The sequence below is a fragment of the Streptomyces sp. NPDC047706 genome, assembly GCF_043204795.1.
In the GTDB taxonomy this organism is placed as follows: Bacteria; Actinomycetota; Actinomycetes; order Streptomycetales; family Streptomycetaceae; genus Streptomyces.
This window is the reverse complement of record NZ_JBIDCW010000004.1, coordinates 113967-225395: the sequence shown is the minus strand read 5'-3', so window position 1 is coordinate 225395 and position 111429 is coordinate 113967. Positions and strand designations below refer to the sequence as shown.

Here is a 111429-nt window from a genome sequence, read left to right as displayed (position 1 = left end):
GGGACCCCGAACTCGCCCGCGCCGCCCGTGAACTGGGCGCACCCGTGCTGCTCAAGCCCTCCGCGGGCGGCGGCGGCAAGGGCATGCGCCTGGTGCGGGACCTGAGCCTGCTCGACGACGAGATCGCCGCCGCCCGGCGCGAGGCCGCGGCCTCCTTCGGCGACGACACCCTGCTGGTGGAGCGCTGGATCGACCGGCCCCGCCACATCGAGATCCAGGTCCTGGCCGACGGCCACGGAGGCGTCGTCCACCTGGGCGAGCGCGAGTGCTCCCTGCAGCGGCGCCACCAGAAGGTCGTCGAGGAGGCGCCCAGCGTGCTCCTGGACGAGGCCACCCGCGCGGCGATGGGTGAGGCGGCGGTACAGGCGGCCCGCTCCTGCGGGTACGTCGGGGCGGGCACGGTCGAGTTCATCGTCCCCGGCGGCGACCCGGACGCGTACTGCTTCATGGAGATGAACACCCGCCTGCAGGTGGAGCACCCCGTCACCGAGCTGGTCACCGGGCTCGACCTCGTGGAGTGGCAGCTGCGGGTCGCGGCGGGCGAGCGCCTGGGCTTCACGCAGGACGACATCGCCCTCACCGGGCACGCGATCGAGGCCCGCGTCTGCGCCGAGGACCCGACCCGGGGCTTCCTGCCCTCCGGCGGCACGGTGCTCCGCCTGCGCGAGCCCGAGGGCGACGGCGTGCGCACCGACTCGGGGCTCAGCGAGGGCACCGAGGTCGGCAGCCTGTACGACCCGATGCTGTCGAAGGTCGTCGCGCACGGCCCGGACCGCGCCACGGCCCTGCGCAAGCTGCGCGCCGCCCTCGCCGGGACGGTCGTCCTCGGCGTGCCGACGAACGCCGGTTTCCTGCGGCGGCTGCTGGCCCATCCGGCGGTCGTCGAGGGCGACCTGGACACCGGGCTGGTCGAGCGGGAGGTGACGGGCCTCGTGGCCGGCGAGGTCCCGGTCGAGGTCTACGCGGCGGCGGCGCTGCTGCGCCAGGCCGCCCTGGCCCCCGCGCCGGGCACCGGCTGGGTCGATCCGTTCTCCGTCCCGCAGGGCTGGCGCCTGGGCGGTCAGCGGGCCTGGACCGCGCACCACCTGCGGGTGCCGGGGCACGACCCGGTGACCGTGAGGCTGCGCGGCTCGGCGGACGGCGGGTTCGAGCTGCTGCCCGACGGCGCCGGGGCCCCGGTCCCGGTGTCCGCGGGCCCCGCCCCGGCCGGGGACGGCTCCCGGTTCACGTTCCGGCTCGACGGCGTCGCCCACACCTTCGCGGCCCTGCCGGACGGCACCTGGCTGGGCCGCGACGGCGACGCCTGGCAGGTGCGCGACCACGACCCGGTTCAGGCGTCCCTCTCCCGCACCGCCCACGCCGGTGCCGACTCGCTGACCGCGCCCATGCCGGGCACAGTGACCGTGGTGAAGGTCGCGGTGGGCGACGAGGTGAGCGCCGGTCAGAGCCTGCTGGTGGTGGAGGCGATGAAGATGGAGCACGTCATCGCCGCCCCGCACGCCGGAACGGTCGCCGAGCTGGACGTGGCCCCCGGCGCGACCGTCGCCATGGACCAGGTCCTCGCCGTCATCACGCCGACCGAGCCGACCGAGGAGGCACCGGCATGAGCACCCCCGCGCCCGGCCTCCCCATGGTCGTACCCGCCCCGGGCCTGCCCGCCCGGGTCCGGATCCACGAGGTCGGCCCCCGTGACGGCCTGCAGAACGAGAAGGCGCAGGTCCCGACGGAGGTCAAGGCGGAGTTCATCCACCGGCTGGCCGACGCGGGCCTGACGACGATCGAGGCCACCAGCTTCGTCCACCCCAGGTGGGTGCCCCAGCTGGCCGACGCGGAAGCGCTGTTCCCGCTCGTCAGCGAGGTGCCGGTGGCGCTGCCCGTGCTGGTCCCCAACGACCGGGGGCTGGACCGGGCGCAGGCCCTGGGCGCCACCCGCGTCGCCGTCTTCGCGAGCGCCACGGAGTCCTTCGCGAAGGCGAACCTCAACCGCACGGTCGACGAGGCGCTGGCCATGTTCGACCCGGTGGTCTCCCGGGCGAAGGCCGAGGGGCTCCATGTCCGCGGCTATCTGTCGATGTGCTTCGGCGACCCCTGGGAAGGCCCCGTCCCGGTGCACCAGGTCGTCGGGGTCTGCAAGAGCCTGCTGGACATGGGCTGCGACGAGCTGAGCCTCGGCGACACGATCGGCGTGGCGACCCCGGGCCACGTCGCCGGGCTCCTCTCCGCGCTGAACGCCGACGGGATCCCGGCCCCCGCCCTCGGCGTGCACTTCCACGACACCTACGGCCAGGCACTGGCCAACACCCTCGCCGCGCTCCAGCACGGCGTCACGACGGTCGACGCCTCCGCGGGCGGCCTCGGCGGCTGCCCGTACGCAAGGAGCGCCACCGGCAACCTCGCCACCGAGGACCTCGTGTGGATGCTGCACGGCCTCGGCATCGACACCGGCGTCGACCTCGGCCGTCTCACCGCCACCAGCGTGTGGATGGCCGGCCGACTGGGCCGACCCAGCCCGTCCCGCACCGTAAGAGCCCTCTCCCACCAGGAGCAGTGACGCATCATGGACCACCGCCTCAGCCCCGAGCTGGAAGAACTCCGCCGCACGGTGGAGGAGTTCGCGCACGAGGTCGTCGCCCCCAAGATCGGCGACTACTACGAGCGGCACGAGTTCCCGTACGAGATCGTCCGCGAGATGGGCAGGATGGGCCTGTTCGGGCTGCCGTTCCCGCAGGAGTACGGCGGTATGGGCGGCGACTACCTCGCCCTGGGCATCGCCCTGGAGGAACTGGCCCGCGTCGACTCCTCGGTGGCCATCACCCTGGAGGCGGGCGTCTCGCTGGGCGCCATGCCGATCCATCTGTTCGGCACCGAGGAGCAGAAGCGTCAGTGGCTCCCCCGGCTCTGCTCCGGCGAGATCCTCGGCGCCTTCGGCCTGACCGAGCCCGACGGCGGCTCGGACGCGGGCGCGACGCGCACCACGGCCCGGCTGGACGCGGAGACCGGCGAGTGGGTGATCAACGGCACCAAGTGCTTCATCACCAACTCGGGCACGGACATCACCGGTCTGGTCACGGTCACGGCGGTGACGGGCCGCAAGCCGGACGGCAGGCCGCAGATCTCCGCGATCGTCGTCCCGTCCGGAACGCCGGGCTTCACGGTGGCACCCCCGTACTCCAAGGTCGGCTGGAACGCCTCCGACACCCGGGAGCTGTCCTTCGACGACGTCCGGGTCCCGGCGGCGAACCTGCTGGGCGAGGAGGGCCGCGGGTACGCCCAGTTCCTGCGCATCCTCGACGAGGGCCGTGTCGCCATCGCGGCGCTCGCCACCGGCCTGGCGCAGGGCTGCGTGGACGAGTCGGTGAAGTACGCGAAGGAACGGCACGCCTTCGGCCGTCCGATCGGCGCCAACCAGGCCATACAGTTCAAGATCGCCGACATGGAGATGAAGGCCCACACGGCCCGCCTCGCGTGGCGCGACGCGGCCTCCCGCCTGGTCACCGGCGAACCCTTCAAGAAGGAGGCGGCGCTGGCGAAGCTGTACTCCTCCACCATCGCGGTGGACAACGCCCGTGACGCCACCCAGATCCACGGCGGGTACGGCTTCATGAACGAGTACCCGGTGGCCCGGATGTGGCGCGACTCGAAGATCCTGGAGATCGGCGAGGGCACGAGCGAGGTGCAACGACTGCTGATCGCGAGGGAGTTGGGGCTGGCGGGCTGAACGACCGCCAGCCCGGCCCACGGACACGAACGCGACGGGGGACCCGCCCCTGGACAAGATCTGAGGTTAGGCTAACCTACCTTCGAATTGTCCGGCGGGACCCCCGCCCTGTTCGAAAGCGGCCACACTCATGTCCAACGCCCGTGCCACCCACCTCACCCGCCGCGGCATCCTCGCCGCCGGCGGTGCCCTCGGCCTCGGTGCCGTGCTCGCAGCCTGCGGCGACGAAGACACGAACGGCGGCGGCTCGGACGCGAAGGCCTCCGCCAAGGCCTCCGGTCCCTGGTCGTTCAAGGACGACCGCGGCGAGACCGTGAAGCTGGACCGGATCCCGGCCAACATCGTCGCCTTCGTCGGCGTCGCCGCCGCTCTCCACGACTACGGCATCGAGGTCAAGGGCGTCTTCGGCCCGACCAGGACGAAGGACGGCAAGGCCGACGTCCAGGCGGGCGACATGGACGTCAGCAAGCTGACCCTCTTCGGCAACGTCTGGGACCAGTTCAACGTCGAGCAGTACGCCGCCTTCCAGCCGGACGTGCTGATCTCCACCACCTTCGACAGCGCGGGCACCCTCTGGTACGTCCCCGAGGCGTCCAAGGACAAGATCGCCAAGCTCGCCCCGAGCGCCGCCGTCTCCGTCTACGACCGCCAGCTGACGGCGCCGCTGCAGCGCATGTGGGAGCTGGCCGAGTCGCTCGGCGCGGACATGAAGGCCGACAAGGCCGTCAAGGCGAAGCAGGAGTTCGAGGCGGCCGCCGAGCGGCTGCGCGAGGCCGCCAAGTCCCGTCCGGAGATCAAGGTGCTGGCCGGCTCCGCGAGCCAGGAGATCTTCTACGTCTCCGGCACCAACCTCTCCATCGACCTGGAGTACTTCAAGGCGCTCGGCGTGAACTTCGTCGAGCCGCCGGAGAAGGCGAAGGCCGAGGGTGGCGGCTGGTTCGAGTCGCTGAGCTGGGAGAACGTCGACAAGTACCCGGCCGACATCATCATGATGGACGACCGTTCCTCGACGATCCAGCCCGCGGACATCACCGAGGGCACGTGGAAGAAGCTGCCCGCGGTGAAGGCGGGGCAGGTCATCGCGCGGTCGCCGGAGCCGATCCTGTCGTACGCGAAGTGCACGCCCCTGCTGACGACGCTGGCCGAGGCCATCGAGAAGGCGAAGAAGGTCGGCTGAGCCAGGTGGTTGCGGTGACGGGGAGCCGCGGGCCCGTTGTGGCCGGTCGCGCAGCTCCCCGCGCCCTTGAGGGCGTTGCCCAGCCGCTTACCTGAAACCTACCCAGGAGCCCCCATGACGACGGCCGTGGCCGCCCCGTTCCGGTTCTTCGCCCTTCAGGTCGTGCGGACGAGGCGGCTCGGGCCGTCCCTGGTCCGGGTCACCTTCGGCGGGCCCGACCTCGCGGCCTTCCACTCCCTCGGGCGCGACCAGTCCCTGTCGCTGTTCCTGCCGCACCCGGGACAGCCGGAGCCGGTCGTGCCGATCGAGCTCGGTGACCGGTGGTGGCAGGGATGGCGCGAACTCCCGGACGACGTACGGGCCGTGATGCGCTCGTACACGCTGCGGGCGCTGCGCCGGGAACCCGACGAGATCGACATCGACTTCGTCCTGCACACCCCGGCCGGGCCCGCCTCGCAGTGGGCCTCCCGGGCCGTCGCCGGTGACCGGGTCCTGCTGCTCGGCCCGGCGGTCGCGGACAACCGGGCGATCCGGTTCCGCCCGCCGCCGGACACCGACCTGGTGGTCGTCTGGGGTGACGAGACCGCCCTGCCGGCCGTGTCGGCCGTCCTGGAGTCGCTCCCGCACGGTATGCGCGCCCGCGTCTGGCTGGAGGTGCGCGACGCCGGGAACGTCCAGGACCTGGTGACCGAGGCCGACGCCGAGGTCACCTGGCTGGTCCAGGACGAGGGCGGCGCCGAGATCCCCCACGGCCCGAAGGGCGCGGGAGATGCCCCCGCCCCCCTGGCACTCGGCGCCCTGCGCGCCGCCCGGTTGCCGCCCGCCGCGCACCCGTACGTCTGGATCGCGGGCGAGTCGTCCTGCGTGAAGGAGCTGCGCCGGCACTTCGTGGGCGAGCGCGGCGTCGACCGCCGCCGGGTCACCTTCGTCGGTTACTGGCGGCGAGGCCTGAGCGAGGAGCAGTTGCGGGAGCTGGGCGAGTAACTGCCCGTCGGCGGACGGCCGTTCACCGTGACGGCCGTCACGGCCCGGGCCACACTTGACCTAATGAACTTAGGTTAGGCTAACCTAAGTTGAAACGGCCTCACCCGTTCCGCCACGGACCGTCCCCACCGGAGGACCCGCACATGCGCTCGCACCTGCTCAATGACACGACCGCGGAGCAGTACCGCCGCTCCGTGACCGATGGAGTAGAGCGGGTGGCGGCGAAACTCGCCACCACCGACCGTCCGTTCACGGGCGTCACCGTCGACGCCCTGGCCCCCCGCATCGCACAGATCGACCTCGACCGGCCGCTGCACGACACCACCGCGGTCCTGGACGAGCTGGAGGACGTCTACCTCCGTGACGCGATCTACTTCCACCACCCCCGCTACCTCGCCCATCTCAACTGCCCGGTCGTCATACCGGCCGTGCTCGGCGAGGCGATCCTCTCCGCCGTCAACTCCTCCCTCGACACCTGGGACCAGTCGGCCGGCGGCACCCTGATCGAGCGCAAACTCATCGACTGGACCACCGAACGCATCGGCCTCGGCCCCGCCGCCGACGGGGTGTTCACCTCCGGCGGCACCCAGTCCAACCTCCAGGCGCTGCTGCTGGCCCGCGAGGAGGCCAAGACCGACTCCCTGGCGAAGCTGCGCGTCTTCGCCTCCGAGGTCGGCCACTTCAGCGTGCAGAAGGCGGCGAAACTGCTCGGCCTCGGCCCCGACGCCGTCGTGACGATCCCCGTCGACCACGACAAGCGGATGCAGACCGTCGCGCTCGCCCACGAGCTGGAGCGGTGCGCGAAGGACGGCCTGGTCCCCATGGCCGTCGTCGCCACCGCCGGCACCACCGACTTCGGCTCGATCGACCCGCTCCCCGAGATCGCCGAGCTGTGCGCCCAGTACGGCACCTGGATGCACGTCGACGCGGCCTACGGCTGCGGACTGCTCACCTCGCTGAAGCGCCGGGCCCTGCTGGAGGGCATCGAGCGGGCCGACTCGGTCACCGTGGACTACCACAAGTCCTTCTTCCAGCCGGTGAGTTCCTCGGCCGTGCTGGTGCGGGACGCCGCCACCCTGCGCCACGCGACCTACCACGCGGAGTACCTCAACCCGCGCCGTATGGTGCAGGAACGTATCCCCAACCAGGTGGACAAGTCCCTCCAGACGACCCGCCGCTTCGACGCCCTCAAGCTCTGGGTGACCCTGCGTGTGATGGGCGCGGACGGCATCGGGCAGCTCTTCGACGAGGTGTGCGACCTGGCCCAGGAGGGCTGGAAGCTGCTCGCCGCCGACCCGCGCTACGACGTCGTGGTCGAGCCCTCGCTGTCCACCCTGGTCTTCCGCTTCATCCCGGCCACCGTCACCGACCCGGCCGAGATCGACCGCGGCAACCTCTACGCCCGCAAAGCCCTGTTCGCCTCCGGCGACGCCGTCGTCGCGGGCACCAAGGTGGGCGACCGCCAGTACCTGAAGTTCACCCTGCTCAACCCCGAGACCAAGGCGTCCGACATCGCCGCCGTCCTCGACCTGATCGCCGGCCACGCCGAGCAGTACCTGGGAGACTCCCTTGACCGCGCTTGCTGACACCACGAAAAAGACCTACGACTTCGTGGGGATCGGGCTCGGCCCCTTCAACCTCGGCCTGGCCTGCCTGACCGAGCCCATCGCCGAACTCGACGGCCTCTTCCTGGAGTCCAAGCCGGACTTCGAGTGGCACGCCGGCATGTTCCTGGAGGGCGCCCACCTCCAGACGCCGTTCATGTCGGACCTGGTCACGCTGGCCGACCCGACCTCGCCGTACTCCTTCCTGAACTACCTGAAGGAGAAGGGCCGGCTGTACTCGTTCTACATCCGCGAGAACTTCTACCCGCTGCGGGTCGAGTACGACGACTACTGCCGCTGGGCCGCGAACAAGCTGAGCAGCGTCCGCTTCGGCACCACGGTCACCGAGGTCACGTACGAGGACGAGCTGTACGTCGTGCGCACCGAGGCCGGCGAGGTCTTCCGCGCCCGCCAGCTGGTCCTCGGCACCGGCACCCCGCCCCACGTCCCGGACGCCTGCGAGGGCCTCGGCGGTGACTTCCTGCACAACTCCCGCTATCTCCACCACAAGGCGGAGCTCCAGCGCAAGGAGTCGATCACGCTGGTCGGCAGCGGTCAGTCCGCCGCCGAGATCTACTACGACCTGCTCGGCGAGATCGACGTGCACGGCTACCAGCTGAACTGGGTGACGCGCTCGCCGCGGTTCTTCCCGCTGGAGTACACCAAGCTCACGCTGGAGATGACCTCCCCGGAGTACATCGACTACTACCGCGAGCTGCCCGAGGCGACCCGCTACCGCCTCACCTCGGAGCAGAAGGGCCTGTTCAAGGGCATCGACGGCGATCTCATCAACGAGATCTTCGACCTGCTCTACCAGAAGAACCTGGGCGGGCCGGTCCGCACCCGGCTGCTCACCAACTCCGCGCTCACCTCGGCGCGGTACGAGAACGGCACGTACACCCTGGGCTTCCACCAGGAGGAGCAGGCCAGGGACTTCGAACTCGACACGCAGGGCCTGGTGCTCGCCACCGGCTACAAGTACGTCGAACCGGAGTTCCTGAAGCCGGTCCGCGACCGCCTGCGCTACGACTCCCAGGGCAACTTCGACGTCGCCCGCAACTACGCCGTCGACGTCACCGGCCGGGGGGTCTTCCTCCAGAACGCCGGTGTCCACACCCACAGCATCACCTCGCCCGACCTGGGCATGGGCGCGTACCGGAACTCGTACATCATCCGTGAGCTGCTCGGCAGCGAGTACTACCCGGTGGAGAAGTCCATCGCGTTCCAGGAGTTCTCCGCATGAGCATCGGCACGTTCACCCTCCGCCCCCTCGACCCCCTGAAGGACGCCGAGCTGCTGCACGGCTGGGTCACCCACCCCAAGGCCGCCTTCTGGATGATGCAGGACGCGAAGCTCCAGGACGTCGAGCGCGAGTACATGCGGATCGCGGCCCACGAGCACCACCACGCCTACCTGGGCCTGCACGAGGGCCGCCCGGCCTTCCTGATGGAGAAGTACGACCCCCGGTACGTCGAGCTGGTCGGCCTGTACGACCCCGAGCCCGGCGATGTCGGCATGCATTTCCTGGTCGCCCCCACCGACCGGCCGGTGCACGGCTTCACCCGGGCCGTCATCACCGCCGTGATGGCGGAGCTGTTCGCGGACCCGCCAACCCGCCGGGTCGTGGTCGAGCCCGACGTCAGCAACAAGGCGGTGCACGCGCTGAACGAGGCCGTCGGCTTCGTGCCCGCACGTGAGATCGACAAGCCGGAGAAGCGCGCGCTGCTGAGCTTCTGCACGCGCGAGCAGTTCGAGGCCGCCCGAGGAGTAGCCGTATGACCCTGTCCGACGCCGTAGCGCACCTCTCCCCCCACCGCTGGGCGCGGGCCAACCGCCTCCTGATCCGCAAGGCGCTCGCCGAGTTCGCGCACGAGCGGCTCATCACGCCGGAGTCCACCGGCGACGGCGCCTACGTCGTCCGCAGCGACGACGGCGGGACGATGTACACCTTCACCGCGGTTCTCCGTGCCCTGGACCACTGGCAGGTCGACGCCGACTCGATCACCCGGCACCGCGACGGGACCGAACTCCCCCTCGCCGCACTGGACTTCTTCGTCGAGCTGCGCCAGGCACTCGGCCTGAGCGACGAGATCCTCCCGGTCTACCTGGAGGAGATCTCCTCCACGCTCTCCGGCACCTGCTACAAGCTCACCAAGCCGCAGATCCCGGTGGCCGAGCTGGCCGGCAGCGGCTTCCAGGCCATCGAGACCGGTATGACCGAGGGCCACCCCTGCTTCGTCGCCAACAACGGCCGGCTCGGCTTCGGGATCCACGAGTACCTCTCGTACGCCCCCGAGACCGCGAGCCCCCTCCGGCTCGTGTGGCTGGCCGCGCACCGCTCGCGCGCCGCGTTCACGGCCGGTGTCGGCATCGAGTACGAGGCGTTCCTCAGGGACGAGCTCGGTGCCGAGACGGTCGAGCGCTTCGACGGTCAGCTCACGGACCAGGGCCTCGACCCCGCCGACTACCTGCTCATCCCCGTCCACCCCTGGCAGTGGTGGAACAAGCTCACCGTCACCTTCGCCGCCGAGGTCGCCCAGCGGCACCTCGTCTGCCTCGGCGAGGGCGACGACGAGTACCTGGCCCAGCAGTCCATCCGCACGTTCTTCAACACCACCCGCCCCGAGAAGCACTATGTGAAGACGGCCCTGTCGGTCATCAACATGGGCTTCATGCGGGGGCTGTCGGCCGCCTACATGGAGGCCACCCCGGCGATCAACGACTGGCTCGCCCAGCTGATCGAGGGCGACCCGGTACTGAAGTCGACGGGCCTGTCGATCATCCGTGAGCGGGCGGCGGTCGGCTACCGGCACCTGGAGTACGAGAAGGCGACCGACCGCTACTCGCCGTACCGCAAGATGCTCGCCGCGCTCTGGCGGGAGAGCCCGGTGGCCTCGCTCCAGCCGGGCGAGTCGCTCGCCACCATGGCCTCCCTGCTGCACGTCGACCACGAGGGCCGGGGCTTCGCGGCCGCGCTGATCGAGCGGTCCGGCCTGGCGCCGAAGGAGTGGCTGCGCCGCTACCTGCGGGCCTACTACACCCCGCTGCTGCACAGCTTCTACGCCTACGACCTGGTGTACATGCCGCACGGCGAGAACGTGATCCTGGTCCTGAAGGACGGCGCCGTCGAGCGCGCGATCTACAAGGACATCGCCGAGGAGATCGCCGTCATGGATCCGGACGCGGTACTGCCGCCGACGGTGGAGCGGCTGCGCGTCGACGTCCCCGAGGACAAGAAGCTCCTGTCCCTCTTCACGGACGTCTTCGACTGCTTCTTCCGCTTCCTCGCCGCCAACCTCGCCTCCGAGGGAGTGCTGGAGGAGGACGACTTCTGGCGGGCGGTCGCGGACGTCACCCGTGAGTACCAGGAGTCGATGCCCCAACTCGCCGACAAGTTCCGGCAGTACGACATGTTCGCCCCGGAGTTCGCGCTGTCCTGCCTGAACCGGCTCCAGCTGCGCGACAACAAGCAGATGGTGGACCTGGCGGACCCGGCGGGCGCGCTCCAGCTGGTCGGCACCCTGAAGAACCCCCTCGCGGAGTTCTGACCCCGTGACGGACGGGCACCCCGGAGTACGGTCCTGCGGGGTGCCCGTCGCCGCGTCAGCTCACGGCACTACTCCGCAGGCCACGGCACCTGCGGCGCCCGGTGGTACCCGATCCCGAGCGCCTCCCACCGCGGTCCCTGCGCGGCGAGCCGCTGCTTGTAACCGTCCCAGCCGTGCGTGGCCCGGGGCGACCAGCCGAGCTCGGCGACGCCCGGCAGCCTCGGGAAGGCCATGTACTCGATGTGGCGGGAGTTCTCCAGGGTCTCCGACCACAGCGGCGCCTCGACGCCCCGCACCGCCGACGCCGGAGCGCCCGGCAGATACGCGCCCGGGTCCCAGTCGTAGGACCGCCGTACGTCGACGTATCCGGCCCAGGACAGCCCGAGGGGGGTCTGGGCGTCGTACTTCATGTCGAGGTAGATCCGGTCGGCCGGGGAGAGGACCAGCCCGGTCCCGTTCCGCGCCGCTGCCGCGACCTGCTCCTTCTCCGCCTGGCCCGTGCCGTCCAGGCCCCAGTACTGCGCGAGCGCGCCCTTGGCCGGGGTCGCGCCGGTCAGCTGATGCCAGCCGACGACCTTCTTGCCGTACTTGGCGACGACCGGCTGCACGCGGTCCATGAACGTCACGTAGTCCTCGTGGCTGGTGGAGTGCGCCTCGTCACCGCCGATGTGCAGGTAGCGCCCGGGGGTGAGCGCGGCGAGCTCCCGGACGACGTCGTCCACGAAGTCGTACGTGATCTCCTTCGGCACGCACAGCGAGCTGAAGCCGACCGCGGTGCCGGTGTAGAGCGGCGGCGCGACGCCGTCGCAGTTCAGCTCGGCGTAGGAGGCGAGGGCGGCGTTCGTGTGGCCCGGCATGTCGATCTCCGGCACGACCTCCAGGTGCCGGGCGGCCGCGTGACGGACGATCTCCCTGTAGTCGGCCTTGGTGTAGTAGCCACCGGGGCCGCCGCCGACCTCGGTCGAGCCGCCGTGGGTCGTCAGGCGCGGCCAGGAGTCGACGGCGATGCGCCAGCCCTGGTCGTCGCTGAGGTGCAGATGCAGCTTGTTGAACTTGTAGAGCGCCAACTGGTCGATGTAGCGCTTGACTTCACCGACGCCGAAGAAGTGCCGGGACACGTCGAGCATGGCGCCGCGCCAGCCGTAGCGCGGGGTGTCCTCGATGGTGCCGCCCGCGACCAGCCAGGGGCCGCTCTGGACGGAGTCCCGCTCGACGGCGGCCGGGAGGAGCTGGCGCAGGGTCTGGACGCCGTGGAACAGGCCGGCGGGGCGGGCGGCGGTGATGGTGACGCCGCCGCGGCCGCTGTCGAGCCGGTATCCCTCGTCGCCGTACGGGCCCTTGGCGAGCCGCAGCCGGATGCCGCCGTCGCCGTGGGCGGTGACGGGCAGGCGGTAGCCGGTCGACGGACGCAGCACGTCCGCGAGGTAGTGCCCGACGCGCCGGGCGTCGTGGGAGCCGTCGACGCGGATGCGGGTGTGCTCGGTGATCCGGTACGGCGGACCGCCGGGGTCGGCGGAGGCGGGGGCCGGTATCACGTCGCCGAGCGGGGTGGGGGCCCCGGGCGCGGGCACCGGCCCCGCCCCGGTGAGGGAGGCGCCCGCCGCCGAGACGAGCAGCAGGGAAGCCAGCAGGCGAAGCGTTCTGTGGTGCAGGAAGCGGTGCTGTCTCACAAACGGTCCCTTCCGGGAGCTCCGACAGGTATGGACCACTCTCTCGCGAGACCGGTGAAACAATCCCCCGCATGGCGGAAATCATCCAGAAGGACGGCACGTGGATCTTCGACGGCGACGCCCTGCGTCTGACCCCCGGACGGGACAAGAACGTCAGTCTGCTGCGCAAGACCCTGGGTGAACTGCGCGTCCCACTGGGCGCGTTGGCGGGCATATCGTTCGAGCAGGGCCGGAAGTCGGGGCGACTGAGGCTGCGGCTGCGGGACGGCGCCGACCCGCTGCTGCAGGCGACGGCCGGCCGGCTCGGCGAACCCCACGACCCCTATCAGCTGGCCGTCGAGTCCGACCGCTACGGCGTCGCCGAGTACCTCGTGGACGAGGTGCGCAACGCGCTGCTGCTGGACCAGGTCCCCGGCGATCCGGTCTCCGGGTATCTGCTGCCCGGCCCGTCCGTCCCGCTGTCGGCCGCCGCCGGGGACGGCACCGCGAGCTTCGACGGCGAGCAAGTCCGCCTGGAGTGGAACTGGAAGACGGAGGACGCCAAGGCGGCCGCCGGCACCCGCACCCTCGCCGTCGGCGACATCGCCGCCGTGGAGTGGCATCCGGCGGCGGGGCTGGAGAACGGATACCTGCGCTTCACCGTGCGCAACGCCCCGACCAAGGCACCGCCCAAGTACGACCCGAACTCGGTCGAACTCTGGGGATTCAAGAAGGACCCCCTGATGGCCCTGATCGCGGCCGCCGTCCAGGCCCGCCTCCCGCACCCGGCCGCCGCGGCCCCGGCCGCCGCCCTGACCGCCGCCGCGCAGGAGCCGGAGCCCAGCGCGGCCGCCCGCGAGGACGACCACGACGCGCTGCTGCGGCGCCTGCGTGAACTCGGCGAACTGCACCGCACGGGGGTGCTGACCGACGAGGAGTTCGCCCTGGCCAAGCAGGCGATCCTGAAGCGGATGTGACCCCGCCCGGTCGATCGCCCGAGGCCCCGCGCAAGCCGCCCTGCCCGAAATCGGGCAAGATTGTTGCGAAAGTGTCGCCGGTACCCCAGGATCTACCGGGTGCACGACGAACTCGTAGATCATCTGACGCGCTCCACGCCCCTGAACCGGGGTGAGGCGCTGCGGGTGATCCAGGACGTGCTCGCCTACTTCGACGAGACGACCGAGGAGTTCGTCCGTCGCCGCCACCGCGAGCTCCAGGCCCAGGGCCTGGTCAACGCGACGATCTTCGAACAGATCGCGGCTGACCTGAAATACCGGGCGGTGGCACCGCCGGAGCTCACACTCCGGCAGCTGCGCCGCATCGTCTACGGCTGAGGAATACATCTATATGTGCGGAATCGTCGGATACATCGGGAAGCGCGACGTCGCCCCCCTGCTCCTCGAAGGCCTCCAGCGCCTGGAGTACCGCGGCTACGACTCGGCCGGCATCGTCGTCACCTCCCCCAAGGCCGCCGGTCTGAAGATGGTCAAGGCCAAGGGCCGGGTCCGTGACCTGGAGGCCAAGGTCCCGGCGCGCTTCAAGGGCACCACCGGCATCGCCCACACCCGCTGGGCCACCCACGGCGCCCCCTCCGACGTCAACGCCCACCCGCACCTGGACGCCGAGGGCAAGGTCGCCGTCGTCCACAACGGCATCATCGACAACGCGAGCGACCTGCGCCGCAAGCTGGAGGCGGACGGCGTCGAGTTCCTCTCCGAGACCGACACCGAGGTCCTCGTCCACCTGATCGCCCGCTCGCAGGCCGAGAAGCTGGAGGACAAGGTCCGCGAGATCCTCCGGCACATCGAGGGCACCTACGGCATCGCCGTCCTGCACGCCGACTTCCCGGACCGCATCGTCGTCGCCCGCAACGGCTCCCCCGTGGTCCTCGGCATCGGCGAGAAGGAGATGTTCGTCGCCTCGGACATCGCCGCGCTGGTCACCCACACCCGGCAGATAGTGACCCTCGACGACGGCGAGATGGCCACCCTCAAGGCCGACGACTTCCGCACCTACACCACCGAGGGCACCCGGACCACGGCCGAGCCCACCACCGTGGAGTGGGAGGCCGCCTCCTACGACATGGGCGGCCACGACACCTACATGCACAAGGAGATCCACGAGCAGGCCGAGGCCGTGGACCGCGTCCTGCGCGGCCGGATCGACGACCGCTTCTCCACCGTGCACCTCGGCGGCCTGAACCTCGACGCCCGCGAGGCCCGCCGGATCCGCCGTGTGAAGATCCTCGGCTGCGGCACCTCGTACCACGCCGGCATGATCGGCGCCCAGATGATCGAGGAGCTCGCCCGCATCCCCGCGGACGCCGAGCCGGCCTCCGAGTTCCGCTACCGCAACGCGGTCGTCGACCCCGACACGCTCTACATCGCCGTCTCCCAGTCCGGTGAGACCTACGACGTCCTGGCGGCCGTCCAGGAACTCAAGCGCAAGGGCGCCCGGGTGCTGGGCATCGTGAACGTCGTCGGCTCGGCGATCGCCCGCGAGGCTGACGGCGGCATCTACGTGCACGCCGGCCCCGAGGTCTGCGTGGTCTCCACGAAGTGCTTCACCAACACCTGCGTGGCCTTCGCCCTGCTCGCCCTGCACCTCGGCCGCACCCGCGACCTCTCCGTGCGCGACGGCAAGCGGATCATCGAGGGCCTGCGCAAGCTGCCCGCGCAGATCGCCGGGATGATGGAGCAGGAAGGTGAGATCGAGGAGCTGGCCAAGGAGTACGCCGACGCCCGCTCGATGCTCTTCATCGGACGTGTCCGCGGCTACCCGGTCGCCCGCGAGGCCTCCCTCAAGCTCAAGGAGGTCTCGTACATCCACGCCGAGGCCTACCCCGCCTCCGAGCTGAAGCACGGCCCGCTCGCCCTGATCGAGCCCGCCCTCCCGACGGTCGCGATCGTCCCCGACGACGACCTGCTGGAGAAGAACCGCGCCGCGATGGAGGAGATCAAGGCCCGCAGCGGCAAGATCCTCGCGGTGGCCCACCAGGAGCAGGAGAAGGCCGACCGGACGATCGTCGTCCCGAAGAACGAGGACGAGCTGGACCCGATCCTCATGGGCATCCCGCTGCAACTCCTCGCCTACCACACGGCACTTGCCCTCGGCCGGGACATCGACAAGCCGAGGAACCTCGCGAAGTCGGTGACGGTGGAGTAACACCCCGGCAGGGCAGGACAACAGGACGGACCCCCGCGTGTGCCACCGCACGCGGGGGTCCGTCTCGTGTGCCGGGAAGCCGCCCAACTCCCCAGCCGGCGCAGCTAGCCCGCGGCCGTCACACCGCGGCCCGCGGCACCGCGTCGCGGAAGTGCCGTCGGCCAGTGCGCCAGCGCCGCGGTCGCCGCGTACCAGGCAACGGCCCCCGAGGCGACGGCGAACCAGCCACCGGCCTTGCCCAGCGCCCCGCTGTCCGCGAACTGCGCGATGGCGAGCAGCAGCAGCGCGACGAAGAACAGCCCGTACACGGCCTGCCCGAGCGTGTCGCCGCCGGCGAGCGTGAGGGTGAGGACGACGAGGGCGAACAGCAGCAGGAACAGGCCCGCCGCGTTGGCGGAGACCTCGGGCGAGACCGCCCAGGTGAACCAGAGCGCGCCGAGGGCGGCGAACGCGGTGCCCGTCCCGGCGTCGCTCTCCCGGAACGCGAGCAGTCCGGCGACGAACAGCGCCACGCCGCCTACGTAGTGAGCCAGTGTCACGGCGTCCGCCGCCGTCACTCCGTCGATCAGTCCGGTGTACCCGAGGCCGACGGCCAACAGGGTCACACCGAGTGCGAGTCGGCCGACGATCGTGGTGGTGCTTCCCGCAGAGACGACGTTGTCCACGGCGGGCTCCCTTCATGCCTGTGCAGTTGTACGGTGACCGGTATATGCCCTTCACAAGAGCACAAACACCTCTACGCACGAGTAGATTCGGGTGGCGCACAAAGGGGACCCGCCCTGCCCACGGGGCATCTCACCTGGGCCAACGGGGAGTTACGGAATGACAACGACAGGGCGCTTGGCGCGCTTGGCCAACCGCCCCGCGACGGAGCCGAAAATGCGCCCCACGAGGCCGTGCGTGGAGCCGACGACGATGGCGTCCGCCTCGTACTCCCGCCCTACCTCCTCGAGTTCGTGGCAGATGTCCCCGCCACGCTCGACCAGGATCCAGGGGACCTCCGCCAGATAGTCCGCGCAGGCGAGCTCCAGACCGAGCACCTCGGTGCGGTGGTCGGGCACGTCCACGAAGACGGGCGGCTCGCAGCCGGCCCACACGGTGGTGGGCAGCCGGTTGGCCACATGGACGATGATCAGGCCCGAACGGGAGCGCAGCGCCATGCCGATCGCGTACGCGAGGGCGCGCTCGGAGGACGTGGAGCCGTCGAAGCCGACCACCACGCCGTGCTTGAAGGCGGGATCACACGCATGGCGTGACTCTTCCGCCGCCAGGGGATCGGCCGCCGTGGGGTCGGCGACCGGCCGCTTGCGGTCCGCGGGTTCGAAGAATTCGTGACCGGCCATGGCTGTCTCGGCGTTGTGATCCTTTATGGGTGGGACGACAGTGTGCGACGGAGCTGTGTCCGGGAATAATCTTCCCAACCCCCTACCCCCAAGGGTACGGCGGCACGCCTCCTTCGCCCAGATCCCGCTCACGTCCGCGACGGGTTCCAGGGAGCATGCACGAGGGGGCGCCCGTAACGCAATGGTTGCTGCCCGGTACAGGCGGTTCGCACAGGATTCACTTGCGCCGGCGCTACGACCGTGCATGGCAGTGACCGACCGGCGCGACGGGCGTTGATCCACGAGAGCCGCCACCACAGGGAGCAGTGATGTCCGCACCCCGCCCGACCCCCGAGACGCGCCCTGGGAGCGCGTCCGGTCCGGACGCGGTGACCGACCTGGTGCGATGGGCCGCCTTCAGTTGCCTGCTCGTCCCGGTGGTCCTCCTGTGGTGCGGCAGTTCCCTCGCCGGCGCCACGGGCTCCGCCGTCGGCCTCGCCGCCGTCACGGCGGTGTGCCGGGCGCTGCTGCGCGGGTCCGAGCGGGGCGCGGCCCGGATGCGCGCCGCGGAGGGCGGGCCGCACCGGGGCCGGCATCAGCGCAGCGGTTCGGGCGCGCACAGGGGTGGGCGGCGCCCTGGCGGGCATACACCGGTCGTCTGACCGGTTTCCGCGCACGCGCCCGTATCTTTTCAGCCAACTTCTGAGGAGTGTGCATCAGCACCTCTCGGCACCCCTCAACCCCCGTTCGACCTGCACGGAAAGGGTCTCAGGGGGCGCGCGCACCCTACGTGGATTGGCCACTGCGACAAGGCGCACTTCCCTGCGCGGCCCGCTAGTGCAACGCTTCGTGATCGAATGCTTCACGCCAAGTTGCCAAGTCGACAATGTGCCGGGTGATGAACTGGCCACGCCGGCACAACCGACACAGTAGATTCGATCTTGAATGTCTACGGCGGGGGACTCGTGCAGGACCGAGGGGAAACGTGCAGGAGCGACACAACCGAGGAGCCGCGACCACCGAGGGGGGCTTAGCAGTATGAGCCACGACTCCACTGCCGCGCCGGAAACCGCGGCCCGGAAACTGTCCGGGCGCCGCCGCAAGGAGATCGTCGCGGTGCTGCTGTTCAGCGGCGGCCCCATCTTCGAGAGTTCCATACCGCTGTCGGTGTTCGGGATCGACCGCCAGGACGCCGGCGTACCCCGCTACCGACTACTGGTGTGCGGGGGTGAGGACGGCCCGCTGCGGACCACAGGGGGCCTGGAGCTGACCGCGCCGCACGGCCTGGAAGCGATCTCCCGCGCGGGGACGGTGGTCGTGCCCGCCTGGCGATCGATCACGTCGCCACCGCCGGAGGAGGCCCTCGACGCACTGCGCCGGGCGCACGAGGAGGGCGCCCGGATCGTGGGCCTGTGCACGGGGGCGTTCGTCCTCGCGGCGGCGGGCCTGCTGGACGGCCGCCCGGCCACCACGCACTGGATGTACGCGCCGACCCTGGCGAAGCGCTACCCGTCGGTCCACGTGGACCCGCGGGAGCTGTTCGTCGACGACGGCGACGTACTGACATCCGCGGGGACGGCGGCCGGAATCGATCTCTGTCTGCACATCGTGCGGACGGACCACGGCAACGAGGCGGCCGGTGCGCTGGCCCGCCGGCTGGTGGTCCCGCCGCGCCGGACCGGCGGGCAGGAGCGCTACCTCGATCGGTCTTTACCGGAGGAGATCGGCGCCGACCCGCTGGCCGAGGTCGTCGCCTGGGCGCTGGAGCACCTCCACGAGCAGTTCGACGTGGAGACGCTGGCGGCACGGGCGTACATGAGCCGTCGTACGTTCGACCGCCGCTTCCGGTCGCTGACCGGCAGCGCGCCGCTGCAGTGGCTGATCACCCAGCGGGTGCTCCAGGCGCAGCGGCTGCTGGAGACGTCGGACTACTCGGTGGACGAGGTGGCGGGCCGCTGCGGCTTCCGCTCGCCGGTCGCGCTGCGCGGCCACTTCCGCCGCCAGCTGGGCTCGTCCCCGGCCGCGTACCGGGCGGCATACCGAGCACGCCGCCCGCAGTCCGAACGCCCCTCGGACACCGACGGCCCGGCGGGCGCGCCTGCGCCGATGACCGGCCCGCCGCAATCCGGCCCGCCGGCTCCGCTGCACCCGGAGGGGCCGGTGCCGATGCAGGCACGGCGTACGGCGGCGGCGAACGCGGTCGGCGCCTCGTCCCTGCCGGGGGACCACGCCCGGGAGGCGTACGCCCGTGCGAGCCTGCCGGGGCAGCGCAGCGGATCGTGACCGCCGCAACGGTGTGACGGAGTCCACAGGGCGCGAACCGCCCCTGTGGACTCCGCCGCCGTCCCGGCGGCTGCACGGCACACCTCACATGCGCATCCCGGCCGTAGGGTGGACGCATGAACGATCGCATGGTGTGGATCGACTGCGAGATGACCGGCCTCTCGCTGTCCGACGACGCTCTCATCGAGGTGGCCGCCCTCGTCACCGACTCCGAGCTGAACGTACTCGGCGAAGGGGTGGACATCGTCATCCGCCCGCCGGACCGGGCCCTGGAGACGATGCCGGAGGTGGTCCGTCAGATGCACACCGCGTCCGGCCTGCTCGCCGAGCTCCCGGCCGGCACGACCCTCGCGGACGCCGAGGACCAGGTCCTCACGTACGTACGTGAGCACGTCAAGGAGCCGGGCAAGGCCCCGCTGTGCGGCAACTCGGTCGGCACCGACCGCGGCTTCCTGCTGCGCGACATGCCCACGCTGGAGGACTACCTCCACTACCGCATCGTCGACGTCTCCAGCATCAAGGAGCTGGCCCGCCGCTGGTACCCGCGGACGTACTTCAACAGCCCCGAGAAGAACGGCAACCACCGCGCCCTGGCCGACATCCGCGAGTCCATCGCGGAACTGCGCTACTACCGCGAGGCCGTCTTCGTACCGCAGCCCGGCCCGGACTCGGACACCGCGAAGGCGATCGCCGCCAAGCACGTCCTGCCTGCTCAGCCCGCCTGAGCGAGCCCGCGCGAGGGGCGCCGCGAAAGCCGTGCGCGAGCACCCCTTCGGACCCTGTACACTTTTTCTCGGCCGGTCGGGGAAACGACAGTAGAACCACCGGTCATGGTGGGTGTAGCTCAGCTGGTAGAGCACCTGGTTGTGGTCCAGGATGCCGCGGGTTCGAGTCCCGTCACTCACCCTGTCGAACCGAGGGCTGATCCCTGAAAAGGGGTCAGCCCTCGGTCGTGTTCCGGTGTGCCTCCGGGTCCGGCAGGACCTTGCGCAGCTCCGCCTCGACCTCCGAGCGTGTCGACCCCTGTTCCCTCGCGTACTCGGTGACCGTCTGCCCCAGGTCGCGGTCGAGGTCACGCCAGGCCCGCCAGGCCGTCTCGTACGTCTCGCGCTGGGGCGCGTTCCAGCCGCCCTCGTGGGTCGGCGCGCCGTAGGAGTCCCGCAGTTCCAGGACCCTCGTGTGCGCCTCGTCCGCGGCCCGCTGTTTCGCCAGAAGTTCCTCGAAGGTGTGTGCCACGCGCGGATCCTATGCACGCCCCGAGGAGCCCGGCGCCCCGACTCGTCCGTCCGGGCGACGCCGCTGACTCACCCGGCGCAACCCTGCGACTAGGACGACGCCCGCTCCACCAGCTCCGTCGCCAGGACCATCTGCCGCCGCGCCGGCCGACGGGACACCGCCGGGCGCCGGTCGGCGATCTCGGCGAGCAACAGGTCGATCATCCGGCGGCCCATCTCCTCTATGGGCTGGCGGACGCTGGTGAGCGGCGGCTCCATGTGGCGGGCGATCGCGGAGTCGTCGTAGCCGACCAGCGCCACGTCCTCGGGGATACGGCGACCGGCCTCGCGCAGCACCTGGCGGGCGCCCGCCGCGGTCACGTCGGAGGCCGCGAAGACCGCGTCCAGGTCGGGGCAGCGGGCCAGCAGCCGAGTCATCGCCCGTCGCCCGCCTTCCTCGGTGAAGTCACCCGCCTCGATCAGCTGTTCGTCCGCCGGGTGCCCGGCGTCGTGCAGCGCGTCGCGGTAGCCGTCGATGCGCCGCTGGGCGCCGTACACGTCGAGGCGGCCGGTGATGTGGGCTATGCGCCGGCACCCCCGGGCGATCAGGTGTTCCACGGCGGAGCGGGCGCCGCCGTAGTTGTCCGAGTCCACCGACGTCAGGGTCTCCTCCGCCGATCGCGGGCCGCTGATCACCGCCGGGATCTCCAGCTGGCCGAGCAGGTCCGGGAGCGGGTCGTCCGCGTGGACCGAGACCAGCAGGACGCCGTCCACCCGGTGCGCCGCGAGGTACTGGGCGAGGCGCCGGCGCTCCCGGTCGCTGCCCGCGAAGATCAGCAGCAGCTGCATCTCGGTGTCGGAGAGCTCGGCGCCGACACCGCGCAGCATGTCCGAGAAGTACGGCTCCGCGAAGAACCGGGTCTCCGGCTCGGGGACGACGAGGGCGATCGCGTCGGTGCGGTTGGCGGCGAGGGCGCGGGCGGCGGTGTTCGGGACGTAGCCGAGCTCGGCGACCGCCGCCTGGACCGCCGCGCGGGTCGCGTCGCTGACCCGGGGCGAGCCGTTGATCACCCGGGAGACGGTGCCGCGGCCCACGCCGGCGCGCGCGGCAACCTCCTCCAGGGTGGGCCGGCCACCGCTCCGGCCCCGCGCTCCGTGGCTTGCCATGGGCTCCGCCTTCCGCCGCCGTTCCTCACGCTGGCCTGGAAATCTAACAGTCCCGTGTGCGGGGGTGACCCGCACCGGCCGCGCCCCGGAGAGGGGCCGGAACCCGTCGCCCGCACGGGCCGCAGCGGACTCTCACGTTCCAGTTAACAGCCCGATAACTGAACACATCTGCCGCTGTCCGCTCCCTTGACACCCCTGCGGGAACCGACGACTCTTCAACACATCACTGGTGGGAGCGCTCCCACAGTACCTGACACCTACACAACCCGCACGTTCCCCGCCCGAGCCGCAGCGCAACACATCACGGGCCCGACAACGCAGTTGGCCGGGGGGTCGGCACGTCAGGGCAACAGGAGGACGCAATGCGAGCACGTAAGTCGGTGGTCCTCGCGGCCATCGCGACGCTGGGCGCCGGGCTGCTGGCCGGCTGTGCCGACGACGGCGGCGACGAGGGCGGCTCCGGCTCGTCCGGCGGCGGCGAGGGCAAGACCACGATCACGCTGGGCCTGTTCGGGACGATGGGCTTCAAGGAAGCCGGCCTCTACGACGAGTACATGAAGCTCCACCCGGACATCACCATCAAGGAGAACGTCACCGAGCGCAACGAGAACTACTATCCGGCGCTCGTCAACCACCTCACCACCGACAGCGGCCTGATGGACATCCAGGCCGTCGAGGTCGGCAACATAGCCGAGGTGGCGCAGACCCAGGGCGCCAAGCTGCTCGACCTGTCGAAGTACGGCAAGGAGAGCGACTACCTGGAGTGGAAGTGGAAGCAGGCCGCCACCCCCGAGGGCCAGACGATCGGCCTCGGCACCGACGTCGGGCCGATGGCCATCTGCTACCGCAAGGACCTGTTCGAGAAGGCCGGTCTGCCCACCGACCGTGAGGAAGTGGGGGAGCTGTGGGCGGGCGACTGGGAGAAGTTCGTCGACACCGGCCGCGACTACCAGAAGAACGCGCCCTCCGGCACCACCTTCATGGACTCCCCCGGCGGCCTGATCCAGGCCATCCTCAGCAGTGAGACCGAGCGGTTCTACGACTCCTCCGGCGAGGTCGTCTACAAGACCAACCCGGCGGTGAAGTCCGCGTTCGACCTGACCGCGGCGGCGGCCGAGGACGGACTGGTCGGCAACCAGACGCAGTTCCAGCCCGCCTGGGACACCACCATCGCCAACAGCAAGTTCGCCGCGATGTCCTGCCCGCCGTGGATGCTCGGCTACATCAAGGGCAAGTCCAAGCCCGACGCGGCAGGCAAGTGGGACGTGGCCGCGGCTCCCAAGTCGGGCAACTGGGGCGGCTCCTTCCTGGCCGTGCCCAAGTCCGGCAAGAACGCCGAGGAGGCCGCGAAGCTCGCCGCCTGGCTGACCGCGCCCGAGCAGCAGGCCAAGCTGTTCAAGGTGCAGGGCAACTTCCCGAGCACGCCGCCCGCGTACGAGATGGACGAGGTCAAGAGCGCCAAGAACGACATGACCGGTGACGCCCCGATCGGCGAGATCTTCGCCGAGGCCGCCAAGAGCGCCCCGGTCCAGGTGATCGGCCCGAAGGACCAGATCATCCAGCAGGGTCTGACCGACAACGGCGTGATCCTGGTCGCCCAGGGCAAGTCCGCCGAGGAGGCCTGGGACACCGCCGTGAAGACCATCGACAACAACCTGGACCAGTGACCCGTATGACCACTGGGCACGACACCGCCGCCGCGTCCCCCGTCAAGGAGGGGGGCGCGGCCCCGGCCCGCCCGGCCGGTGCGCCGGTCTCCGAGCAGGAGCGGCGGCGCCGGGCCCGGCTGTCCCGTCGCTGGCAACGGGACATGCGCTACAGCCCGTACGCCTTCGTCTCGCCGTTCTTCCTGCTGTTCCTCGCGTTCGGCCTGTTTCCGCTGGTCTACACGGGGTGGGCCTCGCTGCACCAGGTGGAGCTGACCGCCCCCACCGACATGAACTGGGTGGGCCTGCGCAACTACACCCGGATCTTCGACGACGACTTCTTCTGGAACGCGGCCCGCAACACCCTGACCATCGGCGTCATCTCCACGGTGCCGCAGCTGCTGATGGCGATGGGCCTGGCCCACATCCTCAACTACAAGCTGCGCGCCTCGACCTTCTACCGGGTCGTGATGCTGGCCCCCTACGCCACCTCGATCGCCGCCGCGTCGCTGGTGTTCGTGCTGCTCTTCGGCCGCGACTACGGCATGATCAACTGGGCGCTCGGGGCCGCCGGCTTCGACCACGTCGACTGGCAGAACGACAAGTGGCCCTCGCAGATCGCCGTCTCGACCATCGTCATCTGGCGCTGGACCGGCTACAACGCGCTGATCTACCTGGCGGCGATGCAGGCGATACCGCAGGACCTGTACGAGTCGGCGGCGCTGGACGGGGCGAGCCGCTGGCAGCAGTTCCTCCATGTGACGCTGCCGTCCTTGCGGCCGACGATCCTGTTCACCGTCGTCGTGTCGACGATCGGCGCCTCCCAGGTGTTCGGCGAGCCACTGCTGTTCGACGCCAACAAGGGCGCCTCGGGCGGGTCCCAGCACCAGTTCCAGACACTCGGCCTGTACCTGTACGAGCAGGGCTGGGTCAACCAGCACCTGGGCCGCGCCTCCGCCATCGCCTGGACGATGTTCCTGATCCTCATCGTGATCGGGATCGTCAACTACGTCATCTCGCGCCGGCTGCGCGCCAGTAGTCAAGGAGACCGGCCGTGACGACGACACTCACCAAGCCCCCCGCCGGGCGGGCCGAGCGCCCCCGGCGGCCCAAGGCCGCGCGCGCCGGCGGGACCCTGCACGCCGGGCCCGTCGCCTACGCGATCCTCGCCCTGTTCACCGTCGGGTCGCTGTTCCCGCTGGTGTGGACGGCGATCGCGGCGTCCCGGGACAACCAGCGGCTGGCCGAGACGCCGCCGCCGTTCTGGTTCGGCTCGAACCTGATGGACAACCTGGAGATCGCCTGGAAGGACGCCAACCTCGGCGAGGCCTTCCTCAACACCACGATCGTGGCCGGGATCTCGGCGGTCACCATCGTGGTGCTGTCGACGATCGCCGGGTTCGCCTTCGCCAAGCTGCGGTTCCGGGGCCGGAACGCGATGATGCTGATCGTCATCGGCACGATGATGGTGCCGCCGCAGCTCAGCGTGATCCCGCTGTACATGATGGTCGCCGAGCTGGACTGGACCGATCAGCTCCAGGCGGTGATCCTGCCGTCGATCGTGAGCGCGTTCGGTGTGTTCTTCATGCGCCAGTACCTGCTCCAGGCGCTGCCCGACGAGCTGATCGAGGCGGCGCGGGTGGACGGCGCGAGCAGCTGGCGCGTGGTGTGGCACATCGTGTTCCCGGCGGCCCGGCCCGCGATGGCGGTGCTCGGCATGCTGATGTTCGTCCAGACGTGGAACGACTTCCTGTGGCCGTTCCTGGTGCTGACGCAGACCGGCAACCCGACCGTGCAGGTGGCGGTCGCCGGTCTGGGCCGCGGCTACACCCCCGACCAGTCCCTGATCATGGCCGGCGCGCTGCTCGGCACGCTGCCGCTGCTGCTGGTCTTCGCGATCTTCGGCAAGCAGATCGTGGGCGGCATCATGCAGGGCGCGGTCAAGGGCTGACGTCCTCTCGCCCCAGGGGCCGGGTCACCGCCGCCTCGGCCCCTCTTTCTCTCGACCTCCTTGGGAGCGCTTCCATGCCTGAACCCGAATCGCCGGTCTCCTTCCCGCCCGACTTCCTCTGGGGTGCGGCCACCTCCGCGTACCAGATCGAGGGCGCGGTGCGGGAGGGCGGCCGCACCCCGTCCATCTGGGACACCTTCAGCCACACACCGGGCAGGACGGCCGACGGCGACACCGGTGACATCGCTGTCGACCACTACCACCGCTTCCGCGAGGACGTCGCGCTGATGGCCGGGCTGGGCCTGACCGCGTACCGCTTCTCCGTCTCCTGGTCGCGGGTGCAGCCGACGGGCCGCGGCCCCGCCGTCCAGGTCGGGCTCGACTTCTACCGGCGGCTGGTGGACGAGCTGCTGGCGGCCGGCATCAAGCCGGCCGTCACGCTCTACCACTGGGACCTGCCGCAGGAACTGGAGGACGCGGGCGGCTGGCCGGAGCGCGACACCGCCTTCCGGTTCGCGGAGTACGCACAGATCGTCGGCGAGGCACTCGGTGACCGGGTGGAGCAGTGGATCACGCTCAACGAGCCGTGGTGCAGCGCCTTCCTCGGCTACGGCTCGGGCGTGCACGCCCCCGGGCGGACGGAGCCGGCGGCCGCGCTGCGGGCGGCCCACCATCTGAACCTCGCCCACGGGCTGGGCACCTGCGCGCTGAGGTCGGTGATGCCGGCCCGCAACGCGATCGCGGTGTCCCTCAACTCGTCGGTGGTACGGCCTGTTTCGCAGGACCCCGCGGACCTGGCGGCGGCCCGGAAGATCGACGGCCTGGCCAACGGAATCTTCCACGGCCCGATGCTGCACGGCGCCTACCCGCGGACGCTGACGGCCGCGACGGCGCCGGTGACGGACTGGTCGTTCGTCCAGGACGGCGACCTGGCCGCCGCCCACCAGCCGCTTGACGCCCTGGGCCTCAACTACTACACGCCGGCGCTGGTCTCGGCCGCGGACTCCGAGGCGAAGGGCCCGCGGGCCGACGGTCACGGGGCCAGCGCCCACTCCCCCTGGCCGGGCGCGGACGACGTGGCGTTCCACCAGCCTCCGGGCGAGCGCACGGAGATGGGCTGGACCATCGACCCGTCCGGCCTGCATGAGCTGATCATGCGGTACACGCGCGAAGCACCGGGCCTGCCGCTGTACATCACCGAGAACGGCGCCGCCTACGACGACAAGCCCGACCCCGAGGGCCGCGTCCACGACCCGGAGCGCATCGCCTACCTCCACGGCCACCTCGCCGCGGTCCACCGGGCCGTCGCGGACGGCGCCGACGTCCGGGGCTACTACCTGTGGTCCCTGATGGACAACTTCGAGTGGGCGTACGGCTACGGCAAGCGGTTCGGCGCGGTCTACGTCGACTACGCGACGCTGGAGCGGACGCCGAAGTCGAGCGCCCTGTGGTACGCACAGGCGGCGCGCTCGGGAACGCTGCCGCCGGTCGCGGGGGTGTAGCCGGGGGCGAGGGGAGCAGGCCGGGGCGCGGCACCGGTGGGAGGAGTGCCGCGCCCCGGGGTCGGGGGTCACTCGTAGGCCGCGAACGCCTTGGAGAAGGCGAACTCTTCCTGGTCGACCGAGCCGCAGGTGGCGTCGGCCGCGGGCTTCGGGCCGCCGGGGCACGCCTTGTCCCGGGTGCCCGACCACACGGACAGCCGGCCGAGGCCCTTCGGCGAAATGCCTGATCGAGACGGGGTCCGGGGAGTTTATGGTGCGCTTAAGGAAGCGATCCGGAGCGGTTGACCGTCGCGCTCGGTCTGCCCGGTCTGCGGCGTCTCATGGCCCCTCGGTGACTGCGCCGCCCGGGCATCCGCTCACGCCCGTCCAGCTGGATCCAGATCCGCACCTCGGTCCCGCCCAGCACCGACGAACCGATCCGCACGTCACCGCCCGTCGCCTCCGCGAGCCGCCGCACGATGTCCAGCCCGAGTCCGGTCGACCCGTCGCTGCCGGAGCCCCGGCCGCGCGCCATCGCAGCCTCGGGGTCGGCTATGCCGGGCCCCGCGTCGGAGACGAGCACGATCACCGCGTCCTCGCCGTTGTGCACGTCGACCGCGAAGGCGGTGCCCACGGGGGTGTGCCGGAAGACGTTGCCCAGCAGGGCGTCGAGGGCGGCGGCGAGGTCGGCGCGGGCCACGGGTATGCGCACCGGGCGGTCCACGCCGGCCGTGCGCACCTTGCGGCCCTCGTCCTCAGCCAGCGCCGACCAGAACGCCATCCGCTCCCGCACCACCTCCGCCGCGTCGCACCCGGCGCCCGGACCGGCCGCGGTGGTCTGCGGCTTGGCCTCCCGGGCGGTCCGGATGATCGTGTCGATCTCACGCTCCAGCTGGGCCACCGCGGCCCGGGTCTGCTCGGCGGCCGGCCCGTCCCCGAGGGAGGCCGCGTTCAGCCGCAGCACGGTCAGCGGTGTCCGAAGGCGATGGGACAGGTCCGCCGCCAGTTCCCGCTCGTTGGCCAGGAGCTGGACGACCTGGTCGGCCATCGAGTTGAACGCCACGGCCGCCAGCCGCAGTTCCCGCGGTCCTTCCTCGGGCACCCGGGCGCCCAGCCGGCCGTCCCCCAGCTCGCGCGCGCCCTTGACCAGCCGCTGGGCCGGCCGCACCATCCGCGCGCCCAGCCGGTCGGCGACCGCGACCGAACCGACCACCAGGGCCAGCCCGACCCCGGCCAGCACCGCCCAGGCCGTACCCACGCCTTTGGCGACCGCCGCGTCGGCAATGAACACCTCGACCACGGCGAACCTGCCGGAACTCAGCGCGACCGGCTGGAGCAGTGCCGAACCGCCGGGCGCCGCCGCCGTCGAGGCGCGGCCGGTCTCCCGGGTGGCCTCGATGTCCGCGTCGGCGGCGCGCTGCCGCCCGAAGCCGACGGCCTGCGTGCCGTCGCCGCCCGGTATGTGCAGGGCCACGACGTCGCCGGAGCCCGCGGCGGCGACGGCGCGTTCGAGCTGCGCACGGTCGGTGGTGATGGACAGTGCCGGGGCGATCTCCGCCGCGTCCCGCTCCGCGCCGGAGAACGCGCGGTCGCGGGCCATCTCCTTGATGACCAGGCCGAGCGGCACCGCGAAGGCGAACACGACCATCGCGGTGACCGCCAGCGAGACCTTGACCAGTGCCCATCTCATGGCCGCGCCTCCGCTCCCGGCGGCTCCAGCTTCACGCCGACGCCGCGCAGGGTGTGCAGATAGCGCGGCCGCGCGGCGGTCTCCCCCAGTTTCCTTCGCAGCCAGGACAGATGGACGTCGATGGTCTGGTCGTCCCCGTAGGACTGCTGCCACACCTCGGCGAGCAGCTCCCGGCGCGACACGACGACGCCGGGCCGCCCGGCGAGGAAGGCGAGCAGGTCGAACTCGCGCCGGGTGAGGTCCAGTCGTACGCCGTCCAGCTCGGCCTGGCGCCGCCGCGGGTCCACCGTCAGTCCCCCGACCCGCAGCACCGGGGAGGGCGGGGCCTCGCCGGCTGCCGCGCGGGAGCGGCGCAGCACGGCGGCGATCCGGGCCGAGAGGTGCTCGACGGAGAAGGGCTTGGTCAGATAGTCGTCCGCGCCGTCGTTCAGCAGCCGGACCACCTCCGCCTCGTCGTCCCGGGCGGTGGCGATGATCACCGGGACGTCCGTGATGCCGCGCAGCATCTTCAGGGCCTCGGAGCCGTCCAGGTCGGGCAGGCCGAGGTCCAGGATGACCACGTCGAAACGGAAGTGGGCCACCTCGCGCAGGGCCTCCAGCGCCGTACCCACGCTGCGCACGGTGTGCGCGGCGTCGGTCAGATGCCGGATGAGCGCCGAGCGTACGAACTGGTCGTCCTCGACGACGAGAACACTTGCCATGCGCCGCACCGTACGCCATGCGGGGGAGCCGGGTCCGGCGCCTGTGGACAACCCGCGGCCTGTGGACAACTCACGTGCCGCGGTGACCGGTGGGACAGCGGTGGCGTGGGTGAGGCAGTATGGCCCGCGATGCTCAGAGGAGTCGTACACGTACTGGCTTGGTCGCTCGCCACGGGCGCGGCGACCACGCTGTCGTGGTGGGGTGTCCACTCGGTCATGGCGGGCACGGTCTACGACCCACCGCGCGCGCTGCCCGTCACCGCAGCCGGCACGACCACGCCGGAGCCGGAGCCGGAGCCGACCGCCGCGAGCACGCCCCGGCCCGAGCCGTCGGGGACCCCGGGCGCCCCGCCGGCCACGCGGGGGCCGGTCACTGCGGCCACCGCGAGCAGCGGCCCGAGCCCGGAGGCGCCCGCCTCCGCCTCCGCGTCGGGCGAGGTCAAGAGCTACGCCACCGAGGGGGGCCGGGTCGTCTTCGACATCGGCGAGAGCTCCGCGGCGCTGGTGTCGGCGACCCCGGGCGCGGGCTGGTCGATGCAGGTGTGGAAGACGCAGACGTGGATCCGCGTGGAGTTCGCGGCGGGCGCCGAGCGGGTGTCGGTGTTCTGCACATGGCACGACGGCCCGCCGCGGGTGGAGATCGGCACGTACTAGCCCGCGTGCGGCGCCCTTGCCCCAGGCCCCGTGCCCGGCGCCCGGCATCGGGCGCCCGGTCTTCCGTGCCCCGTGTTCCGTGCCCGGCGTTCGGCGTTCAGCGGAAGACCGACGGTGGAGGCGCCGGTGAGGCGACCGCCGCGGCGTCCGTCACCGGGGTGGCGCCTCCCGTGAAGTCGGTGAGCCTGCTGCCGTGTTCGACGCGGCCGGGGTGGGGGTCGGAGGCGGCGCGGCGGGTCAGTTCGGTGATCGGGAGGGGATGGTCCGAGGCGACGAGGACCGCGTTCCCGAACCGCTTGCCCCTCAGCACGGCCGGGTCGGCGACCAGGGCGAGCTCGCTGAATCGTGCGGCGGCCGTGGCGATCTGGGCGCGCAGATGGGCGAGCGGCGGGCCGTCGGCGAGGTTGGCGGTGTACAGCCCGCCGGGCCGCAGCGCCCTGCGGACCTCGTCGAGGAACTCGGTCGAGGTGAGGTGGGCGGGCGTACGGGCGCCGCTGAACACATCGGCGACGACCAGGTCCGCCCAGCCGTCCGGCACCTTGCCGAGCCCCTCGCGGGCGTCCGCCGAGCGCACCCGGATGCGCGCGTTCGGCGCCAACGGCAACTCGCGGCGCACCAGTTGGACAAGGGACGCGTCGCGTTCGACGACCTGCTGGGTGGAGCGGGGGCGGGTGGCGGCGACGTAGCGGGCGAGGGTGAGGGCGCCACCGCCGAGGTGCACGGCCTGCAGCGGTCTGCCGGGGGGCGCGGCGAGGTCGACGACATGGCCGAGACGCCGCTGGTACTCGAAGAAGAGATACGCAGGGTCGTCCAGATCGACGTGCGACTGCGGGGCGCCGTCGATGAGCAGGGTCCACGCACGCGCCCGGTCCCGGTCCGGGATCAACTGGGCGAGCCCGCCGTCGACGGTCTCTTCGACGGCTTCGACGGCGGCCTGCACCCGCCGCGGCTTCCTGGACCTTCCCACGCAGCCATTATCGGGGGGTACGGCGGCATCGGCTCAGCCGGCGGCGGCGCGGGGGCCGGCGCGGGCGTCAGCGGCAGTTGTCCGCCGCCTCGATCGTCCGTGCCGCCTCGCCCAGTGCCCGGCGCAGTACCGCCGGGTCGGTCGCCGGCTCGGACTCGCCGGGCGGCAGCAGCCAGGCCGAGCCCGGGAGCGACCCGGGGCCACCGGCCGGCGGCTCGGCCGCCAGGTTCAGTCCCCGTCCGTTGGTCTCGGTGCAGGTGCTGCCCGGCATGTCCCACCCCGCCGCCGTCCCGGGCGGGACCACGAAGCAGAGGGTGTCGCAGCCGTCGTCGTGCAGGACCGGGCCCACGGCCTCGATCTCACCGCGCCGGAGAATGTCCACTGCCTCCAGCCCCTGCCGGGCGGGAACCGTCACGAGGTCGCACGCCGGCAACGGCGTACAGGAAGCAGTGCTCCGGCTGGTCTCCATCCCGGCCTCCACCACGGAAGTCCTCCTTGGGCGAGCAGGCCGGGAGTCGGGCGGCTCCCGGTCCACCGGGTTCAACGTCCGACGGCGTCAACGGCTACGGAGGAAGTGCGCCGCAAAGGATGGCAGTTCATGGCAGATCCTGGATGAGATATCCGGTTTGTAGCCAAACGCAGCGTGCCGTGCCCGTCACAGCAGGTACGTTCTTGCCCGCCGGAATCAGGGCATCACTTGGATAAATAGTTCAACTCACCCTTAACCGGCATGGTTCGACGGTTCGCATGAGAGGACCCGGCCATGACGTCGTCAAGCGCGACCTCGTCCCAGCCCAACCGGCCACCGCGGCCGAACCTCGCCTTCCGGCGCCTGCGCGGCAGGCGTTCACCTGCCGAGTTCGCCGCGGCGGTGCGGCGCGCCGCGCGCGAGATCGGCGAGCGGGTCAGCTGTGACGCGCGCTACATCGGCCGGGTGGAGGCGGGCGAGATCCGCTGTCCCAACTACGCCTACGAGCGGGTGTTCCTGCACATGTTCCCCGGACGCACGCTCACCGACCTGGGGTTCGCGCCCCGCTCGTCCGTTCGCGGGCGCGGTCGCGGGGCGCGGCCGGACGAGGACACGCCCCCCGCGCGCTCCCAGAGCACGGCGCAGAGCACGAGTGAGACGCACGGGGCGGGCGAGCCGTATGACACCACGCAGGACCCGTACGACACGCACATCAACTACGAGGAGAGCGACGTGCTGCGTCGCGCATTCATGACCGGCGGAGGCGCCACCGTGGCCGCCGCCTCGCTGAGCCCCTTCGGGCTCGCACTCGACGCCTCGGCGGCGGAACCTCCCGTGCGGCGCGCCGGGTCGAGCGACGCGGGCGCACTCGAAGAGGCCGTCCGCAGAATCAGGTTGCTCGACGACCGGCACGGGGCGGACGGGTTGTACCGGCGCGCGGCGGCTCCGCTTCGCGCCGCGTACGCGCTGCTGGACGCCGGCGCGACACGGCAGGCGACCGCCGACCGCTTGCATTCCGGCGCCGGTGAACTGGCCATCTCCGTGGGGTGGCTGGCGCACGACTCGGGCCGGTTCGACGACGCGCGCTCGCACTACGCGGAGGCGCTGGCGACCGCGCGGATGACCGGCGATCCGGCGCTGGAGGCGCACGCCTTCTGCAACACGGCGTTCCTCGCGCGGGATGCCGGCCGGCCCCGGGAGGCGGTTCGGGCGGCGCAGGCCGCACAGCGGATCGCGCGGCCCCTGGGGTCGGCGCGGCTGATGTCGCTGCTGGCGCTGCGTGAGGCAGGGGGATGGGCGGGGCTCGCCGACCGCACCGGATGCGCCCAGGCGCTCACCCGCGCGCACGCCCTGTACGACCGGGGTCCCTCGGACGCCGACCCCGAGTGGATGACCTTCTACGGAGAAGCCGAACTGGAGGCGCTGGAGGCCCAGTGCTGGTCGACGCTGGGCGACTGGACCCGGGCGTCACGGCACGCGCGGCGGGCCGCGCATCTGCAGGATCCGCACTTCACCCGGAACATCGCCCTCTACACGGCCGAACTCGCCGACGACCTCGCGCGCGGGGGGCGGCCCGACGAGGCCGCCGCAGCGGGGATGCGGGTGCTGGACCTGCTGGACGAGGTCCAGTCGTCGCGCATCCAGGCGATGCTGGCGGGGACGGCGCGGGTGCTGCTGCCGCACCGGCGGGCGTCCGGGGTGTCGGAGTTCCTCGAACGGCACGCCTCCTCGCCACGAGGGGTGTGACGCGGGCACGGGGTGCGGGACCCGGCGTGGCACCCCCGTACGACTACCCCGCCAGGTGACCCATGTCGTTCCAGCTCTCGATCGCCGGCTCGCCGTACGCCCAGCCCAGCACGGACAGGGATGTCGGGTTGAGGCGGATGCGGGCCGCGAAGTCGAGGGGGAGGTCAAGCCAGCGGGCGCCGATCGACCGCAGGATGTGGCCGTGCGCGAAGACCAGGACGTCGCGGTCCCGCGAGCGGGCCCAGGCGACGACCTCGTCCGCGCGGGCCGTCATGTCGGCCGGGCTCTCGCCCCCGGGGACACCGTCGCGCCAGATGAGCCAGCCGGGGCGGCGGGCCTGGATCTCGGCCGGGGTCAGGCCCTCGTACGCGCCGTAGTCCCACTCCAGGAGCGCGTCCCAGGTGCCGGCCCGTGAGCCGAAACCGGCCAGCTCGCAGGTCTCCCGCGCGCGGGAGAGCGGGCTGGTGCGGACCTCCACGCCGCGCAGCCCGGCGTAGGGCGCCTGGTGCATGCGTTCGCCGAGGAGTTTCGCGCCGCGCCGCCCCTCGTCGAGGAGGGGTATGTCGGTCCTGCCGGTGTGCTTTCCGGCCAGCGACCACTCCGTCTGCCCGTGCCGGGCCAGCAGGATGCGCGGTGCCATGAGGGGACGGGGCCTTTCCTTAAGAAGAACTGAGGCGGAACCTCTCCATCATCGCGCACCTCCTCCAGGGGCAACCCGGGGGGCGATCCCGGCGTCTATCAGGGCCGGAAGGGCACCCGCAGGGCGCAGACACATACACCGTAAAGTGGTACGACCGGCCGCCGGGCCGAGGGGCGCCGCGACAAGAAGGGGGAGGGCGATCGGATGCCGCACGCCGAGAAACCGGGCATCGAGGCGGCCCCCCACCCCCGGTTGCGCTGGTGGTCCGAGCTGCCGCTGATCCTGCTGGTGTACGCCTGCTACTCGGCGGGCCGGCTGCTCGCCCGCGGCGACGCCACCACCGCCGTCGACCACGGCCTGGCGATACTGCGACTCGAGCAGGCCCTGCATCTCAATGCCGAGCATCCGCTCAACCGCCTGTTCACGCGCGAGGCGTGGATAGGCGTACCGGCCGACTTCTGGTACGCGTCCCTGCACTACCTGGTCACGCCCGCGCTGCTCATCTGGCTCTTCCGGTCCCGGGCGGTGCGCTACCGCGCGGCCCGCACCTGGCTGATGACCTCGACCTTCATCGGTCTGGTCGGCTTCACGCTGATGCCCACCTGCCCGCCCCGGCTGCTGTCCGCCGGGTACGGCTTCGTGGACACGATGGCCCAGTACAGCACGTACGGCTGGTGGGCCGGAGAGGCGAGCGCGCCACGCGGACTGGGCGGCATGACCAACCAGTACGCCGCGATGCCCAGCCTGCACGTCGGCTGGGCGCTGTGGTGCGGGGTGATCCTGTGGCGGTACGGCGGGACACGCCTGGCCAAGGCCGCCGGGGTCGTCTATCCGCTGGTGACCACGATCGTGGTGATGGGCACCGCCAACCACTACTTCCTCGACGCGGTCGCGGGCGCCGCGGTGATGGGCGCCGGGCTGCTGCTGACGCCGTACGTGATGCGCGCCTCGAACCGCGTGCGGACATCGCTGACGGCCCGCCTCGCACCGGCGACGACGGACTCCTGGGCCACTCGGGCCTCGGTTGTCGGTGGCGGATGTCAGACTTCGGCGGGTGAGCGAATTCCACGGCAGCGCGAGTCGCGGTCCGGATCAGGAGCCGAGCCGAGTGCCTCCCCCACGGACGCGGGGGACGGCGCTCCGGCACCGGCTCGCTGAGCTGCGCGGTCCCGACGTCCCGGCCAAGGCGCTGGACGCCCGCGCCCTTGCGGCCCTCGCCGCCAACCCGGGCTGCAGACGGCGCGCGATCCTCGACGGCGCCGGGGTGAACAAGGCGGCGCTGGCCGGTGCGCTGGGCTCGCCGCCGGCGTTCGGGCAGTCTCAGTTCGCCTTCATGCGCGGCAACGCGTTCGAGGCGCGCGTCAAGGCGGACGGCGGCGCCGACCTGCTGCGGCTGGCGCACGAGAAGCTGGACCCGGGTGCCCAGGCCCCCGCGCAAGCGCGCTTGCCCGAGTTGTCGGCCGTCGGTCCCGAGGGCCGTGCCGCGCGTACGGCGCCGGCACTGCGCGAGGCCGTCGAAGCCGGCGGCTGGACGCTGCTCGACCATCCGATGCTCGCGCTGGACGTCGCGGGCTCCCCCGCGTTCCTGGAGCCGGACGCCGTGGTCGTGCACCCGGACGGCACCTGGACGGTCGTCGAGATCAAGTCGTTCCCGATGCTGGACGGTTCCGCGGATCCCGCGAAGGTGGGCGCCGCCGCGCGGCAGGCGGCGGTGTACGTGCTGGCGCTGGAGGAGGTCGCCGCCCGCATGGATCCCGTCCCGCCGGTGCGCCACCAGGTCCTGCTGGTCTGCCCGAAGGACTTCTCCAACCTGCCCACCGCCTCCGCCGTCGACGTGCGCAAGCAGCGCGCGGTCACCCGGCGCCAGCTGACCCGCCTCACGCGTATCGAGGACATCGCCGACGCGCTCCCCGAGGGCACGTGCTTCTCCCCCGAACTGCCCGCCGACCGGCTCACGGCCGCGGTGGAGTCGGTTCCGGCGATGTACGCGCCCGAGTGCCTGTCCGCGTGCGAGCTGGCCTTCCACTGCCGGGAACGCTCGCGCGCGGGGGGCGCCGTGACCTCCCTCGGCCGCTCCCTGCGCGCCGAACTGGGCGGTCTGACCACCGTCGAGGAGATCCTCGCGGCGTCCCGCGGCGAGCTCGGCGACCCCGGCGACCCGGCGGTGGCCGCCCTGCGCCGGGCGGCCCGGCTGCGCGCCGAGGCGCTGGGCCGGCAGCACCCCGGGTCACCTCCTGCACAGCACCCGGGGACGCCCGCACCGGGGCCCGCCGGGACGCCCGCCGCACAGCCCTCGGGGACGCACGGGCCGCAGCACCCCGACGCACCCCGCCGGCGTGCCGAGGGCCCGGAGGCCGCCCGGTGTCGCTGATCTCCACCCTCGCCCGGCTCGAAGCCGTCGGCGCCGGGCGCGCCCAGCCGGCCGCCACCGTCCGGCACCGGCACCTGTCCGAGCGCCCCCTCGTCCTCGTACCGCTGACCACCGCCGGTGAGGCGGGTGCCCCGCTCGGCGCGCTGGTCGGCACCGACCGGGACGCGCCGCGCCTGCTGGCCGTACCGCAGCCACGCGACCGCGACCTCCGGTTCACCTTCCTGGCCGAAGTGGCCGAGGTGGTCCTGCCGTACCTCGACGCGCACGCCGAGAGCGTGGAGGCGGCCGAGCGCACCGAGACCGACCCGGAGACCGGCAAGCGGGTCAAGGTCGAGGTGGAACTGTGCGCGGACGCCCCCCAGTTGATCGTTCCGAGCCGCCCGGGCATCGACCTCGTACGGCTCCTGGGACGCTCGATGCGCTTTCGCCGCACGGCGGAGCAGGACCCCGGGACGCCCCATCCCGCGCCGCCGCGGGTGCCGCTGCTCGGCCGGTGGCTGACGCACTACGGGGAACGCGCGCGGGTCCCCGGCTCCGCACTGCTGCTCGCCCTGACGGACGTGCTCTCACGGCACTGGGCGACCGGCCAGTCCAGCCTGGAGGACCAGCACCTGGGCGCGCTGCTCGCCTGGATCGACCCGCCGGAGGGCAGGACGGGCGCCGAGGCCGCCCTGCGAGCCGAGCTGGACAGGGACGGGAAGGGCCAGCTCCTGTGTCCGCCGGCGGGACCGGCCACCGACCCGGCGTTCGACAACAAGCTGCTCGCCCCGGCCATCGATCGCTACGACCGGGCGCGCACCGCCCTCGCCGCCGCCGAGGACGGCCTGGAGGCGGACGACCGGCTCGGGGACGTCACCGCCGCCGAGCGGGAGATCCGCGCCCTGGTCGAGCGGGTCACGCGCCCCACCTGGGACGCGGTCTGGCGGGGCCTCGACCTGTTGCGGGAGCTGCCCGAGGGGGCGCGGGTCGAGGAGCGCTGGACGCGTGACCGCTGGTCGTTCACCGGTCATCGTGACCGGGTGCTCGCGGGCGAGCCCCCGCAGCCGCGCCGCGACGACGCGGTGACGGCGGCGAACAAGCTGGCCGCGCGCGAGCGTGAACAGGCGCGCCTGGAGGCCCAGGAGGCGCTCGACGATCCGCTGGTGATGGCGGGGCGGCGGCTGTCCGGGGAGGCGTTCGCCGGCGAGGTCACGGATGTGGTCATGGCGTACAGCGAGGGCAAGCGGCCCAGCCCGCGCCCGCTGGTCACCGTCCGCACGGACGACCGGCCGCACCTGGGCGAGCGTGCGAAGGTGTACCGCTCGCTGGGCGGCAAGCCACAGGCGGCCGAGTTCGTCGCGTACGAGGACGAGGGGGCGCCGGAGGACGCCGCCGGGCCCGGCGGTAACGGCGGGCCCGGGGGTCACGGCGGGCCCGGGGGTCACGGCGGGCCCGGGGGTCACGGCGGGCCCGGCGGTAACGGCGGGCCCGGCGGTAACGGCGGGCCCGGGGGTCACGGCGGGCCCGGGGGTCACGGCGGGCCCGGGGGTCACGGCGGCGGGCTGCTCGTCCTGCGGATCCTCGACAAGATGGGGCGCGGCAAGGAACCCGAGGCCGGGTCCGTGCCGGAGAAGGGCGACCGCGTGTGTTTCACGCTGTTCGAGCACGAGCAGCGGGGCGGCGCGAAGCTGCCCGACCCGGAGGAGACGCCGTGGACGCACGGCGGGCCGCCCGGTGAGCGGACCGGTCCGGAACCCGCCGATCCCGTCACCGAGGAGGACGTCCTGTGACCACGGAGACCGCCTTCGACCCCGGTGCCGCGGCGGCGCGCGCGACCGGCGCGATCCTCCACGACACCCTGCACGGCCCGCACCGCGGTGTCGTCGTCGACTCCCCGCCCGGCGCCGGCAAGTCGACGCTGGTGGTGCGCGCGGCGCTCGAACTGGCCGGCGCCGGCCGCCCGCTGATGGTCGTCGCGCAGACCAACGCCCAGGTCGACGACCTGGTGCTGCGGCTTGCCGGGAAGGACCCCGAGCTGCCGGTGGGCCGCCTGCACAGCAGTGACGCGGACCCGTACGACAAGGCGCTGGACGAGCTGGCGAACGTACGGAAGTCGGCGAAGGCGGCGGACCTGACGGGGCTGCCGGTGGTTGTCTCCACGGCCGCCAAATGGGGTCACGTGAAGGTCGACGAGCCGTGGCGGCACGCCATCGTCGACGAGGCGTACCAGATGCGGTCGGACTCCCTGCTCGCCGTGGCCGGGCTGTTCGAGCGGGCGCTGTTCGTCGGTGACCCCGGGCAGCTGGATCCGTTCGCGATCGTGGGCAGCGAGCAGTGGGCGGGGCTGTCGTACGACCCCTCGGGGTCCGCCGTGACGACCCTGCTCGCGCACAACCCGGAGCTGCCGCAGCACCGGCTGCCGGTCTCCTGGCGGCTGCCCGCCTCGGCCGCGCCCTTGGTCTCGGACGCGTTCTACCCGTTCACGCCGTTCCGCAGCGGCACCGGTCACGGTGACCGGCGGCTCACCTTCGGTGTCCCGTCGGACGGCTCCGGGCCCGACCGGGTGATCGACGAGGCGGCGGAGTCGGGCTGGGGCCTGCTGGAGCTGCCCGCCCGGCACACGCCGCGCACCGACCCGGAGGCGGTGCGGGCGGTGGCGGCGGTGGTACGGCGGCTGCTGGACCGCGGCGGGGCGGCTTCGTCGGACCGCTCGCCGGAGCCGACGCCCCTGACCGCCGGCCGGATCGCCGTCGGCACGGCCCACCGCGACCAGGCGGCGGCCGTCCGGGCGGCCCTGGCGGAGCTCGGTGTCCACGAGGTCACCGTCGACACGGCGAACCGGCTCCAGGGCCGGGAGTACGACGTCACGGTCGTGCTGCACCCGCTCTCCGGCCGCCCCGACGCCACCGCCTTCCACCTGGAGACCGGCCGCCTGTGCGTGCTGGCCTCCCGCCACCGGCACGCGTGCGTCGTGGTCTGCCGGGCCGGTGTGAGCGACCTGCTGGACGACTACCCGTCGACGGAGCCGGTCCAGCTGGGGACGGCCGTCAAGTTTCCGGACGGGTGGGAGGCGAACCACGCCGTGCTGGCCCACCTGGCCGGGCACCGGGTGGGGTGGCGACCGTGAGCGGCGTCACGGCCTGCGGCCGCGCACCCGATTCCTGGCCTCAGGGCGCCCTTGCGCGGGCGCGAGAGAATTGAGGGTGGCCCACCCTGGACGGTGGTGCCGTCGGACACGTACGAGGAGGAGATGAGGACATGGCGGAGCCCACGCCGCGTCGGAACCAACCGCGGCTACGCCCCGCGCCCCTGCTCTTCGAGCCCGCGGAGGCGGCCTCGGATCCGGAGCACTTCTTCGATCTGGAGTCGATCGACGACCCCCGCAGGCTGCTGGCCCGGGCCACGGAGCTGACGCAGGCGTTCCGGGCCGCGGCCGACCGGGCGGTGGAGTTCCAGGCCATGGCGGCGGCCCAGCTCGCCGATCCGCGCCGGTTCGACCGGCTGACTCCGGCGGACATCGCCGAGCAGGCCGAGTGGACCGAGGACTACGCCAAGAAGATGGTGGAGTTCGGCCGCGATCTGCTGCGGGGCGTCGACGCGCGGGGCCCGGATCCCGTCTGAGGGTCCACCCTCTCGGCATATGCCAGCCGGGCAAGGTACCCCTTCCGGCCCCCTCCTGTCCCGGTTTCCGGCAACCCAGGGGAACGGGGCGTTCACTCCCGGTACTTGTAGCTGCCATGAGCAGCAGCACACTGACCTCGGACGGCGCGGCCTGGCTCGCCTCGGCAGGAACGTATCCGCGCAGCACCCTCGCGTTCTGGGAGGAGCGGCCGGACGCACCTGTGGTGCTGCCCTGCGGTTCCGCCTTCGACGTCGTGAGCGCGCCCGCGATCTTCGGGCGCCGGATGCTGGACCGGCTGTGGGACGACGGCCCCGGTTCCGGGCCGGTCGCGGTGTTCCGGGGCCGGATGCTGCTGTTCGCGGCGCCGGGCACGGCGCAGCGGCTGCCGTCGCTGCTGGAGTGGGAGGAGTGGGGGTCCGCGGGCGCGGGGCCCCCGGGCCGGACGGCCGCCGTCCCGCCGCTCCTCTGCCATGGAACGGGCGACGCGGTCACGGTCCCCGCCCCGGCCCCCACCGACCCCGAGGCGGCGTCCGGCTCCCGCTGGCTCGTCGCCCCCGACACCCTTGACCCGTGGCTCCCCGGCCCGGAAATCCTGCTCTGGGCTGCCGTCCGGGCGGCCCGCCCAGCGGTGCGGATATCGATTTTTCCTCCCCGCGACCAGGGTGCTAAGGTCTACGACGTCAGCAGGCGCCGCTAGCTCAGTTGGTTAGAGCAGCTGACTCTTAATCAGCGGGTCCGGGGTTCGAGTCCCTGGCGGCGCACGACGACGATGGCGGGGGGGGGGGGGGGGGGCCCCCCCGCCCCCCCCCCCCCCCCCGGGGGGGGGGGGCGCCCCCCCCCCCCCCCCCCCCCCCCCCCGCCATCGTCGTTCCTGTGCGGCCTCGCCCTTTCGGCCTCACTCTCGGCGTCGGCCACCCGTGGCCGTCTGCCGTGAGGTCACCCGGTCACCCGTTCGTGATCTTCACCGTCCATCCTCCCGACGCCGTGCGCCCCTCCACGTCCACCCGCACCGCGGTACCCGGCACGGTGAAGCTCTCCCCCAGCGCGACCGGCGCGTCCGCGAGTGGGGGGTAGACGGACCCCTCCCAGCACGCCTCCGTGTACGGGTGGGCGTCGATCACCTGGACCGGGCCGCCGCCGGACTCGGCGCCGGCGTGGACGCGGTAGACGAGGACGCCCTGCCGGCAGCTCTCCCGGTCGTTGCCGACCGAGCCACGGGCCTCGATGGCGAGGGCGCTGTCGGCCCCCGTGCGCACCACCGCCAGCTTGGTCCCGCGTCCCGCTCCGAAGGCGGGGGCGCCGGCCGGGGCGGTGGCCGGCACTCCGGGTGCCGCGCCGAGCGACTCCAGCGTCAGCCGTACGGGCCGGCCGCCCTGCACGCAGACCACCTGCCGGGGCTCCAGCCAGCCCAGCTTCCACTTGTGCCAGCCGAACAGGTCCGGGGCCAGCCCGAACTGGCTGCCCATCAGGTCCCAGTCACCCACATGGGTGTCCCAGTCGCCCTTTCCGTCGTCCGGCCGGTGATAGAGGTCCGGAAGGTCGAACACATGGCCGGTCTCGTGGGCGAGGACGAGCCGGTCCGGCGGGTGGTTCTCGAACACCGTGACGATCCGGCGGATCTCGGTGCCGTCGGCGCGCAACGGGGTGTCCAGGTTGACGACCTTCGTGGCGTCCGAGTCGACCCCGGGGGCGTGCGGGTCGGCGACGAAGTACACGACGTCGTAGCGCGAGAAGTCGACCTGACCGTCGGCGACGGCGAGCGCGTCACGCAGATAGGCGGACCGGTGCGCCGCGGCCCAGTCACGCTGTATGGCGTACGCCGTGGAGGGCCTCGGCATGCGGATCCAGTGCGGCACCGCGTGGGGCTGGAGGCGGAACTTGCCGTAGGAGGCGCGTTCGAAGTAGCGGCTGGTGGCCGGGAAGTGGTCGGCGCTCAGCTCGGCGGGGGTGGTCAGCGGGCGGGAGTCCGGGAAGGACAGGAAGACCATGACCGCGTCCAGCGTGCCGGCCGGCCGCGGGTAGGCGGCGTTCCAGGTGTCCAGGCCCTCGGAGTGGTGAGCCTGGGTGCGGGTGAGGGCACAGGGTCCGGCCGCGAAGGGCTCCGCGACCGAGGGGCAGGCGATGAGGGAGGTCGCCGCGACCGCCGACAAGGTGGTGAACACGGCCGCGGTGCTGCGCAGTCGGGGGCGGGCGGCGACGCGGCCGAGCCCCTGGAAGGCCTCACGGGTGCGTTCCCCCAGGGGCAGCTGGCGCGGCACATGGACCTCCGGATGCGGTTCGCGGGACACCGCATCCAGACTGTGTGAATTTATTGTTGTATGCCCTGTTTGCCTGCACCGGACGAGTGAGGGTGCCTGACTCCGAACGGGTCACGAAAACCGGCCGACACCCCCGAACCGCTCACGGACCGTCACAATCGGTCGGGGCGCGGGAGAACCGGGCCCCAGGCGGGCAGAAACGATCTGTCAGGAGGGCGGGTCGTTCCGCGCGTGTTCCGCGACACTGGACAGTGGGCTGCGAGCGGCGGGAGCGGCCCTCTATGATCGGCACACTTTCCTGACCCTTTCCTGCCCGGACAGAGATCGAGCAGAGATCGAGCAGATCGAGTGCACTGCGGGAGCGAGCGGTGAGCGGAACGTCCGAAGGGCCGGCGCCCGCGGCAGACCTCATCGGGCCGGCCGTCACAGACAGTAACCATCAGGCGTCGCGAGGTACCGGGCCCGACGCCTCCGACTCCTATCGGTCCGCCTTCGCGACCGCGCCACTGGCGATGGCCGTCGTCGACCGCGAAGGCGTGGTGGTCAGCGCCAACGCGGCCCTCACCGACCTGCTGGGCGCCGGTCCCGGCGAACTCGGCGGACGGGTCGCCGCCGACCTGGTCGACCTCGCCTCCGACGCCCGCACCTGGCACGCGTATCGCGAGCTGCTGCGGGGACGGGAGGCCAGACTGCGGTGCAGCCGGCGGCTGAAGCACCCCGAGGGGCACAGCGTCTGGGTGCAGGTCACCGTCGAGCCGCTGCGCGACGGCGCCGGCGGCGTGCTGCTGTCCGCCGCCGACATCAGCGCACGGCGTGAACTCCAGGGCAGGCTGCGGCACTTGCAGATGCACGATCCGGTGACCCGGCTGCCCAACCGCACACTGTTCTTCGAGCGCCTCTCGGCCGCCCTCGACCTGGAGTCGTACGAACGCGGCGGCACCGGCCGGGTCGGCCTGTGCTACCTGGATCTGGACGGCTTCAAGGCGGTCAACGACACCCTCGGCCACCGGGTCGGCGACCGGCTGCTCGCGGCCGTGGCCGAGCGGCTGGGCCGCTGCGCGGAAGAGGCCGGCTGGGGCAGGGGCAGCACACCGCTGGTGGCCCGGCTCGGCGGGGACGAGTTCGCGCTGCTGGTCGAGGACTCCACGGGCACCGAGCAACTCGCGGAGCTGGCCGAGTCGGTGCTCACGGCCCTCCAGGAACCCTTCGATCTGGCCGGTCAGCGGCTGTCGTTGTCGGCGTCGATCGGGGTCGTGGAACGGCAGGCCGCCGGCACCACCGCGACCGGTCTGATGCAGGCCGCCGACACCACGCTGTACTGGGCGAAGGCGGACGGCAAGTCCCGCTGGACGCTGTTCGACCCCGAGCGCAACGCGCATCGCATGACCCGCCAGGCGCTCGCCTCCACGCTCCGCCCGGCCATCGACCGGGGCGAGTTCGTCCTGGAGTACCAGCCGCTGGTCGGCATGGCCGACGGACGGCTCAGCGGGGTGGAGGCGCTGGTCCGCTGGAACCACCCGCAGTTCGGCATGCTGACGCCGAATCGGTTCATCGGATTGGCGGAGGAGGACGGCGCGATCGTCCCGCTGGGCCGCTGGGTGCTCGCCACCGCCTGCCGTCAGGCCCGCCGCTGGCAGCTCGAACGCCCCGGCGAGCCGCCCCTGTTCGTCTCCGTCAACGTCGCCGTACGCCAGGTCTGGGACTCCGACCTGGTCGCGGACGTCGCCGAGATCCTCGGCGAGACGGGGCTCGCCCCGCAACTGCTCCAGCTGGAGCTCACCGAGTCGGCGGTGATGGGCTCCGCGGGCCGCCCGTTGCAGGCCCTGCAGGCGCTCAGCGACATGGGCGTCCGCATCGCCATCGACGACTTCGGCACCGGCTACTCCAACCTCGCCTACCTCAGCAGACTGCCGGTGTCGGTGCTGAAGCTGGACGGGTCCTTCGTCCGGGGCTTCCAGTACGAGGACGCGGGCACCCACGCCAGCCCGGCCGACGAGGTCATCGTCGAGGCGATGATCCAGCTGGCGCACCGGCTGGGGCTGACCGTCACCGCCGAGTGCGTCGAGACCTCCTCACAGGCCGGCCGCCTGCGCCGGATCGGGTGCGACACCGGGCAGGGGTGGCTGTACTCCCGTCCGGTGCCGCCCGACCGCATCTCCGAACTGCCGGCCTGCCCTTACGGTCAGACGGTCGGCAACCCGTAGGCGTCCGCGACGAGTTCGTAGGAACGCAGCCGGACCTGGCCGGTGTGCGCGTTGGCGGTGAGCATCAACTCGTCGGCGCCGGTGCGCTTGTGGAGGTCGTCCAGGCCCGCGCGCACCTCGTCCGGGGTGCCGTGGACGACGTTGGCGTTCCAGGAGGTGACGAACTCCTCCTCCAGCGGGCTGAACTCGTAGGCCTCGGCCTCCTCCGGCGTGGGCACGAGGCCGGGCCGTCCGGTGCGCAGCCGGATCATGCTGAGCGCGGCGGCGCGGACCTGGCGCCGGGCCTCCTTGCCGTCCTCGGTGGCGAGCGCGGAGACGCCGATGAGGGCGTACGGCTCGTCGAGCAGGGCGGACGGCTTGAAGGACTGCCGGTAGAGGTCGAGCGCGGGGAGGGTGTTCTGCGCGGAGAAGTGGTGCGCGAACGCGAAGGGCAGGCCGAGCAGGCCGGCCAGCCGGGCGCTGAAGCCGGAGGAGCCGAGCAGCCAGACCGGCGGGCGGTGCGGTGACTGCACGCCGCCCGGCGAGGTGGCCTGGACCGGGCCCGGGACCGCGTGGATACGGCGGTAGGGGTGGCCGTCGGGGAAGTCGTCGTCCAGGAACCGGGTCAGCTCGGCGAGCTGCTCGGGGAAGTCGTCGGCGCCCTCGTCGAGCCGGCCGGAGCGGCGCAGGGCCGCCGCGGTGGCGCCGTCCGTGCCGGGGGCTCGCCCGAGGCCCAGGTCGACGCGGCCGGGGGCCATGGCTTCGAGGGTGCCGAACTGTTCCGCGACGACGAGGGGCGCGTGGTTCGGGAGCATGACGCCGCCCGAGCCCAGCCGTATGCGGCCGGTGTGCGCGGCGAGATGGGCCAGGATCACGGCCGGGGACGAGGAGGCGACGCCCGGCATGGAGTGGTGCTCGGCGACCCAGTAGCGGTGGAAGCCGCGCCGCTCCGCGAGGCGCGCGATGTCCACGCTGGTGCGCAGGGCCTCGGTGGCGGTACTGCCGGCGCCGACGGTGGCCAGGTCCAGGACGGAGAGGGGGACGGGTGCGGTGCCGTGGGCTGTGCCCCGGACCTCCTCTGTGGCGCCTTCGGACACGGTGGGGCCTCCTGGGTGGGGTGACGTTCGCCCCGAGGACAACGGGCGGGAGGGGTGGGCTATTCCTGGCCGGGCTCCTGACCGGCGTGCGTGCGGGCGGGGGCCGGTCGTCCCGGTCGTGATCGCCGCGCCGGTGGCAGTACCGTGTGAGGAGGTGGGGCGCGGCGTGGGAGGTATGGGCAGGTGATCAGGCCTTGACCGGTACGAACGCACGCCCTGAGCCCGGCGACGGCGGCTGGGCGGCGCGCCTGCACGGCATGTGGCAGGTGGCTCAGGACATCGCCGACGTGACGGACATGGCGCGGTACGTCTACGCCGAGGTGCTGGCCGAGCCCGGCGTCGTGGCCGTGACCGGCACCCGCTGGCACGGGGGCGAGCTGCTCTACCTGCGCAGGGCCACCGTCGACCGGCCCGTCCCCGAGACCACCCGCGGGCCCGCGGGCACGCTCCTCGCGGGCCCCGGCCGCCGGCCCGCCTCCCCCGCGGCCGCGCGGCCCTGCGCCGCACCGGTCGTGCACGTCCACGACCTGTCGGCGGCCGACGACGACTTCGCGCCCGACGCCGCGGAGCTCGCGGCCGCCGGCGCCCGGTGGGCGCTGGAGGCCCGGTTCCGGCTGGGCGACGGCGACGGGGACTGGGCGGCGTTCTCCGCCGGGCTCACCGAGTGGCCGGACCCGGACGCCGGGCTGGCCGGCAAGCTCGTCCAGGTGGCCGAGATCCTCGTGGCCAGCCATCGCCGCATCATGGAGTACCGCGCGCACGACCGCCGGCAGATCGAGGACGCCTTCCTCGCCGAGGCCTCGCTCCAGATGGACGCCAGCCTGGACGTCGAGGAGACCCTCGGCCGCGTCGCCCGGCTCGCGGTGCCCGCCGTCGCCGAGGGCTGTGTCCTGCATCTTCGCCGGCCGGACGGGCACCTGGCTCCGGTGGCGTCCGCGCACGTCGCGGCCTCCGTGCAGCCGTGGCTCGACGACCTCGCCCGCGACGACCCCTGGCTGGCGGCGCTGCGACGACGCGCCGTCGACGACGGGGAGAGCGTCGTCCTCACCGGGAACGGCCTGACCGGCGGGCCGTTCGGAGCGGCCGCCGGGGGGCCGGGGCGCGGGGTGCGAGCCGTGACCGTCAACCCGCTGCGCGCCCGGGGCAAGGCGATCGGCACCCTGACCTTCGTCTACCACCGGGACAGCTCGGAGGTCGCCAGTGCGCGTCTGCTGGGCGACCTCGCCCAGCGCGCCGCCCTGGCCATCGACACCACCACCGCCTACGAGCAGCGCCGCCGCAACGTCGAGCTGCTCCAGTACCAGCTCCTGCCCAGCGCGCTGCCGCAGTGGCCCGCCGCCGCACTGCACGCCGCCTACGAGGTCGCCGACGCGTCCCTGGACGTCGGTGGTGACTTCTACGACGCCGTCGTCGACCGGGACGGCCGCCTGGCCCTGGTCATCGGGGACGTGTGCGGACGCGGTGCGGAGGCCGCCGCCATGACCGGCATGGCCCGGCACACCCTGCGCACCCTGCTGGAGGACAGCACCCCGCCCGCCCGCGCGCTGGACCGGCTCAACGCGGCCCTGCACGGCCAGTCGGCCAGCCGGTTCGTCACCGCTCTGATCGCGCTGCTCACCCCTACCGGGCGGGGCGAGTGCGCGGCGGAGGTCGTCGCCGCCGGGCACCCCCGCCCGATGGTCAGGCGAGCCGACGGGCGGGTGGAGGAGATCGAGGGCGCCGGGGTGTTCCTGGGCGTGCTGCCCGACATAGGTGCCGAGCCCACGCGGGTCCAGCTCCGCCCCGGGGACACGTTGGTGATGTTCACCGACGGCCTGACCGAGGCGCGCTCCGCGGAGGGCGTCATGTTCGAGGACCTGCTGCCGCAGGCCGTCCGGGAGTGCGACGAGGCGCCCGACCCGGCGGCCGAGCTGATCGCCCGGGCGGCGAAGTTCCGCGCGACGGGCAACGACGACACCGCCGTACTGGTCGTACGGCTGGAAGGGACGCCGTGAAGCCGCAAGCCGACGTCGGACGCATCGACCAGGGCAGCGTCCTGGTGGTCGAGGACAGCCCCGAGGACACCGAGGCGATCGAACGCGCCCTGCGCCAGACCCACCCCGACCTGCGCACCGAGTTCGTCAGCCGCGGGGACGGCGTGGTCGACTCGCTGCTGGCGCGCCAGGAGCTGCCGGGGCTGATCCTGCTGGACCTCAACATGCCGGGCGCCGGCGGGCACGCCGTGCTGGCGGCGATCCGGTCCCGGCCCGAGCTGAGGGATGTCACGGTCGTGGTCTTCACCTCGTCGACCTCCCCGGGGGAGGTCGACGCCTGCTACGCGGCGGGGGCCGACAGCTACATCTACAAGCCGGTGAACTTCGCGCTGTTCCGGACCGTGCTCAAGGGAGCGGTCGACTACTGGCGGCAGTCCCGCCCAGCGTGAAGCAGAACGCCGTGCCCCGGCCGGGCGTGCTGTCCAGCCACATCCGGCCACCGTGCCGCTCGACGATGCGTTTCACCACCGCGAGGCCCACACCGGTGCCGCCGCCGCGCTCCGTCGCTCCGTGCAGGCGCCGGAACAGCTCGAACACCTCCTGCTGCTGTTCCGGTGCGATGCCGATGCCGTTGTCCCGCACGACGATCACGGTCTCTCCCGCCTCCCCCGGCCCGGCGGACACCTCCACCCAGCGGTCGGCGCCGTCGCGGGCGTACTTGGCGGCGTTGACCAGGAGGTTCACCAGGATCTCGTGCAGCCGGTCGGGGTCGGCCGTCACCCGTCCGAGCGGGCCGCGCCGCAGCGTCACCCGCTCCTCCTCCAGGCGCGGGCCGGCCACCTCGAGCGCCGCGTCCAGCACGCCGCCCAGGTCCACCTCCTCGACCCGCAAACCGGCGCGGCCCAGCCGGGCGAAGTGCAGCAGGGAGTTCAGCAGCGAGTCCATGCGGTCGGCGAGCCGTCGCATGGTGTGCAGTCTGCGCAGGGTGGCGTCGTCCAGGGCGGTGGCGTCCTCGATGGCGAACGTCGCCGCGTTGGAGATGCCGCGCAGCGGCTCCTTGAGGTCGTGGGCGGCGACGTGGGCGAAGGAGTCCAGGTCCAGGTTCGTGGTGCGCAACTCGTCGTTGAGCGCCGACACGGCGTCGGCCTGGCGCAGCACCAACTCGGTGAGCAGCCGCCACAGTTCCCGTGCGGCGGCCTCGTCGCGGGCGGACCACGGCAGGCTCCGGCCGCGCATCGTCGCCCGGAACACCGCCGACGAACCGCGCGGCGTCAGCCGCTCGCCGCGCGGCCCCACCCGGAGCGGGGCCGCGGGGTCCGCCGCCCACTGCCGGGGCGCCGGGCGTTCCCCGCGCGACCAGGCGAGGAAGTCCCCGGACCGGCTGAGCGCCACCATCAGGACGCCCGCCGGACCGTGCCCTTGAGGCCCTTCCCCTTGAGGTCCGTCCCACGCCAGTTCCCCGGCCGGCACCTCCGCCAGCCGGTCGGTCGCCCACACCGCGCCGGGTGTCAGCGCGGCGGCGCGTCCGGCCAGGGCTCGCACCAGGTCCTCCGGAAAGCCGGCGCCGCCGGCCACAATCCGGCCGCCCCGGCTGAGCAGGACGCCGTCGGCACGCAACAGGTCGGCCACCGGCCGGACATGCTCGGCGAACCGGTCCTCCAGCCCGTGCTCCAGCAGCCGGGCCACCGACGCGGCCCGGCGTCCCGACTCGCTCAGGGCGTCCGACCGTTCCCGTTCCTCGATCAGGGCCAGTTGCAGGGAGAAGGCCGTGCCGAACATCTCGCAGGCCGAGCGGACCTCGGGCGGCAGGCGTACGGGACCGGCCCCGTGACAGGCGATCAGGCCCCACAGCCGCCCCTCCCGCAGTACGGACACCGACATCGACGACCGCACCCCGATGTTGCGCAGGTACTCCAGGTGGAAGCCGGACACGGTGCGCAGGGCCGCCTGTGACAGGTCCAGCGGCGCTCCGGTCGCCGCGCGCACCGGCGGGTGCAGCCCCACGGTGGTGTCCTCGACGTCGCAGATCACCCTGATCCAGTTCTCCCGGTACAGCCGCCGGGCCTGTGGCGGGATGTCCGTCGCCGGGAACCAGAGCCCCAGCCAGGGCTCCCATCCCGGGGTGACGTCCTCGGCCACGACCTCGCCGGGGCCGTCCTCCTCGTCGAAGCGGTAGACCACCACGCGGTCGAAGCCGGTCAGCGCCCGCATCTCGCGGGCCGCGATCCGGCAGCAGTCGGCGACGGTGCCGGCGCCCCGCAGCCCGGCCAGGGCTCGTCTGATGCCCTGGTAGAAGGTGGAGAAGCCCGGCGCGCCACCGGTGCGTGGCTCGAACTCCAGTACAAGCAGCCCGTCCCGGCGGTGCGCGGACACGTCGACCTGCCCGTCCGTCGGCCACCCGTGGCCTGCCACCACGGGGAAGGCGACCGGCACCTCGTCGTCCGCGGACGTGCCGCGCACCGCCTCGTCGTAGTGGGCGGCCGGCAGGACACGGGTGACGGGCCCGCCGACCAGCGCGGCGGGCCCCACCCCGAACATCGCGCCGGTGTTCTGCGATGCCACCTCCACGAGTCCGGTGGCGGGGTCGACCGCGACCAGTGAGCCGTAGGACTGGATACCGCCCAGGAGGTGGATGGGCTCGCGCACGCACTCCGACAGGTCGAACCCGTCCGACACGGCGGCCTCCGCCGCCCAGGCCCGCTCCGACAACCACCGGTCCGCCACGCCGCCGCCCTCGCTTCCCGTCCGGATGCCCGCCGGGTACCGAGGGTGAACCTACCCGGCACCCGCGACCGACGCGGCCCGCGGACCCGGCGGGGAGCCCTGTGCCTCCCGCGTACCGCGCGTGGTGCGCACGCCGGGGAGCTGGGGTACGATCATCATGCCTGCCCAGGGGTCAGTCCCCGTCGGCGGGCAGTGCGTTGGTGGTCCAAGGAAAGACGCCCCGCTTCCTGCGGGGAGATGCAGGTGCAAGGCCTGCCCGGCGCTCCAGCGAGGAACCCCGGCTCCGCCTCGGCGGGCCGGGGTTCTCCCGTTCCGGATCACCGGAGCTTGGCCTCCTGCGCGTCGATGACCGCGGTCGGCTGCGCGGTCTCCTCGCCCCGGCCGGCCGCCGCGATGTTGAAGGACGAGAACCCGGCGAGGGTGGTGCCCTGCCGGAAGACGACCACCTTGGTCTCCGCAGGGGTGCCGCCGTCCGTCTTCGTGCCCACCGTCCAGGCGACGGCGTCCTCGCCGACCGCGAGCTTCTCCTCGGTGACCTTGGTGACCTGCTGCTTCTCACCACCGACCGCCATGGAGAAGCCCCCGGCGCACTTCTGGCCGGCCGCCCGGAGCGCGGCGAGGTTCCGCTCCGCGCCGTCGGCGTCGTAGGACCACAGGGAGGTCATGGTCTTGGTGATGTCGAGCGAGTCGAGCATGGCCGCCTCGGCCTCCTCCTCCGTCATCTCAGCCAGTTCCTCCATCGAGGGCATGCCCTCGCCGGCCGCCTTGGAGTTCTGGGTGACGAGCCGCTGGGCGCTCGCCGCCGGCTCGCCCGCCGGCAGGGCGGACAGCGCCTGGGCGACGGGCTCGCACTCCGCCTGCTCGACGGAGAGGGTGGCGGGGTCGAAGAGGTCGGCCTTGCCCGGCTTCTTGACCTGGTGGTCCTTGAGGTCGGCCATGGCGAGCGCGAGCTTGTCCAGCTCGGCGGCGGTCAGCGCCTTCGCCGCCGCCTCGGTGGACCCGGCGCCGCCCTTCGCCTCCTTGTCGCCGGCCTCCGCGCCGGCCTGGTCGCCTCCACCGCAGGCGGTGACCACGAGGGCGAGGACGGCCGCGGAAGCGGTCAGTGCGGTACGGCGGACAGCGGTGGCTCTCATGGTTCTTCTCCCGGTTCAGTGCCCCGCGCCGAGGTGCGGCGCGGGGTCCACGGGATCAAGACCACCCTGACCGCGACAAGGTTGTACCGGGCAACCACCTCGTCGGCGGGCCCCTCACACCTGCACGATCGGCTCCTTGGTGAACAGGGCGCCCAGCTCCGGGGCGTTCACCCGGCGGTCCGCGAGCCGCAGCGCCTCCCAGACCGTGACCTGGTTGGCGGTGAGGACCGGCTTGCCCAGTTCCTTCTCCAGGGCCGGGATGTGCGCGGCCGTGTGCAGCGCCGTGTCCGGCAGGAGGAGGGCCTGCGCGTCGGGCGCGTCGGCGGCGCGGGCCAGCGCGAAGACCTCGGCCTCGCCCCAGGTGCCCACCTCGGCCGCGGTGACGATCCCGGAGCTGCGGACGCCGCTCACCTCGATGCCGGCCGCCCCCAGGAAGTCCACGAAGAGCCGGGCCACGTCCTCGGGGTAGGTCGCCCCGACCGCGACCCGCCCCGCACCGACCTCCCGTACGGCGTGCACGAACGCGAAGGACGTCGAGGACGCCGGCATGCCCGCGGCCTGGGCGAGGGTGCGCACCTGCTCGTGTGCGCCGTCCCAGCCGTGCACGAAGCTGCCGCTGGTGCAGGCCCACACGACGGCTTCGGCACCGGCGTGCCGCAGCTCCTGCACGCCGGCCGCGAGCCGGGCCGGGGCGCCCATCTCGAGCAGGGCGTCCACCCGGTGGGCGTCCTCGCCGATGTCGGTGTGCACCAGGTCGACCCGGATGTCGCTGCCCAGGAGCTGTTCGATGCGCGGATAGTCGTCCTCGGCGGAGTGGCCCGGGTAGAGGAATCCCAGTGCTGTCATGTCCAGCCTTCCTGCTGCTGCTCTTCTTCCGGCACTACGGCGCCGGGGGTGTCCCCCGGCAGTACGGGGCCGGTGCGCGCCGCCGGATCGATCAGCGCCTGGTACGGCCCCACCGCACGGGTACCCAGTCGGCGCAGCGCCGCCCACATCGTCACTTGGTTGGCGGAGATCACCGGTATGCGCAGCTCGGCCTCCAGTTGCGGGATCACGTCGTAGGTCGGCAGGTTGGTGCAGCTGATGAACAGGGCGTCGGCGGCGCCGCGCACGGACTGCCGGGCCATGTCCACGACCTCGCGGTACGGCACCTTCCAGATGTGCCGGGTCAGCCCCATGAACGCGCAGCCGGTGACCGCGACGCCCGCCTCAGCGACATAGCTCTCCAACGCCCGCGTCACCGACACCGTGTAGGGCGTCACGAGCGCCACCCGCCGGACGTCCAGCTCGACCAGCGCCTCCAGCAGCGCACCCGAGGTGGTGATCGCCGGCACGTTGCCCGCCCGGCTCATCGCCTCGCACATGGCGCGCTCACCGATCACGCCGCCGACGAAGCTGCCCGAGGTGCAGGCGTAGCCGATCACCTCGGGCTCGACCGCGTTCAGTGTGCGCACCGCCTCGCTCAGCGTCTCGTGCTCGCTGACCAGGCGGGCGAGGTCCAGGCTCACCTCGACCGGCACGTAGGGGGTGCGGGTGACGTGCAGGGAGACCTCGTCGGGCACCCAGCGCCACAGTTCGCGGTCCAGCGCGAAGTCGAAGGGGGCGACGACACCGATTCCGCGTTGCGGAGCCGGTCCGCCGAGAAAAGCGACGTCCATGGCAGGCACCGGCCTCACGCTCGGAGACGAGTGGGCAACGGATCGTGGGGAACGCCCGTGTTGACGACGGTAGGTTCGGGTGCGAGCGTGGTCAATCCGCCTGGATCACTCCCAGGTCAACAAGCGGTTAAACCCCGTTGACATGTCGTCACCGGCCGTCGACCCACGGTCGGCCGCCCCCGCGAACGGCTGGAGAAACGGCTGCTCATGCCCACCCCCACCCTGCTCGTCCTGGACGCCGAACCGCTCCCCCGGCTGGGCCGCCTCACCGGCCGCGCCCTGATCGAGCACACGGACGCCGCGGCGCTCGCCGAGCGGCTGCCGCACGCGGATGTGCTGCTCGTGTGGGACTTCACCTCGCACGCCGTGCGGGAGGCCTGGCCGGGCGAGGGGCCGCGGCCGCGCTGGGTGCACACCGCGAGCGCGGGCGTGGACCACCTGATGTGTCCGGAACTCGCCGCGTCCGGCACCGTGGTGACGAACGCGCGCGGCATCTTCGACCAGCCCATCGCCGAGTACGTCGCCGCCCTCGTGCTGGCGATGGCGAAGGACCTGCCTCGCACGCTGGACTTCCAGCGGGAGCGGATCTGGCGGCACCGCGAGTCGCAGAAGGTCACCGGGGGCCGCGCGGTGGTGGTCGGCTCCGGCCCGATCGGCCGGGCGATCGTCCGCACCCTGAAGGCGCTCGGCGTCACCACCGCTCTCGTCGGCCGCACCCCGCGCACCGGCGTCCACGGCCCCGGCGACCTGGACCGGCTGATGTCCCGGGCCGACTGGGTGATCTCTGCGGCGCCGCTCACGGAGCAGACGCGGGGCATGTTCGACGCCCGCCGCTTCGGGATGATGCAGCCGTCCGCCCGCTTCGTCAACGTCGGCCGGGGGCAGCTGGTCGTGGCGGACGCGCTCGCCGAGGCGCTCGCCAAGCGCTGGATCGCGGGCGCGGCCCTGGATGTCTTCGAGGCCGAACCCCTGCCGCCGGACAGCCCGTTGTGGCAGGTGCCGAACCTGATCGTGTCCCCGCACATGAGCGGCGACACGGCGGGCTGGCGGGACGAACTCGGTGCGCAGTTCGTGGAGTTGTACGAGGCGTGGGAGGCGGGCCGGCCGCTGCCGAACGTGGTGGACAAACAGCGTGGGTATGTACCCGGACACTGACGTTCCTGGGAGGGTGGATGACCGAGCTCACCGAGCTGACCGCCGTACGGCTCCTCGACGGTTACCGCAAGGGCGAGTTCAGCCCCGTGGAGGCGGCCCGCGCGGCGCTGGAGCGGGCCGAGGCGATCCAGCCGGAGGTGAACGCCTTCGTCCGGCTGACCGCCGAGGACGCGCTGCGCCGTGCGCGGGAGTCGCAGGAGCGATGGCGGCGCGGTGAGCCGGACGGGCTGCTCGACGGGGTGCCGGTCACCGTGAAGGACATCCTGCTGCTGCGCGGCGCCCCGACCCTGCGCGGCTCCCGCACGGTCGATCCGGCCGGCCGCTGGGACGAGGACGCCCCCTCCGTCGCCCGGCTGCGCGAGCACGGCGCGGTCTTCCTCGGCAAGACGACGACACCCGAGTTCGGCTGGAAGGGCGTCACGGACTCGCCGCTCAGCGGGGTGACGCGCAATCCGTACGACCCCGCGCGCACCGCGGGCGGCTCCAGCGGCGGCGCGGCGGCGGCCGTGGCGCTGGGGGCGGGGCCGCTGGCGCTCGGCACCGACGGCGGCGGCAGTGTGCGCATCCCGGCCGCCTTCTGCGGCATCTTCGCGCTGAAGCCGACGTACGGGCGCGTGCCGCTGTACCCGGCGAGCGCGTTCGGGACGCTCGCGCACGTGGGGCCGATGACCCGGGACGCGGCGGACGCGGCGCTGCTGATGGACGTGATCGGTGGCCCGGACTCGCGCGACTGGTCGGCGCTGTCGGCGGCGTCCGCGCCCTTCTCCGACGGCCTGGTGGGCGGCGTGCGCGGGCTGCGGGTGGCGTACTCGCCGTCGCTCGGGGGGCAGGTGGCGGTGCGGCCCGCGGTCGCGGCGGCGGTACGGCGGGCGGTGCAGCGGCTGGCGGAACTCGGCGCGTACGTCGAGGAGACCGACCCCGACCTCACCGACCCGGTGGACGCCTTCCACACGCTGTGGTTCAGCGGGGCGGCCCGCGTCACCCAGCGTCTCGGGCCGGAGCAGCGCGCCCTGCTGGACCCGGGGCTGCGGGAGATCTGCGCGCAGGGTGCCCGCTGCTCGGCGCTGGACTATCTGGCCGCGGTGGACGTCCGGATGGATCTGGGCCGGCGGATGGGCCGCTTCCACGACACCTACGACCTGCTGCTCACCCCGACCCTGCCGGTCACGGCGTTCGAGGCGGGCGCCGAGGTGCCGAAGGGTTCGGGGCACCGGCGGTGGACGGGCTGGACCCCGTTCACCTACCCGTTCAACATGACCCAGCAGCCCGCGGCGACCGTGCCCGTCGGGACGGACGGGGACGGCCTGCCGATCGGGCTGCAGCTGGTGGCGGCCCGGCACCGGGACGACCTGGTGCTGCGGGCGGCACACGCCCTGTACGAGGCGGGTGCCGCCGCCGCTGTCAGGCCCGCCGGAAGCTGAGCGTCTCCCCGGCCGCGCCGGTCCGCCACAGGTCGTTGCAGGCCTCGGCCATCGCGGGCAGGCCCTCGACGATCTGGCCCCAGACGATGCCGGGGACCCAGCCGACGTCGGCGTTGAGCAGCAGGTTGTTGCGTTCGTAGAAGAGCGCCAGGTCCACGAGGGTCGTACCGGCGCGGACCTCGCGGTCGTAGCCGTAGGCCTTGGTGCCCAACTCCGTACCGGCGAAGGCGAAATAGCACAGATCGCCCGGAATGGGGGTTACGGTCGGATTTTCGAGGGGTGGCTCGGATGCCGCGAAGGGCGGGAAGAGGGCGTAGATCTCGTTGCGGGCGTACTTGGCGTGGTAGACCTCGCCGGACAGCGGCAGGGCGTCCCAGACGGCCGCGCAGGTGACCGGCGCGCGGTCGTCGAGCAGCCGGGCCGTGCAGGTGACGGCGCGTTTGTCCAGCGAGACCTCGATGTAGCGATCAGCCATGGGTTCCATGGGAGTGCCCGGCGGCGGCGCGGTCAAGGGGCCCTGCCGCCGGGCCCGTGTCGGTGCGGGGCTCGAAAAGACCGGCATAACCCGCGTGCGGTCGGGTAGCCGCGCGCCCATGGCTCCACCACACAGAGGCCCGACTGACACCGACCACATATCCGAACCGACTCCGGGACCCGCCGCCGGGCCCGCCCGCCGGTCGCTGCTCGCGGGGGTCGCGGCGCTCGGCGCGCTGGGCGCCGCCGGCTGCAGCCGCGTGGCCACCGCCTCGGACTCGAACGGCGGTGACCTGCTCGGCCGGATGCGGGCCGCCGGCGTCGTACGCCTGGGCATCGCGGGCGAGATCCCGTTCGGGTACATCGACAAGAACGGCGAACTGACCGGCGAGGCGCCCGAACTGGCCAAGGCGATCTTCAAACGGCTCGGGGTGGACCGGGTGCAGCCCGTGCCGACCGAGTTCGGCTCGCTCATCCCCGGCCTGAACTCCCAGCAGTTCGACGTCGTGGCGGCCGGGATGTACGTCACCCCGGAACGCTGCGAGCAGGTCATCTTCGCCGACCCCGACTACCAGATGCCCGACGCGTTCGTCGTGCGCAAGGGCAATCCCATGGAGCTGCGCGACTACAGGTCGGCGTTCGCGAGGAAGGCGCGGATCGCCACCGGTACGGGCTACGCCCAGATCGAGCACGCCGTCGAGGCCGGGTACCGGCGCGGCGACATCCTGATCGTCCCCGACCAGGTCGCCGGGCTGAACGCCGTCGAGGCCGGGCGGGTCGACTTCTTCGCCGCCACCGCCGTCACCTCCCGCATGGTCGTGCGGGGCTCCGCGAAGGCGGAGGCGACCAGGCCCTTCACCCCGGTCATCGACGGCAAGCCGCAGCTCGCCGGCGGCGCCTTCGCGTTCCGGCCGAACGAGACGAAGCTGCGCGACGCCTTCAACGTGGAGCTGCACAGGATGAAGAAGAGCGGCGAGGTCTTCCGGATCCTCAGGCCGTTCGGCTTCACCCGGGCCGAGATGACCGAGCTGACCGCGAAGGAGCTGTGCGGCGGATGACCTCGGGACTCTGGGAACTGGTACTCACGGGCACCTGGACCACCGTCCAGCTGCTGGTCCTCAGCGCGCTGCTGGCAGCGGCCGTGTCCTTCACCGTCGGGATCGCGCGCACCCACCGGCTGCGGCTCGTGCGCTTCGTCGCGGGTTTCTACACGGAGGTGTTCCGCGGCACCTCGGCCCTGGTGATGATCTTCTGGGTGTTCTTCGTGCTGCCGCTGGCCTTCGGCTGGCAGCTCGTGCCGCTGTGGGCGGGCACCCTGGCTCTGGGGCTGACCTACGGGGCGTACGGCTCGGAGATCGTGCGCGGCGCGCTGAACTCCGTCGACCCGGCGCAGCGTGAGGGCGCAATCGCGCTCAGCTTCACGCCCTGGCAGCGGATGCGGCTGATCCTGCTGCCGCAGGCCGTGCCCGAGATGGTCCCGCCGTTCTCCAACCTGCTGGTCGAACTGCTCAAGGGCACCGCCCTGGTGTCGGTCATGGGCATGGGCGACCTGGCGTTCAGCGGCAACCTGGTGCGGCTCGCGCTGCAGGAGAGCGCGGAGATCTACACGTACGTACTGCTCATCTACTTCGTGATCGCGTTCCTGCTCACCCGCCTGATGCGCGGTCTTGAGCGCCGACTCAAGGCGGGGGTGGCCCGATGAACTGGGACTGGGGAGCCGTCCGCGAGTTCATGCCGCAGTTCTGGGAAGGCCTGCTCGTCACGCTGCAGGCGCTGGTGCTGGGTTCGCTGATCTCGTTCCTGCTGGGGCTGGTGTGGACGCTGCTGATGCGCACGCCGACCCGCTGGGTGCGCTGGCCGGTCGGGGCGTTCACCGAGTTCGTGCGGAACACGCCGCTGCTGGTACAGCTGTTCTTCCTCTTCTACGTGCTGCCCGAGTGGGGCCTGGCGTTCTCCGCGCTGACCACCGGTGTCTTCGCGATCGGCCTGCACTACTCGACGTACACGATGCAGGTCTACCGGGCCGGTATCGAGGCCGTGCCGACCGGGCAGTGGGAGGCCGCGACCGCGCTCAGCCTGCCTGCGGTCCGGACGTGGCAGGTGGTGATCCTGCCGCAGGCGGTCCGCCGGGTGGTGCCGGCGCTCGGGAACTACGTGATCTCGATGCTGAAGGACACGCCGCTGCTCATGACGATCACCGTGCTGGAGATGCTCGGGCAGGCGCGGCTGTTCTCCCAGGAGCACTTCCGGTTCGTCGAGCCCATCACCGTGATCGGCGTGGCCTTCGTCCTCGTCTCGTATCTGGCCTCCGTACTTCTGCGCACCCTGGAGCGACGTCTTGTCCGTTGACACCAACAAGCAGCCCACCGACGGCAACCCGGCCGGCGCCACCCCGCTGGTCCGCCTGGAGCAGGTGACCAAGCGGTTCGGCGACAACCTCGTCCTCGACCACCTCGACTTCTCGGTCGACGCGGGCCGGCACGTCACCCTGATCGGGCCGTCCGGATCGGGCAAGACCACGATCCTGCGGATGCTGATGACCCTGATCAAGCCCGACGAGGGCACGATCACCGTCGGCGGTGACCGGCTCTTCCCCGCGCCGGAGAAGCAGGTCCGGGAGATCCGCAAGAAGATCGGGATGGTCTTCCAGCAGTTCAACCTGTTCCCCAACATGTCCGTGCTGCGCAACGTCACCGAGGCGCCGGTCACCGTGCTCGGCCTGCCGAAGGACGAGGCGGAGGCCCGCGCCCGGGAGCTGCTGGAACTGGTGGGCCTCGCCGACAAGTGCGACGCGCGGCCGTCCCAGCTGTCCGGCGGGCAGCAGCAGCGGGTGGCGATCGCGCGGGCGCTGGCGATGCGGCCGCAGGTGCTGCTCCTCGACGAGGTGACCTCCGCGCTGGACCCGGAGCTGGTCGCGGGCGTGCTGGACGTGCTGCGGGACATCGCGCGCAGCACGGACATCACCATGCTGTGCGTGACCCACGAGATGAACTTCGCCCGGGACATCTCCGACCAGGTCCTGATGTTCGACTCGGGGCGGGTGATCGAGTCGGGCCCGCCGGAGAAGATCTTCGGCGACGCCGAGCACGAGCGGACGCGGGAGTTCCTGAGCGCGGTGCTGTGATTTTTTCCGCCCGTCACACTACGCGCCAGTAGAGTCACCCGAGGTCCGGGCGGCGGGGCATCCCGGCGGCATATGCCAGCTGGCTACGCGCCTGCTGGGAGGGTCGTCATCTCGTCAACTGCCGCTCACTACCGGCCTCTTGCCGGTTATCGTGGAGAGCGAGAGCAGGCCCAGGACGGAAGCGAGCGAGCGCAGGGGGACACCGTGGCGCTGAAGCACGAGCCGACCGCGCCGTACCACTCGGCGCAGGACGCGCTGCGCGTCCTGGAGACGGTGGCACGGCACTCCGCCGGTGTCACCGTCACCGGGATCACCCGCCGGACCGGCCTGCGCGCGGACCGGCTGGACGGCCTGCTGCGGATGCTGCGCCGCGAGGGGTACGTCGACCAGGACGCCGAAGGGGCCTACGTCACCGGTGCCGCGTTCGCCCGCCTCGGCTCCGCGCACCAGCACGACGCGGCCCTGCGCGAGCAGCTCCAGCGCACCCTCGACCGGCTGCGGGACTCCGTCGGCGCGGCCGTCTACATCAGCCGCTACCTCGACGGCGAGGTCCGGGTCACCCAGTACGCGGCGGGCCCGGCCACCCCGGCGGTCAACGAGTGGGTCGACTTCCGCTACTCGGCGCACGCCACCGCGGTCGGCAAGAGCCTGCTCGGCCAGCTGGACCACGACGGCCGCCGCGACCATCTCGCCCGGCACAAGATGGCCCGCCTCACCTCGCGCACGATCACCAGCGACAAGGTGCTGCTCTCCCGGCTGGACGCCCAGCCGCCCACGGTGCCGGTGCTCGACCTCCAGGAGTACGCGATCGGCACGGTGTGCGCGGCCGTCCCGATCACCGCCGGTTCCGCGGTGGGCTGCCTGGCACTGTCACTGCCGGTCGAGCACGCCCACCGGCTGCGCGAGGCGGCGGACACCCTGAACCGCAACGCGGCCCCGGTGCTGCTCTCCCTGGCGATCTAGACCGATCCAGACCCGTGGGGGTGGTCAGGACCACCCCCGCGGACCGGGTAGTATTTTCTACGTCGCCGGCCGCGGAACGCGGGCGGCGGGAGTCACGCGCCGCTAGCTCAGTTGGTTAGAGCAGCTGACTCTTAATCAGCGGGTCCGGGGTTCGAGTCCCTGGCGGCGCACAGCACAGGAGCCCCTCGCGGAAGCGGGGGGCTCCTTCGCGTCCCGGATGTGCTCAGAACGTGACGTCCGAGCAGGCGTAGAACGCGTTGGCGGTGTCGGCGATCGTCCACACCGCGACGATGACGTGCCGGCCGCTGAGCCCGGACGGCAGGGTGCCACTGTGCGAGAGGGTCTGCGGCGGACGCTGACCGTTGTAGGGGACCGTGAGGAACGGGGTCAGGTTGAGGTCGGACCGGGCCAGGTTGTGGTTCTGGTTCCAGCCCGGCTTGGTGACGTAGTACTTGAAGTCGGTCGTGGCGTGCATGGCGGTGAACTGCCAGCGGAACGTGTAGCTCTGGCCACCGTTGACCTTGGTCGCCGGCCAGGCGCCGCCCGACGGGGTGCGCGGGCTGTCGAGCTGGGCGAACGGGGTGTTGTTGCCGGAGCAGATCCGCCCGTCGGCCGGCCCCGAGGAGGGGAAGCCCTTCGGGCCCTCGACGCTCTGCGGCTCCCACTGGATGTTGCCGCAGTTGGTCACCGTGCCGTTCTGGCAGAGCTTCTGCCGGCTGATGGGCAGGTCGGTGTAGCCGTGGCCGCTGGCTCCGCCGGAGGAGAGCACCAGGGCACCGGTGGTCGCCAGACCCACCATCGCGGCGGACAACTTGGTCTTTCTGCGCATACTGCCGCTCCTGGAGAACGTGGGGGAAGTTCACTGAGCTTGCAGGTCTAGACCAAGGCTGAGTTTATTGCTGCGAGTTGAACATGTCCATACCAATCAGTGGCCTGTTTCTGCCCGGCCCGCGCAGAACGCCACCGTCAAGTCCTTCACCAGCACCTTGCGTTCGTGGTCGTCGAGCGCCACCAGCCCTCGCATGGTCAGCCGGGTCACCGTGTCCTCCACCGAGTCCACCACCGACGTCAGCACGCTCGCCCGGTGCTGGGCGTCCAGCGCGGCGATCCGGCGGCGGTGCATCACGTCGGCCACCTCCGGGGCGTACTCCACCCGCACCGGCCGCACCGAGAACACCTCGAGTCCCACCGGCGTCGCGTCCGCCGCCACCAGCCGGGTCAGCGCGTCGGCCGCCGCGTCCACCGCGGGCTTCGCCGCCCCGGGCATCTCCACCGGCACCCGCGCCAGCGCCGCCTCCACGCAGACCCGCAGATACGTCTCGTGGTCCTCGACCGCGAGCACCGCACGCGCGGTGTCCCGCACCCGCCACACCACCAGCACCACCACCCGCAGCGCGACCCCGCTCCCGTCGGCCGCCGGCATCGGCTCGCTGCGCCAGTGCCGCAGCCGTACGTCGACCCTGCGGCGCAGCAGCAGCGGATTGACCCACATCAGACCGGTCCGCCGCACGGTCCCCCGGTAGCGGCCGAACATGCCCAGCACCCAGGCCCGCCCGGTCCGCCCCCGCGCCAGGCCGCCGACCCCGAACAGGCCCAGCGCCCCGGCCCCCGCGTACGCCGCCCACAGCGCAGGACCGGGAGCGGCCCCGGCGGCGGGCAGCCCCAGCGCCGCCGCCACCGCCGGCGGCATCGTGCCCGCCCACCACGAGGTGGCCGCGCACCCGGCCGCACCGGCGGCACCGGCGAGCACCCCCACCGCCGCGGGCATCACCCGCGCGGGCCGCTCCACCAGATCGGGGTCGACGTGCGGCACCGGGCGGGCCCGGGCCGGAACCGGGCGGCGCAGCCGCGGCTGCTCGCCCGTGCCCTGCCGGCGGCCCACCACGGCCGGCCGCAGCTGCACCGACACCGGGTCCGGGTCGTCGCGGAAGAGCAGGTGGACGGGGATCTCCGTGGTGGCCTCGGTGTGGATCACCCGGGTGGGCCGGGCCGGAGCCGGCGGGGCCTGCTCCGCTCCCCCGGGGTCGGGGGTCTGGGGAGTGGTCGTGGTCATGCGTGTCTCCAGCCTCCGCGCCAGATGCGTACGTAGGGGATCAGCGGCTCAGGAGAAGAGCCGGCGCCAGGTCTCCGGCCCCGGGAAGCCGTCGGCGGCGCCGCCCCGCCAGCCCTGGGTGCGCTGGAATGCCTCGACGCCTCGCCGGTCCGCCTCGCCCCAGCGCGGGCCGGGCCCGTTCGGGTAGTGCCTGCCGAACCCCTTCTTCACCAATTGCCTGCCGAGCTGGGTGATGTACGGGTTGTTCGCGCCGGGCCGGAACATGGCACGCCCCGGGTAGCCCGGCACCCCGTGCGAGGCGGGCTGGCCGGGCCCGGCGTGGGGTGCCGGGGCCCGCTTGTCACCCTGCTGCGCGTCGGCCGGGGGCACTGACGGGGTCTGGGGTGGCGTCTCGGGAGGAGTCACGGGCGGGGTCTCCGGTGGGGTGGCGGGCGGGGTCTCCACCACGCCCTTGTAGCGATACGGGACGTAGCGGGCGGAGTTGCTCCAGTAGGCGTACGGGGTCACGGCCCGGCGGGCGTGCGGGCTGGTCGACTCGTAGGCGATGTAGGACGTCCGGGTGTGGTCGCTCCAGCCGCCGAAGAGCACGACGTGGGAGCCGTTCTGCGGGTTGTCCTGGTTGTGGAACAGCAGCATGTCGCCGGGCTGGAGCTCCGCCTTGGCGATGCGGACGCCGAAGGTGTGGAGGGAGCCGGTCCACTCGTTCTGCGGCAGGCTCCAGGCCATCGAGACGTAGCCCGAGCAGTCCTGCCGGTAACCGTCCGACCAGTAGGAGGTCATGCTGTACGGCACCTTCGCGTCGACCCACCTCTGGGCGCGCCTGATGATCTCCTCCCGGGTGATCCCGGGCGTCTTCGCCGCGTCCGACGGCTTGACCGGCGTCCCGGCCGGGCCGTGCAGCGGGGCCGTCCCGCCCTGGGGGGTCCCCGGCTCGTCACCTGCGGGAACGCCGGGCCGGAGGGGAGCGTGGACGGCGGCGACGGCGGGCGCGATCTGCCCTGCGCCGAGGGCGGCGGAGGTCATGGCGGCGAGGGCGAGGGCGCGGCGGGCGGCGGGGTGGGCGAAGGGGCGGTGGGGGGCGGAACGCGGGAGCAGGCGGCGCCAGTGGGCGCATCCGGGGCAGTCGCAGTCGCTCGCGGGATCGATTTCCTCGAACACCGGGGTCTCCATGCGATTCCCCTCACACTCCAGGCGAGATCTTCCGGGCCTATGCACGTTGATCAGTTTCACAACTGTGTTCCGGGTGCGCATGTTGACGGTCCGAATGATGTAAGGCCCCCCACCCCGGGCCCGGCGGGCCGCCCCGCGGTGGCCGGGAGCACTCCCGGAGGTCATGTAGAGTTAACGACGTCAGCAGGCGCCGCTAGCTCAGTTGGTTAGAGCAGCTGACTCTTAATCAGCGGGTCCGGGGTTCGAGTCCCTGGCGGCGCACTCGACGAGCGAGGCCCCTCACATCGGTGAGGGGCCTTCTTCATGGGCGGAGCAGGGTCCTCCCCGGTTATGGCCGGTTACCCTCTGGCCATGGCAGCGCGTGACCTCCAGGAGAGGATCAAGAAGCTCATCGTCGACCGCCGGCTGACCTCCGGGGCGCCGCTGCCGACCGAGCCCGAGCTGATGGCGTTCCTCGGGGCCTCCCGGGTGTTCCGCTGGGACTTGAGCTTGCCGACGGCGTACGTCAGCAGGGCGTACCGCTCCTCGTGGAACTCGCCCGGCGTGCAGCCGTCCACCAGGTGCAGCAGCGCGTCGGGTTCCAGGATCACCGTCGCCGAGCGGTCGCCGACGCCCCGGGCGACGCCGTCGATCCAGGCCCGGTAGGCGTTGCCGTCCGCGGCGCCGCCTTGCGAGTACTGACCGCAGTCGCGGTGCGGGATGTTGTAGAGGACGAGCAGGGCCGTGCGGTCGGCCTGGGCGGCGGCCCCGGTGAAGGCGCGCGCCTCCCGCTCCGGGTCCTCCGGGCCGATCCACTCACCGGTCGGCTGCTGAGCGATCTTCCGGATCTCGTCGGCCTCGGCCCTCCTGCCCTCCCGCGCGTAGTCGGCGACCTGCCCGGCCGCGTTGCCGTGCGGGTTGACCCAGAACGGCGAGTCCTGCTCGGGCTGTTGGGTGATCGCGGCACCGGCGGCGCCGTCGCCGTCCTTGCCGCCGTCGCCGTCCTCGCCGCCGGACGAGCAGCCCGCGATGAGCAGTGCCGCCCCAGCACCACCGCGGTCGCCCGCACTCCGGCCGCCCCCCTGCTGCCGTACGTCCAACTCCCCCTTGGGTGCACCGGTCCGCAAGGCCCAATCCTGGCATACGTCGCGTTGCTCCCACGAGGTCGCCTTCGGACCCGGCCGTGAGCTGTTACAGAGCGGTTCCGGTGAGGTACGCCGAGACGACCACGTTCGCCGTGTAGCTGCCGGTGGCCCGGTCGAAGGTGCCGCCGCAGGTGATCAGCCGCAGCTCGGCGCGCCCCGGCTTCCGTGCGCCGTAGGCCTGGTGGGCGTCGAAGTCGTCCCGGCCGAGGACCGTGACGTCCTCCACGGTGAACTCGGCGATCCTGCCGTCGTCCCGGACGACCCGGACGGTCTGGCCGGGGCGCAGGGCGCCGAGTGCGTGGAAGACGGCGGGGCGGGTCTCCGTGTCGGCGTGGCCCACCATCAGCGCGGTGCCGGCGGTGCCCGGCTCGGCACCGGCGCCGTACCAGCCGACGACTCCCGGCTGGTCGTACGGCGGCGGGTCGGGCGCCCCGTCCGCGTCGAGCCCTCGGGTCACGACCGGTGCCTGGACGCCGAGGCCGGGGATGTCCAGGCGCTGGGGCCGCGCGCCTTTCAGGGGCTCGGCGGCGGGCGGCATGGCGGCGATGGGCGGGCGGCCCACCGCCGCCATGTCGCCTGTGGCGGGCGTGGTGAATCCGTGCCGTACGTCGGTCACCTCACGGCCCCACAGCCACAGCCCGAGCAGCAGCAGCGCCCAGACCACGCCCGTGGCCAGCCGTCCGGTGCCGGTGACACCTTCCCGGGAGGACATGAGCGGTCAACCCGTCCTGCGGTCGCGGCGGCCGCGCAGGCCCATGACGGCGACACCGGCCACGCCGGCCAGGACCAGTCCGGTGACGGTGTGCGCCGCGTCGGGTCCGGCCTGCCGGGCGTCCTCGGTGGCGAACTCCGCGGCGGCGCCGCCGCCCGCCTTGACGGGGGCGACCGGTGAGGCGTGACCGGACGGGGGCGCGACGTCCGACGGGGAGGCCGCGGCGCCGGCGAGGGTGAGCGGGGCGGTGATGGACTTGGGGCCGTCCTCGCCTTCGCAGGTGACCTTGACCTCGTAGGAGTGCTCGCGGCCCAGCGCGGAGCGGACGCGGGTCTCGCCGGTCAGTGTCCCGTCCGAGCCGCTGAGCCGGGCGTCGCTGACGAAGGCTGCCGAGGTGGCGGCGCCCGACCTGCCCGTGCAGCCGGTCACCCGAAGCCCCAGCTCGCTGCCGGGGGACGGGACGGAGGGGCTGACCGAGACACCGTCGTCCGCCGCGTGTGCCGCCGGGGTGAGGGGTGCGGCGGCAGCCATGACGACCGTACAGAGAGTGAGTCGCAGTGAACCCATCGTGAACCTCCAGACTCCTGGAGACTCCCCCGCACGCTCCGCCCCCGCATCCTCAGCGGGGGCGGAACTACTCCGTCCGGGTGGGTTTCACCCCGAGATGACCGGCAGGTGGTTTGGCGCGGCTACACCCGCTCCACGAGGTCGGCGATCGAGTCGACGATCTTCGACGGCCGGTACGGGAAGTCCTCGACCTGCCCGGGCCGGGTCAGGCCGGTGAGGACCAGGAAGGTCTGCATGCCGGCCTCCATGCCCGCCAGCACGTCGGTGTCCATCCGGTCGCCGATCATGGCGCTCGTCTCGGAGTGGGCGCCGATCGCGTTGAGACCCGTGCGCATCATCAGGGGGTTCGGCTTGCCCGCGAAGTAGGGCTTGCGGCCGGTGGCCTGGGTGATCAGCGCGGCGACGGCGCCGGTCGCGGGGAGCGGTCCCTCGGTGGAGGGGCCGGTCTCGTCCGGGTTGGTGCAGATGAAGCGGGCGCCGCCGAGGATGAGCCGGACGGCCTTGGTCATGGCTTCGAAGGAGTACGTCCGGGTCTCGCCGAGGACGACGTAGTCCGGCTCGTGGTCGGTGAGGATGTACCCGATGTCGTGCAGCGCGGTGGTCAGGCCCGCCTCGCCGATCACATAGGCCGAGCCGCCCGGCCGCTGGTCGTCCAGGAACTTCGCCGTGGCCAGCGCGGACGTCCAGATGTTCTCGATCGGCACGTCCAGGCCCATCCGGCGGAGCCGGGCGTGCAGGTCGCGCGGGGTGTACATGGAGTTGTTGGTGAGCACCAGGAAGGGCTTGCCGGACTCCCGCAGCTTCTTGATGAAGGAGTCGGCGCCGGGGATCGGGACACCCTCGTGGATCAGCACTCCGTCCATGTCGGTGAGCCATGAGTCGATGGGCTTGCGTTCTGCCATGTGCGTCGATCACTCCTGGCGTGGTGCGAAAAGGCGGGGGCGCCGGAACCGCGGCGTACCGACGCCCCCAGCGTAGTCAGGACTGGGTGATCCTGACCCCGTCGATCACCCAGTACCAGTTGTTGCCCGCCGTGTAACGGAAACGGACGCGGGCCGTCGTGGTGCCGCCGGGGATCCGCAGGGAGGGCAGCACGCTCGACCGGTTCGTGGCGATGGAGGCGCCGAGGACTACGAGCAGCGGCAGGGCGAACAGGGGCAGGAAGAGGAGGAGGAAGACGGCCCACACGGTCCACTTCGATCAGCCGGTCGAGCCGCGCCTTGACCGCGTAGTACTTGGGGATGCGGCCGTGTTCCGGGATGCCGTGGCGGACGGGGGCGCCGGGGGCCTGGTCGTTCGGGTAGTCCAACCAGGGATCGTCGCACGGGCGGCACCCGGGCTCAGCGGCGCCTGCGCACCATCACCAGGGCGGCACCGGTGACGATCAGCAGGAAGGAGGTCGCGGCGAGGGCGCCGCGGGGGGTGGTGAGGCCGGTGCGGGCGAGTTCGTCGGCGAAGGAGAGACCGCTGTCGGGGGCGGTGGACGCCGCCGCCGAGGGGTCGTCCCCGTCCGCCTCGGCGCTGCCCTCCGGCTCGGCGCTGCCCTCCGTCTCCGTCTCCGACTCCGCCCGCACCCGGAACCGGTAGTCGTTCGACTGCCCGACCCAGTCGCCGTCGTCCTCGCGCCGCTGCACGACGGCCGCGTTGGCGGTGACGTCGTTCGCCACGGCGTCGGAGGTGAACGCCAGCCGTACCCGCACGCTGAGGGTCCGCCCCGGCTGCACGGTCAAGCCCGCGAACCCCTCGTCGAAGACCCCGACCAGCTCGTCCCGGTCGGTCCGCTCGAACCGCACCGCGCGGGGCCGCGCCCCCTCGTAGAACTCCAGCCGCGGCTGCGAGGGCGTCAGCGCCCGCTCGCCGTCGACGAGGACGACGACCGGGTGGATGCCGGTGCAGGCGCTGCGGGTGGTGTTGCCCAGCTCGATGGACCAGGTCCCGAACCCGCCCCCGGCCTCGTAGGACCCCGGCCCGCCGACGATGCGCGTGGTGATCGGGAACTGCCGGTCGTCCGCGGCGGCGCACTGGGGCGCGGGGACCGCGTGCAGGGCGCGCGCGGCGGGCGTGTGCGCCGGCGGGACGGACGGTGTGCGCACCGGCGACACGGACGCGGGGAGCGTGTGCACCGGCGATACCTCCGTGCGAGCCGCGTGCACGGGCGACGCGGCTCCACCGAGGAGGGTGGCGGCTGCGGCGAGACAGAGGGAGACGGGCGTGCACAGTCGCATGTCTCCATTGCGCGCCGCCCGCCTGCGGCTCGGCGAGAACACCGCGCCGTACGGCCCAACAGGTCCGCCCGATCGGGCAGACCGGCCACCGCGCTCCTGCGGCTACGACGGCGTCGGCAGCGTGAGGATCTCGGCTCCGTCCTCGGTGATGGCGATCGTGTGCTCGCTGTGCGCCGTCCGGCAGCCCGTCGCACTGCGCAGCGTCCATCCGTCGGCGTCGACGACGAGCTCGGCGGTGTCGGCCATGACCCACGGCTCCAGCGCCAGCAGCAGTCCGGGGCGGAGTGTGTAGCCACGGCCGGGTCGCCCGGTGTTCGCGACGTGCGGGTCCTGGTGCATCGTCGACCCGATGCCATGGCCCCCGAATTCGGTGTTGATCCGGTACCCGGCTTTTCCGAGCACCGTGCCGATGGCGTGGGAGATGTCGCCGACACGGGCTCCGGGGCGGGCGGCGGCGATCCCTGCGGCCAGTGCGCGCTCGGTCGCCTCTATCATCGCGATGCTCTCCGGGGGCCGCGCATCGCCCACGACGAAGCTGATGGCGGCGTCAGCCGCGGTGCCGCGCCTGGAGACGGCGAGGTCGAGGGTGAGCAGGTCGCCGTCGGCGAGCGTGTGGTCGTAGGGGCGGGCGTGAAGCACCGCGTCGTTGACTGCCGTGCAGATGTGGTGGCCGAACGGGCCGCGTCCGAAGGACGGCGCGTAGTCGACGTAGCAGGACGAGGCCCCCGCCTCGGCGATCATGGCCTTGGCCCACCGGTCGATGTCCAGGAGGTTCGTGCCGGCCGAGCACCGGCCCTTCAGTGTCTGCAGGATGTCTGCGACCAGGGCGCCGGTGTCCTTCGCCCGGGCCAGCAGGGAGGGGTTCAGGATCTCGATCATGTGCCACTTTCCTCGCGGAACCAATAACTATACCGGTAAAACTATACCGGTATTTGAATGGCGTCCGTGCGCCGGCGGCGGGGCCGTCGGCGGTCCGCTCCGCAGGCCGGGACGGTGGCGGTGGCGGCTCCGTGAGGGCCGGTGCGTGGCCGGGAAGGGTGAGGCCGGCGATGGCCTGCCGAGGGCGCGCCGGCCGGCCCCTCACATCCCACCCCGCCCGAACAACGGCGCCAGCAGCAGCTGTGCCGCGCCCTCGGCGACCACGCGCCGCCCGCCCTCCGCGATCCGGACCGGCACCGCGTCCTCCCCGGTCCGCCGGGCGCGTTCGTCCAGGACTCCGGCGACGCCGCGGGCGAACGGCTCCGGCTCGGCAGCGACGACGCGGCCGCCGAGCAGCACGAAGTCCACGTCGAGGAGTGCGACCAGGTTGCTCGCGCCGACCCCCAGGACGCGCGCCGCCTCCGCCACGTCCCCGCGTGCCACGGCGTCGAGACACAGCGCCTCGAGGCAGCCGCGGTTGCCGCACCCGCACACCGGCCCGTCCAGCTGCACGACCTGGTGCCCGAACTCCCCCGCCTGGGTCCGCGCCCCGCGGTGCACCGCGCCCCCGATCACCAGCCCGCACCCGAGGCCCGCCGCGAAGTGCAGGTACGCGAAGGATCCGCCCCCACCCGCCACGGCCAGCCGCAGGGCGGCGGCGTTGGTGTCCTTGTCGACGACCACCGGCAGCCCCAGCCGGCGTCCCAGCACCTCGCGCAGCGGAAAGCCGTCCCACTCGGGGAACCCGGTGACCCGGTGCAGCACCCCGTGGACATGGTCCAGCGGACCGGGCAGGGCGATTCCGGCCCCGAGCAGCGAGCGCACCCAGCCGGCCCCGGCACCGCCGAGGACCTCCGTGACGAGCCCGGCCACGTCCCCCACGACGATCTCCGCTCCCGCCCCGAGGTCCATCTCCGTGCGCCGCTCCTCCACCACCGTGCCGGCCAGGTCGACCAGCACCACGCACAGCTCGTCCCGGTCCAGGTGCACCCCCACGGCATGCCCGGCGCCCGGCACCAGCCGCAGCACCGTCCGCGGCTTGCCTCCGGTGGACACGAGGCGCCCCGCCTCCGTCAGCAGCCCCTCGTCCCGCAGCCGGGCGGTGATCTTGCTGACGGCCTGGGGTGTCAGTCCGGTCCGCTCGGCGAGCTCCAGCCGGCTGACCCCCTCCGTCCCTGCCCTGCGCAGGAGTTCGAGGACGAGCGCGGCGTTGTGACTGCGCACCGCCGGCAGGTTCGCCCCCAGTCGCACATCGGGCCGCGCGCCCCGCCCCGCGCCCGCTCCATTGGTGGTGTTCGGCCTGTTCACGTTCCTATTGTCCCCTCCGCTTGCACTTTGGCAACAGCGTTGCGAAAGTGGATGCATGACTGGCACACCCCCTGGCCCGCCCCTCCGCGCCGGCCTCGTCGGCTACGGGCTCGCGGGCTCCGTCTTCCACGCCCCGCTGATCGCCTCCACCGAGGGCCTCGCCCTGGACACGGTGGTCACCTCGAACCCGGAGCGGCAGCAGCAGGCCCGCGCCGAGCACCCGGGCGTGCGGGTCGCGGCCACCCCGGACGAGCTCTTCGCGCGCGCCGGCGAACTGGACCTCGTCGTCATCGCGTCCCCGAACCGGACGCACGTCCCCCTCGCCACCGCCGCCCTGAAGTCCGGACTGCCGGTGGTCGTCGACAAGCCCGTCGCCGGCACCGCGGCCGAGGCCCGCGAGCTGGCCGCCCTCGCCGACGAGCGCGGCCTGCTCCTCTCCGTCTTCCAGAACCGCCGCTGGGACAACGACTTCCTGACGCTGCGCCACCTCCTGGCCGAGGGTGAGCTGGGCGACGTATGGCGCTTCGAGTCCCGCTTCGAGCGGTGGCGTCCGCAACCCAAGGGCGGCTGGCGGGAGTCGGGGGACCCCGCGGAGATCGGAGGTCTGCTCTACGACCTGGGCAGCCACGTCGTCGACCAGGCCCTGGTCCTCTTCGGCCCGGCCACCTCCGTCCACGCCGAGGCCGACATCCGCCGCCCGGGCGCCGAGACGGACGACGACACCTTCATCGCGCTCACCCACGCGAACGGCGTCCGCTCCCACCTCTACGTCTCCGCGACCACCGCCCAACTCGGCCCGCGCTTCCGGGTGCTGGGCTCGCGGGCTGGTTACGTCAAGTACGGCCTCGACCCGCAGGAGGCGGCGCTGCGTGACGGCCGGCGTCCCGGCACGACCGCCGACTGGGGCACGGAAGTCGAGTCCCTGTGGGGCCGCGTCGGCTCCGGCGAGTCCCCGCTGAGCGGTGGCGGCCGACCCGTGCCCACGCTGCCCGGCGACTACCCCGCCTACTACGCGCGGATCGCCGCCGCCCTGCGCGACGGCGCCCCCAACCCGGTGACCGCGCTGGAGGCGGCCGCCGCCCTCGACGTACTGGAAGCGGCCCGCCGTTCGGCCCGCGACGGAGTGACGGTGACCCTGTGACACACAGCCACGCGAGCGCGACGACCCCGAAGCTCACGCCGGAACTCACGCCCACCGTCGAGGAGCTGGAGGCCCAGGAACGCCGCCTGGTGTTCCGGCGTTTCACCTTCGCCGACGCCTGGGCGCTCGGCTCGCTGCTGGTGGAGCTGGCCCGGGAGCGCCAGGCGCCGGTCGCCATCGACATCCACCGCGCCGGCCAGCAGCTCTTCCACGCCGCCCTGCCCGGCTCCACCCCGGACAACGACGCCTGGATCGCCCGCAAGCGCCGCGTGGTGGAGCGCTACGGATCCGCGTCGTATCTGGTGGGTGCCCGTTTCCGGGCCAAGGGCACGACGTTCGAGGAGTCCTCCCGGCTGGACCCGGACGCCTACGCGGCGCACGGCGGTTCCTTCCCGATCACCGTGGAGGGCGTGGGCGTGATCGGCTCGGTGACGGTGTCCGGCTTGCCGCAGCTCCAGGACCACCGCATCGTGGTGGAGGCGCTGGAGCACCTTCTGGGCGATCAGGCCTGAGTCCGCGGGATTATCCCGAGCGGCCCAGCTGTAAGGCGCGGACTCCGGCGGCCGGGGGCTCCGACCCAGCCGGGGGGTTACGTCCCCGGCAGGGTTGCGCCACCCCGGCGGGTGTTGGGCCACGCCACCCGGGCGGGGGCCCGCCGCCCACATCCGCTCGCAGGGCCCCGATACGCCGCCCGGGGCCGGACACCCGGCGGGCGCCCGGCGCGCCATCCCGGCGAAGTTGGCTCACGCCACCCCGGCGGGCACCCGCCGCGCCACCCAGGCGGACCGAACGCCCGGCGGGCGCCTGGTGCGCCATCCCGGCGAAGTTGGCTCACGCCACCCCGGCGGGCACCCGCCGCGCCACCCAGGCGGACCGAACGCCCGGCGGGCGCCTGGTGCGGCACGCCCACCTGCGGCTGCGCCACCCCGGCGGGGGGCGCGGCCGGCATCCGCTTGCGAGGGTGCGCCACCCCGGCGGGGGACGCCGCCCGCATCCGCTCGCGAGGGTGCGCCACCCCGCCTCAGGCGTCCTTCAGCTCCTGCCGCTGCCGCCCCAGCCCCTCGATCTCCAGCTCGACCACGTCCCCGGCCCGCAGATACGGCCTGGGCTCGGGCTGCCCCATCGCGACACCCGCGGGCGTACCGGTGTTGATCACATCGCCCGGATACAGGGTCATGAACTGGCTCACGTACCGCACGACCTCCCCCACGGAGAAGATCTGCTCCGCGGTCGTCCCGTCCTGCTTCAGCTCCCCGTTGACCCACAGCCGCAGCGACAGCTTCTGGGGATCGGGGACCTCGTCCGCCGTCACCAGCCACGGGCCCAGCGGGTTGAACGTCTCGCAGTTCTTGCCCTTGTCCCAGGTCCCGCCCCGCTCGATCTGGAACTCCCGCTCGGACACGTCGTGCGCCACCGCGTACCCGGCGACATGCGCGAGCGCCGCCTCGGCGGACTCCACGTAGCGGGCCGTACGGCCGATGACGACCGCCAGCTCCACCTCCCAGTCGGTCTTCCGGGACGCCCGCGGCACGAGCACCGTGTCGTTCGGGCCCACGACCGTGTCCGCGGCCTTGAAGAAGACCACCGGCTCGGCGGGCGGCTCGGCGCCGGTCTCCCGGGCGTGGTCGTGGTAGTTCAGGCCGATGCACACGATCTTGCCGATCCGCCCCAGCGGCGGCCCGGTCCGCAGCCCCGCCGCGTCCAGCGCGGGCAGCTCCCCGGCGTCGGCGGCCGCACGGATCCGGTCGAGCGCCGCGTCGTCGGCGAGCAGCGCACCGTCGATGTCCGGCACGAGTCCGGACAGGTCCCGCAGCACGCCTGTGGCGTCGAGCAGCGCGGGCTGTTCCGCCCCGGCCGTTCCGACTCGCAGCAGCTTCATGGTCACAATCTCCCTCGATCGTGGGGCGCCCGCCGACGTGTGCAGCCATCGGAGGACTGGTCGATCGTCCAAGGCAGCGGTCCAGTCCGCAATACCCCGTTCACGTACTGGACCGTAGGGAGGCCCGCGCTCACCGGTACAGCACGACCCGCTCCACCGCGCTCCACGTCGTGCTGGTGACCACGTAGAGGGCGGCCGCCAGCGGCACCACCGCCACGGTGACCAGCGTGAAGAAGGACATGAACGGCATGACCCGGGTGACGGCGCCCAGACCGGGCAGCTGCTCCGCTTCGTCCGGCACGGGACGGCCGGCGGCCATCATCCGCCGCGTACGGCGGTAGTTGAACACCGCGACGACCGCGACGACCGCGAACAGCCCGACGTACACCAGGCCCACCGCACCGAACGGCCCGCCGTCGCCCAGCGCGTCCAGCCACCGGTCCCCCAGCGGCGCGCCGAGCAGCCGATGGCCGAGCAGGGCGTTGGCCTCGCCGCCGATCGTGGGGTTGGAGAACAGGTGGTAGAGCAGGAAGAACGCGGGCAACTGCAGCAGACCGGGCAGGCAGCCGGCCAGCGGTGACACCTTCTCCTTCGCATGCAGCTCCAGTACGGCCTGCTGAAGCCGCTCGGGATTCTTCCGGTACTTCCTGCGCAGCTCGGCGATCCTCGGCTGCAACTCGGTGCGCGCCTTCTGCCCGCGCGCGGACGCCCGGGACAGCGGCAGCACCAGCAGCCGTACGAGCGCGGTGAACAGGACGATCGCGGCGGCGGCCGCGGAGGCGTGGAACAGCGGCTGGAGCAACTGGGCGAGCTGCCCGACCAGGTCGGCGAAAACGGACATGGGTGAGCCCTCCGTCATGGGTCTCGTCGTGCCGGAACAGGGAATGGCGGCATGACGACCCGCGCGGGGTCACGGTGTGGTGGGGGTGGGTGGTGCGGCGTGCCCTACGCGACGGTCGTCAGGAGGGCGTGTCCGGGCGCTCGGGGGCGGGTGCGCCCCTTGGCGTCGGGGTCGCGCTGCGCCAGGAAGGCCGTACGGCGGTCCCGGTCGCGGATGGCGGTGCGCACCCGCGTGGGCGGCACGGCGGGCGCGCAGCGTGCGGCGACCAGCGTGCAGACGGCGAGCGCCGACCCGGCCGCGGCGGTCGCGGCGAGCGCGACGGTGGCGGAGAGGGTGCCGGCGTCCAGCAGCGCCAGGTCGAGGAAGAGGATCAGGAGCAGGACGGCGGGGCGCGGCCTCGCGCACTTCCGGATCATCCCGGCTCCCCTCCCTCGCGCTGTCGCCGCTGTTCGCGTGTCCGTTCGTTTATACCTCACCGCGGGCGCGTGGAAAGGAGCGTTCCCCACACCACCAGGCGGTACTTGGACGTGTACACGGGCGTGCAGGTGGTCAGGGTGATGTAGTACCCGGGACCGCGGTAGCCGCGGCCGGGATGGACGAGGCTGCGCGGCACGGGCCGTATCACCGCGGTGTCGTGGGCGGAGGTCTGCGCGAGGGTCTGGTCGACCGCGTACGTGTACACCGCCGACCGTGTCTCCACGACGATCCGGTCACCGCACGACGGGCTCGCCATCCCCAGCAGGTTCCCCTCACTGTCCCGGAACCAGGCGGCACGCTCCCCGCGCGCCCCCTTGCTCAAGATCCTGGGCGGGCAGCCGCGATGACACGGCCCCCGGCAAGGCCGGGGGCCGTGTCATCCATACCCTCACTGTGCCGCAGCCGGGCGGCGAGGTCCTGCGGGCGGCCGGAGACCGGCCTCTCCTTTGTCACCACACGGCAGTACGGTGTCCCCCATGCGCCCCGACACGCCTGCCGAGAACGTCGACCACACCACCGAGGCGGCCCGCCTGGAGCGAACCGCCGGCCTGTACCCCGAGGACGCCGAAGCCCTGCTGCTGCGGGCCGCGGCCCACCTGGAACTGTCCGGCGACCGCCCCGCCGCGACCGCGCTCTACGACCGCCTGCTCACCTCCGGGGACAGCGTGGAGAACCCGTACCTGGTCCGGGCCCTGAAGGCCTCGAACCTCTGGGAGTACGGCCACGAGGCCGAGGCCCGGGCGATCATCGACGGCATCCGCACGGCGTCCCCGCGGGACGCGGCACCCTGGGTGATCGTCGCCGAGGCCCTCGAAGCGCACGACGAGCTGGAGACGGCACAGGAGGTCTTCACCGAGGCCACCCGCCTCCTCACGACGGACGGCGCGCGTCCCCCGCAGCCCGTCCACCCCCTCTTCTTCGGCCGCCACCGGGTACGCCGCATGCTGGGCCTCGCCCACGACGACTGGGACATCCTGGCCGACACGCTCCACTCGATGCCGGTCTCCCTGGACGAACTCCACGACCCGAAGCGCGTATGGTCCCTGGGCTCGGACAACCCGGCGGAGCTGGAGGCGGAGATCTCCCGCCTCCGCGCCGAACTGGGCGCCTACCGGGAGGCCCTCTCCCGCCCCTTCCCCGTGGCGGTCCTGCACTGGCCGGCGGGCGAACTGACCGAACTCCTGACGGCGTACCCCTCCCTGTCCGCGGAGTACCCCTCCCACGAGGAACACCTGTCGACCATAGAGACGTCCCTGCGGGAACTGTCCGCCTCCGGCACACCCAACCTGGGCGTGGTCACCGGCACGGTCCCCTCCTACGAGGCCTTCGCGGCCTCGGAGGGCACGACCCCGGACGACACGACCCTGCTTCCCCAGTACGCGACGACCCTCGCGGCGCGGGGCCGGGCGGTGGCCTGGCCGCCGGAGTCGGGGGCGGCATGCTGGTGCGGGTCGGGGCGGGCTTATGGGGAGTGCCACGGCACCCAACACTGAGACCCTGACATCGCCCCACCGTTTGGTTCCGGCTCGTGGAAGGCAGACCGGGTACACGGGGCGCAGCGCATGACGCTGCCTTCCGTGATGAAGGCCGCACAGGCGCGCTGTACCGCCACCCCCACACTGCACGGCACCCGCACCCGGCGATACCCGCCACCACGCATCCGCAGGTCCCGGAGACCCCATCCCTGGGCCGCCCGGCCAGGACGAACACCGCGGTGGAGGGGCGAGTGTCAAGAGTGGAGCGAAGCGGAATCGGCGAAGCCGACGCCCGAAGGGCGCTCTTGACACTCGCCCCGGAACCGCCAACCTCGTGAAAGGCGGGCGGCCGTGGGCGCCTTGAAGCCAACGATCCTTCCAGTGCCCTGGAACGGCAAGACACGGTCACCCTCACCGAGACGCCGGCAGAATATTTTTCGTGTCAGACGCCATCCCCTCCTCAGCCGCCGTCTCAGCCCGCATGAGTCGCCAAGGCCGTCGGGACACGGCTCCCGAGGTGGCGGTGCGGCGGCTCCTGCACGCTTCGGGGCTGCGCTACCGAGTGAACGTCCCTGTGCCAGGCATGCCTCGTCGCACCATCGACATTGTCTTCCCCAGGGCCAAGCTCGCGATCTTCCTGGACGGCTGCTTCTGGCACGGCTGCCCACAGCACGCAACGCAACCGAAGTCGAACGCGGAGTGGTGGCGCGTCAAGCTCGACAAGAACATGTCCCGCGACGCCGAGACCACCGCGCATCTGGTTACGGAGGGCTGGACGGTACTGCGTTTCTGGGAACACGAATGCGTCGAAGAGGTGACATATCGAATCACGGAAACCCTCGCATCGGGGAAGGGGATCGCCGGTACGACGTGAGCGGCGGCAAGTGAGACCAAAGCCCACATGTGCCCTTTTGTCACTTATCGCGGCAATTTTTCTGCAGGATTGCGGCAGAGGTCATGCTGTCGCGATGAAATGTGGCACCGATTGATTCATCAACGGCTCTCAACCAATAACGTATGAGGATCTGAAGGTGGGGGTGCCATCTGGCGTCTCAGGAGCGTTGACGCCCGCATCGGGCTGTCACTCGATCGAAGGCGACCTGGGACCGGACGGCTGGACGAACGAGAGCGGGGCGGTCGACCTCATGACAGGCGATTTCGACGCGAAGTACGAGACCTTCCAAGCACTTCTGGAGATGTTTCCTCCCTCGGAGGCCGTGAAGCGGCTGGAGGTGCTGGGCGTCGAGCAGGAAGTCATCGAGAAGATACGTGAGCGGCACGAGCAGCAGACGATCCGCATCAAGGAGCTTGAAGAGCCCCACGCGGTGGTCATGGAGAACCGTGACACCTGGTACACGGGGCCTCAGACCAAGGACAAATGTTGGCCGGCGATCGTGAAGCTTCTACTGAAGGACGGCTGGCCCGCAGAACCCGCCATCCAAGATCTCGATGATTCCTCCACCCGAGTCGTCTCCCTGCTCAATCACCCGAAGGAGAGGATGTTCTCCACTCGGGGCCTGGTTGTCGGATACGTACAGTCCGGGAAGACGACCAACTTCACGTCAGTCATGGCCAAGGCCGCGGATCGCGGCTACAAGCTCTTCATCGTCCTGGCCGGCATACACAACGGGCTCCGTCGCCAGACGCAGGCCCGCTTGGTGCAGCAGCTCGTGGAGCCCAACCCCTCGATGTGGTCTCAACTGACCGGCTTGGACAAAGACTTCACCCCACAGGAGAACCCGGCCTCCTACTTCGGGAAGAGCAACAAGACACACGTCCTGTGCGTGGTGAAGAAGAACGCCACCGTGCTTCGCAAACTCGCCCGATGGTTGGACAAGGCATCGGACTACCTGAAGGACTGTCCCGCACTGATCATCGACGACGAAGCCGACAAAGCCACCGTGGCCACGAAGTCCATCAATCCCCTGATCCTCAACATCATGAGCAGCCTGCCACGTTCCGCGTACGTCGGTTACACAGCGTCTCCGTTCGCAAACCTGCTCATCGACCCGGGCGCCGAGGACCTTTACCCCCGTGACTTCATCGTCAATCTACCCAAACCCAAGGGCCATTTCGGCACCGAGGTCCTCTTCGGGCGCTACGCGCTCGACGGCGAGGACCAGGAAGACGTCGACGACGGCTTCGACATGATCCGCTCGGTGCCTGTCGACGACATACCGTGCGTCCGTCCGGAAACGAAGGCCGACGTCGAAGGTTTCGAGCCCGTAATCACCGGCACCTTGAGAACGGCAATCGAGTACTTCTGGCTGGTCACAGCCGCCCGCCGCGTCCGAGGTACAGGCAACCCGCACAGCACGATGCTCATCCATACCAGCGTCAACACGTCTGTGCACAACAGCTTCAAGCGACCCCTGGTACACCTGCTGGAAAGAACCGCCAGGTCCCTCACCGACGATGCGGCTCTCAACCGTCTGCACGCCCTCTGGGACGAAGAGACAGCTCGCGTCGCCGCGGGCGACTTCGACGAGAAGAAGGTGCCGTTCGACTCGCTGCTGGCCGAGTTGCCCGGTGTGTTGAGCAACTGCAGGATCATCATGGACAACTCCAACAGCGAGGATCGCCTGGACTACGAGAACGGCACGGTGGTGGCGATCGCTGTGGGCGGCAACACGCTGTCACGCGGTCTGACCCTCGAAGGTCTCTCGGTCAGCTACTTCGTCCGTGCAGTGTCGGCTTACGACACGCTGCTTCAGATGGGGCGGTGGTTCGGCTTCCGGAACGGATACGCGGACTTGCCGCGGATCTGGATGACAGACGAGTTGGCGGAGTGGTTCCGTCACCTTGCCACTGTCGAGACCGAGATGCGCCGCGACATCGACATCTACATGACCGAGGCCGAGACTCCGCTAACCTTTGCGGTCCGTCTGCGCACGCACCCCGCCCTTCGCGTGACTGCTGCCGCCAAGATGCGTTCCGCTGTCACTGCGGCCTCGTCCTATGGCGGCAGACGTGTCCAGACCCACTACTTCCACACCGACGCAGAGTGGCTGCGCGGGAACATCTCTGCCGCTCAGGAACTCGTTGCAGCCAGTGTCTCCAGTGCCATCCGCGTCGAGAACCGAGCAGTTGAAGGCCGGTACATCCTCCGCGACGTCCCTTACGACGTCGTGACCGACTTCTTGTCCTCGTACCGGTTCCACGAGAAGTCTCCCGAGAATGACTCCGACTTGATCAGTGCCTATATCCGGAAGCGGGTCTCGACAGCCGGTTCTCTACGCCGATGGAATGTGGCAATCGTTGGTAACCCTCAGGGTGAGCCATTTTCCTTCGCACCCAATGTGACGGTCGGCCGCAACGTCCGTGCGCGCCTCAACACCAACCCCGGCCCCGGCTCGGTCGACATCAAGACACTCATGAGCCGTCGCGACGCTGCGATCGACCTTCCTGGCGACACAGCGAAGCTGAAGGAAGACGCGATCATGAAGGCGCGCCGCACACATCTCCCTCACACAGGGCTACTGGTGCTGTATCCCATCGACAAGGTTTCCGAGCCCAGGCCGGCCAAGAAGACTCGTGTTGCCCTGAACGCGGATGAGCATGTGATCGGGGTCGGCCTGGTGTTTCCGGAGCCTGACCAGGACAGCGCCGTGGAGAAGTACCTCTCGGCCGACCTGTCCGGGGTGCGGATCGAGGACGAGGACCTCAGCCCCCTTGAAGGCGAGGACGCGTGAGCGACGAGGGCCTTCGAAGGCTGGCCGAGCGACACTGGGCGGCGCTCGAAGCCCAGCCGGCCACTGGCGAACACCGCTTGCGTGTCTCTCAATTCCCCTTCATGACTGATCAAGGTTCCCTGGCGGCAGCGGTCGACCATGAAGGGCACCGCCACCTACTTGTGCCCATGGACTCCCACCGCAAAATACGTTCAGGTCTCGACGGTCCGGTCCTCTACCTGCGCAAACGCCCGTTGGAGGACAGGGATACGTACCAGACCTACGCCGATCTGGCCTGTCTTCGCAATGATGTGAACGACCTGTTCACCGGATTGTGCGTCGACGTGTTGAGTACGGTAGAGAAGTCCCCTGAGAACCCCGTCAAATCCCTGTATCGGGTCCTTGACCGCTGGAAGGCTCTGTTCCAGACGCAAGGACCGGGCTTGAGCCCTGAACAGATCGCCGGCCTGTTCGCGGAACTGCTCGTTCTCCGCAAACTTCTTCAGCGCGATCCCAGTGCTCATCGGCTCTGGCTCGGCCCGAGGGGCCATCGCCATGACTTCTCGACAGGTACAACGGCCATCGAGGTCAAGGCTGGAACCAGCGCGAACGGTCGAAGGCCCCGCATACACGGCCTGGACCAGCTTGAGGCCCCGGTGGACGGAAGTCTCTGCCTGGCGTGGTACACCCTGCACCGCACCACCGCGTCGAGCGAGGGCATCGGCTTTGTGGACCTGATCCAGCAGGCCGTTCAGCGGTGCGACGACGAAAGCTCTTTGCTCGGTCTACTCGCGGAGGCCGGCTACCGCCACATCGAGGCCGACCGTTACCGGGACGCCCGCTTCACCGTCGTCGAGGAGAAGTGGTATCGGGTCGGCCCCGACTTCCCCGGACTGACCAGCAGCGCAATGCTCGCAGCTGGCTTGTCCGTCTCGCTGATGGACGTCGAGTACACCATCGACCTTTCCGGTGACACCGCCGGTGCTCTTACGCCCGACGAGACACTCCGTGTAATCAACCGCGTTGTACAGGAGTCACCGTGAGGGAACCTCGCTGGTATTCACAGCCCTACCCCCCTGAGGGGGCCAGTGCAGCCGAGGGCATTCGCAACCAACTCGGGCGCCCGGAACTCGACCTGCTGACCATTCTGGTCAGAGAATCCGCTCAGAACAGCTGGGATGCCCGAATCCCCGGCTCTTCCACACCGATCGAGTACAGCATCGATCTGTGGACGGTAGGTCCGGCACATGCCGGAACATGGCGCACGCTTCTCCAGGCAGGCGCCCCCGGTGGAATTGACAAGTTCCCGCTACAGGATTCACTCAGGCTTGGCGTCTTGCGTGTCCTGGCCATCTCCGATCGCGGGACTCGTGGGCTCGGCGGGCCGACACGCGCCAACGACGCGGTCGGACCGGACCGTGACTTTGTGTCCTTCATCCGCAACATCGGTGAGCCCCGGGACACCGCCCTCGGTGGTGGCACCTACGGGTTTGGCAAAGGAATCTTCTACCTGGTGTCGAAGTCGGGGACGGTCTTGGTTCATTCCCGCTGTCGAACCGCGAAGGGTGACCTCCAAACCCGCCTCATCGGCTGCACGCTGTGGAAGAGCTACGTGACGGAGGAGGCGGAAGGGAGCCGCAGATACACCGGCAGGCACTGGTGGGGCGACACCTCCGGTGATGTCGTCGAACCGTTGGTCGGCCCCGATGCCGAGGTGATGGCCCAGCGTCTCGGTCTGCAGCCCTTCGCGCCTGAAGAAACAGGGACGACTGTCGTCGTCATCGACCCCAACCTCGATGAGTTGGCGCCGGCGGAGGCAGCCGACTACCTGGCTGACACGATCGCATGGCATCTATGGCCCAAGATGATGGCAACGAACGACCGGCCTCCCGCCATGCGCTTTTCCGTCACCTGCGACGGTGTGCAGCACCCCGTACCGGATCCTCGTACCACCCGGCCTCTCAACATGTTTGTGGCGGCATACGAGCAAATGGCAGGCTCTGACGGTCGGGACCTCGAGTGCAAGAAGCCAAAGAAGCACCTGGGCAGGTTCGGTCTCGTGAAACGCATCCTGCCGCCGCTCGAACCGACGCGGGCCCAGCGCATGCTCAGCATCGAAGACTTGATCCATCACGTCTGTCTGATGCGCCCAGCGGAACTTGTTGTCACCTACCGCCCCGGGCCCAAGCCGCCGAGTGCCAATCAGGGATACGCGGGCGTCTTCCGAGGGGACGAGGCCATGGACGATGTCTACGCCAAAGCGGAGCCGCCCACGCACGATGCCTGGAATCCGCACTCGCTCGACCGTCCCGAGAGCACCTATATCCATACGACATTCCGCCGCATCGACGATGCTCTGCACGGGCTGTTGTCCCTCGGCGGAGGCGTACGTCCCGGCGCCAGCAACGTTGCGCTAGGCGCTGCCAGTTCACTCTTCGCCGGACTGGTGGGCGGAGCCTGGGGAATCGGTGGCGCGACCGACTACGCAAAGCCGGGGAGCACTGCCGTACGTCCCCCCAAGGCCGACGAAACAGAAGGAGGCCTCCACCGAGCTGCGACCCGTGGCCGTGTTGCGCCAGGACATCGAGCGTCCGAAGTACTCGACATCGAGGGGACCGGCGACGCCCACGGCGACAGGAGGTCGGCCACTGCGGTGGTCGGGGATGATCTGCCAAGCCAACGCCGTCGACCTCGGGTCCAGTATGTCGGAGAGCCCTACTACGACGACCGCGATCACAGCTCTGTGCTGGTTCAAGAGTTCCGGCTGCCCGTGCCCGGGCCGCAGCGGGTACGAATCGATCTGGCCGTCACTCTGCCCGGCACCGGTGGCCGCGAGACCGACCCTCCCCTTGGGGCGAGCATGCCTGTGCTCGTCGGGTGGGAGGACGCCGACGGGCACGTCCACGCAGAGGATCCGCACGTCATCGAAGGCGGCGAATCCGTCTGGCGGGCCCTGGTGCGACCAGCTCCCGACACGATGACCGAGATCGGTATCAAGGTTGAGGCGGTGCAAGCTTCATGACCCGGCGCGTCCTGCCCTACCGCGCTCCGGCCCAGAACGTCGTCGCCGTGGAGGCGTGGCAATTGGTCGTCGAGGACGGCGCAGTACTTCTGCCCGAAGCTCTCCCGGACTGGGACTACCAGATGGACCTGCAGTTGCGCAGGACTGTCCGTGTCGATCTCGACCGGGCACGGCAGGAGTCGGGGCTACCGCCGGATGCGGTGCTCGCGCTGTCGACCGTGTGGACTGCCACGGGATCCAACCTGAGCGGCCCCGCTCAGCACGCCGGCTTGACGGAAGCCGGCGTGACCACGATTGAGTTCGACTTCTGCCTGCGCGGTGCTGACCTGGGCGGACTACTTCTGCTCGACACCGCGCTGCTGCTTGCCGAGCGTCGGAGTGACGGCCGGCCCTCCTCGCCCCGGCGCGCCGGGTCCATCCTCTGGAGTGATCGCGAAGCTGTCCGTCTCCAGGGCGATGCGCCGCAGTTCCCCATGGCAGTCATCGACTTCGCCCGGACGTCCTTTCCCGAGGACGCGGCCTGGCACCTTCAGGTCAGCGGTGGCCTCGAAAGCGCGACCATGGGGTCCCTGCTGTTGCTCGTCAACGAACGGAATGCGGTCACTGCGACAGCATTCCAGAACGCAGCCAGGCCTCGTCCGGTGGATCGGATCGTGCTTTCGGCAGTCTATGCGGACGCCGCCCGCGTCATGGTCGAACACGCCCTGGCACACGAGGACTTCACCGAAGAGTCGGACTTCCCCGACGGATCGTTGGGGGCCACCCTGCTGAGTCTCTTCGACCAACTTTTCACCGGGCAATCGATCGCTGACATCCGACTGCGCCAAAGGCAGTCGCCGGCGCTGTTCGCGTCGGACATGCAGGCGGCCGTCAAGATATTCGAGGTGTCATGATGGGATTCCTCTACCCACGGTTGCTCGCCGAACAGGCCAAGCCCCTGTTCGACGAGTATCGCGCTCTCACCGTCGCCGAACTATCTCAGCGAGTCGCACTTACCCACGAATCCTGTGTTTACGTGGCCACGGGCGGTGATCGTATCTCTGCGACCCGACTCAGAGAGTTGCGCGAAGGCGTCCTGGACCTCGCCAAGCAGAGCGGTTTTCCCGAACAATCGGACCGCACAGGAAATGCTGAATTCGATCTGCGACTGGCAGCCCTACTACATGCCGAAATGGGCATGGTGCCTGCAGAGGCAGCCTCACGAGATGTCTGGGCCTTTCTCGCCCTAATTGCACTTCCGGACATTGCCTTTTGGCGCTATCCCCAACCCCCGAAAGATCGAATCCTCGGCACAGATCTGACACGACACGTTTTCGGCCGGCTATGGTGGCGGGCCCAACTGGTGCGCTCGCCGGGCCATCCAAAGCCTTACCACGCGCTCGAGATCCTCGGAGAGGCCGCGTTCGACCAGATCTACGCACGTCGCACAGCACTTGGCGGGAGCCCCCATCTGGTCCGGGCCATTCTGCGCGTGTGGGCAGATCTGGATCTAGAAGGTCTGAATGAAAGGGAAACCCTTCGCGACTTCCTCAAGCGACTGCTGCGCCTCGCCCCCTTCGTGCTCTTCGACGGCATTGGTGAGCAGGCCCTGGAAGACGAGTTGCGCACCGTTGCCAGGGAGTCCGTCGACGCGCAGCGAGGCAGTCGCTCACCAACAACAGTCCCGCCTGCAAAAACTGCGGTCAGAACTGGCCCGGCCGACGTCGGGAGCATCTCATTCACGGCTGCAGCACCCGGAGCAAGTGAGCCCTCCCGAGCGATCCTCTCGGAACCCGCGCCACGCCGATTCACGTTCGTCGAAATCTGCGCCGGCGCTGGCGCCCAGGCTCTCGGTCTGGAAGTCGCCGGCTTCGACCCAGTACTCCTGATCGACAGCAAAGCCGATGCCTGCTTCACCATCGATCTCAACAGGCCCGCCTGGGACGTGGTCTGCATGGACATCGCACAATTCAGTCCGAGCATGCGGCCCGATATTCTCGGGGTTGATCTCCTCAGCGGTGGATTGCCCCGTGTCAGATCCTCGGCGTCGGTTGGGCGCATCGAAGACTCGGAAGAACGTCGAGCATTTCGAGCCGCGGTCGGAATTGTGCACGAGATCAAACCGAAGGCCGTGCTCTTCGAGAATGTGCCCGATCTTGTTCACAGTCCCGATTTTGCAGCGGATCGCGAGTGGATGGAGGAGGAACTGCTGCAGGAAGGCCTACAAGCGACTTGGCACGTCCTCAACGCGGCGGACTTCGGCGTACCGCAGAACCGCAGCAGCGGCTTCCTCGTGGCTCTGCGTGATCCGCATTTCTCCCGCTTCGTGTGGCCGGCTCCGAGAACGTTGATCCCTTCCACGGTCGGTCAAGTTCTCGGCCCTTCCATGTCCGCGCGCGGATGGCCCGGCGCGGAACTTTGGACGAGGACCGCCGATCGCCCAGCACCCGCCTTGGTGGGCGGCTCCGACAGACGAGGAGGCGCAGACCTCGGCCCCACGGGCAGCAAGAAGGCCTGGGCTGCCCTCGGCGTGAACGGCAACAGCCTCGGCGATGAACCCCCCGCTGCGGACTTCCCCATTGACGGCCAACCCAAGCTGACCGTCGAACAAGCCGCCATGATTCAGGGGTTCCCGTCGGACTGGAAGCTCTTCGGGGGCAAGACGTCCAGGTACCGTCAGGTAGGTCATGCAATGCCTCCCCCTCTGGCTACAGCTGTCGGTGAGGCCATCGCCGACGCATTCCGAGGATAAGATCTCTCCATGCCCAAGCCCCGCCCCCGCGCTTCCGAACCCATCAGCGTCGTCGACCTGTTCAGCGGCTGCGGGGGCTTCACGCAGGGGTTTCACGACTTCCGTCCTGCGGGGAACGACACAGACCCTCCCGTCTTCCACAGTGTCGCGGCCGTAGAGCACAACCCTGCGGCAGCCGCGACGTACGCGGTGAACTTCGGCAGCCTCCGACTGGACCAGCGCGTGCCCGAAGCGCATGTCCACGTAGGGGACATCGAGCACTGGCACCCGACGCCAAAGGCGGGCGACGCGGAGGTCGTCATCGGTGGGCCTCCCTGCCAGGGCTTCTCAGCCCTGAATCGGGCACGAAAGGGCAGTGAGCGCAATCGCCTGTGGGAGGAGTACGTTCGGATCGTCGCGGCGATCCGCCCCAAGGTTTTCGTCATTGAGAACGTCGATCGTTTCCTCAAGTCCGACGAGTTTCGCAACTTGCTCAGTGAGACAATGCCGGGGGGACGCCTTGCCGAGTACCGACTTGTCGATCCGCCCGGGCACGAGCCGAACGACACGGAGGAAGAGAAGTACAAGCGTTACCTCCTGAACTCTGCTGACTACGGTGCAGCCCAGGCGCGCCGTCGTGCCATCGTCATCGGAGTGCGCCGCGACATCGACAACGGGCGCAGGATGACATATCCACACAAGAGTCATCTGCGCCGCCCGAAATTCCCCCCTTCTTCAACCACACCACTTGATGGAATCCACACAGGCGTACCGTACTGGGAAACCATCGATGAGATCTTTCACGAGTCGGCGGAGCGCTCCATTCAAGGGACCGAGCTTCCCGACGGTAAGGAATTCGTCCCCGAGATCAATTCCGTCATCGCCGGAATATTCAGCACTTCCGATCTCCACTTCGGGAGAAACCCCGAACCACTTTCGCGAGCCCGATATCTCGCCATTCCTCCTGGAGGGAACCGTAAGGATCTCCGGGACAAGTGGTACACCGTGGACGAGACCGGCGAGGTGCACATCTTCACTTCACCGAATCCTGCGGGAGTCCGCACACCCGTCGAACCTCTGTCGACCAAGAGCTGGGACAGCCATAACACCGGGACTGGAGACGTCATGGGCCGACTCCGCTGGGGTCAACCGTCGGTCACCATCCGAACGGAATTCTTCAAGCCGGAGAAGGGCCGCTACCTCCACCCGGAGCAATCCCGACCGATCACGCATTACGAGGCAGCGCGGATTCAGGGATTTCCGCTGAGCTTCCGCTGGTGCGGCTCGAAAACTGAGATCGCCACACAGATCGGTAACGCCGTTCCGGTACCGCTCGGCAAGGCAATCGCTTCCGAGATCTACTCCTATCTGCGCGGGTGATGAAGCTGCGCGGTCCTCACAGGCCCGAGAGTGGCGGGATCGGAATGCTGCGACAGGAAGGGCCAGGACTGTCCCACTGCACGAAGGCAGCTCCGCGCTGCGTCCAGACGGGCAGTGAGCCACCACATGGACAGCGCATCCGTCGCTGGTGACGCACAGGGAAACGTTTGCGGGGACGTCCACGAGCGTGGAGCAGAGGTCTCGATACGCTGCCCCCATGATTCGCGCAGTAGTCTTCGACGTCGGTGAGTGCCTGGTGGACGAGACCAGGGAGTATGCCACGTGGGCCGACTGGCTAGGGGTGCCGAGGCACACGTTCCATGCCATGTTCGGGGCGGTGATCGCGCAGGGGCGGGACTACAGGGAGACGTTCCAGGAGTTCCGACCGGGATTCGACCTCTACGCGGAACGAGAGAAGCGTGCCGCCGCCGGAAAGCCGGAGACCTTCGGGGAAGTGGACCTTTACGCTGACGTGCGGCCTGCGCTCCGGCGGCTGCGGGCCGACGGACTGTGGCTCGGCATCGCCGGAAACCAGACTGTGCGAGCCGGACACATCTTGCGCGAGCTCTTCACCGATGACGTCGACCTGATCGGTACGTCCGACGATTGGGGCGCCAGCAAGCCCGACCCCGAGTTCTTCGAACGGGTCGCTGCGGCCGTGCCCTTCGAGGCCGGCGAGATCCTGTATGTCGGTGACCGTTGCGACAACGACATCAGCCCGGCCCGAGAGGCGGGTATGCATACCGCGCTCGTGCACCGCGGGCCGTGGGCCACGATTCAGTGGAACACCGCCGAGGCCAGGGAACTTCCCACCTTCCGTGTAGAAGGACTCCTGGAACTGGCCGACCAGGTGGGTCGCGTCACCGACCCAGCGCGCTGAGCGTCGTCGACCAGTCGTACAGGCGGTCATCGAGATCGCGGACACAGCGCTCGTGCTGGTGCGGCGTGAGGGCACGGCGAACCTCGCGTACGCGGTCCATACCAGTCGCGTACCAGGTGGTGGCCAGCTGATCGAGGGCCAGGCCCGCGTACTCGCAGGCCTTCTCGGGATTCCCGGACGCGGCCTCGACGGCTGCCAAGTCGCCGTACACGACGGTGCGCTGCTTCTCCTCCCCGGGCGACATGGCCTCCAGGGCCCCGATCAGCGCTTCGCGGGCCTGTGGAAGATGGCCCGCGAGCAGTTGGGTGTTGCCCTTGAACGCTGCCAGACGGGCGGGGGAGAACCAGTCCATCCACTCGGGTGACCGATGCTCGTTGCCGCCGTTCAGGAGGTCCTCGGCGTGGCCGATCAAGTGCAGCGCGGTGCGTGTGTTGCCGCACCTCGTCTCACATTCGGCCTCCACCGCGTCCAGCCAGGCCAGGAACTCGGCGGATGCGGTGGCTCGCCGGGCGTATGTGCGGGCCGCAGTCATGCGTTCCTGTGCCTCTTCGCGCTCCCCCGCCCATCCGGGGATGAACGCCATATGTGCAAGGATCGCCGACCCGAGCAGTGAGTCGTCGGCCTCGCCGGCAGCCTGCAACGCGAGGAGCAGGGTGTCGTGCGCGCCGGCCGGTCGGCTCAGGTCGAAGAACTCGATGCGACCCGCCAGCAGGCAGGTCTCCGCCAACGCCGCGGCCACCGTCCGGCGCGTGAGATCCGAAGTCTCGGGGAGCAGGGCACGACCCAAGGTCGCATGTGCGTGAACGGCCGGGTGCAGAGTGCTCGGCGCGACAGACCAGTAGAGGCGACGGTGTGATCGAGTGACCGCCTCGAAGTCCGCGCCTGCTGTGATCGGTTGTGGCGTGGCGCCGGCTCGCTGCGGCCCCGCCGCCACAACAAGTGCGGCGGCTCCCCCCGCCACCAGCATGCGGCGTGCGGGATCGGGTGCCGGCGCGGGTGAGCCCCAGGGCGGCGCGAATCCGAGCGACTCCATACTCTGGCCGAACAGGTGGACGAGTACACGCTGGCAGTCCGGTTGTGGCCATGGTGGATTTTCCGACTCCCAGCGGCGGACCTGCCGGACTCCGATCGACAGGCCTCGGATGCCCATACGACGGGCGTGCTCGGTCAGTACGTCGGCCAGGTCCTGCTGTGAATTGAAGCCGGCGGCCACTCTGGCCGCTTTGAGTCGGACGTTGCCTGATGACCTCGGCACGGCACCCAGCCTCCTACTGTCGACGATCGACTCAAGCCTCCCACAGCGAGTCCGCCCAAGGGCCTCTTTCCTCCCCAGGAGGGCAATCAAGCCCGGACAAAGTCCTGTTGACGACCTCTTGAAGTCCTCGAATCTGAACACTGGCTCGTGGACTCTCTGTGCTGCACCGACTGTGTGGTCCGCAGCTGAGGAGTAGCCCATGGACACCGAAGAGGCTCCGCCCGGAGCGATCGCCGAGTGGCTCACCCGCGCCCATCCGGCGCCCGAGCAGGTTCGGAAGGAGTGGGCAAGGCAGGGTGTTGCTCTCCTGCCACTCGGCGAGCGCTTCGCGGCGGTACGTATGCCATCCGAGATCGTCGACACCGCCGTTCGGTCCGAGGCTCGCGGGCAGTCGACGGTCGGCTTGGCCGAGTTGCTGGGCGGGCCCGTCATCTACGACCGCCGCGTGGCGGGCGGCTCGTACTACGCATTGATCCGGGGCCATGCCGGACTGGTGTGGACATACGAGGGCGTCGCAACCTGCCTGGGACACGGGACCTACCTGGGCGTGCCCCGCCTTGACCGGCGGCAACCACCAGGACCGTACTGGGCCGTGCCACCGCGATACGAGGGCGACTTGTGCGCACCTCGGTCGGTCGTCGCCCTGGTCGAGGCAGGCCGGGCTCAGCTGGCCGAGGGGGCCGCCGTGCAGAGAGGGGATGAGCGCGTGGTAAACGGGACCGCTCAGGCTCCCTGGGCAATGCGACTGGTGACCGACCGTTTGCGGATCAGCCCACCGCCGTACGCGACAGTCGTCCTTGACGGCGCCACGCAGACAGCGCTGTACGCCGACGGATCCGGTCGGATGGTGGAAATGGGCAAGCACGGAACGTCCAGGACCGCCGGGACGGCGTCGGTCTCAGGCGGCGGGGACGGGAAGAGCCCACAGCCCCAGACCCAGGATGATGTGACCACCGACTACGAGTCGGACTGAGCGATGGCCCTCACCGTCCTGGTCGTCACCGCATTGGAAGACGTCACCGCCGATCGGGTCATCGCCTCGCTGAACGCTCGCGGGGTGCCCGTCATGCGCATCGACCCCGCCGATATCGGGCCGGAGCTGGTCTTCGGATTTCGTATCGGCTCCGATTCCCCACTGTGGCGCGGGACCATACGCTCAGCCACCCGTGAGGTCGAACTGGTTGAGGTCGGAGCGGTCTACTATCGCCGCCCGACCCCGTACGCCGATCAGTTCAGGCATCTTCCCCAGCAGCAACGGGATTTCGCGGCCGCGGAGACCAGGCACGGCCTCGGCGGCGTGCTGCACAGCCTGCGTCGAGCGATGTACGTCAACCACCCGGCCGCGGTGGCTCGCGCGGATTTCAAACCGGCGCAGCTTCTGAAGTTCGCCGAACTCGGGCTGAACGTACCACCCACCCTGATCACCAATGACGCGGCACCAGCTCGTGAATTCGCAGCTCAAGGGCATGTCGTCTACAAGTCGTTCCGTGGCCTCCCCCGAGGGGAGGACCGCCGGACCGGGGCACTCTGGACGCAACGTGTCGACCCTGACAGCTTTGACGAAGCTCTCAAGGTGACTGCCCACCTGTTCCAGGCCGAAATTCCCAAGGTGGCAGACGCACGCGTCACTGTGGTGGGACACCGTGTCTTCGCCCAGCGGATCACCACCCCGGACCGGGAGCTGGATTGGCGCCGGGGCAACTGGGAGGAACTGGTTCACACGCCCCTCACCGTCCCTGCTGTCATCAAGGCCGCACTGCACCGCTACTTGCACTCCTTCGGCCTGGCCTTCGGTTGCTTCGACTTTGGCCTCACCGGAGACGGGGATGACCCCGACGACTGGTGGGCCATCGAATGCAATCCGAACGGCCAATGGGGCTGGCTGCCGGACGCAGAGGCCATCACCGAGGCGTTCGCCGATATTCTGACCGTGAAGGAGGCGGGAGGCCATGAAGATGCCGGCCGACCCTGATACCGACTCCGTTCGCCTGCGTGAGGCCATGGCGGACCAACTCGCCCAGGAGAATGTTCTCCATGATGCAACCTGGCGGGCGGCGGTTGAGGAGGTTCCGCGGCACCACTTCGTACCTGGGTTCTATCTGCCCGGCGACCAGCCCGACGAGTACGGGCTGACCGTGTGGGAGCCGATCACCGCCGAACTCGACTACGGCAAGTGGCTCGCTGCTGCTTACAGCGACACGACTCTGATCACGCAGTTCGACGGCGACGAGCCCAATTGGAAAGACCCGGCGGTCCGGCATGGCGGGGCTCCTTCCTCGTCGTCCACGCTGCCGTCACTCGTCCTGCGCATGTGGACCGATGCCGAGGTGGTGGAGGGACACACTGTGTTGGAGATCGGAACCGGAACCGGCTATTCCACCGCATTGGCCTGCGAGCGGCTGGGTTCCTCGCACGTGGCCAGCGTGGAGATTGACTCGTCTCGGCTGGAGGCGGCGGCAAACGCACTGTACGGGTGCGGATACTTCCCGACGCTGGCCTTGGCAGACGGCTCGTACGGGTACTGGCCCGAGGCATGGTACGACCGCATCGTGACAACCTGTTCGTTCCGCGCCGTCCCTCCCGCGCTGCTCACGCAAGCCCGACCCGGCGGGAAGATCCTTCTCCCCCTGTCCGGCTGGTTGTACGGAAGCGCACGAGTCCTGCTCACCGTGGCTGAGGACGGCACGGCTGAGGGGAGCTTGCTGCCGGGCACGATCTCCTTCATGCCCGCCCGGAAGCACGCGCCACCCGCGTTCGGCAATCCTGCCGACTGGGCTGCCGGTCTGACCGAGGAGACAAGGTCGGCCAAGCACAGCCCCGAACGGATCACGGCTGTGACCGAGGAAGCCTTTCATCTGCGCTTCCTCGCACAAACTGCTGTGCCGGACGCCCAGATGATCACCATTGGAGGGGCTGTACATCTCATCGATGTCGTCACAGGCTCCGCCGCCACGCTCACCTCGAACGGCAGAGTTTGGGAGGTCCGCGAAGGTGGCCCTGCGAGGCTCTGGATGCGGATCGAGCAAGTCATCGACGCCTTCGACGCCGCCGGTAGACCGAATCCGGAGACGTTCAGCCTGCACGTCTACAACGGCGGGCAGCACCTGCGGCACCCGCAGATGCCTGGACTGCCACTCCCCAGGCCGTGAGACAGCAGGGCGGCGGGAATCCCGGGCACCGGGCCGACGAGGCGCGCGGAGGTGATCGACGGGTACGTATGTCGTGGACCACCACGACAGGAAGGACTGATCGCATGACCAACTTGGTCCCGTGGCGGCAGCGGCTGTCCACCGGTACGGAAGACATCCAGGGCGAGGTCATCCGCTGGTACCAGGAGACGCGTCACAGCAAGGCGTACCTGCCCACGATGATCTGGGGCACTCTCCAGACCGAGGCCTACGCGGGCGTCATTCTCCGGCAGGTCGTTGAGTTTCTCGGAATCCCGGACGACGTTCAGGCGGGGGTCGCCAAGCGGATGGAGCGACAGCAGGTGCTGTACGACGGCGAGCACCATTACGACGTGATACTCGGTGAGCAGGCGCTGTACACGAACGTCGGGGGGCCGACGGTGATGGGCGGGCAGATGGAGCGTCTGCTTCGGGACTTCGACCTTCCTTCCCTCAGGTTGGGAATCGTTCCCGCTACCGCCGAAGTGGGGATGGCCCCCGAGCCGGGTTTCCACATGTACGGCGACGATCGAGTCCATTACGAACTAGTCTCAAGCGGAGTGGACATCACGGATGCGGAAGAAATCGCGCTGCACAACAAGGCGTTCGGCTTTCTCAGTGATGCGGCCTGTTACGGCGACGACGCCAAGACGCTGATCGGGAAGGCCTTGGCCTTCTGGAGCGGCGAGTAAGGCGTAGGCGGTCATGCGGGGCGCCTGACTGCTTGCCGGCTACGAGGTGCGCATCGCCGCCCGGTTGTTCTGAGGGTGGCGGTTCCGGGGCGAGTGTTCGTCCTGGCCGCGCGGCCCAGGGGTGGGGCCTCGGGGATCGGTGGGTGCGTGGTGGCGGTGCGTCGCCGGATGCCGTTGAGAGGGGGGGGCGCACCAGCGCCTGTGGGCACGCCGGCTTGGCTTGGCGAGTGACGCGAGTCCTATGGACCGTGCCCTATCGGCCGTGGAGCCGTGGAGCCGTGGAGCCGTGGAGCCGTGGAGCCGTGGAGCCGTCTGCCATGATCTTCCCGGCGTTCACGGCTACTTGGGGGGTATCGGCCATGCGTGTCGGGGTGTATCTCGCGCATCCGCGGGTCGGGAGTTTCAATCACGCTCTTTTCGGGGCGGTCGTGGAGGAGTTGCGCGGGCGGGGGTGTGACGTCGTCGCGCATGATCTGTGCGCTGAGGGTTTTCCGGCCGTGCTGGACGCGGAGGAGACGGAGACCGTGCGGGCGGCCGCGCAGGCGGGTGATCCTCGGGTCGCGGCGCACCGGCGTGAGGTCGGCACGTTCGATGCCCTGGTGTTCGTGCATCCCAACTGGTGGGGCATGCCGCCCGCCGTGCTGGTCGGGTGGGTGCAGCGGGTGCTCGCGCCCGGTGTGGCCTACAAGTTGGGCACCGCGGAGGGCGAGCCCGTGGGGCTGATGCGGGCCGGGCGGGCGCTTGTGCTGAACACGTCCGACACTCCCGCCGAGCGGGAGGCAGGTGAGTTCGGGGACCCGCTGGAGCGGATCTGGGCGGCCTGTGTGCTGCCGTACGTGGGAGTTCCCGACGTGCGTCGTGTGGTGTTCCGTACCGTCAGCGATTCGGGTGAGGGCATGCGTGCCGAGTGGCTGGCGCGGGCTCGGCGGGAAGCCGCCGCACTCGTGGAGTGAACGTCGTGCGGGCCGTCGGGTCCGGCGTCAGGGCTTCTCCGACCACGCCGCCGCCATGACCAGGTGGCCGGCTGACGGCCACCGCACCCGGGTGGCCGTCAGCCGTGTCCTACGGCCTCGTGATCAGCTCCGCACGGCCGAACAGCAGGGCGTAGCCCTGCGGGAGTTGGCGCAGGACGTCGTCCACCAGGGTCTCGCCGAGCAGCGGCGGCAGGGCGCCGAGGACCGAGCTGACGTCCCAGCGGGCCGTGGCCGGGGTGGCGCCCGCCGTGCGGTCGGCCACCGCCTCGACGAACTCCGGGGCGGTGAGCGGGTGGGGCGCCGGGATCTCGGAGGCGACGGCCCGTGCCGCCTCCTCCGGGAGGGCCTGGGCCAGGGCCACTCGTTCGTCGCCCGTGACGTGGCGGCCGAGGGTGGACAGGACGGTTCGGGTGACGCGTTCCGCCTCCTTCCGCGTCGGGTACTGGCCCGCCCTCTGTACGGCCGTGATCAGCTCCGTCCAGGTCACGGTGCGGGCCGGCGTCGTCGTCAGGGGCGGAATCGTGGGTGCGGTCATCGTGCGGCCTTCTCCTCCAGGTGGGCCGGGTCGGTCGAAGAGTCCAGGTGGGCGCGGGGGCGTCCCGCGGGCGGGGCGTGGTGCCCGCGGGACGCTTCTCGCCGGTTGCCGCGCTCAGGTGCTGAGCTGCTTGCGGCTGTCGCCGCCGGTGATCTGGATGCGGCGCGGCTTGGCCGCCTCCGCCACGGGGATGCGCAGCGTGAGGACGCCGGCCTCGTACGAGGCGTCGATGCGGTCCGTGTCGAGGGTGTCGCCGAGGAAGAGCTGGCGGGTGAAGGTACCCGTGGGGCGTTCGGCGACGATCATCTCCGCGCCCTGGGGGGCGGGGACGCGGCGCTCGGCGCGGACGTTCAGGACGTTGCGTTCGACGTCCAGTTCGATCGTCTCGGGGTCGATGCCGGGCAGGTCGAAGTGGACGACGAAGTCGTCCCCGGACCGGTAGGCGTCCATCGGCATCGCGGCCGGACGGGTGGGGCCGAAGACCTGCTGCGCGAGGCGGTCGAATTCGCGGAACGGGTCGGTGCGCATGAGCATCACGGGTCACTCCTTTCGGAAGAGGCTGGGTGCGATGCCCTACGGCTTCTTATATAGCTCGGTCGAAGAAAGTTGACAAGTCCCGGCTCAGGTTCGCTGCTTCGGTGAGTATGAGCGTTAGTCTCACGGCAGGTACGGGGCCGTATGAGGAGGCAGGACATGGCCAGGGTTCCCAGCGCACTCGTCGCCGCGAGCGGGCTCGTCGGTGGGTACGGTGTCGCCCGCTGGACGAAGAAGCGGCAGCTCGGCGGGGCCGTGCTCGCCGCCGCCGGGGCGGCCGCCGCCCGGCAGTGGCGCCGGCGGGCCGGCGGGAAGGCCGCCGGGGCGCTGAGCGCCGCCTACGTCGCCGCCTTCGCCGGGTCGCATCCGCTGGCCAGGAAGGTGGGTGCCTGGCCCGCCGTGGCCGGGGTGGCCGGCGCGGTCGCGCTGGCGTCCTGGGCGGTCGCCGACCGACGGGCGTGAGGCGCGGACCCGCTCCTACGGCGCCGGCCTGAACGCCCTCCGGTACCCCTGCGGGCTCGTCCCCACCACCCGCCGGAAGCGTTCCCGGAACGCCGTGGGCGAGCCGAAGCCGGCCTGGGCCGCGATGCGTTCGACCGGGTACGACGTCGTCTCCAGCAGGTACTGGGCACGCCGCACCCGTGCCCGGTGCAGCCACTGCGACGGCGTCGTCCCCGTCTGCTCCCGGAAGCGCCGGTTGAGCGTACGCGTACTCATCCCGGCCCGCGTGGCGATGTCGTCCAGCGTCAGATCGCGGTCGCAGTGGTCCTCCAGCCAGGCCAGCAGGGGCTCCAGCGCGGCCCCCGCCGGGGCCGGGGGCTGGTCGTGGACGATGAACTGGGCCTGGCCGCCCTCACGTTCCAGCGGCATGACCGACATCCGGGCGGCATGCGCGGCGACCGCCGAGCCGTGGTCCTTGCGGACCATGTGCAGGCACATGTCCATCGCCGCGGCGGCGCCCGCCGACGTCAGGAACTGGCCGTTGTCGACGTAGAGGACGTTCGGGTCGACCGTCACCTCCGGGTACCGCCGGGCCAGATCCGCCGCCGCGATCCAGTGCGTCGTGGCGCGCAGGCCGTCCAGCAGGCCCGTCGCCGCGAAGAGGAACGCGCCGACGCAGATCGACGCGATGCGCGTGCCGCCCGCGGCCGCCTCGCGCAGGGCGTCGGCGACGGCGGGCGGCAGCGTCGGCGGCGGGTCCGCGACGCCGGGCAGGATGATCGTGTCGGCCTCCGCCAGCGCCGCGAGGCCGTACGGCGCCCGCACGGTGAACGCCCCCGCGTTCACCTCCTCCCGCTCCGCGCAGACCCGCACCCGGTAGGCCTCACGGCCGTCGGGCAGGCGGGCCCAGCCGAAGGCGTCGATCGGGGCGGAGAGGTCGAAGGGGATGACGCCGTCCAGCGCCAGTACGGCCACGGTGTGCATGGCGAGAGCGTAGGCATACGACGGACTTCCGCCAACCGGCCCCTCGCACGGCCGCCGGCCCGCCTTCGGCCCGTTCCCGACCCCGTCCGGGGCCACAGCGGTCACGAAGAGCCCTCAAGCGGTCCCCCATCCGGCCGCCACGGCCACCTTCCGCCCCTGGCGAGAATCCGTCGAAGCGTGTCACTATCGCCACTTCCCCAAGATCCAGCGTCCCCCTAGCGTCGACCTCCGTGACCAAGTTCCTTCTCGCCGTCCACGTCCTCGCCGCGATCGTCGCCGTCGGCCCCGTCACCGTCGCCGCGAGCATGTTCCCGCCCGCCGCGCGCCGGGCCATGGCCGCGCCCGACGACCCGAAGGCCACCGGTACGGTCCAGTTGCTGCACCGCATCTGCCGGGTCTACGCCACCGTCGGCGTGGTCGTGCCCGTGTTCGGGTTCGCCACGGCGGGCGCCATGGGGGTGCTCGGCGACGCGTGGCTGATCGTGTCCATCGTGCTGACCGCCGTGGCCGCGGTCGTGCTGGTGGCCTTGGTGCTGCCCCGTCAGGGAGCGCTCGTGGAGGGCGGCGGCACGCGGGGGGCGACGGTGCGACTGGCCATGTTCACCGGCATCTTCAACCTGCTGTGGGCGGTGGTGACGGTGCTGATGATCGTCCGCCCGGGGTCGACGACCGGCGCGTGAGCGCTATCGCCGGTGCGTGAGCACGTTCACCACGCGCCCGTTCGGGTCCCGTACGAAGAACCGCCGCACGCCCCACTCCTCGTCCCGCAGTTCGCGTACGACTTCCGCGCCCGAGGCCAGCACCCGCGCGTACACCGCGTCGACGTCCTCGACCTCCACGCTCAGGTCGGGGACGACGGGCGCGGTGCGTTCCTCGGTGAGGAAGATGAGCTGGGCGGTGGGGTTGGCGGGGGAGGCCAGCGTCATCACCCAGCCCAGGTTCATGACCTCCTCCAGGCCGAGCAGGCCGTAGAAGTCCCGGTTTCCCTCCATCGCGGCCTCGGACGGCACCTGGCAGTCGGGGACGATTCTGCGGACGGTCATGGCTTCGACTCCCGGGTTGTGAGGGCGGTGACGTCGGACGCGCCGGCCGCCGTCGTCACGGACAGCGGCGTGGCGATGTCCTCCAGGGACCGCCGCTCCGCCCGTACCGCCAGGAAGACCGCCACCAGGCCGGCCGCGCACATCAGGCCCGCCCCGGTCTGGAAGGCGAGCACGGTGTCGGCGACGACGCCCGACTCGGTCAGGCCGGCGAAGATCAGCGGGCCGCTGATGCCGCCCGCCGCGGTGCCGAGGGCGTCTCCCTCTCCGTCGGGCGACCCCCTCTCGTGTGCCCGGAAGGCGGGAGGTCACGCCCGCCCGGAAGCGGGAGGTCACGCCGGTACGGTGGCGGTCACGCCCCCAGCATGCGGGAGACCGTGTAGATCAGCAGCCCGGCCAGCGAGCCCACCACCGTGCCGTTGATGCGGATGAACTGCAGGTCACGGCCGATGTGGGCCTCGATCTTCCGGGTGGTGTGCCCGGCGTCCCAGCCCGCCACGGTGTCGGTGATCAGCAGCGTGATCTCGCTGCGGTAGGTCGTCACCACGTGCACGGCCGCGCCCTCGACCCAGCTGTCCACCTTGTCCTGGAGCTTGGGTTCGGTGGCCATCCGGGCGCCCAGCGAGAGCAGGGAGGCCCGCACGCGCAGCCGCAGCTCGCTGCGCTCGTCCTCGGCCGCCGAGACGATCATGGATCGTACGGCCGTCCAGGCGGAGGCGATCAGGTCCTGGACCTCACCGCGGCCCAGCACCTCGCCCTTGAGCCGCTCGACCCTGGCGCGGGTCTCGGTGTCGGACTGGAGGTCGGAGGCGAAGTCGGAGAGGAAGCGGTCCAGGGCGCCGCGCGCCGGGTGGGAGGGCATGTCCCGCATCTCCGCGCAGAAGCGCAGCAGCTCCTTGTAGACCCGCTCGCCGACCTTCCGGTCCACGAACCGCGGGGTCCAGCCGGGCGCGCCCCCCTGCACCGCGTCCATCACGGAGTCGCTGTGCAGCACCAGCCAGTCGTGCGCGCGGGAGACGACCAGGTCGACGACCCGCTTGTGGCCGCCGTCGGCGACGACCTTCTCCAGCATCTTGCCGATGCCGGGCGCGATCTCCTGGACGCCCGCCCGGCGGGTGATGGCCTCGCCGACCACCGCCTGCACGTCGGAGTCGCGCAGCACGGTGAGCGCGCCGCGCAGGGCCGTCGCCAGTTCGGCGGTCACCCGGTCGGCGTTCTGGGGTTCGGCCAGCCAGGCGCCGAGGCGGCTGCCGATGCCGACGGCGCGCAGCCGCTGCCGTACGACGTCCTCGGAGAGGAAGTTCTCGCCGACGAACTCGCCGAGGGAGACGCCGAGCTGGTCCTTCTTGGTGGGGATGATCGCGGTGTGGGGGATGGGGATGCCGAGGGGGTGGCGGAAGAGGGCGGTGACGGCGAACCAGTCGGCCAGGGCGCCGACCATGCCGGCCTCGGCGGCCGCGGCGACATAGCCGGCCCAGGGGCCGGCGCCCGAGTTCTGCGCCCATTTGGCCAGTACGTACACCACGGCCACGAGGAGCAGCAGGCCGGTGGCGGTGATCTTCATCCGGCGCACGCCGCGCCGCTTCTCCTCGTCCGCCGGGCTGAACGTCGTCATCGCGCGGACGGCGGACGCGGGCACGCCGCGCCCGCCGCCCGCGCGGCTGCCGGCGGCGCCCGGCCGGGCGTGCCGCTCCACGGCACCCACACCCGTTTCATCTGCTTGATCCGGTTTCGTACGATCCATCCGCTCCACCCGTTCCCGAGCCTGCACTCCTCATTGTCCCTTCCTGACCGACTCCTGGAACGTGACAGGAGTTCCCGGCGTCTGCGGGGAGGGGCGGCGCAACTTCCCCCCGCACCATGGCGCATCATGGAGTGATCACGCCGGAGCCTCGGGCTCCGCTTCCGCCCGAGGAGAAACGCACCGCATGGCCAGGCGTCATCACGGTTATGCCTTGCTCGCCGCCGTCGTCTCACTGGTCGTGGCCGTGTCGGTCGCCATATACGCCGGAGCCGCCTTCGACGGCGGCACGGCACAACGCGCGCTCGCAGGCCCCCGGCACCCGCACAACTCCGCCGCCCCGGCCTCCACCGGCACCTGGGTCGGCACCTGGTCGACGTCTCCGTCGGCCGCCGAGCCCGGCACCGAGACCGCCGGCCTGCACGACCGCTCCGTACGCAACGTCGTGCACACCAGTGCCGGTGGTACGGGTGCCCGGATCACGCTGTCCAATCTCTACGGCCGGCTGCCGCTGACCGTCACGCGGGCCACCATCGCCCTCGCCGCCGCCGACGACAGTCCGGCCGCGGTGCCACGGACCATGCGGCAACTGACGTTCAGTGGCCTGCCCACCGTCGTGATCGCACCGGGAGCGCAGGTGATGAGCGACGCCGTGCGCATCGCGATCCCGCACGACAGCGACGTCCTGGTCACCACGTACGCCCCGGCCGAGCCGGGCCCGGTCACCGTGCACGCGCGCGTACGGCAGATCTCGTACGCCGCCCAGGGCGACCACACCAAGGACGTGACCGGCGTGCCCTACACCGAACAGGTGGAGGCCTGGCGCTATCTGACCGCCCTCGACGTGCTCAGCAACGAAGCCGACGGCACCCTCGTCGCCTTCGGCGACTCCCTCACCGAGGGCCACTCCTCCACCGTGGGCGCCAACCGGCGCTGGCCCGACGTCCTGTCCGACCTGCTGCGCGAGGCGGCCCACGCGGGCGAGGACGTGCCCCGGTACGGCGTCGTCAACCAGGGCATCGGCGGCAACCGCGTCCTGACCGGGGGTCTGGGCCGCCCCGCCGACAACCCCAGCGGCCTCGACCGCTTCCCCCGTGACGTGCTCGGCCGGACGAACGTCCGGGTCGTCGTCATCGACCTCGGCGTCAACGACATCCTGCGCTCGCCGTCCGTCGACGACCCCGGCCTGATCCTCGACGGCCTGCGCACCCTGGTGGACCAGGCACACGCGCGCGGCATCAGGGCGGTCGGCGCGACCCTGATGCCCTTCGGCGGCCACCGCGGATACAGCGCGGACCGCGAGGCGGTACGGCAGGAGATCAACGCCGAGATCCGGTCGGGACGGCTCTTCGACGCGGTGGTCGACTTCGACCGGGCGCTGCGCGATCCCTACGACCCGCGCAGGTTCCGCCCGGACTACGACTCCGGGGACCACCTGCACCCCAACGACCGTGGCTACGAGCGGATGGCGCGGGAGTTCGACCTGACGGCCCTGAAGGGCTCGGCCCCGGCGCGGCTCTGACGGGCCGCGCGGGGACGCGCACCCGCTCCGCCTCGCCGTGCCGTGGGCGGCTACTCCGCGTCCCGGCGCCGCTGGTCGTGCCCCCAGCCGTGCGTCAGGTCCCCATGCCCCGGCATCCGCCGGTCCGCCCCCTCGACGTCCCGCTCCTCGGCCTCGCGCCGGACACGCGCCGGCTTGCGCTCGATGCCCACCCCGCCCCAGAAGGCGAACCCGGAGACGATCACCCGCGGGGCGCCCGGGTCGCCCGGCACCCCGTCCTCGCGGCTGTCGAAGCCGCCCATGATGCCGATGCCGCGGACGACGACCTCGACGCCGGGCGGCACGACGATGCTCACACCGCCCATGATCGCCACGCAGTTGATCTCGACCTCGCGGCCGGCGAAGAGCGCGTCGCGCAGATCGAGTTCCCCGCCGCCCCAGAAGGTGAAGCAGGTGAACCGCTTCGGCACCGTCCAGCGCCCCTTGCGCTGGAACCCGGACATCACGGCGACGGCCCCCGAGGACGATCCCGGGCCGCCGGTGATCCGCTCGGCCCAACCCCCGCGCGCGGCGGGCTCCTTGACCATCGACACCGAGGGTCCCGGCGCACCGCCCCCGGCCGGCAGGTCCCGCGTGATCGGCGTCAGCTCCCCGTAGGTGCGCGCCTGGTACGTCGCGTCGAGGCGCTCCTCGAACTCCGTCATGTCCAGCCGCCCCTCCGCGAGGGCGTCCCGCAGGACCTCGGCGACTCGCTCTCGATCGGCGTCGGAAGCACGCAGCTCCGGGGCATCGTCGGTCATGGACAGCAGCCTACGTTTTCCCCGCCCCCGGCACTACGCGCTCGCCCGCTCCTCGTACATCCGCGCGATCACGGCCTCGATGTCCGGCTCCCGCACCGACAGGTCCAGCAGCGGGTACTCGGCCGCGATCCGCGCCACCAGCGGCGCCGCCGACTGTGCCGCCGGGAAGGCCAGCCACTGCCGGGGCCCCTCGACGCGCACCACCCGCGCGGGCGCCGGCACCGCGATCGGCGGCAGCTCCCGCTCCAGGTCGACGACGAGGGTGCGCTCGCTCTCCCCCGCCTCGTGCAGCCCGGCGAGCGGACCGTCGTACATCAGGCGCCCGTGGTCGATGACCATCACGCGGGAGCAGAGCTGCTCGATGTCCTGGAGGTCGTGGGTGGTGAGCAGCACCGTGGTGCCGCGCTCGGCGTTCAGGTCGCGCAGGAACCGGCGCACCCTGGCCTTGGAGACGACGTCGAGGCCGATGGTCGGTTCGTCGAGGTAGAGCACCTCGGGGTCGTGCAGCAGCGCCGCGGCGATGTCCCCGCGCATCCGCTGGCCCAGCGAGAGCTGCCGTACCGGCACGTCCAGCAGCTCGCCCAGCTCCAGGAGTTCGACACAGCGTTCGAGGTTCGCGCGGTAACGGACTTCGGGAATCCGGTACATGCGGTGCGCCAGCCGGTAGGAGTCGATCAGCGGCAGGTCCCACCACAGCGTCGTGCGCTGCCCGAACACCACCCCTATGCGGTGCGCCAGCCGCGAGCGCTCCCGGGACGGGTCGATGCCCGCGACCCGCAGCCGCCCGCCGCTGGGGGTGAGGATGCCGGTCAGCATCTTGATCGTGGTCGACTTCCCGGCGCCGTTCGGCCCGATGTAGCCGACCATCTCACCGCGCGCCACACGGAACGAGATCGAGTCGACTGCCCGCACCTGCCGCCGCTCCCGCTTGAGGAAGCCGGTCCTCCTGCGTACGTCGAAGACCTTCTCGACGTGGTCGAGTTCGATGAAGCCCTCGACGGCGCCGGTCCCCGTGCCCTGTGCCTGTGTCACCGTCACCGGTCAACTCCCTGTGCTCCGATACGACTTGAGTCCGGCCCGCCAGGCCAGTCCCGCGAGCGCGCAGCACGCCGCGGCCACCAGCGGCGGCGCGAAGGCCACCCACCCGGGCAGGCCCAGCGGGTACGGCCGTCCCAGGATGTGGCTCGCGGGCAGCCAGTTGACGAAGGCCAGCGGCAGCACGAAGGTCACGCCGCGCACCAGTTCCCTGCCGAACACGGTCGGCGGGTACTGGAGCAGCGTCGTACCGCCGTAGGTGAACGCGTTCTGCACCTCGGAGGCGTCCTGCGCGACGAACTGGAAGGCGGCGCCCGCGACGAACACCGCGCAGAAGATCGCCGCCCCGCTGAGCAGCGCCGCCGGCATCAGCAGCACCTTCAGCGGCGTCCAGTCGACGTCCAGCGCCGCCAGCGCGTAGCCGAGGACCAGCGCGCCCTGGACGACCCGGCCCAGGCGGCGCAGCCCGAAGCGGTCGGCGCACACCTGCGCGAGCACCGGTGCCGGGCGCACCAGCAGGGTGTCCAGGGTGCCGTCGCGCACCCGTGCCCCCAGCCGGTCCATCGAGCCGATCGCCAGGTCCGCGAGGCCGAAGGCGACGCTCGACATGCCGTAGAGGAAGGCGATCTCGGGCAGCGTGTAACCGCCGAGCGCGTCCACCTGGGAGAACATCAGCAGGATCGCGGCGAAGTCCAGGAAGGTCAGCGCGAAGTTGCCGAGTGCGGTCAGCGCGAAGGAGGTGCGGTAGGCCAGCGTGGAACGGATCCACATCCCGACGATCAGACCGTAGGCCCGCATGCCCGCGGCGACCCGGCCGGGCTCAGCCACCCTGCACCACCACCCGCCGCGTGGCCGCCGACTGCATCAGCCGCCCCGCCGCCAGCAGCGCCACCGCCCACGCCCCCTGGAAGAGGTACGTGCCCACCGGATCGGCCCGGCCCAGCAGCACGTCCGCCGGGGCCTGGAGCAGCGACGACCACGGCAGGGCCCGTACGACCTCGCCCAGGACGCCGGGGAACAGGTTCAGCGGCAGCAGCATCCCCGAACAGAAGGTGCCGGTGATCATCAGCATCTGCGTCACCCCCGTGCCGTCGAGCAGCCAGAACGCGCTCAGCGCCACCAGGTAACGGATCCCGAAGCTGACCACCATCCCGAGCAGCACCGCGAGCAGACAGGCGCCCCAGGTCACCGGGTCCGACGGCAGCGCGACGTCGAAGGCCAGCGCCCCGAACGCGAAGGGCACCACGCCGCGCCCCAGCAGCTGGAAGCAGGCCCGCCCCAAGTCACTCGCGAGCCACCACAGTTGGAGGTCGGCCGGGCGGTACAGGTCGATCGCGACATCACCCGTACGGATGCGTTCCATCAGCTCGTTCTCGAATCCGCCGCCCCCGATCGCGAGCGTCGACAGCAGCGCCTGCCCGAGCCACACGTAGGTGACGGCCTGTGCCTGGTCGTACCCGCCGAGCTGCGGTCTTGCGTCCCACAGCGCCAGGTACGTGTACACGAGGATCAGCCCGAAGACGGTGTTGGTGAACACCCCGGCGGCGGTGGCCGCCCGATAGGTCGCGTACCGTCGGAAATTCCCCACCGCGACGGCCGCGTACAACCGTCCCGTGCCCACACCGAACCACCGTCCCCGTCCAGCCCGACACCGAAGCGCAGGAGCCTAGTACGCGGCGGAGAAGGCCTGCCATGCATTTTCCGGCGGGACACGTGCCGTGATCCGGGAACGGAACGCCCGGTGCGAGAGTCTTCAGATGGGGGCGCAGATGACGTACGAGGGAAAAACAGGAGTCCGTGCACGACATGAGTGACGAGCCGCAGCCTCAGCAGCCGAACCAGGGCGCGCCCGGGGAGAGGAAGCCCGCGCGGCCCCGGCGCACCGGCTGGCGCCGGGTCCTTCCGACCTGGCGCCTGGTGCTGGGCACCTTCGTCATCGGCGTCCTGCTGCTGATCGGCCTGTTCTACCTCGGCTACTCGATGGTCAAGATCCCGCCCGCGAACGCCCTCGCGATCAAGCAGAGCAACGTCTACCTGTACGCGGACGGCTCCCAGCTCGCCCGGGACGGCGAGGTCAACCGGGAGAACGTCGCGCTCGCCCAGGTCTCCAAGGACGCGCAGCACGCCGTGCTGGCCGCCGAGGACCGCGACTTCCACTCCGAGTCGGCGATCGACCCCAAGGCGATGGTCCGCGCGGCCTGGAACACGGCCACCGGCAAGGGCAAGCAGTCGGGCTCCACGATCACCCAGCAGTACGTGAAGAACTACTACCTGGCCCAGGAACAGACCGTCACCCGGAAGGTCAAGGAGTTCTTCATCTCGATCAAGCTCGATCAGGAGAAGAGCAAGAACGACATCCTGGAGGGCTACCTCAACACCAGCTACTTCGGCCGCAACGCCTACGGCATCCAGGCCGCCGCCCAGGCCTACTACGGCGTCGACGCCACCGAGCTGGACGCGGCCCGCGGCGCCTACCTGGCGGCGCTGCTGAACGCGCCCAGCGAGTACGACGTCGTCGCCCACCCCGAGAACAGGCCCGCCGCGCAGGCCCGCTGGGACTACGTCCTGGACGGCATGGTCGAGGAAGGCTGGATCACCCGCTCCGAACGGGCGGGACTGAAGTTCCCGGTGCCCAAGGAGGCCACCGTCTCGACCGGGATGTCCGGCCAGCGGGGCTACGTCGTCGACGCGATCAAGCAGTACCTGGTCGAGCGCGAGGTGGTCGACGCCGACTCCCTCGAAGCGGGCGGCTACCGCATCACCACCACCCTGGAGAGGCCCAAGCAGGACGCCTTGGTCAGGGCCGTCAACGACAAGCTGATGTCCAAGCTGGACAAGGACAACCGCGAGGTCGACAACTACGTCCGCGCGGGCGGCGCCGCCGTCGACCCGAGGACGGGCAAGGTCGTCGCGATGTACGGCGGCATCGACTACGTGAAGCAGTACACCAACGGCGCCACCCGGCGGGACTTCCAGGTCGGCTCCATCTTCAAGCCGTTCGTCTTCACCGCGGCCGTCGAGAACGGCTCGACCACCCAGGACGGCACGCGCATCACGCCCAACACCTTCTACGACGGCACCAACAAGCGCCCCGTGCAGGGCTGGAGCGGCGGCTACGCGCCGGAGAACGAGGACCAGGTGTCGTACGGCGACATCACGGTCCGCGAGGCCACCGACAAGTCGGTGAACTCGGTGTACGCGCAGCTGGCCGTCGACGTCGGCCCCGACAAGGTGATGCGCACCGCGGTCGACCTCGGCCTGCCCTCCAGCACGCCGGAGCTCGGCCCCTACCCCTCGATCGCGCTCGGTGTGGCCCAGGCCAGCGTCCTCGACATGGCGCAGGCCTACGCGACACTGGCGAACCACGGAGAGCACGGCACGTACACCATGATCGAGAAGCTCACCCGGGGCGGCTCCGAGATCGAGCTGCCCGAGCGGCGCACCACCCAGGCCATCAGCCGCGAGGCCGCCGACACCACGACGACCGTCCTGCGCAGCGTCGTCGACAACGGCACCGCCACCGCTGCGCAGGCCGCCGGCCGTCCGGTGGCGGGCAAGACGGGCACCGCCGAGGAGGACCAGGCGGCCTGGTTCGCGGGCTACACCCCCGACCTGGCCACCGTGGTCGCGGTGATGGGCCAGGACCCGGAGACCGCCGCCCACAAGTCGCTGTACGGCGCGCTGGGCCTGGAGCGCGTCAACGGCGGCGGGCCGCCCGCGGAGATCTGGGCCCAGTTCACCAGGGACGCCCTGGAAGGCACCCCGGTCAGCGACTTCGACCTGCGGATCCAGGAGGGCGCCGACGTGGTGTTCACGCCCCCGGCCCCGCCCGCCGGCGACGGCGACACCACCACCCCCGGGGACGGGAACCCGCCGGGCGACCCCGATCCGCAGGCCCCGGGCGGGACGCAGGGCGGCGTGGGCGACGGCGGCACGACGGGTGACGGCGGGACGGCGACCGGGGGCACGCCCACGGACGGCGGGGCCACCGGCGGGGACGCCGACGGCGGTACGGCCACCGACGGGGGCACGACCGGCGACGGCGGGACGACGGACGGCGGGGCCACCACCGGCGGCGCCACGGGTGGTGATCCGGCCACCGGCGGGCCCCAGGGAGGCACCACCGGCGGCGGGACGTCCACCGGCACGACGACGTCGGGGACGCAGGGCCCGCGCAGACCGTGAGCCGCGGACAGTGAGCCGGTGACCGGTCAGTGCCCGGAGGTGGCCTTCAGGCCCACGACGGCGACCAGCAGCAGACAGACGAAGAAGATCCGGGCGGCGGTGACCGGCTCACCCAGCACCACCATGCCGAGCACCGCCGCCCCGGCCGCCCCGATCCCGACCCACACGCCGTAGGCGGTACCGATGGGCAGGGACTTCGCGGCGTACGAGAGCAGCAGCATGCTGGCGACGATGCCGGCGCCGGTGAACAGGCTGGGGACGAGCCGGGTGAAGCCGTCGGTGTACTTCATTCCGATCGACCAGCCGACTTCGAGGAGACCGGCGACGATCAGCAGGACCCAGGCCATGAGAGGCACCTCCGGGAGACAGGCGGACTGACGGGGGTGCGTCGTCTTTGCCTTCGACCCGGTACGGCGCGTCTCGTCGGGTGCCACTCCAAGGTAGCAAAGGGCCGGGGTGCCGGAAGGCGGACGAAGGGGCTGGTGACCACGGTCACCAGCCCCTTCGTGCCACTCGCCTACAGATACAGCCCCGTGGAGTCCTCGGACCCCTCGAACCGGTCGGCGGCCACCGCGTGCAGGTCACGCTCGCGCATCAGGACGTACGCGACACCGCGCACCTCCACCTCGGCGCGGTCCTCCGGGTCGTACAGGACCCGGTCGCCCGGCTCCACCGTCCGTACGTTCTGCCCCACCGCCACGACCTCCGCCCACGCCAGCCGGCGGCCGACGGCCGCCGTGGCGGGGATCAGGATGCCGCCACCGGAACGCCGCTCGCCCTCGCTGGTGTCCTGCCGCACCAGCACCCGGTCGTGCAGCATCCGGATGGGCAGCTTGTCGGGATGGGTACTGTCGTTTCTGTTGCCGCTCACGTCCTTGAACCTACCTGCATCCGGGGAATTCGTACGCCGGAGGGTCAGCGCCTGCGGCGCCGGGTGCCGAACGCGAGCAGTCCGACGACTCCGACGGCGACCAGCGCGAGCGGGAGCACACGCTCCATCCGGGGGGAGCCACCCTCGTCCACGAACTGCCGCCTGACGTCGCTGACCGCCCGGTTCACCTGGACGTATGCCCGGCCCAGGGTGTGATCGACATTCGACACGACCTTGGCCTTGGCGTCCCCGACGATCGTCTTCGGATGCACGCGCACCCCGATCTCGTCGAGGGTCTCGGCCAGCACTGCGCGGCGGCGCCTGATGTCCGCCTCGATCTGCGCCGGGGTTCTGGTGTCCGACGATTCCGCCACCGTACGGCCTCCGAAGTCTGCTGCTGCTGTTGCGGACAGTCTGTCAGTTCCCTGGGCGACCGCACTGTCAGGACCCCCGGTTACGCTGGCTCGATGAGCGAACGACTCCAGCCCGGGGATGTGGCCCCCGCCTTCACCCTGCCCGACGCCGACGGCGACCAGGTGTCCCTCGCGGACCACAAGGGCCGCAAGGTCATCGTCTACTTCTACCCGGCGGCCCTGACGGCAGGCTGCACCAAGCAGGCCTGCGACTTCACGGACAACCTCGAACTGCTGGCCGGCGCCGGCTACGACGTGATCGGCATCTCGCCGGACAAGTCCGAGAAGCTGGCGAAGTTCCGCGACCAGGAGTCCCTGAAGGTCACCCTGCTCGCCGACCCCGACAAGCAGGTCCTAAAGGCCTACGGCGCCTACGGCGAGAAGAAGCTCTACGGCAAGACGGTCGTCGGCGTCATCCGCTCCACGGTGGTCGTCGACGAGCAGGGCAAGGTCGAACGCGCCCTGTACAACGTCAAGGCGACCGGCCACGTAGCCAAGATCATCAAGGACCTGGGGATCTGACCCCGCGCTCCCGTCGCCCGGCGGCCCGCACCGGTGCGGGCCGCTCCGCCCGCCCGGCGTGAGTGCCCGTTCCTCACTCCGTGCGAGCGCTGCGGAATCGGCATCCCGCGAGCGCGTGGAGCGCGGGACCGGCGGCGAGCCGGAGGCTGCCGTGCCCCACTGCCACGCCACTGCGAGCGCCTGGTGCCGTGGTCGCCGGCGACGGCATAATCAGCCCCGGTAAGGTAGCGCGAAGCCGGGCGCCCGTACGCCAACGGCCGAGCGGCGATCTTTAGGTGGTCGTGTTTGTCGGTTCGAATCCGACCGGGCGCACAAGGAGTCACGCCCTGCACCTTCATGGCGAGGTGCAGGGCGTACCGCATCCGTCAGCCCAGCAACTCCCGTAGCACCGGCACCAGTGCGCGGAACGCCTTGCCGCGGTGGCTGACGGCGTTCTTCTCGTGGGGGCTCAGCTCCGCGCAGGTGCGGCTCTCGCCCTCGGGCTGGAGGATCGGGTCGTAGCCGAAGCCGTGGGTGCCGACCGGCTCGTGACGCAGGGTGCCCCGCAGGCGGCCCTGAACCACCCGCTCCGTGCCGTCCGGCAGCGCGAGCGCCGCCGCGCAGGCGAAGTGGGCGCCCCGGTGCTCCGTGGCGATGTCCGAGAGCTGGGCCAGCAGCAGTTCGAGGTTGGCGCGGTCGTCGCCGTGCTTGCCGGACCAGCGGGCCGAGAAGATGCCGGGCGCGCCGCCGAGGACGTCGACGCACAGGCCCGAGTCGTCGGCGACCGCGGGCAGGCCGGTGGCCTGTGCGAGGGCGTGGGCCTTGAGCAGGGCGTTCTCGGCGAAGGTCACGCCGGTTTCCCGGACGTCGGGGATGTCGGGGTAGGCGTCCGCGCCGACGAGGTCGTGGGGCAGACCTGCGTCGGCGAGGATCGCCTTCAGCTCGGTGATCTTTCCGGTGTTGCGGGTGGCGAGGATCAAGCGGGTCATGCCCTCAGTATCCAGGCCCCGGTGTGCCCTGCCGCCCGCGCTCGGGTTACGGCGTGCAGACCTTGGTCAGTTCGCCGGCTGCGTCGGTGACCGGGCTGATGTCGGGGGTCTCGTCGCCGTTCTCCACCGACGTGCGTACGTTGTCGACGGCCAGCTGGAGGTCGTCCACCGCCTTGTCGACGTCGGCGTTGTCGGTCTTGCCGCCGATCTCGCCGAGGTTCTTCTCGATGGAGTCGAGGGACTCCGCGAGCTGCGTCGGGTCGTTCGCGGCGCTCTCGACGGCCTGCTGGAGGTCCGTGACGCTGTCGGCGATGGCGTCGGCGGTCTGGACGCAGTCGAGTGCCTTGTTCACGGCGTCGCAGCCGGTGGTCAGCCCGGCGGTGAGCGCGACGGCCGCCAGGGTGGCGGCGACGGCTGCGGTACGGCGTCGGCGGCGGCTCGATGCCATGGAACGGTCCCTCCCTCGGGTCGGGCCCGGCGGGCCCGGTTGCTGGCCGGGCGCAGCGCGTTGAGCCGTGCGCCCGTATCTGATGAGACGCGACGACGGCCGGTACGGTTGCCCGCCCCGACCACCGCTTTTTGTGCGCCCTTTACCTTCCGCGCGCTACTTCTGCAGGGTCGCTTCCAGCGCCGCCCGCTGCAGTGCGGCGAGTTCCGTGCAGCCGGCCACCGCCAGGTCGAGCAGCGCGTCGAGTTCCGCGCGCGCGAACGGCTCGGCCTCGGCGGTGCCCTGGACCTCGACGAATCGTCCGTCACCGGTGCAGACGACGTTCATGTCGGTCTCGGCGCGCACGTCCTCCTCGTAGCAGAGGTCGAGCAGGGGCACTCCCCCGACGATGCCGACCGACACCGCGCTGACCGTGCCGGTGAGGGGCTGGCGTCCGGCCCGGATCAGCTTCCTGCCCTGGGCCCAGGCGACGGCGTCGGCCAGGGCGACGTACGCGCCGGTGATGGCGGCGGTGCGGGTGCCGCCGTCGGCCTGGAGGACGTCGCAGTCCAGGACGACGGTGTTCTCGCCGAGGGCCTTGTAGTCGATGACCGCGCGCAGGGAGCGCCCGATGAGGCGGGAGATCTCGTGGGTGCGGCCGCCGATCTTGCCCTTGACCGACTCGCGGTCACCGCGGGTGTTGGTGGACCGGGGCAGCATCGCGTACTCCGCGGTGACCCAGCCCTCGCCGCTGCCCTTGCGCCAGCGGGGGACGCCCTCGGTGACGGAGGCGGTGCAGAAGACCTTGGTGTCGCCGAAGGAGACGAGGACGGAGCCCTCGGCGTGCTTGCTCCAGCCACGTTCGATGGTGACCGGGCGGAGCTGTTCGGGGGTGCGGCCGTCGATGCGAGACATGGGTCGAGCCTAGCCTCCCGCCGTCCCTGCTCGGACCGCGGTACGCAAGGGGCCCTTCCCGGTGCGGCGGTGCGGGAAGGGCCCCTTCCGGAGCTGAGGCCGGGGCTCACATCATGTCTTCGATGTCCGCGGCGAGGGGGTCGGCGTCGGTGCCGATGACGACCTGGATCGCGGTGCCCATCTTCACGACTCCGTGCGCGCCGGCGCCCTTGAGGGCGGCGTCGTCGACCAGGGCGGGGTCGGACACCTCGACCCGCAGCCGCGTGATGCAGCCCTCGACCTCTTCGATGTTGTCGATGCCGCCGAGCCCGGCAACGATCTTCTCAGCCTTGCTGGCCATGTCCTTCTCCCTGATCCGACCTGGTCCGAAGCGCTTTGTCGCAGTAACCCACAGTTGGCCCAGCTTCGCGAGCGGCCATGACGTGCGTACCGAATGATGGCGTCACGACAGCGGAACCTTCCGCCGACTGGTCTACACCACCTGGCGGACGGTCGCCAAACCCGGTCCCTCCGGGAGGAGTCCGATGACCGCCGACAGCGCCGCCCGTCCCGCTCGCAACCGCTGGAACACCTTCTTCCAGGGCATGCAGAAGATGGGCCGCAGTCTCCAGCTCCCCATCGCGGTCCTCCCGGCGGCGGGCATCCTCAACCGGCTCGGGCAGCCGGACCTGTTCGGCGACGAGGGGCTCGGCTGGACCGACGTCTCCAAGGTGATGGCCGGGGCGGGCGGGGCACTGCTGGACAGTTCCCTCGGCCTTCCCCTTCTCTTCTGTGTCGGTGTGGCGATCGGCATGGCGAAGAAGTCGGACGGCTCGACGGCGCTCGCGGCGGTCGCCGGGTTCCTCGTCTACTTCACGGTGCTGCGCCAGTTCCCCGAGGAGTGCCCGGCCGGGGCTCAGGTGGTCCTCGCGGGCTGCCGGGCCGAGGACGGAACGGTGTCGGTCTTCACGTACCAGAATCCGGGG

At 71.2% G+C, this 111429-nt stretch carries 106 protein-coding genes, 5 tRNA genes, 6 pseudogenes and 1 riboswitch (2 of these 118 running past the window's edge); of the genes and pseudogenes, 65 read left to right on the top strand and 52 right to left on the bottom strand.

What is annotated here, in order from left to right; all coding sequences use genetic code 11:
• The 9 genes from ACGF8A_RS06600 to ACGF8A_RS06560 form a co-directional block, all read left to right on the top strand.
• On the top strand, positions 1–1607 hold the 3' portion of the coding sequence (locus ACGF8A_RS06600; protein WP_393104886.1) for a biotin carboxylase N-terminal domain-containing protein. It extends 403 nt beyond the left edge of the window; the window shows 1607 of its 2010 coding nt (coding positions 404–2010); its start codon lies off the left edge, out of view; the stop codon is at positions 1605–1607.
• Positions 1604–2551 (top strand): hydroxymethylglutaryl-CoA lyase, encoded by a 948-nt coding sequence (locus tag ACGF8A_RS06595; RefSeq protein ID WP_393104884.1) that lies wholly within the window; start codon positions 1604–1606, stop codon positions 2549–2551. The genes ACGF8A_RS06600 and ACGF8A_RS06595 overlap by 4 nt, the downstream gene beginning before the upstream one ends.
• 6 nt (positions 2552–2557) lie before the next feature.
• Positions 2558–3718, top strand: a complete 1161-nt coding sequence (locus tag ACGF8A_RS06590; RefSeq protein WP_393104882.1) for an acyl-CoA dehydrogenase family protein — start codon at positions 2558–2560, stop codon at positions 3716–3718.
• A 130-nt stretch (positions 3719–3848) separates the two neighbouring features.
• Positions 3849–4895, top strand: a complete 1047-nt coding sequence (locus ACGF8A_RS06585) for an ABC transporter substrate-binding protein (RefSeq protein ID WP_393104880.1) — start codon at positions 3849–3851, stop codon at positions 4893–4895.
• A 114-nt stretch (positions 4896–5009) separates the two neighbouring features.
• Positions 5010–5879 (top strand): siderophore-interacting protein, encoded by an 870-nt coding sequence (locus tag ACGF8A_RS06580; protein ID WP_393104878.1) that lies wholly within the window; start codon positions 5010–5012, stop codon positions 5877–5879.
• Between the two features lie 143 nt (positions 5880–6022).
• Positions 6023–7465, top strand: coding sequence for a lysine decarboxylase DesA (desA, locus tag ACGF8A_RS06575; protein WP_393104876.1), 1443 nt, complete (start codon positions 6023–6025; stop codon positions 7463–7465).
• Positions 7449–8726, top strand: coding sequence for a lysine N(6)-hydroxylase/L-ornithine N(5)-oxygenase family protein (locus ACGF8A_RS06570; protein WP_393104874.1), 1278 nt, complete (start codon positions 7449–7451; stop codon positions 8724–8726). Before desA ends, ACGF8A_RS06570 begins: the two co-directional genes overlap by 17 nt.
• Positions 8723–9262, top strand: coding sequence for a GNAT family N-acetyltransferase (locus tag ACGF8A_RS06565; protein ID WP_393104872.1), 540 nt, complete (start codon positions 8723–8725; stop codon positions 9260–9262). The genes ACGF8A_RS06570 and ACGF8A_RS06565 overlap by 4 nt, the downstream gene beginning before the upstream one ends.
• Positions 9259–11031 carry an IucA/IucC family protein gene (locus tag ACGF8A_RS06560; RefSeq protein WP_393104870.1) on the top strand — a complete coding sequence of 591 codons (1773 nt, stop codon included), beginning with the start codon at positions 9259–9261 and terminating at the stop codon, positions 11029–11031. Before ACGF8A_RS06565 ends, ACGF8A_RS06560 begins: the two co-directional genes overlap by 4 nt.
• A 68-nt stretch (positions 11032–11099) precedes the next feature.
• On the opposite strand, the gene ACGF8A_RS06555 is transcribed toward ACGF8A_RS06560, so the two are convergent.
• Positions 11100–12701 carry a beta-N-acetylhexosaminidase gene (locus ACGF8A_RS06555; RefSeq protein WP_393104868.1) on the bottom strand — a complete coding sequence of 534 codons (1602 nt, stop codon included), beginning with the start codon at positions 12699–12701 and terminating at the stop codon, positions 11100–11102.
• 71 nt (positions 12702–12772) lie between these two features.
• On the opposite strand from ACGF8A_RS06555, the gene ACGF8A_RS06550 reads away from it, so the two are divergent.
• The 3 genes from ACGF8A_RS06550 (at position 12773) to glmS (ending at position 15845) form a co-directional block, all read left to right on the top strand.
• The gene (locus ACGF8A_RS06550) at positions 12773–13657 is read left to right on the top strand and encodes a DUF4429 domain-containing protein (RefSeq protein ID WP_393104866.1); all 885 of its coding nucleotides are present in this window, start codon (positions 12773–12775) and stop codon (positions 13655–13657) included.
• A 99-nt stretch (positions 13658–13756) separates the two neighbouring features.
• Positions 13757–14014, top strand: a complete 258-nt coding sequence (locus ACGF8A_RS06545) for a hypothetical protein (RefSeq protein WP_141313127.1) — start codon at positions 13757–13759, stop codon at positions 14012–14014.
• 13 nt (positions 14015–14027) lie between these two features.
• A complete protein-coding gene (gene glmS / locus ACGF8A_RS06540; protein ID WP_393104863.1) occupies positions 14028–15845 on the top strand; it encodes a glutamine--fructose-6-phosphate transaminase (isomerizing) in 1818 nt (605 codons plus the stop codon).
• A gap of 104 nt (positions 15846–15949) precedes the next feature.
• Here the strand turns inward: glmS and ACGF8A_RS06535 are convergent, their stop codons facing one another.
• Both ACGF8A_RS06535 and ACGF8A_RS06530 read right to left on the bottom strand, forming a co-directional pair.
• Positions 15950–16510: a GPR1/FUN34/YaaH family transporter gene (locus tag ACGF8A_RS06535; protein WP_393104861.1), complete on the bottom strand. Its 561-nt coding sequence runs from the start codon at positions 16508–16510 to the stop codon at positions 15950–15952.
• Between the two features lie 150 nt (positions 16511–16660).
• A complete protein-coding gene (locus ACGF8A_RS06530) occupies positions 16661–17188 on the bottom strand; it encodes a universal stress protein (protein ID WP_393104859.1) in 528 nt (175 codons plus the stop codon).
• Positions 17189–17496: 308 nt separating this feature from the next.
• Here ACGF8A_RS06530 and ACGF8A_RS06525 point away from each other — a divergent pair, with 308 nt between their 5' ends.
• The 4 genes from ACGF8A_RS06525 (at position 17497) to ACGF8A_RS06510 (ending at position 20356) form a co-directional block, all read left to right on the top strand.
• Positions 17497–17829 (top strand): hypothetical protein, encoded by a 333-nt coding sequence (locus ACGF8A_RS06525; RefSeq protein WP_393104857.1) that lies wholly within the window; start codon positions 17497–17499, stop codon positions 17827–17829.
• A 376-nt stretch (positions 17830–18205) separates the two neighbouring features.
• Entirely contained in the window at positions 18206–19450 is a 1245-nt protein-coding gene (locus ACGF8A_RS06520) for a helix-turn-helix domain-containing protein (RefSeq protein WP_393104855.1), read from the top strand.
• A gap of 116 nt (positions 19451–19566) precedes the next feature.
• Positions 19567–20175 (top strand): oligoribonuclease, encoded by a 609-nt coding sequence (gene orn / locus ACGF8A_RS06515; protein WP_393104853.1) that lies wholly within the window; start codon positions 19567–19569, stop codon positions 20173–20175.
• 108 nt (positions 20176–20283) lie between these two features.
• Positions 20284–20356: transfer RNA gene (locus tag ACGF8A_RS06510), tRNA-His, on the top strand.
• Positions 20357–20389: 33 nt separating this feature from the next.
• On the opposite strand, the gene ACGF8A_RS06505 is transcribed toward ACGF8A_RS06510, so the two are convergent.
• Together ACGF8A_RS06505 and ACGF8A_RS06500 are read right to left on the bottom strand one after the other, a co-directional pair.
• Positions 20390–20686 carry a hypothetical protein gene (locus tag ACGF8A_RS06505; RefSeq protein ID WP_393104851.1) on the bottom strand — a complete coding sequence of 99 codons (297 nt, stop codon included), beginning with the start codon at positions 20684–20686 and terminating at the stop codon, positions 20390–20392.
• Positions 20687–20775: 89 nt separating this feature from the next.
• Positions 20776–21831: a LacI family DNA-binding transcriptional regulator gene (locus ACGF8A_RS06500; protein ID WP_393104849.1), complete on the bottom strand. Its 1056-nt coding sequence runs from the start codon at positions 21829–21831 to the stop codon at positions 20776–20778.
• A 362-nt stretch (positions 21832–22193) separates the two neighbouring features.
• Between ACGF8A_RS06500 and ACGF8A_RS06495 the strand changes: the two genes are divergently transcribed.
• The 4 genes from ACGF8A_RS06495 to ACGF8A_RS06480 all read left to right on the top strand — a co-directional run bounded on the left by ACGF8A_RS06495 (position 22194) and on the right by ACGF8A_RS06480 (position 26930).
• The gene (locus ACGF8A_RS06495) at positions 22194–23498 is read left to right on the top strand and encodes an extracellular solute-binding protein (protein WP_393104847.1); all 1305 of its coding nucleotides are present in this window, start codon (positions 22194–22196) and stop codon (positions 23496–23498) included.
• A gap of 5 nt (positions 23499–23503) precedes the next feature.
• A complete protein-coding gene (locus tag ACGF8A_RS06490; protein ID WP_393104845.1) occupies positions 23504–24535 on the top strand; it encodes a carbohydrate ABC transporter permease in 1032 nt (343 codons plus the stop codon).
• A complete protein-coding gene (locus tag ACGF8A_RS06485; RefSeq protein ID WP_393104843.1) occupies positions 24532–25428 on the top strand; it encodes a carbohydrate ABC transporter permease in 897 nt (298 codons plus the stop codon). The genes ACGF8A_RS06490 and ACGF8A_RS06485 overlap by 4 nt, the downstream gene beginning before the upstream one ends.
• Positions 25429–25502: 74 nt before the next feature.
• On the top strand, positions 25503–26930 hold the full coding sequence (locus ACGF8A_RS06480) for a GH1 family beta-glucosidase (protein ID WP_393104841.1): 1428 nt from the start codon (positions 25503–25505) through the stop codon (positions 26928–26930).
• 68 nt (positions 26931–26998) lie between these two features.
• Here the strand turns inward: ACGF8A_RS06480 and ACGF8A_RS06475 are convergent.
• The 3 genes and pseudogenes from ACGF8A_RS06475 to ACGF8A_RS06465 all read right to left on the bottom strand — a co-directional run.
• A pseudogene (locus ACGF8A_RS06475) lies at positions 26999–27142 on the bottom strand (chitinase); the annotation flags it as partial.
• Between the two features lie 47 nt (positions 27143–27189).
• Entirely contained in the window at positions 27190–28599 is a 1410-nt protein-coding gene (locus tag ACGF8A_RS06470) for a sensor histidine kinase (protein ID WP_393104839.1), read from the bottom strand.
• Positions 28596–29300 (bottom strand): response regulator transcription factor, encoded by a 705-nt coding sequence (locus ACGF8A_RS06465; RefSeq protein WP_393104837.1) that lies wholly within the window; start codon positions 29298–29300, stop codon positions 28596–28598. Before ACGF8A_RS06465 ends, ACGF8A_RS06470 begins: the two co-directional genes overlap by 4 nt.
• A gap of 129 nt (positions 29301–29429) precedes the next feature.
• Here ACGF8A_RS06465 and ACGF8A_RS06460 point away from each other — a divergent pair, with 129 nt between their 5' ends.
• A complete protein-coding gene (locus tag ACGF8A_RS06460) occupies positions 29430–29954 on the top strand; it encodes a hypothetical protein (RefSeq protein WP_393105148.1) in 525 nt (174 codons plus the stop codon).
• A 97-nt stretch (positions 29955–30051) separates the two neighbouring features.
• Here ACGF8A_RS06460 and ACGF8A_RS06455 read toward each other — a convergent pair whose 3' ends face one another.
• The gene (locus ACGF8A_RS06455; protein ID WP_393104835.1) at positions 30052–30921 is read right to left on the bottom strand and encodes a spermidine synthase; all 870 of its coding nucleotides are present in this window, start codon (positions 30919–30921) and stop codon (positions 30052–30054) included.
• 67 nt (positions 30922–30988) lie between these two features.
• Positions 30989–31405 carry a hypothetical protein gene (locus tag ACGF8A_RS06450; RefSeq protein ID WP_393104833.1) on the bottom strand — a complete coding sequence of 139 codons (417 nt, stop codon included), beginning with the start codon at positions 31403–31405 and terminating at the stop codon, positions 30989–30991.
• 279 nt (positions 31406–31684) lie between these two features.
• Here ACGF8A_RS06450 and ACGF8A_RS06445 point away from each other — a divergent pair, with 279 nt between their 5' ends.
• The gene (locus tag ACGF8A_RS06445) at positions 31685–33136 is read left to right on the top strand and encodes a hypothetical protein (protein WP_393104831.1); all 1452 of its coding nucleotides are present in this window, start codon (positions 31685–31687) and stop codon (positions 33134–33136) included.
• Positions 33137–33179: 43 nt separating this feature from the next.
• Here ACGF8A_RS06445 and ACGF8A_RS06440 read toward each other — a convergent pair whose 3' ends face one another.
• Entirely contained in the window at positions 33180–33776 is a 597-nt protein-coding gene (locus ACGF8A_RS06440) for a histidine phosphatase family protein (RefSeq protein WP_393104829.1), read from the bottom strand.
• A gap of 204 nt (positions 33777–33980) precedes the next feature.
• Between ACGF8A_RS06440 and ACGF8A_RS06435 the strand changes: the two genes are divergently transcribed.
• The 7 genes from ACGF8A_RS06435 (at position 33981) to ACGF8A_RS06405 (ending at position 40509) form a co-directional block, all read left to right on the top strand.
• Positions 33981–34934, top strand: a complete 954-nt coding sequence (locus ACGF8A_RS06435; RefSeq protein ID WP_393104827.1) for a phosphatase PAP2 family protein — start codon at positions 33981–33983, stop codon at positions 34932–34934.
• Complete coding sequence (locus ACGF8A_RS06430; protein ID WP_393104825.1) at positions 34885–36147, top strand: hypothetical protein; 1263 nt, start codon at positions 34885–34887, stop codon at positions 36145–36147. Before ACGF8A_RS06435 ends, ACGF8A_RS06430 begins: the two co-directional genes overlap by 50 nt.
• On the top strand, positions 36138–37916 hold the full coding sequence (locus ACGF8A_RS06425) for a hypothetical protein (protein WP_393104823.1): 1779 nt from the start codon (positions 36138–36140) through the stop codon (positions 37914–37916). The genes ACGF8A_RS06430 and ACGF8A_RS06425 overlap by 10 nt, the downstream gene beginning before the upstream one ends.
• Positions 37913–39253: an AAA domain-containing protein gene (locus ACGF8A_RS06420; RefSeq protein ID WP_393104821.1), complete on the top strand. Its 1341-nt coding sequence runs from the start codon at positions 37913–37915 to the stop codon at positions 39251–39253. The genes ACGF8A_RS06425 and ACGF8A_RS06420 overlap by 4 nt, the downstream gene beginning before the upstream one ends.
• A gap of 131 nt (positions 39254–39384) precedes the next feature.
• The gene (locus ACGF8A_RS06415; protein ID WP_393104819.1) at positions 39385–39747 is read left to right on the top strand and encodes a hypothetical protein; all 363 of its coding nucleotides are present in this window, start codon (positions 39385–39387) and stop codon (positions 39745–39747) included.
• Positions 39744–40445 carry a bifunctional DNA primase/polymerase gene (locus tag ACGF8A_RS06410; protein WP_393105146.1) on the top strand — a complete coding sequence of 234 codons (702 nt, stop codon included), beginning with the start codon at positions 39744–39746 and terminating at the stop codon, positions 40443–40445. The genes ACGF8A_RS06415 and ACGF8A_RS06410 overlap by 4 nt, the downstream gene beginning before the upstream one ends.
• A tRNA-Lys gene (locus ACGF8A_RS06405) sits at positions 40436–40509 on the top strand. Before ACGF8A_RS06410 ends, ACGF8A_RS06405 begins: the two co-directional genes overlap by 10 nt.
• Positions 40510–40692: 183 nt before the next feature.
• Here ACGF8A_RS06405 and ACGF8A_RS06400 read toward each other — a convergent pair.
• A complete protein-coding gene (locus ACGF8A_RS06400; protein WP_393104817.1) occupies positions 40693–42036 on the bottom strand; it encodes a M6 family metalloprotease domain-containing protein in 1344 nt (447 codons plus the stop codon).
• Between the two features lie 338 nt (positions 42037–42374).
• Between ACGF8A_RS06400 and ACGF8A_RS06395 the strand changes: the two genes are divergently transcribed.
• The gene (locus tag ACGF8A_RS06395; RefSeq protein WP_393104815.1) at positions 42375–44210 is read left to right on the top strand and encodes a putative bifunctional diguanylate cyclase/phosphodiesterase; all 1836 of its coding nucleotides are present in this window, start codon (positions 42375–42377) and stop codon (positions 44208–44210) included.
• On the opposite strand, the gene ACGF8A_RS06390 is transcribed toward ACGF8A_RS06395, so the two are convergent.
• A complete protein-coding gene (locus ACGF8A_RS06390; RefSeq protein WP_393104813.1) occupies positions 44189–45286 on the bottom strand; it encodes an LLM class flavin-dependent oxidoreductase in 1098 nt (365 codons plus the stop codon). The two genes, ACGF8A_RS06395 and ACGF8A_RS06390, sit on opposite strands and share 22 nt — an antisense overlap.
• Positions 45287–45480: 194 nt before the next feature.
• Between ACGF8A_RS06390 and ACGF8A_RS06385 the strand changes: the two genes are divergently transcribed.
• Positions 45481–47280 (top strand): PP2C family protein-serine/threonine phosphatase, encoded by a 1800-nt coding sequence (locus tag ACGF8A_RS06385; protein ID WP_393104811.1) that lies wholly within the window; start codon positions 45481–45483, stop codon positions 47278–47280.
• Positions 47277–47708, top strand: a complete 432-nt coding sequence (locus tag ACGF8A_RS06380) for a response regulator (protein WP_393104809.1) — start codon at positions 47277–47279, stop codon at positions 47706–47708. The genes ACGF8A_RS06385 and ACGF8A_RS06380 overlap by 4 nt, the downstream gene beginning before the upstream one ends.
• Here ACGF8A_RS06380 and ACGF8A_RS06375 read toward each other — a convergent pair.
• From ACGF8A_RS06375 to ACGF8A_RS06360, 4 genes are all read right to left on the bottom strand, one after another.
• Positions 47665–49983: an ATP-binding protein gene (locus ACGF8A_RS06375; protein WP_393104807.1), complete on the bottom strand. Its 2319-nt coding sequence runs from the start codon at positions 49981–49983 to the stop codon at positions 47665–47667. The two genes, ACGF8A_RS06380 and ACGF8A_RS06375, sit on opposite strands and share 44 nt — an antisense overlap.
• Before the next feature lie 317 nt (positions 49984–50300).
• Complete coding sequence (locus ACGF8A_RS06370; RefSeq protein ID WP_393104805.1) at positions 50301–51116, bottom strand: hypothetical protein; 816 nt, start codon at positions 51114–51116, stop codon at positions 50301–50303.
• A 114-nt stretch (positions 51117–51230) separates the two neighbouring features.
• Positions 51231–51962, bottom strand: a complete 732-nt coding sequence (locus tag ACGF8A_RS06365; protein WP_393104803.1) for an aspartate/glutamate racemase family protein — start codon at positions 51960–51962, stop codon at positions 51231–51233.
• A complete protein-coding gene (locus tag ACGF8A_RS06360; RefSeq protein WP_393104801.1) occupies positions 51959–52774 on the bottom strand; it encodes an aspartate/glutamate racemase family protein in 816 nt (271 codons plus the stop codon). The genes ACGF8A_RS06365 and ACGF8A_RS06360 overlap by 4 nt, the downstream gene beginning before the upstream one ends.
• 207 nt (positions 52775–52981) lie before the next feature.
• Between ACGF8A_RS06360 and ACGF8A_RS06355 the strand changes: the two genes are divergently transcribed.
• Positions 52982–53929: a D-2-hydroxyacid dehydrogenase gene (locus tag ACGF8A_RS06355; RefSeq protein ID WP_393104799.1), complete on the top strand. Its 948-nt coding sequence runs from the start codon at positions 52982–52984 to the stop codon at positions 53927–53929.
• Between the two features lie 17 nt (positions 53930–53946).
• Positions 53947–55350 (top strand): amidase, encoded by a 1404-nt coding sequence (locus ACGF8A_RS06350; RefSeq protein WP_393104797.1) that lies wholly within the window; start codon positions 53947–53949, stop codon positions 55348–55350.
• Here ACGF8A_RS06350 and ACGF8A_RS06345 read toward each other — a convergent pair.
• Positions 55331–55825 (bottom strand): DUF3830 family protein, encoded by a 495-nt coding sequence (locus ACGF8A_RS06345; protein WP_393104794.1) that lies wholly within the window; start codon positions 55823–55825, stop codon positions 55331–55333. The two genes, ACGF8A_RS06350 and ACGF8A_RS06345, sit on opposite strands and share 20 nt — an antisense overlap.
• Positions 55826–55943: 118 nt before the next feature.
• Between ACGF8A_RS06345 and ehuB the strand changes: the two genes are divergently transcribed.
• From ehuB to ACGF8A_RS06315, 6 genes are all read left to right on the top strand, one after another.
• Positions 55944–56882, top strand: coding sequence for an ectoine/hydroxyectoine ABC transporter substrate-binding protein EhuB (gene ehuB / locus ACGF8A_RS06340; protein WP_393104792.1), 939 nt, complete (start codon positions 55944–55946; stop codon positions 56880–56882).
• Positions 56879–57526, top strand: a complete 648-nt coding sequence (gene ehuC / locus ACGF8A_RS06335) for an ectoine/hydroxyectoine ABC transporter permease subunit EhuC (RefSeq protein ID WP_393104790.1) — start codon at positions 56879–56881, stop codon at positions 57524–57526. Before ehuB ends, ehuC begins: the two co-directional genes overlap by 4 nt.
• On the top strand, positions 57523–58173 hold the full coding sequence (ehuD, locus tag ACGF8A_RS06330) for an ectoine/hydroxyectoine ABC transporter permease subunit EhuD (RefSeq protein WP_393104788.1): 651 nt from the start codon (positions 57523–57525) through the stop codon (positions 58171–58173). The genes ehuC and ehuD overlap by 4 nt, the downstream gene beginning before the upstream one ends.
• Positions 58163–58948: an ectoine/hydroxyectoine ABC transporter ATP-binding protein EhuA gene (gene ehuA, locus ACGF8A_RS06325; protein WP_393104786.1), complete on the top strand. Its 786-nt coding sequence runs from the start codon at positions 58163–58165 to the stop codon at positions 58946–58948. The genes ehuD and ehuA overlap by 11 nt, the downstream gene beginning before the upstream one ends.
• A gap of 204 nt (positions 58949–59152) precedes the next feature.
• Entirely contained in the window at positions 59153–59911 is a 759-nt protein-coding gene (locus tag ACGF8A_RS06320; RefSeq protein ID WP_393104784.1) for an IclR family transcriptional regulator, read from the top strand.
• Positions 59912–60007: 96 nt separating this feature from the next.
• A tRNA-Lys gene (locus ACGF8A_RS06315) sits at positions 60008–60081 on the top strand.
• A gap of 53 nt (positions 60082–60134) precedes the next feature.
• Here the strand turns inward: ACGF8A_RS06315 and ACGF8A_RS06310 are convergent.
• From ACGF8A_RS06310 to ACGF8A_RS06300, 3 genes are all read right to left on the bottom strand, one after another.
• Positions 60135–60740, bottom strand: coding sequence for a lytic polysaccharide monooxygenase (locus tag ACGF8A_RS06310; RefSeq protein ID WP_393104782.1), 606 nt, complete (start codon positions 60738–60740; stop codon positions 60135–60137).
• Between the two features lie 96 nt (positions 60741–60836).
• Entirely contained in the window at positions 60837–61964 is a 1128-nt protein-coding gene (locus ACGF8A_RS06305; protein ID WP_393104780.1) for an SPFH domain-containing protein, read from the bottom strand.
• 48 nt (positions 61965–62012) lie between these two features.
• A complete protein-coding gene (locus ACGF8A_RS06300) occupies positions 62013–63134 on the bottom strand; it encodes a peptidoglycan-binding protein (RefSeq protein ID WP_393104778.1) in 1122 nt (373 codons plus the stop codon).
• A 187-nt stretch (positions 63135–63321) separates the two neighbouring features.
• On the opposite strand from ACGF8A_RS06300, the gene ACGF8A_RS06295 reads away from it, so the two are divergent.
• A tRNA-Lys gene (locus tag ACGF8A_RS06295) sits at positions 63322–63395 on the top strand.
• 90 nt (positions 63396–63485) lie between these two features.
• Positions 63486–63602, top strand: a pseudogene (locus ACGF8A_RS06290) (GntR family transcriptional regulator); the annotation flags it as partial.
• A 59-nt stretch (positions 63603–63661) separates the two neighbouring features.
• Here ACGF8A_RS06290 and ACGF8A_RS06285 read toward each other — a convergent pair.
• The 9 genes and pseudogenes from ACGF8A_RS06285 to ACGF8A_RS06245 form a co-directional block, all read right to left on the bottom strand.
• Positions 63662–64213: pseudogene (locus ACGF8A_RS06285) on the bottom strand (glycoside hydrolase family 6 protein); the annotation flags it as partial.
• A gap of 91 nt (positions 64214–64304) precedes the next feature.
• On the bottom strand, positions 64305–64970 hold the full coding sequence (locus ACGF8A_RS06280; protein ID WP_393104776.1) for a class F sortase: 666 nt from the start codon (positions 64968–64970) through the stop codon (positions 64305–64307).
• Between the two features lie 6 nt (positions 64971–64976).
• The gene (locus ACGF8A_RS06275) at positions 64977–65501 is read right to left on the bottom strand and encodes a hypothetical protein (protein ID WP_393104774.1); all 525 of its coding nucleotides are present in this window, start codon (positions 65499–65501) and stop codon (positions 64977–64979) included.
• A gap of 158 nt (positions 65502–65659) precedes the next feature.
• Entirely contained in the window at positions 65660–66439 is a 780-nt protein-coding gene (locus ACGF8A_RS06270; protein WP_393104772.1) for an HAD-IIA family hydrolase, read from the bottom strand.
• A gap of 76 nt (positions 66440–66515) precedes the next feature.
• Complete coding sequence (locus tag ACGF8A_RS06265; protein WP_393105152.1) at positions 66516–66725, bottom strand: hypothetical protein; 210 nt, start codon at positions 66723–66725, stop codon at positions 66516–66518.
• Positions 66726–66735: 10 nt separating this feature from the next.
• A pseudogene (locus ACGF8A_RS06260) lies at positions 66736–66846 on the bottom strand (GntR family transcriptional regulator); the annotation flags it as partial.
• A gap of 31 nt (positions 66847–66877) precedes the next feature.
• Complete coding sequence (locus ACGF8A_RS06255) at positions 66878–67762, bottom strand: hypothetical protein (protein ID WP_393104770.1); 885 nt, start codon at positions 67760–67762, stop codon at positions 66878–66880.
• A gap of 102 nt (positions 67763–67864) precedes the next feature.
• Positions 67865–68641, bottom strand: a complete 777-nt coding sequence (gene map / locus ACGF8A_RS06250; RefSeq protein WP_393104768.1) for a type I methionyl aminopeptidase — start codon at positions 68639–68641, stop codon at positions 67865–67867.
• A 201-nt stretch (positions 68642–68842) separates the two neighbouring features.
• Positions 68843–69925: an ROK family protein gene (locus tag ACGF8A_RS06245; RefSeq protein WP_393105144.1), complete on the bottom strand. Its 1083-nt coding sequence runs from the start codon at positions 69923–69925 to the stop codon at positions 68843–68845.
• A 118-nt stretch (positions 69926–70043) separates the two neighbouring features.
• On the opposite strand from ACGF8A_RS06245, the gene ACGF8A_RS06240 reads away from it, so the two are divergent.
• Both ACGF8A_RS06240 and ACGF8A_RS06235 read left to right on the top strand, forming a co-directional pair.
• Positions 70044–71129, top strand: a complete 1086-nt coding sequence (locus tag ACGF8A_RS06240; protein ID WP_393104766.1) for a Gfo/Idh/MocA family oxidoreductase — start codon at positions 70044–70046, stop codon at positions 71127–71129.
• A complete protein-coding gene (locus tag ACGF8A_RS06235) occupies positions 71126–71641 on the top strand; it encodes a heme-degrading domain-containing protein (protein ID WP_393104764.1) in 516 nt (171 codons plus the stop codon). The genes ACGF8A_RS06240 and ACGF8A_RS06235 overlap by 4 nt, the downstream gene beginning before the upstream one ends.
• 509 nt (positions 71642–72150) lie before the next feature.
• Here the strand turns inward: ACGF8A_RS06235 and ACGF8A_RS06230 are convergent.
• The 4 genes and pseudogenes from ACGF8A_RS06230 to ACGF8A_RS06215 form a co-directional block, all read right to left on the bottom strand.
• The gene (locus ACGF8A_RS06230; protein WP_393104762.1) at positions 72151–73008 is read right to left on the bottom strand and encodes a fumarylacetoacetate hydrolase family protein; all 858 of its coding nucleotides are present in this window, start codon (positions 73006–73008) and stop codon (positions 72151–72153) included.
• Between the two features lie 130 nt (positions 73009–73138).
• Positions 73139–73849, bottom strand: a complete 711-nt coding sequence (locus ACGF8A_RS06225) for a YidC/Oxa1 family membrane protein insertase (RefSeq protein ID WP_393104760.1) — start codon at positions 73847–73849, stop codon at positions 73139–73141.
• Between the two features lie 104 nt (positions 73850–73953).
• Positions 73954–74265, bottom strand: coding sequence for a DUF6412 domain-containing protein (locus ACGF8A_RS06220; RefSeq protein ID WP_393104758.1), 312 nt, complete (start codon positions 74263–74265; stop codon positions 73954–73956).
• 56 nt (positions 74266–74321) lie between these two features.
• A pseudogene (locus ACGF8A_RS06215) lies at positions 74322–74564 on the bottom strand (sortase domain-bontaining protein); the annotation flags it as partial.
• A gap of 238 nt (positions 74565–74802) precedes the next feature.
• Here ACGF8A_RS06215 and ACGF8A_RS06210 point away from each other — a divergent pair.
• The 9 genes from ACGF8A_RS06210 to ACGF8A_RS06170 all read left to right on the top strand — a co-directional run bounded on the left by ACGF8A_RS06210 (position 74803) and on the right by ACGF8A_RS06170 (position 87464).
• Positions 74803–75819, top strand: coding sequence for an SEC-C domain-containing protein (locus ACGF8A_RS06210; RefSeq protein ID WP_393104756.1), 1017 nt, complete (start codon positions 74803–74805; stop codon positions 75817–75819).
• Positions 75820–76282: 463 nt separating this feature from the next.
• Positions 76283–76675 (top strand): very short patch repair endonuclease, encoded by a 393-nt coding sequence (locus ACGF8A_RS06205; protein WP_393105142.1) that lies wholly within the window; start codon positions 76283–76285, stop codon positions 76673–76675.
• A 187-nt stretch (positions 76676–76862) separates the two neighbouring features.
• Positions 76863–79493 carry a Z1 domain-containing protein gene (locus ACGF8A_RS06200; protein ID WP_393104754.1) on the top strand — a complete coding sequence of 877 codons (2631 nt, stop codon included), beginning with the start codon at positions 76863–76865 and terminating at the stop codon, positions 79491–79493.
• Positions 79490–80515: a PD-(D/E)XK motif protein gene (locus ACGF8A_RS06195; protein ID WP_393104752.1), complete on the top strand. Its 1026-nt coding sequence runs from the start codon at positions 79490–79492 to the stop codon at positions 80513–80515. Before ACGF8A_RS06200 ends, ACGF8A_RS06195 begins: the two co-directional genes overlap by 4 nt.
• Positions 80512–82494: a hypothetical protein gene (locus ACGF8A_RS06190; RefSeq protein WP_393104750.1), complete on the top strand. Its 1983-nt coding sequence runs from the start codon at positions 80512–80514 to the stop codon at positions 82492–82494. Before ACGF8A_RS06195 ends, ACGF8A_RS06190 begins: the two co-directional genes overlap by 4 nt.
• The gene (locus ACGF8A_RS06185) at positions 82491–83387 is read left to right on the top strand and encodes a hypothetical protein (RefSeq protein WP_393104748.1); all 897 of its coding nucleotides are present in this window, start codon (positions 82491–82493) and stop codon (positions 83385–83387) included. The genes ACGF8A_RS06190 and ACGF8A_RS06185 overlap by 4 nt, the downstream gene beginning before the upstream one ends.
• Positions 83384–85225: a DUF6339 family protein gene (locus ACGF8A_RS06180; protein ID WP_393104746.1), complete on the top strand. Its 1842-nt coding sequence runs from the start codon at positions 83384–83386 to the stop codon at positions 85223–85225. The genes ACGF8A_RS06185 and ACGF8A_RS06180 overlap by 4 nt, the downstream gene beginning before the upstream one ends.
• Before the next feature lie 9 nt (positions 85226–85234).
• Positions 85235–86584 (top strand): DNA cytosine methyltransferase, encoded by a 1350-nt coding sequence (locus ACGF8A_RS06175; protein ID WP_393104744.1) that lies wholly within the window; start codon positions 85235–85237, stop codon positions 86582–86584.
• A gap of 217 nt (positions 86585–86801) precedes the next feature.
• Entirely contained in the window at positions 86802–87464 is a 663-nt protein-coding gene (locus tag ACGF8A_RS06170) for an HAD family hydrolase (protein WP_393104742.1), read from the top strand.
• Here the strand turns inward: ACGF8A_RS06170 and ACGF8A_RS06165 are convergent.
• Positions 87445–88719 carry a transcriptional regulator gene (locus tag ACGF8A_RS06165; protein WP_393105140.1) on the bottom strand — a complete coding sequence of 425 codons (1275 nt, stop codon included), beginning with the start codon at positions 88717–88719 and terminating at the stop codon, positions 87445–87447. The genes ACGF8A_RS06170 and ACGF8A_RS06165 overlap by 20 nt on opposite strands.
• Positions 88720–88918: 199 nt before the next feature.
• On the opposite strand from ACGF8A_RS06165, the gene ACGF8A_RS06160 reads away from it, so the two are divergent.
• The 5 genes from ACGF8A_RS06160 to ACGF8A_RS06140 all read left to right on the top strand — a co-directional run bounded on the left by ACGF8A_RS06160 (position 88919) and on the right by ACGF8A_RS06140 (position 93531).
• Positions 88919–89692 carry a putative ATP-grasp-modified RiPP gene (locus ACGF8A_RS06160; protein ID WP_393104740.1) on the top strand — a complete coding sequence of 258 codons (774 nt, stop codon included), beginning with the start codon at positions 88919–88921 and terminating at the stop codon, positions 89690–89692.
• Between the two features lie 3 nt (positions 89693–89695).
• Positions 89696–90691 (top strand): ATP-grasp ribosomal peptide maturase, encoded by a 996-nt coding sequence (tgmB, locus tag ACGF8A_RS06155; protein ID WP_393104738.1) that lies wholly within the window; start codon positions 89696–89698, stop codon positions 90689–90691.
• Positions 90669–91868 (top strand): ATP-grasp peptide maturase system methyltransferase, encoded by a 1200-nt coding sequence (gene tgmC / locus ACGF8A_RS06150; protein WP_393104736.1) that lies wholly within the window; start codon positions 90669–90671, stop codon positions 91866–91868. Before tgmB ends, tgmC begins: the two co-directional genes overlap by 23 nt.
• A 104-nt stretch (positions 91869–91972) precedes the next feature.
• Positions 91973–92578: a DUF5753 domain-containing protein gene (locus tag ACGF8A_RS06145; protein ID WP_393104734.1), complete on the top strand. Its 606-nt coding sequence runs from the start codon at positions 91973–91975 to the stop codon at positions 92576–92578.
• 317 nt (positions 92579–92895) lie between these two features.
• Positions 92896–93531 carry an NAD(P)H-dependent oxidoreductase gene (locus ACGF8A_RS06140; RefSeq protein ID WP_393104732.1) on the top strand — a complete coding sequence of 212 codons (636 nt, stop codon included), beginning with the start codon at positions 92896–92898 and terminating at the stop codon, positions 93529–93531.
• 109 nt (positions 93532–93640) lie between these two features.
• On the opposite strand, the gene ACGF8A_RS06135 is transcribed toward ACGF8A_RS06140, so the two are convergent.
• Complete coding sequence (locus ACGF8A_RS06135; protein WP_393104730.1) at positions 93641–94087, bottom strand: DUF2267 domain-containing protein; 447 nt, start codon at positions 94085–94087, stop codon at positions 93641–93643.
• Between the two features lie 114 nt (positions 94088–94201).
• Entirely contained in the window at positions 94202–94621 is a 420-nt protein-coding gene (locus ACGF8A_RS06130) for an Hsp20/alpha crystallin family protein (protein ID WP_393104728.1), read from the bottom strand.
• 159 nt (positions 94622–94780) lie between these two features.
• Here ACGF8A_RS06130 and ACGF8A_RS06125 point away from each other — a divergent pair, with 159 nt between their 5' ends.
• Positions 94781–95083, top strand: a complete 303-nt coding sequence (locus ACGF8A_RS06125; RefSeq protein ID WP_393104726.1) for a hypothetical protein — start codon at positions 94781–94783, stop codon at positions 95081–95083.
• Positions 95084–95098: 15 nt separating this feature from the next.
• Here the strand turns inward: ACGF8A_RS06125 and ACGF8A_RS06120 are convergent, their stop codons facing one another.
• Positions 95099–96046, bottom strand: a complete 948-nt coding sequence (locus ACGF8A_RS06120; protein ID WP_393104724.1) for a GlxA family transcriptional regulator — start codon at positions 96044–96046, stop codon at positions 95099–95101.
• Positions 96047–96276: 230 nt separating this feature from the next.
• Between ACGF8A_RS06120 and ACGF8A_RS06115 the strand changes: the two genes are divergently transcribed.
• Entirely contained in the window at positions 96277–96726 is a 450-nt protein-coding gene (locus tag ACGF8A_RS06115) for a hypothetical protein (RefSeq protein WP_393104722.1), read from the top strand.
• Positions 96727–96729: 3 nt separating this feature from the next.
• On the opposite strand, the gene ACGF8A_RS06110 is transcribed toward ACGF8A_RS06115, so the two are convergent.
• From ACGF8A_RS06110 to ACGF8A_RS06100, 3 genes and pseudogenes are all read right to left on the bottom strand, one after another.
• A complete protein-coding gene (locus tag ACGF8A_RS06110) occupies positions 96730–97089 on the bottom strand; it encodes a VOC family protein (RefSeq protein ID WP_393104720.1) in 360 nt (119 codons plus the stop codon).
• Positions 97086–97343 (bottom strand): annotated as a pseudogene (locus ACGF8A_RS06105) (MFS transporter); the annotation flags it as partial. The pseudogene ACGF8A_RS06105 and the gene ACGF8A_RS06110, both read right to left, overlap by 4 nt.
• A 95-nt stretch (positions 97344–97438) precedes the next feature.
• Positions 97439–98830, bottom strand: coding sequence for a DUF445 domain-containing protein (locus tag ACGF8A_RS06100; protein ID WP_393104718.1), 1392 nt, complete (start codon positions 98828–98830; stop codon positions 97439–97441).
• Between the two features lie 184 nt (positions 98831–99014).
• On the opposite strand from ACGF8A_RS06100, the gene ACGF8A_RS06095 reads away from it, so the two are divergent.
• Entirely contained in the window at positions 99015–100349 is a 1335-nt protein-coding gene (locus ACGF8A_RS06095) for an SGNH/GDSL hydrolase family protein (protein ID WP_393104716.1), read from the top strand.
• A 50-nt stretch (positions 100350–100399) separates the two neighbouring features.
• On the opposite strand, the gene ACGF8A_RS06090 is transcribed toward ACGF8A_RS06095, so the two are convergent.
• Genes ACGF8A_RS06090 through ACGF8A_RS06075 form a run of 4 tightly spaced genes read right to left on the bottom strand, consistent with a single transcriptional unit; the run spans position 100400 to position 103769 of the window.
• Positions 100400–101128: a DUF1707 domain-containing protein gene (locus ACGF8A_RS06090; RefSeq protein WP_393104714.1), complete on the bottom strand. Its 729-nt coding sequence runs from the start codon at positions 101126–101128 to the stop codon at positions 100400–100402.
• A gap of 33 nt (positions 101129–101161) precedes the next feature.
• A complete protein-coding gene (locus tag ACGF8A_RS06085; protein WP_393104712.1) occupies positions 101162–102166 on the bottom strand; it encodes an ATP-binding cassette domain-containing protein in 1005 nt (334 codons plus the stop codon).
• Positions 102167–102169: 3 nt separating this feature from the next.
• A complete protein-coding gene (locus ACGF8A_RS06080; protein WP_393105138.1) occupies positions 102170–102961 on the bottom strand; it encodes an ABC transporter permease in 792 nt (263 codons plus the stop codon).
• Between the two features lie 22 nt (positions 102962–102983).
• Positions 102984–103769, bottom strand: a complete 786-nt coding sequence (locus tag ACGF8A_RS06075; RefSeq protein ID WP_393105136.1) for an ABC transporter permease — start codon at positions 103767–103769, stop codon at positions 102984–102986.
• Positions 103770–103969: 200 nt separating this feature from the next.
• Between ACGF8A_RS06075 and ACGF8A_RS06070 the strand changes: the two genes are divergently transcribed.
• Positions 103970–106348, top strand: a complete 2379-nt coding sequence (locus tag ACGF8A_RS06070) for a transglycosylase domain-containing protein (protein ID WP_393104710.1) — start codon at positions 103970–103972, stop codon at positions 106346–106348.
• 26 nt (positions 106349–106374) lie between these two features.
• Here ACGF8A_RS06070 and ACGF8A_RS06065 read toward each other — a convergent pair whose 3' ends face one another.
• The 3 genes from ACGF8A_RS06065 to ACGF8A_RS06055 all read right to left on the bottom strand — a co-directional run bounded on the left by ACGF8A_RS06065 (position 106375) and on the right by ACGF8A_RS06055 (position 107593).
• Complete coding sequence (locus ACGF8A_RS06065; RefSeq protein ID WP_393104708.1) at positions 106375–106695, bottom strand: DMT family transporter; 321 nt, start codon at positions 106693–106695, stop codon at positions 106375–106377.
• Positions 106696–106730: 35 nt separating this feature from the next.
• Positions 106731–106798, bottom strand: a riboswitch (guanidine-III (ykkC-III) riboswitch).
• A gap of 67 nt (positions 106799–106865) precedes the next feature.
• Positions 106866–107168, bottom strand: coding sequence for a co-chaperone GroES (locus ACGF8A_RS06060; protein WP_125517739.1), 303 nt, complete (start codon positions 107166–107168; stop codon positions 106866–106868).
• A gap of 95 nt (positions 107169–107263) precedes the next feature.
• Positions 107264–107593 carry a DUF3618 domain-containing protein gene (locus tag ACGF8A_RS06055; protein WP_393104706.1) on the bottom strand — a complete coding sequence of 110 codons (330 nt, stop codon included), beginning with the start codon at positions 107591–107593 and terminating at the stop codon, positions 107264–107266.
• A 93-nt stretch (positions 107594–107686) separates the two neighbouring features.
• On the opposite strand from ACGF8A_RS06055, the gene bcp reads away from it, so the two are divergent.
• Entirely contained in the window at positions 107687–108154 is a 468-nt protein-coding gene (gene bcp, locus ACGF8A_RS06050; protein WP_393104704.1) for a thioredoxin-dependent thiol peroxidase, read from the top strand.
• A 239-nt stretch (positions 108155–108393) separates the two neighbouring features.
• Positions 108394–108466, top strand: a tRNA-Leu gene (locus ACGF8A_RS06045).
• A gap of 53 nt (positions 108467–108519) precedes the next feature.
• On the opposite strand, the gene rdgB is transcribed toward ACGF8A_RS06045, so the two are convergent.
• The 4 genes from rdgB to ACGF8A_RS06025 form a co-directional block, all read right to left on the bottom strand.
• Positions 108520–109122, bottom strand: a complete 603-nt coding sequence (rdgB, locus tag ACGF8A_RS06040) for an RdgB/HAM1 family non-canonical purine NTP pyrophosphatase (RefSeq protein ID WP_393104702.1) — start codon at positions 109120–109122, stop codon at positions 108520–108522.
• A 46-nt stretch (positions 109123–109168) separates the two neighbouring features.
• The gene (locus ACGF8A_RS06035) at positions 109169–109570 is read right to left on the bottom strand and encodes a hypothetical protein (protein ID WP_393104700.1); all 402 of its coding nucleotides are present in this window, start codon (positions 109568–109570) and stop codon (positions 109169–109171) included.
• Positions 109571–109726: 156 nt separating this feature from the next.
• On the bottom strand, positions 109727–110464 hold the full coding sequence (gene rph / locus ACGF8A_RS06030; RefSeq protein WP_393104698.1) for a ribonuclease PH: 738 nt from the start codon (positions 110462–110464) through the stop codon (positions 109727–109729).
• Positions 110465–110570: 106 nt separating this feature from the next.
• Positions 110571–110804 carry a glucose PTS transporter subunit EIIB gene (locus ACGF8A_RS06025; protein WP_393104696.1) on the bottom strand — a complete coding sequence of 78 codons (234 nt, stop codon included), beginning with the start codon at positions 110802–110804 and terminating at the stop codon, positions 110571–110573.
• 184 nt (positions 110805–110988) lie between these two features.
• On the opposite strand from ACGF8A_RS06025, the gene ACGF8A_RS06020 reads away from it, so the two are divergent.
• Positions 110989–111429: the 5' end (the start) of a PTS transporter subunit EIIC gene (locus ACGF8A_RS06020; protein WP_393104694.1), read on the top strand. The gene runs 846 nt beyond the window's last position; 441 of the gene's 1287 nt are visible here — the first part of the coding sequence; its start codon is at positions 110989–110991; the stop codon falls past the right edge of the window.

Bases quoted from the DNA above. Each gene is read 5' to 3' on its own strand.
- ACGF8A_RS06595 (WP_393104884.1), top strand. From the start codon at position 1,604: ATGAGCACCCCCGCGCCCGGCCTCCCCATGGTCGTACCCGCCCCGGGC.
- ACGF8A_RS06590 (WP_393104882.1), top strand. From the start codon at position 2,558: ATGGACCACCGCCTCAGCCCCGAGCTGGAAGAACTCCGCCGCACGGTG.
- ACGF8A_RS06585 (WP_393104880.1), top strand. From the start codon at position 3,849: ATGTCCAACGCCCGTGCCACCCACCTCACCCGCCGCGGCATCCTCGCC.
- ACGF8A_RS06580 (WP_393104878.1), top strand. From the start codon at position 5,010: ATGACGACGGCCGTGGCCGCCCCGTTCCGGTTCTTCGCCCTTCAGGTC.
- desA (WP_393104876.1), top strand. From the start codon at position 6,023: ATGCGCTCGCACCTGCTCAATGACACGACCGCGGAGCAGTACCGCCGC.
- ACGF8A_RS06565 (WP_393104872.1), top strand. From the start codon at position 8,723: ATGAGCATCGGCACGTTCACCCTCCGCCCCCTCGACCCCCTGAAGGAC.
- ACGF8A_RS06560 (WP_393104870.1), top strand. From the start codon at position 9,259: ATGACCCTGTCCGACGCCGTAGCGCACCTCTCCCCCCACCGCTGGGCG.
- ACGF8A_RS06550 (WP_393104866.1), top strand. From the start codon at position 12,773: ATGGCGGAAATCATCCAGAAGGACGGCACGTGGATCTTCGACGGCGAC.
- glmS (WP_393104863.1), top strand. From the start codon at position 14,028: ATGTGCGGAATCGTCGGATACATCGGGAAGCGCGACGTCGCCCCCCTG.
- ACGF8A_RS06530 (WP_393104859.1), bottom strand. From the start codon at position 17,188: ATGGCCGGTCACGAATTCTTCGAACCCGCGGACCGCAAGCGGCCGGTC.
- ACGF8A_RS06525 (WP_393104857.1), top strand. From the start codon at position 17,497: ATGTCCGCACCCCGCCCGACCCCCGAGACGCGCCCTGGGAGCGCGTCC.
- ACGF8A_RS06520 (WP_393104855.1), top strand. From the start codon at position 18,206: ATGAGCCACGACTCCACTGCCGCGCCGGAAACCGCGGCCCGGAAACTG.
- orn (WP_393104853.1), top strand. From the start codon at position 19,567: ATGAACGATCGCATGGTGTGGATCGACTGCGAGATGACCGGCCTCTCG.
- ACGF8A_RS06500 (WP_393104849.1), bottom strand. From the start codon at position 21,831: ATGGCAAGCCACGGAGCGCGGGGCCGGAGCGGTGGCCGGCCCACCCTG.
- ACGF8A_RS06495 (WP_393104847.1), top strand. From the start codon at position 22,194: ATGCGAGCACGTAAGTCGGTGGTCCTCGCGGCCATCGCGACGCTGGGC.
- ACGF8A_RS06490 (WP_393104845.1), top strand. From the start codon at position 23,504: ATGACCACTGGGCACGACACCGCCGCCGCGTCCCCCGTCAAGGAGGGG.
- ACGF8A_RS06480 (WP_393104841.1), top strand. From the start codon at position 25,503: ATGCCTGAACCCGAATCGCCGGTCTCCTTCCCGCCCGACTTCCTCTGG.
- ACGF8A_RS06470 (WP_393104839.1), bottom strand. From the start codon at position 28,599: ATGAGATGGGCACTGGTCAAGGTCTCGCTGGCGGTCACCGCGATGGTC.
- ACGF8A_RS06465 (WP_393104837.1), bottom strand. From the start codon at position 29,300: ATGGCAAGTGTTCTCGTCGTCGAGGACGACCAGTTCGTACGCTCGGCG.
- ACGF8A_RS06460 (WP_393105148.1), top strand. From the start codon at position 29,430: ATGCTCAGAGGAGTCGTACACGTACTGGCTTGGTCGCTCGCCACGGGC.
- ACGF8A_RS06445 (WP_393104831.1), top strand. From the start codon at position 31,685: ATGACGTCGTCAAGCGCGACCTCGTCCCAGCCCAACCGGCCACCGCGG.
- ACGF8A_RS06440 (WP_393104829.1), bottom strand. From the start codon at position 33,776: ATGGCACCGCGCATCCTGCTGGCCCGGCACGGGCAGACGGAGTGGTCG.
- ACGF8A_RS06435 (WP_393104827.1), top strand. From the start codon at position 33,981: ATGCCGCACGCCGAGAAACCGGGCATCGAGGCGGCCCCCCACCCCCGG.
- ACGF8A_RS06415 (WP_393104819.1), top strand. From the start codon at position 39,385: ATGGCGGAGCCCACGCCGCGTCGGAACCAACCGCGGCTACGCCCCGCG.
- ACGF8A_RS06370 (WP_393104805.1), bottom strand. From the start codon at position 51,116: ATGAGAGCCACCGCTGTCCGCCGTACCGCACTGACCGCTTCCGCGGCC.
- ACGF8A_RS06365 (WP_393104803.1), bottom strand. From the start codon at position 51,962: ATGACAGCACTGGGATTCCTCTACCCGGGCCACTCCGCCGAGGACGAC.
- ACGF8A_RS06360 (WP_393104801.1), bottom strand. From the start codon at position 52,774: ATGGACGTCGCTTTTCTCGGCGGACCGGCTCCGCAACGCGGAATCGGT.
- ACGF8A_RS06355 (WP_393104799.1), top strand. From the start codon at position 52,982: ATGCCCACCCCCACCCTGCTCGTCCTGGACGCCGAACCGCTCCCCCGG.
- ACGF8A_RS06350 (WP_393104797.1), top strand. From the start codon at position 53,947: ATGACCGAGCTCACCGAGCTGACCGCCGTACGGCTCCTCGACGGTTAC.
- ACGF8A_RS06345 (WP_393104794.1), bottom strand. From the start codon at position 55,825: ATGGCTGATCGCTACATCGAGGTCTCGCTGGACAAACGCGCCGTCACC.
- ehuB (WP_393104792.1), top strand. From the start codon at position 55,944: ATGGCTCCACCACACAGAGGCCCGACTGACACCGACCACATATCCGAA.
- ehuC (WP_393104790.1), top strand. From the start codon at position 56,879: ATGACCTCGGGACTCTGGGAACTGGTACTCACGGGCACCTGGACCACC.
- ehuD (WP_393104788.1), top strand. From the start codon at position 57,523: ATGAACTGGGACTGGGGAGCCGTCCGCGAGTTCATGCCGCAGTTCTGG.
- ACGF8A_RS06310 (WP_393104782.1), bottom strand. From the start codon at position 60,740: ATGCGCAGAAAGACCAAGTTGTCCGCCGCGATGGTGGGTCTGGCGACC.
- ACGF8A_RS06305 (WP_393104780.1), bottom strand. From the start codon at position 61,964: ATGACCACGACCACTCCCCAGACCCCCGACCCCGGGGGAGCGGAGCAG.
- ACGF8A_RS06300 (WP_393104778.1), bottom strand. From the start codon at position 63,134: ATGGAGACCCCGGTGTTCGAGGAAATCGATCCCGCGAGCGACTGCGAC.
- ACGF8A_RS06280 (WP_393104776.1), bottom strand. From the start codon at position 64,970: ATGTCCTCCCGGGAAGGTGTCACCGGCACCGGACGGCTGGCCACGGGC.
- ACGF8A_RS06275 (WP_393104774.1), bottom strand. From the start codon at position 65,501: ATGGCTGCCGCCGCACCCCTCACCCCGGCGGCACACGCGGCGGACGAC.
- ACGF8A_RS06270 (WP_393104772.1), bottom strand. From the start codon at position 66,439: ATGGCAGAACGCAAGCCCATCGACTCATGGCTCACCGACATGGACGGA.
- ACGF8A_RS06255 (WP_393104770.1), bottom strand. From the start codon at position 67,762: ATGCGACTGTGCACGCCCGTCTCCCTCTGTCTCGCCGCAGCCGCCACC.
- map (WP_393104768.1), bottom strand. From the start codon at position 68,641: ATGATCGAGATCCTGAACCCCTCCCTGCTGGCCCGGGCGAAGGACACC.
- ACGF8A_RS06240 (WP_393104766.1), top strand. From the start codon at position 70,044: ATGACTGGCACACCCCCTGGCCCGCCCCTCCGCGCCGGCCTCGTCGGC.
- ACGF8A_RS06230 (WP_393104762.1), bottom strand. From the start codon at position 73,008: ATGAAGCTGCTGCGAGTCGGAACGGCCGGGGCGGAACAGCCCGCGCTG.
- ACGF8A_RS06225 (WP_393104760.1), bottom strand. From the start codon at position 73,849: ATGTCCGTTTTCGCCGACCTGGTCGGGCAGCTCGCCCAGTTGCTCCAG.
- ACGF8A_RS06220 (WP_393104758.1), bottom strand. From the start codon at position 74,265: ATGATCCGGAAGTGCGCGAGGCCGCGCCCCGCCGTCCTGCTCCTGATC.
- ACGF8A_RS06210 (WP_393104756.1), top strand. From the start codon at position 74,803: ATGCGCCCCGACACGCCTGCCGAGAACGTCGACCACACCACCGAGGCG.
- ACGF8A_RS06205 (WP_393105142.1), top strand. From the start codon at position 76,283: ATGAGTCGCCAAGGCCGTCGGGACACGGCTCCCGAGGTGGCGGTGCGG.
- ACGF8A_RS06185 (WP_393104748.1), top strand. From the start codon at position 82,491: ATGACCCGGCGCGTCCTGCCCTACCGCGCTCCGGCCCAGAACGTCGTC.
- ACGF8A_RS06180 (WP_393104746.1), top strand. From the start codon at position 83,384: ATGATGGGATTCCTCTACCCACGGTTGCTCGCCGAACAGGCCAAGCCC.
- ACGF8A_RS06175 (WP_393104744.1), top strand. From the start codon at position 85,235: ATGCCCAAGCCCCGCCCCCGCGCTTCCGAACCCATCAGCGTCGTCGAC.
- ACGF8A_RS06170 (WP_393104742.1), top strand. From the start codon at position 86,802: ATGATTCGCGCAGTAGTCTTCGACGTCGGTGAGTGCCTGGTGGACGAG.
- ACGF8A_RS06160 (WP_393104740.1), top strand. From the start codon at position 88,919: ATGGACACCGAAGAGGCTCCGCCCGGAGCGATCGCCGAGTGGCTCACC.
- tgmB (WP_393104738.1), top strand. From the start codon at position 89,696: ATGGCCCTCACCGTCCTGGTCGTCACCGCATTGGAAGACGTCACCGCC.
- tgmC (WP_393104736.1), top strand. From the start codon at position 90,669: ATGAAGATGCCGGCCGACCCTGATACCGACTCCGTTCGCCTGCGTGAG.
- ACGF8A_RS06145 (WP_393104734.1), top strand. From the start codon at position 91,973: ATGACCAACTTGGTCCCGTGGCGGCAGCGGCTGTCCACCGGTACGGAA.
- ACGF8A_RS06140 (WP_393104732.1), top strand. From the start codon at position 92,896: ATGATCTTCCCGGCGTTCACGGCTACTTGGGGGGTATCGGCCATGCGT.
- ACGF8A_RS06135 (WP_393104730.1), bottom strand. From the start codon at position 94,087: ATGACCGCACCCACGATTCCGCCCCTGACGACGACGCCGGCCCGCACC.
- ACGF8A_RS06130 (WP_393104728.1), bottom strand. From the start codon at position 94,621: ATGCTCATGCGCACCGACCCGTTCCGCGAATTCGACCGCCTCGCGCAG.
- ACGF8A_RS06125 (WP_393104726.1), top strand. From the start codon at position 94,781: ATGGCCAGGGTTCCCAGCGCACTCGTCGCCGCGAGCGGGCTCGTCGGT.
- ACGF8A_RS06120 (WP_393104724.1), bottom strand. From the start codon at position 96,046: ATGCACACCGTGGCCGTACTGGCGCTGGACGGCGTCATCCCCTTCGAC.
- ACGF8A_RS06110 (WP_393104720.1), bottom strand. From the start codon at position 97,089: ATGACCGTCCGCAGAATCGTCCCCGACTGCCAGGTGCCGTCCGAGGCC.
- ACGF8A_RS06100 (WP_393104718.1), bottom strand. From the start codon at position 98,830: ATGGATCGTACGAAACCGGATCAAGCAGATGAAACGGGTGTGGGTGCC.
- ACGF8A_RS06095 (WP_393104716.1), top strand. From the start codon at position 99,015: ATGGCCAGGCGTCATCACGGTTATGCCTTGCTCGCCGCCGTCGTCTCA.
- ACGF8A_RS06090 (WP_393104714.1), bottom strand. From the start codon at position 101,128: ATGACCGACGATGCCCCGGAGCTGCGTGCTTCCGACGCCGATCGAGAG.
- ACGF8A_RS06080 (WP_393105138.1), bottom strand. From the start codon at position 102,961: ATGCGGGCCTACGGTCTGATCGTCGGGATGTGGATCCGTTCCACGCTG.
- ACGF8A_RS06070 (WP_393104710.1), top strand. From the start codon at position 103,970: ATGAGTGACGAGCCGCAGCCTCAGCAGCCGAACCAGGGCGCGCCCGGG.
- ACGF8A_RS06065 (WP_393104708.1), bottom strand. From the start codon at position 106,695: ATGGCCTGGGTCCTGCTGATCGTCGCCGGTCTCCTCGAAGTCGGCTGG.
- ACGF8A_RS06060 (WP_125517739.1), bottom strand. From the start codon at position 107,168: ATGCTGCACGACCGGGTGCTGGTGCGGCAGGACACCAGCGAGGGCGAG.
- bcp (WP_393104704.1), top strand. From the start codon at position 107,687: ATGAGCGAACGACTCCAGCCCGGGGATGTGGCCCCCGCCTTCACCCTG.
- rdgB (WP_393104702.1), bottom strand. From the start codon at position 109,122: ATGACCCGCTTGATCCTCGCCACCCGCAACACCGGAAAGATCACCGAG.
- ACGF8A_RS06035 (WP_393104700.1), bottom strand. From the start codon at position 109,570: ATGGCATCGAGCCGCCGCCGACGCCGTACCGCAGCCGTCGCCGCCACC.
- rph (WP_393104698.1), bottom strand. From the start codon at position 110,464: ATGTCTCGCATCGACGGCCGCACCCCCGAACAGCTCCGCCCGGTCACC.
- ACGF8A_RS06025 (WP_393104696.1), bottom strand. From the start codon at position 110,804: ATGGCCAGCAAGGCTGAGAAGATCGTTGCCGGGCTCGGCGGCATCGAC.